Raw genomic sequence first — 115,343 nt, 5'->3', positions numbered from 1 at the left:
AGGCGCTGGGAGTCGAGCATGCCCATGAGGTCGCCGTCGTCGTCGAGGAAGCCCAGGTCGCGCATGAGGCGCTCCGCGTGCAGCGCCCAGCCCTCGCCGTGGCCGGAGGTGAACGAGTAGAGCTTGCGCCAGCGGTTCAGCGGCGCGATCACGGCCTGGCCGATCTGCAGGTGGTGGCCGGGCACGCCCTCGTGGTAGACGGTCGTCTTCTCCTGCCAGGTGTGGAACTCGGTGACGCCGGCCGGCACGGACCACCACATCGTGCCCGGCCGCGTCAGGTCCGCGGACGGGCCGGTGTAGTAGATCCCGCCGCTGCTGCTCGGGGCGATCCGGCAGTCCAGGTGACGCAACTCGGCGGGGATGTCGAAATGGGAGCCCGCGAGCGCGGCCACCGACTCGTCCGAGGTGCGCTGCATCCACTCGCGCAGGGCATCTGTCCCCTGCAGTGCGTACCGCGGTTCGGAGTCGAGGCGCGCCAGGGTCTCCGCGACCGTGGCGCCCGGGTACAGACGAGCCGCCACCTCGTTCTGTTCGGCGACGATCGATGCGAGCAGTTCCTGCCCCCAGGCGTAGGTCTCTTCGAGATCGACGGTGGTGCCCAGGAACAGCCGCGAGGAGAGCGGGTAGGCCGCGCGGCCCACGCCGAGGCCGCCCGGCTGGTCGACGGGGACCGCGGACGGTGCGATCTCCGTCTCGAGGACCACCGCGAATCGTTCGAAGGCCGCGCGGATCTCGTCCGTGAGGTCCGGCGCGACGTCCGTTGCCCGTGCGGCGTTGGCAGCGACCTGCTCGCCCGCCGCGCGGGCCTGCGCGAGCACCTCGCCGACCTGCAGCGCAGGGAAGGGCCAGGCCCCGTCGGCGAGACGGGCCCGCAGTCCCGAGATCGCGGACTCGATCGCCTGCGGCACGGCCGCCAGGCGCGGCGCCAGGCGCGGGTCGTAGTCGGGCATGAGGTCGAAGACGTCGCGGATCGCCTGCAGCGGCGAGGCGATCACGTTGAGGTCGCCGACGATCCGCCCGGCGTCCGCGAGCTCGATCTCGACCCCGAGCCGCTCCCGCAGTGCGTCGGCGGTGACCCGGTCGGCGTCCGACTCCGGCGTCAGCGTCGCGAGCTCCGCGAGCGTCTCCCGCGCGACCGTGATCCGCGCGGCGACGCCCGCGGGGGAGTAGTCGGTGAGCCGGTCGCCGAAGTCGGTGATCCCCACCGCGGTCGCCTCGATCGGATCGACCTCGGCGAGCCGCAGGGCGAGGCGGTCGGCCAGAGCGTCGATCGGGGTCGCCTGGGAAGTGCTGTCAGCCATGCCCTGAGGTTAAGGGAATACGTTCGCGGAAGGGGGATCAGGTTCCGCTCGATGCTCAGCGCCGGCGGTCGCGGCGATCGGAGTACGCCGACGCGGCTGCGGTCAGGGCGGCGACGGAGATCATTGCCAGGACCGTGAGGGCCCAGAATCCCGGAGTCCCCCAGTGCAGGTGGTGCGACAGCTCGAAGGTCTCCTTGAGCGCGATGAGCGCGGCGCCCGAGGCCACGATCATCCAGGCGCGCGCGACCGCGAAGTAGCGCGCCAGGCTCGCCGATTGCTCCGGCGTCAGCACGGTCGTGAGGGTCGCGAGATATGCGGACTGCCGCCTGCGGGTGAGGTACAGCGCGAGCGGAGGGAACAGCCACCACACCGCGGACGGCCGCGGCGGCGGTGGGGTCGCGTGGGCCGCCTCGCGAACCTCCGCGAGGTGCGAACCCTCGCGCTCCAATTCGAGGCGGGATTGCACGAGAGGTCCGGCGACGAGCAGCCATCCGCCGAGGTAGGCGCCCCAGCGGATCAGCGTTTCTAGCACGGGGTCAGATGGTGCCGGTGAAGGTGTTGCACTGCTGCGGGTCGCCGGTCTTGTAGCCCTGCGAGAACCACTTGACGCGCTGCGCCGAGGTGCCGTGCGAGAAGGACTCGGGGTTGACGTTGCGCCCCGCGTTGCGCTGGATCGTGTCGTCGCCGATGGCCTGCGCCGACTGAATGGCGCCGTTGATGTCGTCCTGGGTCAGCGGCTTGAGCATCGCCCCGTCCCCCTTGTCGGCCTTCGAGGCCCACACGCCGGCGTAGCAATCCGCTTGCAGCTCGACCCGCACGGAGCCGCCCTGGGAGCCCGAGCCCTGCTGGGCCTTGCTGATGTCGCCGAGCAGCGTCTGGATGTGGTGGCCCCACTCGTGGGCGACGATGTACTCCTGGGAGAAGGCCGCGTTGGACCCGCCCATCTTCTTGATGACGCGGTCCATGAAGTCCAGCTGGAAGACCGCGACATTGTCGGCCGGGCAGTAGAACGGACCGGTGTCCGCGCCGGCGACGCCGCAGCCGGTGTTGATGGCCGCCGCGTCGGTGGGCATGATCTTCAGCGCCGACGGCTTCTTGTAGCCGCGCACCAGGGTCGCCCACACCTTGTCCAGGGAGTTGGACGTCGCGACGATGCGGCAGGTGGTGTTCTTGTTCGCGTCTGCACCGGTCCTGCAGGCGGCGATATCGCGGTTCACCTGTTCCTGACCTGCAGATGCACCCTGCGCGGCACCCTGTTGGCTCGGCTGCTGTGGCACGCCGCCGGTACTGCCGGTGAGGAAGTAGATGATCAAACCGATCACGACGGTGCCGATGCCACCACCGCCGATCACCATGCCACGCCCCATCCCGCCGCCGCCGCCACCGGCGCTGGCCGAACTGTTGTCGATGGAGCTGTCGTCCCGGAAGGTCATGTGCAACAGCATTCCATGAGACGGGTGTCTGTGGGGGCAACAGTTCCCCGTAGCATGTCCAGCGTCGAGTTTTCGCTGTCGAAAGGACACCTGAACGTGCTGCGCACCCACCTGGCCGGATCGTTGCGTGCGGAGGATGCCGGCACCGTCGTCACCCTCGCGGGCTGGGTAGCGCGGCGGCGTGACCACGGCGGAGTGATCTTCATCGACCTGCGCGACAGCTCCGGCGTCGCCCAGGTCGTCTTCCGCGAGTCGGACGTCGCCGAGGCGGCGCACCGTCTTCGCTCCGAGTACTGCGTGCTGGTGACCGGCACCGTCGAGAAGCGCCCCGAGGGCAGCGAGAACCCGAACCTGCCCTCCGGCGCGATCGAGGTCAACGTCACCGAGCTCACCGTGCTCAACGAGTCGGCGCCGCTGCCCTTCCAGCTCGACGAGGAGCCCGGCGAGGAGGCGCGACTGAAGTACCGCTACCTGGACCTGCGCCGCGAGGGCCCAGCTGCCGCGATCAAACTGCGGAGCCAGGCGAACGCCGTGGCGCGCAACATCCTCGCGTTGAACGACTTCACCGAGATCGAGACGCCGACGCTCACCCGTTCCACCCCGGAGGGCGCCCGCGACTTCCTGGTTCCCGCGCGCCTGCGCCCCGGCACCTTCTACGCGCTCCCGCAGAGCCCGCAGCTGTTCAAGCAGTTGCTCATGGTCGCGGGCCTGGAGCGGTACTACCAGATCGCGCGCTGCTACCGGGACGAGGACTTCCGTGCCGACCGGCAGCCCGAGTTCACCCAGCTCGACATCGAGATGAGCTTCGTGGATCAGGAGGACGTGATCGCGCTCGGCGAGCAGATCGTCACGGCGCTCTGGTCGCTGATCGGTCACGAGATCTCCACGCCGATCCCGCGCCTGACCTACGCGGAGGCCATGCGCCGCTTCGGCTCGGACAAGCCCGACCTGCGGTTCGGCCTCGAACTGGTCGAGTGCACCGAGTACTTCAAGGACACCCCGTTCCGCGTCTTCCAGGCGCCGTACGTCGGCGCGGTCGTCATGCCCGGCGGGGCGAGCCAGCCGCGCCGCCAGCTCGACGCCTGGCAGGAGTGGGCCAAGCAGCGCGGCGCCCGCGGCCTCGCGTACGTGCTGATCGGCGAGGACGGCGAGCTGACCGGCCCCGTCGCCAAGAACCTCTCGGACGACGAGCGCGCCGGCCTCGCCGCGCACGTGCACGCGGAACCCGGCGACTGCGTCTTCTTCGCCGCCGGCCCCACCAAGACGATGCGCGCCCTGCTCGGCGCGGCCCGCGGCGAGATCGCCGACAAGCTGGGCCTGATCAAGGAGGGGGACTGGGCCTTCACCTGGGTCGTCGACGCCCCGCTGTTCGAGCCCGCCGACGATGCCACCGCCTCGGGTGACGTGGCCGTGGGCGACGGTGCCTGGACCGCAGTCCACCACGCCTTCACCAGCCCCAAGCCGGAGTCGATCGACACCTTCGACACCGACCCGGGCAGTGCCCTGGCCTACGCCTACGACATCGTGTGCAACGGCAATGAGATCGGCGGCGGTTCGATCCGTATCCACCGCAAGGACGTCCAGGAGCGCGTCTTCGCGATCATGGGCATCGACGAGGAGCAGGCCCGCGAGAAGTTCGGCTTCCTGCTCGACGCCTTCGCCTACGGCGCCCCGCCGCACGGCGGCATCGCCTTCGGGTGGGACCGCGTGGTCTCCCTGCTCGCCGGCGCGCCGTCGATCCGCGAGGTCATCGCCTTTCCCAAGTCCGGCGGCGGCGTCGACCCGCTCACCGACGCGCCCGCGGCCATCACCGTTCAGCAGCGCCGCGAGTCGGGCATGGACGCCACGCCGAAGCGGCCCGAGAAGGCTGCCGACCAGGGCGCCGAGCAGAAGTAGCCCGTGCGCCACATCCGGGTGATCAGCCCTCCCGACCGGACCGACGCGGTGCTCGCGCTGTTCCGGTCGCGGCCGGGCGTCACGCACATCACGCTGGCGCCCGCGTCCGCGATCGTCCCGGCCGGCGACGTGGTCGGCGCCGACGTGACCCGCGAGGCCGCGCACCGCGTCCTGCAGGGTCTGGAGGAGCTGCGCATACCCGGCGCCGGCGCCGTCACGGTCTCGTCAGTCGACACCGTGCTCTCGGACGCCGCGGAGGCGGCCGAGAAGGCGGTGCCCGGCGACCCGTCGGACGCCGTGGTCTGGGAGGAGCTCACCGCCCGGACCCGCGAGGAGTCGACGCTCAACGCGACCTTCCTGGCCTTCCTGGTGCTCGCGGTGCTCCTGGCCGCCATCGGCGTGGTGACGAACTCGCCGGTCACGGTGGTCGGAGCGATGGTCGTCGGCCCCGAGTTCGGGCCGCTCGCCGCGATCGCGGTGGCGCTGGCGACCCGTCGCCTGAGCTTCGCGGTCCGCCCGGTGATCGCGCTGTCCGTCGGCTTCCCCGTGGCGATGCTGTGCACCTGGCTGGGAGCGGAGGCGGCGCTCGCCGCCGGCCTGTTCACCGCCGACGTCCTCGACTCCGCCGGCCAAGTCGACTTCATCTACCGCGTCGGCCCGTTCTCGCTCATCGTCGCGCTGCTCGCGGGTGCCGCGGGCATGATCTCGCTGGTCACCGCCAAATCGGCCGCGCTCGTCGGCGTCTTCATCTCGGTGACGACGGTGCCCGCCGCCGGCTACGCCGTGGTCGCCGCGACGGTCGGGGCGTGGCAGCGCGCCGCCGAATCGACGGGGCAGCTCGCGATCAACCTCGTCGGCATCGTCATCGCGGGGGTCCTGGTGCTGGTGCTGCGGCCCGCGGCGTGGCGCGACCTGCGCGAGCAGGTGGGCCTGTGAGCATCGACGCGCTCCACGACCTCGACGCGGCAGGCCTGCGGCGCCTCACCGCGCGGGTGCGCGGCCTCATCGACGACGAGGGCATCACGTACAACGCGCTCGACGCCCTCCCCCCGGCGCGCGATCCCGTCGACCCCGCCGAGCCGGGCCCGTGGCGGCTCGACCCCCTGCCGGTGCTCTTCGGCGCGGAGGAATGGGATGTGCTCGCGCGCGGCGTCGCGCAGCGCTCGCTGCTGCTCGACGCGGTGCTCAAGGACTTCTACGGCGACCAGCGCACCCTGCGCAGTGGGACCGTTCCGCCCGAGCTGCTGTTCGCGCATCCCGGCTTCATCCGGCGGGCGGTCGGCGTCCCGCCGCCGGGACCGCGCTCCCTGTTCCTGCACGGCGTCGACCTCGGCGAGGCCGCCGGCGACGAGGTCACCGGGTACGTCGCCGTCGCGGACCGCACCCAGGCACCGTCGGGCGTGGGCTATGCACTCGCCGACCGCCGGGTGACGTCCCGCGCCCTGCCGCGCGAGCTCCGCTCGGAGACGCCGCGGCCCGTCGCCTCGTTCGCGGCGGCGCTGCGCGTCCAGTTGCTCGAGGCCGCGCCGCCCGGGGTCGACGATCCGACAGTCGTCGTGCTCAGCCCCGGCTCCCTGTCCGAAACCGCCTTCGACCAGGCCTATCTGGCGTCCGTGCTCGGCTTCCCACTCGTCGAGGCGCCCGACCTCACGGTGCGCGACGGGGGCGTGTTCATGCGCTCGCTCGGCCGGATGAAACGCGTCCACGTGATCCTGCGCCGCGTCGATTCCGAGTTCTCGGACCCGCTCGACCTGCGCACCGACTCCCAGCTCGGGGTGGTCGGCCTCGTGGAGATGATGACCCGCGGGGCGGTCACGGTCGTCAACACCCTCGGCTCGGGCGTACTCGAGAACCCGGCCCTGCACGCCTACCTGCCGCGACTGTGCCGCGACCTGCTCGACGAGGACCTGCTGCTGCCGTCCACACCGACGCTGTACGCCGCGACGCCGGCCGGGCGCGCCGCGATCGACGGTCCGCTCGACGACCGGCTCGTGCTGAACTTCGCCACCGGTGAGCGCTTCGCCGGCGCGGAGCTCGCCGCTGCGCGGGCCGACGAGCTGCGGCAGCGGATCGCCGCCGATCCGACGGTCTGGTGTGTGAAGACCCTCGTGCCCTTCACCGGTCGTCCGGCCGTCGACAGCGGCGTCGTCGTCGCGCGCGGTTTCGCGCTGCGCGCCTTCGCGCTCGCGCAGGAGTCCGGTTACACCGTGCTGCCGGGCGGGCTCGGTCAGGTGCTGGTCGACGGTGCCGACGGCGCACTGCTGCACTCGTCGGCCGCCCGCGACGTGTGGGTGCCGACGCCCGAGCACCTGCGGTCCCCCGTCCGGGTGGCGACCGCACCCCGGTCGGGCCGGGTCGGCGCCGCCGCCAGCGGACCCGTCGCGACGCCGCGCGTCCTCTCGGACCAGTTCTGGATCGGCCGGTACGCCGAGCGCGCCGAGGCCACCGTCCGGGTGCTGTCGACGGCCCACGACCGGAGTCGCGAGTTCCGGCACCGCCCGTGGCAGGCCGGCGCCGACGTGCTGCAGCCGCTGCTCGACGCGGTGGTCGCGGCCACGGTGACCGACCAGTTGGGGCGGATCGTCGTGGAGGGCACCGAGCACAGCGACGTGCTCGCGCGGCTGCGCCGCCTCACTCTCGACGTCGACGTGCCGGGCAGCGTCGCGCACTCGGGCGTGCGACTGCGGGCGTGCCTGCGGGCCGTCCGCGACCAGATGTCCACCGACACGTGGCTCGTGATCGGCGGCGCAGAGCGCTCGCTCGGCCGGCTCGCCGCCGACCCCGACGACGCGGGGGAGCAGCTCGATCAGACCCTCGGCGAGGTACTGGTCTCGCTGCTGGCGTTCGCGGGCCTCGGCCGGGAATCGCTGGTCCAGGACCCGGCCTGGCTCATGATGGACGCCGGCCGGCGCATCGAGCGGGCGCTGCAGCTCACCGCGGTGACGCGGGCGATGGTGGTCCCGGAGAATCCTGCCGAGATCGAGGCCGGCCTGCTCGACGCCTACCTCGTGACCTGCGAGTCCGCCGTCACCTACCGACGCCGACACCGCGCGGTGCTGCGCGTGGGCTCCGTCGTGGACCTGATGTTCCTCGACGCCACCAATCCCCGGTCGCTCGTCGCCGCGCTCACGGCGCTCTCCGCCGACCTGGCGCACCTGCCCGACGAGTTGCGCAGCGCGACGTGCGAGCGCACCGTCGGCGAGGTCCTGGCGCGGTTGGGACGGTTCGATCTGGACGACGCCGAGACGATCGTCGACGGGCGGCGGTCCGAGATCGAGGGGCTGCTCGACGCCGTCGACGAGGGGGTGCGCGAGGTCTCGGACGTGCTCGAACGCACGCGGTTCGCGCCACCCGCCACCGCCCGTCCGATCTGGGTGGGGGTGCAGTCGTGGGGCTGAGCTTCTCCCGGCGCACCGAGGACTCCCGGTCGCGCCGCTACCGCGTGGTGCACGAGACCACCTATTCCTACGACGCTGAGGTCACCTCCAGTTACGGGCGCTGCTACCTCACGCCGCGCGAACTCGCCGACCAGCGGGTCGACGAGCACGCCATCACCGTCGGGCCCGAGCCGTCGGACCGCTCCGAGGGCGTCGACGCCTACGGCAACACGGACACCTACTTCCACGTGACCACGCCCCACACCCGGCTCCTGGTGCGCGGCGAGTCCGTCGTCGAGGTCGATCCGCTGGACCGCGCGATCACCGACGAGGGGCCGGCGCTCGCGCCCTGGGAGCTGGCCCGGCCCGTCGGCGAGGCGGGAGCGCTGGCCGTGCAGTACCGCCTCGACCAGCGGCCGCCCGAGATCGACGACGCCGTGCGCGCCTACGCCGATGCGATCTTCACCCCCGGGAAGCCGCTGGTGGAGGCAGTCGAGGAGCTGACCACCCGGATCTACACGGACTTCGCCTACCGGTCGGGAGCGACGAACGTCTCGACCCGGGTCGGCACCGTCATGGAGCGGCGCGAGGGCGTCTGCCAGGACTTCGCGCGCGTCGCCATCGCCTGCCTGCGGTCCAAGGGCCTCGCCGCACGGTACGTCTCCGGCTACCTCGCCACCGAGCCGCCGCCCGGCCGGGACCGGGTCGTCGGCGCCGGCGCGACCCATGCCTGGGCCGCGGTGTGGCTGCCGGGCGATGCGTGGCTGCCCTTCGATCCGACGAACAACAAGTTCGTCGACGAGCGGCACGTGACCGTCGCGTGGGGACGCGATTACGAGGACGTTCCGCCCCTGCGCGGCGTCATCTACACCGAATCGAAGGGTTCGAAGATCCATGTCTCCGTGGACGTCGCGCCCCTGCCCGACTGAGGTAGATTGGACGTGATGGTCACCGCGCTGGGGTACGAGACGACGAGGGCGGCTCTCACCGCAGTGGAGGGCCTGCTGGGCCGCCGGGTCGGCGCCACCGTCGAACTGGGCGAACCCGAGGATCTGGGTGGCTCCGGCCGCACCCTCGTGATGCGCGTGCGGGTGCTGCACAACAACCCGCTGCTGCCCCGGTCCGTCGTCATCAAGCAGCTGCGCGCCGCCGACCACACCGACAAGGATCACTCCGAGGCCTTCGCCCGCGAAGGTGCGGCCTACAAGTTCGCCACCTCGCTGCCCGTCGACGCGCGCCCCGGCCCGCAGCTCCTCGCGTCCGACGCGGAGCAGCGGATCCTCGTGCTGCAGGACCTCGGCGAGGGCGAGACGATGGGGGACCTGCTGCGGCGCACCCCCTCGTCCGGCGCCGCGACCGTCGTCTCCGCGTGGGCCCAGGCCCTGGGCCGCATGCACGCCGGCACCTACGGCCGCGAGCGGGACCTGTCCGTTCTCGCCCGCCTCGAGCACACCGACTCCCGCAACGACCCCGTCGCCGGGGAGGCGGCGCGCGCCGCCGAGGCCGTGCCGGCCGCGGTGGGAGGTGTCGGGGAGGCGGCCCGCGCCGTGCTCGACGCCGCGGTCGCCCTGTTCACCGAGGGGCCGTTCCGGGCCTTCAGCCCGTCCGACGTCGGGCCCGACAACACCCATGTCGTGGGCGGCGCGGTCCGCTTCCTCGACTACGAGTGGGCCGGCTTCCGCGACGGCGCGTTGGACGTGGCCTACGTGCTGCTGACCTACCCGGGATGCATCGAGGGCGGCCACGACCCCGACTTGGACGTCGCGATCGTGGAGGCCTGGCGCTCCGAGGTCGTGCGCCTGTGGCCCCGGCTCGCCGACGACGTGGCGCTGCGCCGCCACGTGACCACCGCGAAGCTGGCGTGGCTCACGCTCGCCACCTACTGGGCGCTCGGCCTCGACTCGGCCAGTCGCATCGATGCCGGCCACCTCGACAGCTTGCCGGCCTGGTCCCACGACGACCTTGCCACCCGCTGGGATCGGCTGGCCGCCGCCGATCCGCGCGTGCGCGACTTCGCGGTCGCGGCCGCGGCCGAGGTCCGGGCACTGTGACCCGCCCCGCGGAGGTCCGCGCCCGGTGACCGGGTCCCTGTTCGGCGACGACGGGGACCTCGGAGCGCCGGCCGAAGTACCTCCGTCCCGCGGGCCGGTCGAGTTCGTCCCCACCCACGCGGGCACCCCGCTCGCCGTCCGCATGCGTCCCCGCGATCTCGACGAGGTCCTCGGCCAGGAACACCTGCTCGGCCCCGGGACGCCGTTGCGCCGCCTCATCGACGGCGCCGGCGCGGCCAGCGTGATCCTCTACGGCCCGCCCGGCACCGGCAAGACGACGATCGCCTCGCTCATCTCCGGCGCGACGGGACGCCGGTTCGAGGCACTGTCCGCCCTCTCGGCGGGCGTGAAGGACGTGCGGGCCGTCATCGAGCTGGCGCGCCGCCGCCTCCTCGTCGAGGAGCAGACGGTGCTCTTCATCGACGAGGTGCACCGGTTCTCCAAGGCGCAGCAGGACGCGCTGCTCGCGGCCGTCGAGAACCGGGTGGTGCTGCTCGTCGCGGCGACCACGGAGAATCCCAGCTTCTCGGTGGTCTCGCCGCTGCTCTCCCGTTCGCTCATCCTGCAGCTGCGGCCCCTCGAGCCGGCGCACATCTCGGAGCTCATCGACCGGGCGCTGTCGGACCCGCGGGGCTACGACGGTGCGCTCACCATCGCCGACGAGGCCCGCGAGCACCTGGTCCGGCTCGCCGGCGGCGACGCCCGGCGCTCGCTCACGGCGCTCGAGGCCGCCGCCGACGTGACGCTGGGGGAGGGGGACGACGAGATCACCCTCGAGGCCGTCGAGTCCAGCATCGACACCGCCGCCGTCCGCTACGACCGGGCGGGCGATCAGCACTACGACGTGATCAGCGCCTTCATCAAGTCGATCCGCGGTTCCGACGTCGACGCCGCGCTCCATTACCTGGCCCGGATGATCTCGGCGGGCGAGGACCCTCGGTTCATCGCGCGACGGCTCGTGGTGCACGCCTCGGAGGACATCGGGATGGCCGACCCGCAGGCCCTGCTCGTCGCGTCCGCCGCCGCGCAGGCTGTCCAACTCATCGGCATGCCGGAGGCGCGGCTGGCCCTGGCGCAGGCCACCATCCACCTGGCGTCGGCGCCCAAGTCCGACGGGGTCGTCGCGGCGATCGGCGCCGCAATGGGCGACGTGGCCGCGGGCAAGGCCGGCGCGGTGCCGCCGCATCTGCGCGACGGCCACTACGCCGGCGCCGAGAAGCTGGGCAATGCGCAGGGCTACGTCTATCCGCACCACGTACCCGGCGGTGTCGCAGCGCAGCAGTACCCGCCGGACGACCTGGTGGGCGTCGACTACTACACCCCCACCGACCACGGCTTCGAGCGCGAGATCGGCCCGCGGGTCACGCGCCTGCGCGGGATACTCAGGCGGAAGTAACGGGCACCGCGTGACCGCGGCCGAGGAAGGTGGGTGCGGGGGCACGAGGCGCGTCGGTAAGGTGGGCGGGTCGCAGTACCGCTCGTAGACACCAGAACACGAAGGATCGTTGTGCAGACCCATGAGATTCGGAAGCGGTTCACGGACCACTTCGTCAAGGCCGGACACGCCCAGGTGCCGAGTGCGTCGCTGGTCCTGAACGACCCGAATCAGCTGTTCGTGATCGCGGGCATGGTGCCCTTCGTGCCCTTCTTCCTGGGTCAGCAGACCCCGCCGTACGACCGCGCCACGTCGATCCAGAAGTGCGTCCGCACGTTGGACATCGAAGAGGTCGGCATCACCACCCGGCACAACACCTTCTTCCAGATGGCCGGCAACTTCAGCTTCGGCGACTACTTCAAGCGCGAGGCCATCCGCCTCGCGTGGTCGCTGCTGACGAACCCGGTCGATGAGGGCGGTTTCGGGATGGACCCCGAGCGCCTGTGGTCGACGGTCTACCTCGACGACGACGAGGCCCGCGACCTGTGGCTCGAGGTCGGCCAGGTGCCCGAGCGGATCCAGCGCCGCGGCATGAAGGACAACTACTGGTCGATGGGAATCCCCGGGCCGGCCGGCCCGTGCTCGGAGATCTTCTACGACCGCGGCCCCGAGTACGGCGCCCCGGGCGGCCCCGAGGCCGACGAGGACCGCTACATCGAGATCTGGAACCTCGTCTTCATGCAGAACGAGCGTGGCCAGGGCGGTGGCAAGGAGAACTTCGAGATCCTCGGCGAGCTGCCGAAGAAGAACATCGACACCGGCATGGGCGTCGAGCGCGTTGCCTTCCTGCTGCAGGGCGTCGACAACGTCTACGACACCGACCTGCTGCGCCCCGTGATCGACCGCGCGCAGGCGCTCACCGGCCAGCGGTACAACGCCGGCGACGCCGAGCACGACCGGCTCTTCCGCGTCATCGCCGACCACACCCGCACCGCCGTCATGCTCATCCAGGACGGCGTCAACCCCGGCAACGACGGCCGCGGCTACGTACTGCGGCGCCTGCTGCGCCGCGTCGTCCGCTCCGCCCGGCTCCTCGGCGCCACCGGCGAGACCATGGGCGAGTTCGTCGACACCGTCGTGTCGACGATGTCGCCGTCGTACCCCGAGCTGGCCGACGACGCGCAGCGCATCCGCACCGTCGCCACCGGCGAGGAGCAGGCCTTCCTCAAGACGTTGGAGCAGGGCACCACGCTGTTCGGCAACGCGGTCGACTCCACCAGGTCCTCCGGGAAGTCGGAGCTCTCGGGCGACGACGCCTTCACGCTGCACGACACCTACGGCTTCCCGATCGACCTGACGCTGGAGATGGCTTCCGAGGCGGGGCTGACCGTCGACGAGGACGGCTTCCGCGCGCTCATGGCGGAGCAGCGCCAGCGCGCCAAGGACGACGCCAACTCGCGCAAGTCCGCGCTCGCCGACCTCTCGGTGTTCCGCGAGTTCCTCGACCGCGGGCCGACCGAGTTCACCGGCTTCGACGAACTCGTCTCCGATGCCCAGGTGCTCGGCCTCATCAAGGACGGCGTCCGCGTGCCCGTCGTGCATCAGGGCGACGACGTGGAGATCGTGCTCGACCGCAGCCCGCTCTACGCGGAGGCCGGCGGCCAGCTCGCCGACATCGGCACCATCACGACGGCGGCCGGGGCCCAGATCGTCGTGACCGACGTGCAACGCGTCGCCAAGACGCTGTGGCGGCACCAGGGCACCGTCGCCGCCGGTGAGGTCTCCGAGGGTGACACGGTGACCGTCGCCGTCGACGCGGGACACCGCCACGGCAGCACGCAGGGCCACTCCGGCACCCACCTCGTGCACGCCGCGCTGCGCCAGGTGCTCGGGCCCAACGCCGTGCAGGCGGGCTCGCTGAACAAGCCCGGCTACCTCCGCTTCGACTTCCGCTGGTCGGGCGGCCTCACCGATGACCAGCGCACCGACATCGAGCGCGTCACCAACGAGGCCGTGCAGGCCGACTACGCCGTGAACACCGAGGTCACCGACCTGGAAACCGCGAAGCAGCGCGGCGCGATGGCACTGTTCGGCGAGAACTACGGGGACCAGGTCCGGGTCGTCGAGATCGGCGGCCCCTTCTCGATGGAGCTGTGCGGCGGCACCCATGTCGCCAGTTCGGGCCTCGTCGGGCCCGTCACCGTGCTCGGCGAGAGCTCCGTCGGCTCCGGCGTGCGGCGCGTCGAGGCGTACGTGGGCCTCGACTCGCAGAAGTACCTCGCCAAGGAGCACGCGCTCGTCTCCGCGTTGTCCAGCTCCCTCAAGGTGCCCTCAGAGGAGGTCCCGGCCCGCGTCGAGTCGCTGGTCACCCGCCTCAAGGACGCCGAGAAGGAGCTCGAGAAGCTGCGTGCGCAGGCGGCCCTGTCGGCGCTGGCCGAGCTCGCCTCGTCACCCGAGCGCGTCGGCGCGGTCCGCCTCGTCGCCGCGAAGGCACCACAGGGCGTCACGGCGGGCGAGCTCCGCGGCCTGGTCACCCAGCTCAAGGGCCGCCTCGGCGCCGAGCCCGCCGTCATCGCCCTGTTCGCGGTGGACGGCGAGAAGGTGCCCTTCGTGGTGGCCGCGAACGACGCCGCGCAGGATCTGGGCGTCAAGGCGGGCGACGTGGTCAAGGCCGCGGCTCCCTCCGTCGGCGGCCGCGGCGGGGGCAAGGCCGATCTGGCGCAGGGCGCCGGTTCGGACGCCTCCGGGATCGACGGGGCCCTGGCCGCGGTGCGGACCGAGGTCGCGCGGACGGTCGGCGCCTGACGGTGAGCGGCGCGGAGCCCGCCTGGGAGCGCGGCCGGCGGCTGGCGCTCGACGTCGGCAAAGCCCGCATCGGAGTCGCCGTCTGCGACCCCGACGGGATCCTCGCGACGCCGGTCGAGACGGTCCGCGCGGCGAAGGACGGATCCGACCTGCGCCGCATCGCGCAACTCGTGGCCGACTACGAGCCCGTGGAGATCGTGATCGGCCTGCCACGCACCCTCCGCGGCGAGCACGGTGCCTCGGCGAAGATGGCCGAGGGCTTCGCGCGGCGGCTCGCCGGGGTGCTGGGTACCACACGGGCAGCGCCACCCCGGGTATGTTTTTTTGATGAGCGCTTCACCACCGTCACCGCGCAGCGTGCGCTGCGCGAGAACGGGGTGCGGGCGAAGGAGCAGCGAGCGGTGATCGATCAAGCCGCCGCAGTGGCCATCCTGCAGGGATGGCTCGACGAACGGAGGCCGGTGTCCGGTCCCGAGGAGGTCGACAAGTGAGCGACGGGTGGAACAACGAGCGCGCCGATCCGGTGGCGATCGGCGGCGAGCGCTCCACCCGCTCGGAGCGCCGCCGCGCCGCGCAGCAGGCGCGGATCAAGCGCCGGCGCCGGGTGGCGCTGCTGTCGCTGATCGTCGTCTTCGCGCTCGTCATCGGAGGCGTGCTGTGGACGGTGCGCGGCTCCCTGCTCGGCGGGGCGTCCTCGCCCGACGACTTCGCCTCCGGCCAGGCCGGCCCCGAGGTGGTGGTCCACATCGTCGGCCAGAACAACTCCGACTTCGCGCAGAACCTCGTCGATGCCGGCGTGGTGAAGTCGGTGGGCGCGTTCAACCAGGCCGCCGGCAACAAGCCGATCTCGGCGGGCTACTACGAGTTGCGCAAGTCGCTGCCCGCGTCGGAGGTCGTCACCATGCTGGTCGACCCGGCGCGCTCGCACCGGGTGGGCATGCTCAACGTGTCGGCCGGCGCGGTCCTCGACGACAAGCGCAGCAACGACAACAAGGTCGCCCAGGGCATCCTCAGTCAGCTCTCCGCGGCGACCGCGCACACCGTCGACGGGGTGAAGAAGCAGACCCCGAAGGCCGAATTCGCCAGGGTGGCCTCCAGTGCGAGCATCGCCGACCTGGGCGTTCCGGAGTGGGCGGCCGCCACCGTCACGCGGCTCAAGGGCGATCACCGCCGCATCGAGGGGCTCATCGCGCCGGGCGTCTGGGATCAGATCGATCCGTCGGGCACCCCGATCGGGATCCTCAAGCAGCTCATCACGGCGTCGGCGAAGCAGTACGAGGCGCAGGGCCTGCTCACTGCGAGCCGCAGCTCGGCGGCGAGGTTGGCCCCCTACCAGGTGCTGGTGTCGGCGTCGATCGTCGAGCGCGAGGTCAACCAGGCCGATGACTACCCGAAGGTCGCCCGCGTGATCCTCAACCGGCTCGCGAAGGACCAGAAGCTGGAGATGGACTCCACGGTCAACTACGGCGAGGCCGTGACCGGCATCGACGTCGCGGGCGAGAAGCTGGTCAAGAAGACCGAGTGGAACACCTACGCCAAGACGGGCCTGCCCGCGACGCCGATCGGCGCCGTCGGCACCGATGCGCTCGTCGCCACCGAGAATCCGACCCCCGGCCCGTGGCTGTACTTCGTCACCGTGGACAGCGCGGGCACCACGTTGTTCACCGACGACTTCGCGCAGCACGAGCGGAACCGGCAGAAGGCGTGCGACACCAAGTTCCTGACGGTGGGCTGCGGGCCGTGACCCGGCGCGCCGCGGTACTCGGCAAGCCGATCGCGCACTCGCTCTCACCCGTCCTGCACAGCGCGGCGTTCGCCGCGTTGGGCCTGGACTGGACCTATGAGCGGATCGAGTGCGACGCGGCGGAGCTGCCCGGCCTCGTCGGCGGCCTCGATCCCGAGTGGGTCGGCGTCTCGGTCACGATGCCGGGGAAGTTCGCGGCGTTGAGGTTCGCCGACGAGCGCACCGAGCGTGCCGTCACCGTCGGCTCCGCCAACACCCTGGTTCGCACGGAGGCGGGCTGGCTCGCCGACTGCACCGACGTCGACGGTGCCGAGGGCCTGCTCGAGGAGTGCGGCGCGACGGGGGAGTCCGCGGCCGTCGTGGGGGCGGGCGGCACTGCCCGGCCGGTGTTCGCGGCCCTTGCCGGCCGGGGCTTCATCCGGACGACGGTGCTCGCCCGCTCGGAAGAGCGAGCGCAGGATGCGCTGGCGTGCGCCGAGGCGTTCGGCCTCGCCGCGTCGTGGGCTCCGCTCACCGCGGCCGCGGTGCCGCCGACCGACGTGGTGGTCTCGACGCTGCCCGGCCCCGCCCAGTCGGACGACTTCGCGCTCATGGACGCGCTGTCTTCGGCGGCACCCGCCGTCGCCGACGTGGCCTACGATCCGTGGCCCACCCTGCTCGTTGCGGCCGCGGAGTCCAAGGGTGCGCGCACCGCCGGCGGATTGACGATGCTGCTGCACCAGGCGTTCCGGCAGGCCGAGTGGTTCACCGGCGAGCCCGCGCCGCGCGCGGCGATGACGGCGGCGCTGGCAGCGGCGAGGGCGGCGGGATGACCGATTTCCGGTACCGCTTCCGGCCGCGGTACTACGAGATCGACCGCCAGGGCGTCCTGTTCAACATGTGGTACCTGGGCTACGTCGACACGGCGATGGGCGATTTCTACGCCGACCGCGGCACCGACTACGAGGCGATGCTCGCCGCGGGCTACGACTGCCAGGTCGTGCACGTCGAGCTCGACTACGCCGCGGGCCTGACCGACGAGCGCGACACGGAGCTCGTCCTTCGGGCCGGAGCGATTGGCACCAAGAGCTTCACCATCGACTTCGTCTTCGTCACCGACCTCGACGCCGACGAGCCCACCGAGGCGGTCGCGGGACGCATCGTGTACGCCGTGATCGCCGCCGACGGATCGGGCTCCATCCCGATCCCCGATGCGCTGCGCGAGGTCCTGCAGTCCTGACACACTGGGTCCGTGGAGTGGGGGCTCTTCGGGGGTGTCTTCCTGGCGTGGTGCGCCGCGCTGTGCTGGTTCGACGTGCGCGAGCGGCGGCTGCCGAACCTCCTGACCCTGCCCGCCGCGTCGGTCGCGCTCGCCGGTGCGCTCTGGGTCGTGGTCGACGGTGCCCTCGCCCCGCTGATCGGCGCCGTCCTCTGGACGGCGGTGAACGGCGCCGCGTTCCTCGGCCGCGGCATGGGCGCGGGTGATGTGAAGTTGGCGCCGACACTCGGCGCGGTCGTCGCCGCGGCGGGTGGCGTCCCGTCGGTGCTCCTCGCGATCCTCGGCGCGCAGCTGCTCACCCTGGCGTGGGCGCTCAGCGCACGGGATCGCACGGTGCCCCACGGTCCCGCGATGATCGCCGCGGCCGTGCTCGCCGCGGGATTCGCCGCATGATCAGGGCGGCTGACGAGCGATTCCCTTGGATCCACAGTGAGCGCAAGGGGTCACAGACGACACCGCGAGGCCTACCGTCGATTCCGTGACCGCACCGACCTCACGCCCTATCCTCGGGCTTGCCCTGGAGCCGTTCGGCTGGCACCCCGCAGCGTTCGCGGAGGTAGGCGCGGACCCACAGGAGGCCACCTCCGCGGAGCATTGGGTTGGGCTGGCCCGCTCCGCGGAGGCGGCCGCCGCCGACTTCGTGACGTTCGAGGACTCGTTCTCGCTCACCGCGCGTGACCGCCTCTCGGGGCGGTTCGACGCGACCCTGCTCGCGGCCCGCGTGGCGCCGGCGGTCCCGCGGATCGGCCTGGTGCCCACGGTCACCGCGACCCACACCGAGCCCTTTCACGCCTCGAAGGCGATAGCGACGCTGGACTACGTGAGCGGCGGCCGCGCCGGCGTGCTTCCCGCGACCACTGGCGCCGCCGCCGATGCGGCCCTTTTCGGCCGCAAGGAGGTGCAGGACGCGGCGTCCCGTGCCGCCGAAGCCCGCGAGTACATCGAGGTGCTCCGCGACCTCTGGGACAGCTGGGAGGACGAGGCGATCGTCAAGGATGTCGCCACCGGCCGCTACGTCGACCGGGACCGCCTGCACTACATCGACTTCCAGGGCGAGAACTTCTCCGTCAAGGGGCCGTCGATCACGCCCCGGCCCCCGCAGGGGCAGCCGCCCGTTCTCGTGCGGGTCACGGACGCCGAGAGCGAGTCCGTGGCCGTCGGGGCCGATCTCGCGATCGTTCCCGCCGCGCCCGACGAGGAACTCGCCGAGACGGCCCGGCGGCTCCGCGGTGCCGGCGTTCCGCTGGTGCTCGTCGACGTCACCGTCCACCTCGCCGACTCCGAGCGGACCGCGCTGCGCCGCATCGAGAAGTTGGACCACCGCGAGCCCGCGGACGACGACACGCAGGTCTTCGCAGGGACCGGGAAGGCCCTGGCGCGGACGGTCTCCGGCTGGCAGTCCCTCGGCTTCGACGGCGCCCGGCTGCGTCCCGGCGTCAACGCCGTCGACCTGCCCCGCCTCCGTGCCGCGTTCGCGCCGCTCCTGCCTGGGGCCCCGCGCGAGGGGACCCTGCGCGAGATCCTCGGTCTCGCGCCCGCGGTCAATCGCTTCGCCGCGGTGAAGGGGGCCTGATGTCCCTCGGTCTGAACGTCCTCGACCTCGCGCCCATCCCGGACGGCGGCACCCCGTCGGACGCACTGCGCAACACCCTGGACCTGGCGCGCCGCGCCGAGGACTGGGGGTACGGCCGGTACTGGGTCGCCGAACACCACTTCGCGCACGTCGCGAGCACCACCCCCGCCGTGCTCATCGGCGAGATCCTGGCCCGCACGAGTCGGATCCGCGTCGGATCCGCGGCCGTGCTCATCGGCTTCAGCACGGCGCCCGCCGTCGCCGACGCCTTCGGCGTGCTCGCCGCCCTGCATCCAGGACGGGTCGACATCGGCCTCGGCCGGACAGGGCAGCGCCTGCGGACCCCACCGGCCGGCGCGCCCGCCCCGAATCCGGCGATCGTCGCCGGTTACGAGCAGCTCTACCACCCCAGAGCCGAGCCGCCGACCTATACGCAGCAGGTCGACGACGTGCTCGCTCTCGTCGGCGGCACGTACACCGCCGACGGGCACGCGCTGCGCTCTCCCGTCGCCGAGGCGGCACGGGACGCGCCCGTGTGGATCTTCGGCAGCAGCGCGGGGGAGAGCGCGCAGCTCGCGGGCGCCCGCGGTCTGCCCTTCGTCGCGAACTACCACGTCAGCCCCTCTACGACCATCGAGGCGGCACAGGCCTATCGGGAGGCCTTCCGGCCCTCCGACCGCCTCGCCGCACCGCACCTGGTGGTGAGCGCCGACGTCGTCGTCGGCGACACCGAGGCGCAGGCCCGGGAGCTCGCCGCCGGCTTCCCGGCCTGGGTGCACTCCATCAGGTACGGCACCGGGGCGATCGCCTACCCACGCGACAGCGCCGGGCTCACCGATGAGGATCGAGCGAAAGTCGCCGACCGCACCGACACTCAGTTCGTCGGCGAACCCAGCCGCGTCGCCGACGGTCTGCGGGCACTCGCCGAGCGCACGGGTGCCGACGAGCTCGTGATCACCTCGGTCACCCACGACCACGCCGCGCGCCTCCGCAGCCATGAACTCCTGGCCAAGGAATGGGGTCTCCTGTGACGATCGACCGTTCCGACGTCCCGGTGCGGGAGGGCGAGCACCGCAAGCAGATCCACCTGGCGGCGCACTTCCCAGGGGTGAACCACAACACCGTGTGGTCGGACCCGGCGGCGCGGAGCCAGGTGGAGTTCGACTCCTTCGTGTACCTCGCCCGGGCCGCGGAGCGCGCCACGTTCGACTTCTTCTTCCTCGCCGAGGGCTTGCGCCTGCGCGAGCACCTCGGGCGCATCCACGATCTCGACGTCGTCGGCCGGCCCGACACCTTCACGGTGCTCGCGGCGCTGGCCGCCGTCACCGACCGGATCGGCCTCGCGGGCACCATCAACACGACCTTCAACGAGCCCTTCGACGTGGCGCGCCAGTTCGCCACGCTCGATCACCTCAGCGGCGGCCGCGCCGCCTGGAACATGGTCACCAGTTCCGACGCCTTCACCGGCGAGAACTTCCGCCGCGGGGGCTATCTCGCACACGCCGACCGCTATCGCCGAGCCGACGAGTTCGTGGCCGTCGCGCGGAGGTTCTGGGACGGGTGGGACCGCGGCGACGTCGTTCATCACGGCACGCAGTTCGACGTGCGCGGAGCGGCGCCGCTGCCGCCCTCGCCGCAGGGGCACCCCGTCCTGCTGCAGGCCGGGGACTCCGGTGAGGGCCGGGACTTCGCCGCGGCGCAGGCCGACGCGATCTTCACCCGCCACGGCTCGCTCGAGAGCGGCCGGACGTTCTACGCCGACGTCAAGCGTCGCGCCGCCGATCGCGGCCGGAATCCCGACCACCTCAAGGTCTTCCCCGGCGCCGCCGCCGTCGTCGGTGACACGCCGGACGAGGCGCAGGAGAAGGCCCGCGACATCCGCCGCAGGCAGGTGAGCCCGCAGACCGCGCTCAACTTCCTCGAGCAGGTATGGGGCCGGGAGCTGCAGTCCTTCGACCCCGACGGTCCGCTACCCGACGTGGAGCCGGTCTACGACGCTCCGGCGGTGCAGGGCCGTGTGCAGCACGGCGATCCGCGGGAGATCGTCGCGACCTACCGGGCGCGAGCCGAGGCCGGCGGCCTCTCCATCCGCGAGCTCGTCATCGAGCTCAACACCAGGCCCCAGTTCGTCGGTACCGCCCAGCAGGTGGCCGACGAGATCGACACCTACATCCAGGCCGATGCCGCCGACGGCTTCATCCTGGTGCCGCACCTCACGCCCACCGGTCTCGACGATTTCATCGATGGCGTCGTGCCGCTCCTGCAGGAGCGGGGAGCGTTCCGCACGGAGTATGCGGGCACCACCCTCCGCGAGCACCTGGGGCTGCCCGCCCCGGAGGCCACGAGCGGAGCACGGCGCGCCGGTTAGCCGCCCCTGCACTCGCGGGACACGGTGCCTGACATTGATCGTTGCCACCGAGTAGCGTCGAGCGTCCGATCGCGTCAGGCCGCCGACGAGAGCGCGGGCAGCAGCCCTCGGGCGTCGGTGAGGATCTGCTCGTAGTCGCGGACGTCGAACTCGTACGGCAGTTCCAGGCGGAACTCGGTGACCGCACCGGATTCGGGGGACAATGCCGGGTCGGCGGCGAGCCGCTCGGCGATCTCGGCGACCGGCCCCACGAGGTCCTCTGCGAACAGCGTGCGCTTGTCGCCGTGCGCCGTGAGCGTGCGGTCGTAGCGCGACCGCGCGTACTCCCGGTAGCGCGCCACTGTGGCCCGGTCGGCGCTGTCGGTCGGCACGATCACCCGCCCGACGGCGACCCGCTTGCCGTCGCCGCCGGCGGCGCGGAAGGCGTCGATGAGAGTCGCCTGGACCGCGCCGAAGTCGTCGGATTCGATCCCCGCGGCCGAGACGATGTTGCCGGTGAGCAGGTGCAGGCCGGCTTCGCCGGTCCAGCGCGACGACCCGAGCGACGTTCCGCCGTACCAGGAGCGGTCGGCGAGCCCCGGGGTGTGCGGCTGCAGGCGGGGCCGCTGCACGTTGCCGGGAGACGCGATCCGCGTGTCCTCGTCGCCGAGGTACGCGCCGCGCAGGTGCTCGACGGTGCGCGCCACCCGCGCGTGGCCGAGCTCGTAGGTGCGCCAGTCACCGTCGAAGACCAGGTCCGCGAGCAGGTCCGCGTGCGGCATCCCGGTGGAGAAGCCCGCCTGGATCCGCCCGCCGGAGAGGGCGTCCGCGAGCGAGAGATCCTCGGCCAGCCGGAACGGGTTCTCGTAGCCGATCGGGATGACCGCGGTGCCCAGCTCGATAGTCGTGGTGCGCTGCGAGGCGGCCCCGAGGAAGACCGCCGCGGAGGAGATGCCGTGCTCCAGGTGGCGCTGGCGTACCCATGCGCCGCGGTAGCCCAGGCCCTCGCCGAAGGCGATGAGGCGCAGCGTGTCCTCGAGCCCCGCGGCGGGGTCCTCGTCGAGGTAGTTGCCCGGGGTGAGGAAGGCGAGCGACTCGATCGCCACCGGTCAGAATCCCGCGGTCGGGTTGATCTCGGACTTCGGGAGCGCCGAGGTCGGCACCTTCCACTTCTCGAACAGCCTCTGGTACTCGCCGCGGGCGATGAGGGTGTTGACCGCCTGGGAGATCGCGGGCGCGATGGGGGAGCCCTTCGCCGTCACGAAGCCGACGACGGTGGTGGAGTACTCGCCGAGGAACTTCGTGCCGGGCACCTTGTCCACCAGGTACCGCAGGGAGAGCGTGGGGCCGAAGTAGGCGTCCACCCTGTTGTTCTGGAGGCTGAGGATGATGGCGCCCTGTTCGTCGAGGTACTGCACGGTGTATGCGGGCTTGCCCTTCGACGTGCACTGCTCGACGCCCCTCTCCAGGATCTGCTGGAAGGTGGTGCCCGAGCCGGTGACGATCTTCTTGCCGCACAGGTCCTCCAGCGTCTTCACGTTCGTGAGGCCGGAGTTCGACGAGCCGACGAAGGCCTGTCCGTCGTTGAGGTAGGTCGCGAAGTCGACGATCTCGAGGCGCGGCTTGGTGACGCCGAAATTGCCCTGCCCCACCTGGTACCGGCCGTTCTGGACGCCCGGGATGATCGTCGAGAAGGTCCCGATCTCCTCCTTCCACGTCACGCCGAGGGCCTTGGCGACGGCGTTGCGCAGGTCCACGTCGAGACCCACGGGGTTGCCATCGGGGACCTCCCCGGCGTGCGGCAGTTGTTGACGCCGGGCTGCCGGGTGAGCCCCAGCGTCAGCTCGGTGGTGCCGGCGGGCAGGAGGGCCTGCGCGGCGGGGTCGACGGCGACGGACGAGACCACGTCCTGCGTCGGGATCGGGTAGCTGGAACTCTGGGCCGCCGGATCCGACGAGCCACCGCACGCCGCGAGGAGGGTCGCGGCGGCGATCAGGGGCAGAGCGAGCAGGGCGCGGCTGCGCATGGTGGTCTCCTTGGACTCGGATCTAACGGGGATCAGCGCACGGCCGCGAGGAATTCGCGGGTGCGGGGGTGCTCGGCATCGGCGAAGATCGTCTCGGGCTTGCCGGTCTCGACGATGCGGCCGTCGTCCATGAAGATCACGGTGTCGGCGACGTCGCGGGCGAAGCCGATCTCGTGGGTCACGACGACCAGGGTCATGCCCGACTCCGCGAGGTCGCGGATGACGGCCAGCACCTCGCCGACCAGCTCGGGGTCCAGCGCCGAGGTGGGCTCGTCGAAGAGCACGACGTCGGGTCGCATGGCCAGGGTGCGGGCGATCGCCACGCGCTGTTGCTGCCCGCCCGAAAGCTGCGACGGGTACGCCTTCTCGCGCCCCGCCAGCCCGACGCGGGCGAGGAGCTCGCGTCCGCGGTCGGCCGCCTCCGTGGGTGACACGCCGGTGGCGAGCTGTCCCTCGGTGAGGTTCTCCAGCACGGTGAAGTGCGGGAACAGGTTGAACTGCTGGAAGACCATGCCGATACGGCGGCGCTGGCGCGCCACGTCGCGCGGGTGCAGCTCGCGGAGCACGGCGGCCTCACCGCGGTGGCCGGCCGCGCGGTAGCCGATCAGGTCGTCGTTCACCCGCACGTAGCCGGAGTCGGGCCGTTCCAGGTGGTTGATGCAGCGCAGCAGCGTCGACTTCCCGGACCCGGAGGGTCCGAGGATGATCGCGACCTCGCCCTGCTCGACGTCCAGGTCGACGCCGCGCAGCACCTCGGTGCCGCCGAAGGACTTCCGGAGCCCGCGGACCTCGATCGCGCTCATGTGCGCTCTCCCGCCGTGCGGGCGGTGCGGGGGAGCCGGGGACGCAGGCGCGCCGCGTCGGCGAGGACCTCGCGGAAGGGGCGGGCGTCCCGTCGGCCCCGGTTGAATCGGCGCTCGATGAAGTACTGGCCCACGGCCAGCACCGAGGTGATCACGATGTACCAGATGGTCGCGACCAGCAGCAGCGGCATCACCTTGAAGTTCTGGTTGTAGACCAGCTGCACCGAGTACAGGAGATCGGTCACCGCGATGACGCTGACCAGCGACGTCGACTTCAGCAGCCCGATCAGCAGATTGCCGGACGAGGGGATGATCGCCGGCATCGCCTGCGGGAGGATGATGCGGCGGAAGATCCGGGCCGGGCTCAGCCCCAGGGACCGGGCGGCCTCCGTCTGCCCCTGGTCCACCGACACCAGACCGCCGCGCACGATCTCGGCGGCGAACGCGGCGACGTCGATCGTCAGCGCGATGAACGCCGCGACGAGGCCGCTGATGAGATGCGTGGTGTTGAACGTGACGAACTCGGGGCCGAACGGGATACCCAGCGACAGCTGCGGGTACAGCGAGGCGAGCTGAAACCAGAAGAGCAGCAGCACCAGCGGCGGGACCGACCGCACCAGCCAGACGAAGACGAAGGACACGGTCTGCAGCACCGGGCCGCCCCACAGCCGCATCGCCGCGAGGCCGATCCCGAGCACGAAGCCGGCGGCGAAGGTGACCGCGGTGAGCCACAGCGTGAGCCACAGGCCCTTGAGGACCGCTTCCTGGGTGAAGTAGTGGGCGACCGTGGGCCACTCGAACCGCTCATTGGTGATCAGGGTGTTGACCAGCATCGCGCCGAGGACGGCCACGACGGCGACGGCCAGCCAGCGCCCGGGGCGGCGGCGCGGCACCAGGTGCACCGGTGCCGTCGAGGTGTCCGCCGGCGGGCCGTGGGCCGCCCGGGACGGGGAGAGGATCGTCGTCGCCATGGGGTCCGACCGTAAGTCGCCGGCCCGCGGAGAAGAAGGTTTTCAATCGCCCTGACCGGATGCGGCGATCCCGGAATCGAAGGCGTACCGGACGGCGTGCGCGCGGTCCCGCAGCTGCGCCTTCGCGAAGAGATTGTTGATATGGGTCTTCACCGTCGACTCGCTGACGAACAGGTGCGCGGCGATGTCGCGGTTGGTCAGGCCGTCGGCGATGAGCCGCAGCACCTCCGTCTCGCGGGGCGTCAGGTCGGCGGGCGGCACGGCGGGCGGGTTCGACGGTGCCGGACCGGCCCCGGTGCGGCCGGTCGCCGAGGCGAGGAGGCGCTGTTGCACCTGCGGATCGAGCACCGACTGGCCCGCCGCGGCCGCCGTGATCGCCGCAGCGATCTCGGCGCGTCCTGCGTTCTTGGTCAGGTAGCCGCGGGCGCCCGCCTGCAGGCCGCGGAGGATCGACTCCTCGTCGTCGAAGGTGGTGAGCAGCACGACGGCCGTCTCGGGAGCGTCCGCGAGGACGCGCTCGGTGGCCCCGGCGCCGTCGAGGTTCGGCATCCGCAGGTCGGTGAGCAGCACGTCGGGGCGGTGTTCCCGCACAAGTGCCACCGCTTCGACGCCGTCGGCGGCCGCGCCCACGACGGCGATCCCCGGCGCCAGGTCGAGCATCGCGGCGAGCGCGTCGCGCACCGCCGCCTGGTCGTCGGCCACGACCACACGGATGTCGTTCATGCGGGCTCCTTCGTCGGGATGTGCAGTCGCACGGTCCATCCTCCGTCGGCGGTCGGGCCCGCATGCAGCGTGCCTCCGGCCTCGGCCGCGCGCTCACGCATTCCGATGAGGCCCATGCCGGAGCCGGCCACTCCCGTCGCCGTGCCGCGCCCGTTCACCACGGTGAGCTCGGCACCGTCGGGAACGGGGGAGACGCGCGCCGTCACGGGCGCGCCCGCGGCGTACCGCCGGGCGTTCGTGATCGCCTCCTGGGCGACCCGCAGGACCGCCCGGGCCTGGGCGTCCGACAGTTCGACCGGCTCCGCCTCCACGGCCTCGTCGGGCCCGTCCGCGAGCGCCGCGAGGGCCGTGGGCAGGTCGACGGTGTCCTCCCGCAGCGCGTGCACGGCCCCGCGGGCCTCCGTGACGCCGTCCGCGATGGCGCGGCGGGCGCGCTGGACGGCGGCGCGGGCGTCGTCGGGTTTGTCCGCCTCCAGGAGGGCGTCGGCGAGCTCGAGCTGCATCCCGGCACCCGAGAGGGTGTGGGCGAGCACGTCGTGCAGATCGCGGGCGATGCGGGCGCGCTCGGCGAGGGCGCTGCTGCGTGCCTCGGAGTCCGCGGTCAGCTTCGTCTGTTCCACCACCTGTTCCAGCGCCCGTGTGCGTTCCTGCCGGGTCCGGCGGGCGATGCCCGCCCAGACGGTGATGGCGATGGTGAGGCCGATCCAGAAGTCCCCCGAACGCTGCAGGCCGAGCCCGAGGGCCACCGTGCCGCCGAGGAGCGCACTGAGGGGGATCGAGACCTGCTGCGGAACGCGGACGCCGTAGTAGACGGCGGAGATGTACAGCACTAAACCCGTGCCCGGATTCGGTTGCAGCGCGAAGAGCACTCCGCCCGCTATGGCGCCGACCGCCTCCACCGCGATCCACCCGCGTTCCGGGAGTCGGGCCACGGGGAGCGTCCGTGACGCGACCACGAGGCACTGCACCGCGAACAGGATCGGCGCGAGCGGAAGGTCCTCGCCCCAGCGCAGCGTGAACGCCGCGAGGGCCAGGCCGATGACCGAGGCGGCGAACCCGAAGCGCATGCGGTCACCGTCGAACACCTGGCAATGATGGCAGAGTGCCGGCGTCCGCGTCGCGATGGTGCTGGTCGGTGGCATCTGACCTGGGCGGGTGACGCCGATCCTGAAGCGAGTGGGAAAATGACGCGCATGTCTACCTCATCGATGTCCAGTGCCGCCGCCGACCTGACGGTGCACTCGATCATCGAGGCCCGCGCGCGGCTCGCCGGGGTGGTGGCGGTGAGTCCGCTGCAGCTCTGCGACCGGCTCTCCGCGCTGACCGGCGCTAAGGTCTACCTCAAGCGTGAGGACCTGCAGGTGGTCCGCTCCTACAAGATTCGCGGCGCGTACAACCTCATGGCGCAGCTCACCGAGCAGGAGAAGGCCGCCGGCGTCGTGGCCGCCTCGGCCGGCAACCACGCGCAGGGCGTCGCGTTCGCGTGCCGCGCCATGGAGGTGCACGGCCGGATCTACGTGCCGACCACCACGCCGAAGCAGAAGCGGGACCGCATCCGCGCCCACGGCGGCCGGTACGTCGAGCTGATCGCCACCGGCGAGACCTACGACGCCGCGGCCGCCGCCGCGCAGGAGGACGTCGCGTCGACTGGCGCCACCTGGGTGCACGCCTTCGACGATCCGCGCACCACCTCGGGGCAGGGCACCATCGGCGTCGAGTTGGTCGAGCAACTCGGCGGCGTGGTGCCCGACGTGACCGTCATGCCCGTCGGCGGCGCCGGCTGCTTCGCAGGCGTCACCCGGTACCTGCGGTCACAGTCCGGCTCCGCCACGATCGTCGGCGCCGAGCCCGCGGGGGCGCCGTCGCTCGCGCGGGCGCTCGAGGCCGGGGGGCCGATCGACCTGCCGACCATCGACCCGTTCGTCGACGGCGCGGCCGTCAAGCGGATCGGCTCCATCGGCTACGACGTCGCATCGTCCGAGGGGGCGGTCGTGTGGCCCGCGCACTCCGTCCACGACGTGGCGGCCGGGGAGCTGGGCGTCCTGGAGGTGGACGAGGGCGCCATCTGCACCGCCATGCTCGACCTGTATCAGAACGAGGGCGTGATCGCGGAGCCCGCGGGCGCGCTGTCCGTGGCCGCGCTCGCGCAGTTGCGTTTCGAGCCCGGTGCGACGGTCGTGTGCCTGCTCTCGGGCGGCAACAACGACGTCTCGCGGTACAACGAGGTGATCGAGCGTTCCCTGGTGCACCAGGGACTCAAGCATTACTTCCTCGTCGCCTTCCCCCAGGAGCCCGGTGCGCTCCGTCGATTCCTGGACGACGTCCTCGGCCCCGACGACGACATCACCCTGTTCGAGTACGTCAAGCGCAACAACCGCGACACCGGTGAGGCGTTGGTGGGCGTGGAGCTGGGGCGCGCCGACGACCTCGGCGCGCTGCTCGGCCGGATGGACGAATCCCGGCTGCACTGCGAGCGGCTCGAGCCGGGCTCGCCCGCGTACCGCTACCTGACCTGACAAGCGGCGACCCGCCGACTGCCTGTTTCCCTGTCCGCGCGGGGAGACTGGAGCTCATGGTGCTCGACGAGTTGGGAATCGCTGGCAGCGAGGCGTGGGCGGTGGTCTTCGCAACGATCGGCATGTACGCGGCGCTGTTGATCGTGGTGCGCGTCTTGGGGCAGCGCACGACGCCCTGAGTCGCTGCCATGTGTCGAACGCGGAGTTGCTGCCCCACCTCCGGCAGGCTGGTGTCACCGAGATGGGCGAAGTGGCCGCGGTCGTGTTCGAGTCCCGCGGGACACTCAGCGTGATCCGCGCGGGCCGGACGATCGACCCCGCGATCATGGCGGACGTGGTGGGCGCCGAAGTGCTCCGGGACCCGACGGTGGCCTAGTCTGCGATGTTGCCGGGTTCCAGGATCCAGCGGATCTCGTCCGGGAAGTAGAGGCATCGGTCCTCGGTGGAGCCTTTTCCGGTGGGCGGAGAGCCCATGCCTGCGACGGCTGCCATCCTGTGCGATTCGATCGCGCCTCTACCGTGGTCAGGTCAATCTTGTCCGACGCCGTGTTCATCGCCGTCGCGTTGTTCCTCGAGCGGAACAAAGAGCTTCTTCGAGTACTTGTGAATCTGCGTGATCGTTATAGCGTTGAATCCCGCCCCGACTCCGCCGCCGACCACCGGGACAACCTTCACGAGGTTGATGGAGCCCTTCGTCCCGAACTTCGTGAGTAGCCGGAACCCGACGGCCTTGTTGATCTGAGTCAGGACTGTTCCAGGAAGCCTCTTGAGTTGCGCGACCGCGATCTTGTTGCCGATCTGCGCGCCGGCACTGCCGAGGATTCCACCTGCACTGGCACCGAGTAGCGAGATCAAGATCGCACTCCGCACCTCCTCGGACTCGATGTCATACCCCCGGATGTGCGCAACCGCCGCGGAGAGGCGTGCCGCGTTCATGTAGAAGACAGTGATGTCAGTGGGTATCGCGACCGCCATTGTGGGTAGCCCACCGAACCCACTGGCGAATCCGGTTGCGGTGACGATACGACGATGCGTGCCCAATAGTCGATCGATCGCGACTTCGGGGTCGCCATGTGTGCGCAAAGCTTCTTCGGCGACCTCAGCGGCAGGTTTGATCGGTCCGCCGCCTGTCACCGCGAACGTGAGTATTTTGTTCACCAGGGCCATTGCTTGCGACGAACTATCTTCCTGATCAACAGATTTGGACCTGTCTGACATCTGTCACTCCATTTCTTGAAGTTTCGGTAGAAGCTTGGTGGGAACGCCGGTCCAAATCACGACGAGTTGGTCGCGGGCGCGGGTGGCAGCCACGTACAGCAGGGAGCGTTCGCGCTGGAGGGCATCCTCACGATCGCCGTCGGGCAGCGCGTCGATGACGTACTTGCGCGGGACGTTCGCGGCGCCGACCCCGACGAGAATGGCGCAAGCGAACTCCATGCCCTTGCTGCGGTGCATGGTCATCACCTGGGGGAGGCCGCTGCGGCCGGGTGATTCGCGGTCCACGTAGGTCGCGCGCACCTGGTGCTCGCCGAGCGCCCGGACCAGGCTCTCCGCTTCCTTGCGCGTCGCCACAAGTAGCCCGATCGAGTCGTCGGGCACCGTCGGATCATCGATCCAGGACTGGACGATCTCGGCGACGCGCCGGTACTCCTCCGCGAGTGAATCCACCGCGATCTGTTGGGGCGTGGGTCCCCGACGGGCCGACCGGTACTGGGAGATCGAATCCGACTCGCCCTCGAGATCGGTGAAGTCCTGGCCCTCGAGGATGCCGAGGGCGTAGCGCAGGTTCTGTTCCGTGGTGCGATAGTTCAGCGTCAGGCGTGAGGCCCGGCCGCGCACGTTGATCCCGAAGTGGCTCAGCACCAGCTTCTGTCCGTAGATCCGTTGGTGCGCGTCTTCGGCGATGAAGATGTCGTCGGGCCCTGGGGCAGCGAGGGCACGCAACAATTGGAAGCGCGACGGGCTCAGGTCCTGCGCTTCGTCCACCAGCACGTGATCGGCGAGTGGGCTCGAAACGGCGAGAGCCCGGGCCGCGATCGCGGCCTTCTCCTCGTAGTCGACGGTGCCCTCGGCCGCCGAGGCTGCACGGTAGGCGGCGATCACGTCCCACACCCCCTGGCGGCGTGCGCGGTTCAAGGCGACGCCGCGGCCGGGACGTCGCACCCTCAGGTACTCGTTGGCCGTGGTAATCGCGTTGGGCAACACCACCATCGCGTACTCGGCCTCGAGGAAGCCCGGTGTCGTCAAGTCGCGGGGGAGACCTTCGCCGGCCTGATCGGCCGCGGCCTGCCAGCGGCCAGGCCTGGTGGCACGGATCTGTGCGGTCCTGGGGCCGAGAACCTCGGCGACGGGACCGGGATCGCCGTCGCGTCCACCGAGGTCGGCCGCCCGCGTGATCACGGCGTGCGCGATCGAGTCGACGCTGGCGATGTGGATTCCGGGCGAGCCCAGCGAATCCGCGAGCGGCAGCCCTGCGTCGAGCAGTCGCAACTGATCGACGAGGCTATCGGCGAGGGTGCGGTTGAACGTGGTCAGCACGATGCGTGCACCAGGATTGCGGCGTGCGAACTCGCGCGCCCGGTGCACGAGGACCACGGTCTTTCCCGTCCCCGCACCACCCGTGATCCGGGCGGATCCGCGGAAGGACTTGGTCGTGAGCGCCCGCTGCTCCGGATGCAGGAACACCCGCCACGCGTTGAAGTCGGCGTCCTCGACCGCTTTCCGAAGCTCCTCGTCGCCGTCGATGAAGGCGAACTCCATCTGCGCGGAGGGGTGCTGCAGTGCAGTGAGCACGTCGTCGTCCGAATCGCCGGAGGGCGCGGCGCCATCGAGTCCGTACCGTTCCACGACGATGCTGACGCTCTCCCCGGTGAACAGGTCGAGCAGGGCGTGGCCCTGCCACGTAGCGGGTGCGGATTCCGCGTACTCAAGCACCTCGTTCGCGTCCGTGAGGGCCAGCGCACCCGCGGCGAAGCCCGCGTCGAAGCCGAGCTCGGCGAGGTACTCGACGGTGTACTCCCGGTCGCGCAGCGATCGCGTGCGCGGCGTGTCCGGTGTCGCGGGAGGCGGTGGCGGCGTGACCGGCCGGGGCGGCATCGGCGGCGCGGGTTCGTCGTCGACCGGAATGAGCTCGGCGATGCCGTTGCGGGGGTTGATGTTGAGTCGCGACTTCTGCGCGACGGCGATCGCCTCGTCGTGGGGGTACGTGCCCGCGAAGACGTACGCGGCGTCGCCACCGCTGCCCTGGAGCTTGAACAGAACCGCGCGGTAGCTCAGGTCCACGCGGCCCGTCCGCACCCTGGAGTCGACGGAGTTGTTGATGGGCTCGATGTGCAGGCCGGGAGTCGAATCGTTCTCCGCGAGCTTCGCCAGGAACTGGTACGTGGCCTTTTGGAGGCTGCCGTCGATCTTGCGCAACGCCGGCCCGAGGACGATCTGCGGCATCAGAGACCTTTCTCGCTCAGGGTGCTTCGGAGGATGTCCACATCGGGGGCGCAGACGGCCCAGCCGGCGGAGGTCAGCTGGGCGAGTTCGTCCTCGGCGAGTTCGATGTCCAGCACGACCTTCACGGCGGGCCAGGAGATCTCGAGCGGAATACCGCCCGCGGCCTCCTCTCCGACGGTCGGGAGCGGCAGGCTTGCCGCGGCGATCGCCGCGATCAGCTCGGGCGCGGAGGTGGACTCGAAGGCCTCCAACCAGGCGCCCGTCAGGGTGGTCGCCGTCGCCGTGTTCGACGGTGCGCTCTCCGGCACGGATGCGGAGGGCGGCACCGCCGCCGCGTGGCGGCGCGTGGTCACGTCCGAACCGAGTACCCGGAAATTGAGCAGGTTCGACCAGTGCAGCCATTCCCGCCACGACTGCTTGCCGTCGATCGAAATGGTGTGCTCGGCATCGTCGTACACTACGGCCACATCGCTGACCTCGGCGCCCGAGCCGTGGGGGCGCAGCCGCAGCGAGAACGCAAGGTCACCCTTCCGTCCGACGAAAAGGTCACCGTCGGACGCGGGAACGATCCCGTCGAGCCGGGCCAGTGCCGCCTCCACCGGGGAGTCTGCGGAGGTGCGGGTGCCCTGCGCGCCGAGACTGAACACTGCCAGCATCGGCGCCCAGTGCGCCAACTGCTTGCGTGACTCGTGCGACGGATTCTGCACCCAGGCGACGAGCAGGTCCAGGGCGTTCTTGAACACCAGGTCCACGGCGCTCTTCGCGAGGCCGTCTCCCGCTGCCTTCAACACGAGGGGCGTTGCGTTGGGGTGGAACACCGACGATGTCATTGGTTTTCCGTCCACGTCATCACGCGTCACCGCGATCACTTGATAGCCGCCGCTGCGAAGGTTGCGGCGCTTCTCCGCGTCGTCGGCAAGCCGGTTGTGCGCGGAACTCGCGTGGTACTGCCACCCGTCGGTGAAGATGGCGGTCGGCGGCACGCCCGATCGGGTGGAGCTGAGCACGAAGTCGGGCTTGCTGCCCAGCAGGTTCTGCTGCGGCTGCAGTGTCCACTGGTTCGCCGAACCGAGCGCGATCTTCCACTCGACGCCGCGGTCGGTCGGCTTCTCCGAGATCGTGGCGCCGAGGGTCTCCAGTCGTTTCCGGAAGGCCACCCGGAACCGCTTCTCGAGGTCGGACTCGTCGTCCGGCGTCTCCGGCTCGACGGCTGTCACCTCCCACGGACGTTTAGTGGGTACCTCCACGTCCTCGTCGTACCCGTGTGTATCTCCCGTAAGGAGGCTGACGAGGTGCTTCTCGGCCTGGCTGCGCGAGGTGTACCGCAGGTCCGCGAGGGAGGCGAACGGCAGCAGGCACCGGTCACACGCGAGCTTGCCCTCGTTCTGGCATTCGCAGGCGTGCACGACTTCCCAGGCACGGTACAGCAGATCCCACACGGCGTCGGGCTGGGCGAGATCGGCGAGGTAGCCGGTGCCGCCCGGGACGGTGTCGTGCAGTAGGAGCGAGGGGCGCACGGTGTCGTCGCCCGACGGTTCCGCGATGCTCGCCACGTGGAGGTGGTCGGGGGCGCCTCCGATTCTCTCCCGGAGGCCGAGGAGCAGCGCGGCCGCGAGGGACGGCACGGCGAACGTGTCGCCGAGGGTGATCGTGACCGGGAGGCGCAGCACGAGGCCCTCCGTGGTCATCGCGCGAGCGAGCGCGACCGACACAGCGTCCTCGTCGAGAGCCGCGCGCTTCGGACACCACGGACGGTGCTCCGCGGGCCGGTTCGTGCGCGCGGATCGATCCAGCTTTCCGCACTCCCGGCACACCCGGAACAGGGACGCCTCCACGTCGACACCGGCGACGATCCGCGACGCCCCGGAGCTGAGGCCGGTCCCCATGTTGATCCACCGGATCTTGAGACGCCGCACATGCGTGACGCCGAGGCCGAGGCCCTGGACGAACCACCGTGAATTGATCTCGGCGGGATCGACGTCCGCGGCGGTGACCACCCGGTACAGCTGACGGGCCCGTTCGTCCCGGGCGTCGTCGATCGTAGCCTCATCGCGGCGGATCACCGAAGAGACGTTTTTGAGTTCGACCACGGGCAACCGCTGGCCGGTATCGGCGAGGGAGCTCGACCCGCAGCGGGGGCACTTCGACGGTGCCTTCGCGGCGGCGTCCTGCGACAGGTCCTCGACGTAGCCGCACTGGGCGCAGCAGGCCCATTCGTGGACCTCCTCGCTGTCGATCCCGAGGTCGACGGCGTCGATATGGATCTCGAATCCGTTGGCGTAGAAGGTGGAGCCGGGGGCGAAATCCCGGAGTGCCTGAGCGGAGCCGCGATTGATCTCGAAGTCGTCGCTCTCGTACTGCTCGGTGTCGGGATCGCGCCAGTTGACCGAGACGGCGAGCGTCACAGAATCGTCGAGCAGCGTGTAGTTGGGGAACAACCCGAAGGTCTCCAGCGCGCTGATCCAGTACGTTGAGTTGAGGTTAGTCAGTTGCCTGTCGATGAGACGCGCGGTGGCCTCCGCGGTGCGCAGCTCGTCCTTGTCATCGGAGGTGGCGGCAGGGGACGTCGCTCTGGTCCGCAGCTCGGGGATGAGTGCGCGCACCGCCTTCAGTCGGTGCTGCAACGTCTCGATGCGGCGGTTCCACTCGAACGAGGCGCGTTGGCAGCGTTGCGCGAGGAGGCTCGTCCCGGGGCCGTCCGCCGGATCCGGGAACTGCCGCAGGTGTGCGGTCACATCGTCGCCCAGGGGCGGAAACGCCCCGAGGAACTGGTCGACCAGGTCCGCCGCCCGGGATTCAGCCTCGGCGATCAACGCTCCCAGGTAGGACTGCGGTCCCGTCGATTTCAGTGCATCCGGGGTGGTGTGCGGGTGGGGTGTGTCGGGGCGGCGGGCCAGGATATCGGCGACGGACGCGGTGAACTGGCGCCGCAGGATCTCCTCGGCGTCGAGATACGTAGCCGGCGGACGTACAGTGCCGTTGATCGTCTCGTCCGGTCGGGTGAAGCGCGGGAGCTGATCGCCGCGTCCCGTGACGTACGCCAGGGCCAGGGCGTTGCCGGTGAGTCGGCCGGCGCGGCCTACGCGCTGCAGGTACGACGCGACGGTGCGGGGCAGGGACGAAAGCATGACCGCCGAGAGATCGCCGATGTCGATGCCCATCTCGAGGGTGGGTGTGGCGACGAGGACGTTCGGCGCGTTCGGCGGGGGATCGGTCATCTTGAAACGGTTCTCGTACTCGAGGCGCTTCTCGTCGGGCAGCAGACTGGTGTGTTCGCGCGCCACCACACGGCGAATGTCCGTGGAGGCGTACATGTGCCGGTAGAAGTTGTCGTCGATGTGATGGCGCTGCAACGTCCCCTCGCAGCGCTGGACGAGGCAGGGGGCGCCCAGCATCTGCTGTACGACCTCCGGAGCGGAGTACAGCGGCGCGCGGCACGTCGAGCAGATCAGTGACACTGCATCGTCGGCGAGTTCCCGTGCCGTGACGGTGCGTGCGATCACCGATGTGGGAGGCAGGCCGTACGTCTGGGCCCCGGACTGGGTGGTGGTGCGCTCCACCACGTCCCGGTGGTGCAGGCGATCGAACAGGATGCGGGCCAGCGTGCCACCCTCGATCGCCGTCATTCCCAACGACTTGGCGGTCCACTTCGCATACCAACCGCGCGGAGAGGCGATCGGCTCCAGATCTGTCTCGCCGCTCTTGCCCGTGATCGGGTAGGCGGGCGCCGAGGAGCCGCGGCCGAACCCGGGCATCCCCTCACCCCGCTTGCGGCCGCCGGTGATCCACCACCGGTTGCCGTCCTCCTGGCGATATCGCTCGAACCACGGGTGCGCGATCGCGCCCCGCTGTCGTAGGTGCAGGAGGACACCTTGGATCCAACGGAGCAGGATCGCGTCCTCGGGATCATCGAGAGACGTCTGCACGTCCGGGGAACGAACCACCTCGTGCCCGATGGCGAGCAGCTTCGAGGTGGGCACGTCCAGGTAGGCGAGAGCCGTACCGGTGCGCTCCATCGTGCGGCCGACCCCGGACCGCAGGCCGAACTCGAGTGCGGTGTCCAGGGCCAGCCGGCGCGCCATGGCATTGCGCAGTTTGAGCGGAACACCTGCGGCGGTCTTCGCGGTCCAGAACTTCGCGAAGTCGCTCCGCTCGGCGAGTTCGGGTGGGAGGAGCCGGAATCGTGCCGCTTGATCGTCGCCCGCCAGCGCGAGCACGCGGTGGGTGAGTGAGTCGAGGTCGGAGGGACCGTCGTTGAGCGCCTGCCGGATCAGGGTGCGCAGCGTGAGCGCGTGCGAGCGCGCCTGGACGAAGCCCGCGCGGTGGGCGGCGTCCTGCACGCTGTCGGTGAACACCAGCGCGCGCTTCTCGCGGCTGTCCAGTTCGGGTGTGCCGAAGAGAGTGGACATCGAGACGGACAGCATCGTGGCGATCGCGGAGCCCAGGAACCGGATTCCGTCGGGTTGTTTGCAGGACGGGCACGTCTGTTTCACGGAGTCCGCCCCCGCATCATCGCCGAGGTTCATCAGGACGGGCAGCGCCAGGCCTTCGGCAAGGTACAGCTCGTCGGGCCGTTGCAGCGAGATGCGGCGTTCCTGAACCATCAGCCACGCGAGCCCGGTCGGGTCGTCGGGGGAGGCGGCCGGCCCGGCCTCTGCATCGAGAGCCTCCTTCGGGGCGTGGATCAGGGCGCGGAAGCGGTCGTCCTTGTTGAGTGAGCGGCGACGAATGGTGGTGTCGTCGGCATCCAAGTCGGTGCCCGTGGGGGCGAGGACTGCGCCCCAGCCGGAACGGTTGCAGTGGCGGCAGTACGTCGACGGTAGGTACGTCACCTCGTGGTGGTCCTCCATCTGGTCGATCACCACGCCGTCGTCGGCCCAGATGAAGCGCGGTGCGCCGGAGAGGGCACGGTCGATGCGGGTGAGCTCTCGGATCCACAGGTGCACCTCGACCGAGGCCGCGGCGCGTCCGCCGGCGGGGGAGGCGCGGACGTGGCTGAGCAGAGTCAGGAGGGGCCCGACGACGTGCGGCCCGCCCAGTTCGTCGACGGTGACGGCGGCCCGGGTGCGCCGCATGAGTTCGTGGATCATCGGATGGGCGCGCACCAGATCGAGGAGGAGCGATTCGTCTTGGCCGATCGCGCGGGCGATCGCAGCGGGCGACTTCTGGTACAGCGTGCCGAGTACGGTGCAGGATGCAGCGAACGGGTCGTCCGGGTCGGCAGTGATCGCCGCGATCGTGGATGTGTCGGTCTCCTTCGGCGGCAGGCCTGCCGCGGTCACGCGAGCCTCGGCTCCGTCGGACCAGTCCGCCACGGAGCGGCGCGATTCGGTGACCACGGACTCGGCGGTGAACGCGTCGCCGAACACGGTGTGGGCGAATTCGAGCATGGTGGTGGGGTCGTTGCCGTCGCCGAGGGTGGCGGAGGTGGCGACCGGGGTGATGCGGCCGAGCGGGCGTTCGCGGTCCTCGGTCGTGATGCCGGGTTCGTCGTCGTGCCAGTAGCTTTTGAGCGTCTGGCCGAGGCGGCGCAGCAGCATGGAGACGTCGGTGCCCTGGGCGCCGTCGTAGGTGTGGAATTCGTCGAGTACCAGGTACTGGAGGCTGGTGGCGCTCTGCTTCCAGAGCTCCGCGTCCGCCGGACGGAGGAGCAGCTGATCGAGCATCTTGTAGTTGGTGAGCAGGATGTCCGGGGCGGTGTCGCGGATGATCTCGCGCTCGGTGATCAGGCCCTCTGCGGTGACGCGGCCGCGTTTCGGGCCGGACTCACCGGTGTACAGGGCGGCGGTGATGCCGCCGAGCGCGGGATTGCTCGTGAGCAGTTCGGTGAGACGGGACGCCTGGTCGTTGGCCAGGGCGTTCATCGGGTAGAGGACGAGCGCCTTCGTGCCGGTCTGACCGTTGCGCTTGGCGCGCTGGACGTGGTCGAGGATCGGGTAGAGGAAGGTCTCGGTCTTGCCCGATCCTGTGCCGGTGGTCACGAGAGTGGGCTGCGGGCGCGGCTTCTCGGGGGTCAGGTTGTAGCTGGAAAGTCGCTCGAACGCCGCCGCCTGGTGGCCGTACGGCGTGAATCCCTCGTACCACTCCAGCGATTCGCGCCACCCGTCCGCCGCGGGCCGGAACGGCAGGCGTAGCCGCACGTACGGGCCGCGGAACATCCCGGTCTTCGGGTCCTGCAGGAACTCGTCGAGCACCTGCTTCGCGTCCGGGTCTGCCAACGCGAAAGTGGTGCCGAGGTAATCCAGCAGGCTCGCCTTGATCGTCTCGGCCTGTGAGAGGGGAAGCAGCTCGGCCATTCTCAGACCTCGCCCTTCTCCGCCAGCCGGCGTTCGAACTCGGCGTACGCCTCCCGCATGTCCTTCTCGCGGTCGAGGAACTGGAACGGCAGCTCGTACGTATACGTGTTACCCGACGTGTTCGTCGCCGTCCGCTCCTCCTCGGTGAGGTCGTCGCCCTTCTTGCGCCAGCGGACCAGTACCTCTTGCGGGACGAGGCGGCCGTTCATGTCGTAGAGGTACTTGTTCCGGTCGTACCCGTAGAGCACGGGGAACTGGGTTCGGTACACGGTGCACAACTCGTCCGCGGTGATGCCGAGGCCGAGTGCCACCAGTGCGTCGATCTCCACCAGTGCCTGCCGACGGTCCGCCGCAATCCGAAGTGGTGTGTCCGGGGTCCACTCGGGACCGATATCGCCGATTGGCTTCCTTCGACGGTGCTCGAATCCTCCCGCCCACGTATCCAACTGCAGGGCATCGTTGAAGCATGCCGACCATAGTCGTGTGTATTCTCGTGTAACACAGTTGAGTCGCAGTGAACGTATCGTTAGTTGGTGTTGCAAGATATCGGTTTCGTTCCAGGGCATACGATTTACGGTCGCCGCGGAGATTGTTGATTTCGGCGCGACTCGAGTGCAGAAATCCGCCAGCAGGGACCCCAGTGTGGCGGCAATGGCCACGATTCGGTCCGATGCCCCTGTCGGGTCGCCTGCCGAAGTGACGCCGTGTATGTGAGTGGGGCCAGGAGGTATGATCGCCGGAAAGAAGGCGCGTTCGTTTGTGGACTTCGTCATGTTGCGCCACGCGACCCTGTAATGCTCGCGCGGATTCACGGTATGAATGGCCCCGACTTCATCAGGCACGTTCCATCGCCGATAGCTCGCGTCGAATGCGTCCGGACGACCGGCAGGCTTATATGACGTTATCGGGATCGCATCCGGGGTCAATGTCTCGAGATCGGTTTCTGACCAGTCCGTCTGGTGGAGCATCGTGGGGTTGGGGTGCTTCACGATTGGAGTGGCGACAGAGATGTGCGGCCCCTGTAGGATCACTTCGCTCCAAGTGTTCGGCGCTCCCCAACCTATGTCGAATCTACCTTTTGATCGATCGTTCTTCTCATGCCATCCATTTGAGAATTGGAGAGGAACGGTTTCGATTCGAGGCCTTTGGGAAAGCTTGGCGACGACCTGTGCGATAGATTTATTCACCGCGTATACCATGCGAGTTCTACGAATCGGTGTGGATGATGATTCGAGCGTATCGCGCCACGTTTTGAGGATGCTGTCATCGACCACCACGACTCGTCCCGAGTGGGGGCTCAAGTCCCATTCTCCGTCGAGTGACTTGATGCCGGGCTCGGGTCCCGCAGCGTCGTATTCGAATGACCGGGTGACCGTATCAGGGTGGAAGAGGGAGCACGCATTAAGAAAGTTAGGGCTTATGGGCTGACCGTACACGTGAATTCCATAGGCAACGTGGTGGTCCACCTCATAGAGGCTGAGCTCATTGACAAACTGCCAGTGACGACGTAGATGGGTGTATGAAGATTCCCTTAAGGCGCCGGCCTTCTCGTCGGTGAAATGGCTCTCCGGATGGACGAGGCTTACCTTCCCGTGCTGGGAAATATGTCGCCACGTCAGTTCCATGAAGCAGCGGTATAGATCGGGTTGCAGGCCGGCGAGTTGGGGATACATTCGGGCATCACCTATAAACCCCGCTGTCGCTGCGATATCGGCGGTTCCGTCGAGGACGAGATCCGAGATGCCGGGCAATGCGAGTGCCGCCTCGCGCTTCTCCTTCACCTGAGCCTGGGTCGGCTTCACGGTGAGCTGGAACCACGGATCGCCCTCGGCAAGAAGAGCATCGACATCCGAACGAGGTCGGACCCAGGGCGGGTTGCCGACCTGGAGGTCGAAGCCGCCGCGCTTGAACACCGGGGCGAAGTCGAGTTCCCAGTGGAAGAAGCCCTGGCGCTGCGCGACGCGCTCCGCGACAACGAGCCAGGGGTGGGTGGAGAGGGCTCCGTCGACCGGCTTGGCCTGCGCGAACAGCAGATCCGACTCCTCGGCGTCGGTCAGCTCCTCCCAGGTGGAGACGTCGTAGAGGTTGCCCTGGCCGGCCTTCTCCCCGCGGGTCTCCTTGACTGGGTTACCCAGCAGGTCGGTGAGGGTGTCGATCCACTCGTCGAGGCTGGGAGGCACGACGATCGCGCCGTCGACGGTGCGGTCACCGTCGGTCAGCGGCCAGAACCAAAGGGCGCACCAGGCGTCCATGACGCGGCGCAGCCGTCGGTAGGCGCCGTTCTCGTCGGCGAGCGATGCCTCGATCTGTTCGCGGGAGACGGCTCCGCCGGTGGGGGTGAAGTCTCGGCCCCACAGCGGGATGTCGCGCCGGATCTCGGACTCGGCGATCTCCAGGCGCCGCAGAGCGAAGCCCCACAGCACCTCGGTGCGGAGTGCGAGGTTCCGCAGGCCGCGGACCTGGGCTGCCGTCGGCTTCCTGCGGAAGGTCTTGCGCCAGTCCTTCAGCTTCGCCGTTGTCTCGGGGGCGAGGTTCTTCGCCTCCTTGGCGTCGACCGTCGAACCCCAGCCGGTTGTCGGCAGGAGGAAGTGGTGGACGGCGTTGTGGTGGTTCGTCAGCCCATCGGTGAGTGGCACGTCGACCGGTGTCGCCTCGATGTAGCCGCGATCGGTCACCTGGTCGGCCGGGATCACGGTGTGCCGGGCGCCGATCAGCGAATTGCCGCGGCGCAGGTGCAGGCCGAACCACGGGGCGGCGAGGCCGGGGCCCATGGTGTCGAGCCACAGCGTGATCTCGGCGAACTCGACGGCGGTGGCGTTGAGGTCCACGCCGTACACCTGGTGCAGCGCGAGGTAGGACTTCACGCGCTGCAGCTCGATGGCGTACTGGTCGGGGTCGATGCGCTCGCCGGTCTCGTCCTGCTTGCGCTTGAGGTACTGCTCCGCGAGCTGTCGCACCGCCTCGATGGCGAACGCGCCGGACCCCATCGCCGGCTCACAGACCGTGAGGTCGAGGATCTCGTCGGCGGTGGTCGTGGAGTCGTCCTGGTCGAGCAGTTCCTCCAGGGCCTGCCCGACGGTGAACCGGGTCAGGACCTCCGGGGTGTAGTACGACGCGGATTGCTGACGTTCCCGGCCGGCGAGGCGGAAGACGAACGTGCCGCGCCGGTGGATCACCGGCTTGAGTTCGCCGTTCTCGTCGGGTGCCTTGACGAAGTCCGACGGCGAGATCGAGGCGATGCGGTCCTCCGGGACCACCCACGATCCGTCTTCGGGATTGCCGTGCTTGGCCACCTCGTACAGGTCCTCCTGCGCGAAGAAGCCTGTGTACGACATGAGGCCCTCGTAGACGGCCCCGAGCTGGTTGATCCCAAGTTCGGCGTAGGAGATGAAGCCGCGATCGCGGCCTTTCGCCTCCTTGCTGAGCAGTAGGTGCCGCAGGACGCGCTGCAGCGCTTCGTCGCCGAGCTTCACCGTCGCGATGTGCGCGATGGCCTCGGGACGGAACAGCTCGGCGCGCAGGGCACCGAACGTAAGGCCCTCGGCGTAGGCACCGTCGTTGCCCGCCGAGCCGCCGTCGTGGCCGCGGTCGACGAGGTCGAACAGCACGGCCAGCGAGTCGTAGAAGTGCGTCCCGGCCTGTGCCCGCGGGGTGACGATCTCCACCGGCAGGAGCTCGCGGAGCCGGTCGAGGCTGTAGCCGCGCTCGTAGGTCTGATCGCCCGTGGGGAGGACGGCCAGCTCGGGCGTGGCCTCTGCGTACAGCAGGAACAGCACCCGGTACAGGAAACGCAGCGACTGGCCGGCGAGCACCTGCGCCTGATCGTTCGGGAGCGGCTCGAGGCCCTGCGCCGCGCGGCGCTCCACCACCTCGTTGGCGATGATCTCGATCGACAGCCGCACGCCCTCACGCAGGTCCTTCGAGACGCCCACGGTGTGCTTCACGGACTCACCGAGCACCGTCGACCACCAGATGTCGCCGTCGGAATCCGGTGCGAGGGAATCGGCGTCGAGGCAGGTCAGTGCCCGGTCGGTTTCGCCACCTCGCTTGTCGTCGTTGCGCTCACCCACCAGCTGTAGGTCGACGGCGAGATAGCGGCCCTCGAGCCAGCGCTCCTTCTCGGTGATCAGCGCGATGCTCCCGGCGAGCACGAGCGCGAACCGCGGACCGTCGTCCTCGACGAAAAGTCGCGACAGCAAGCCCGCTACGGAGGTGATGGTGTCGTCCTCGGTGTGGAAATCGCGCAGCAGCGTCTTCTCGTTCTTCGCGAGCAGATCCTCGACGGTGAGCCCGCCCGCCGCCTCGATGATCACGAACGGAGCCGGGCCGGTGAGGCCGCGGGTGCGGTACTCGATCGCGGGTCCTGGCTCGTGGTCGAAGCCGCCGAGGCGTGCCGTCTCCCAGCGGATGCTGTTGTCGTAACCGAGGATCGAACGGAGATCGTTGTACAGGGTGTCGAGCGTCTGCGCGTCGGCTGCTTCTTCGAGGCCGCTGAGGGAGCGTGCCAGTGTGCTTCGCGACGTTGTGTATCGGCTGCGGGTGGTGGCGGCACCGTCGGACTTGGCTCCGTCCCAGGCTTTCCGGCGCTCGAGTGCCTTCGCCTGGAACGACTGCGACTTCGCATCTGTGGTGAAGTAGTGCTCGCTGAGGAATTCGTCGCCGACGATCAGGGCGTCTGAGGGCGCGGACACGGTCAGTCCTCCGATCCGGTGGTCGAGGCCGGGGAGCCGAGGGCCGCGGGATCGAAATCCTCCGGGACCACGACCATCAGCGGGCGGGCAAGGCGCCGTGCTGGATTCATCGCCTCTGCGAGTTCCTTCTCCTCCGCGATCCGCTTGCTCTGGTCACGGAGGTCGGCGCGCTGGATGAGCGCGCCCGCCTCGTGCTGCCAGGCCTCCGACCGCGCGACCCACGCCCGGATTCGGTCGGCCGACTCGGCGCGGACGGATTCCGCCTGGTTCTTGGCGTTGGCGTCGGCGGCGTGCACCGCGGCGGCCACGAGGGGCTGCAGGTTCGACGCACCATCGATGTCGCCTGTGTTGACCTGCGCGATGGCCAATTCCGCGACCGCCTCGTGTGCGCCAGTGTGGGGCTCGACGAGGGACGCGCCGGGATCGCCCGGCACTGGGAAGGCGACCGTGTAATAGCCGGCCGCCACCACTTGGCCGCGCAGGTTGGTCTGCGTGACCTGGACCAGAATCGTCGGGAAGGGGACCGCGCCACGGACCGCGTAGATCTGCGACCGTCCCAGCTCCGAGAGGGCGCGATCGGCGGCCCAGTCCAGGATCGGGTGCAGCGGAGCGAGGTAGTGCGCCTCGGGCCAGGTGGACGTCGACGCACCCGACCGGGCCTGGACCAGCTCCTGCTCGCCGCGCGCGGGCGTGTAGGCCAGCTTGTAGGTCTCCCGGATCGAACGGGCCTTGAGGTAGTCCTGTGGAAGGACATCCAGACGTTGGCGCAGGTCCTTCGGTGGCGTGAGGCTGGCGATCGAATACTGCTTGTGCACCGCCCAATCCACGCCGTCCTTCGGCGCGTTCTGCGGGTGCACGTACGACTCGTGCAGGGCGTCGGAGAGGAACTCGAACTCCGAGTCGTAGACGCCCGCACCGTGGAAGCCCTCGCTCGCGGGCTGCTCGGCGGGCGGATCCTGCGCGATCCCGCCGAGGGCGAGCTGCGCGAAGAAGGAGTCCAGGCCGGTTCCGGCCGCGACCTCGTCGACGGTCTTGACCACGGCCTCGAGCTCCTTCTGGCCGGCCAGCACCTGCCGGATCGATTCCTCCTCGGCCTTGACGTCGTAGGTGCCCATCAGGGACGCGGTGTCGCCGAGCGCCTGGTGCGCCTCGTGCTCGCGGTCCACGAGCCGGGCGAGGACGCGGAGGTCGCCGGCGAAGTGGGCGGTGCTGGGCGTGAGGAGCAGTGTGGTGATCCGGGGCCGGTGCTTCTGCCCGTACCGGTCGATGCGTCCATTGCGCTGCTCGATCCGGATGAGGCTCCACGGGATGTCGTAGTGGATCAGCTGGTGGCACTGTGAATGCAGGTTCACGCCCTCGGAGGCCACGTCACCCGTGACGAGGATCCGGATCGGCGACGACTCGAGCTTGAACGATTCGACGATCTCGGTCTGCTCGGAATCGCTGAGCCCGCCGTGGAGCACGGCGACCTGGCCGAGGTCGGCGCCCCTGGTCGAGGTCATCGTGAGATCCGCGGCGAGCTGCTCGGCGAGCGCGGTGAGAGTGGCCACCCGCTCGGCGAAGATCACCACCCGCGCACTGCCGGACCTGCTGACGCCCATCTCGTCCAACTGCGTTCGCAGCTCGACGTACTTGGCGGACGACGCCATCGGGACGGCCTCGGTGAGATCGGCGAGGCGATCCAGCGCCGCCAGCTCCGTCGCCTGCTTGGGCACCGCCGCATCGATGCGGCGCCGGCGCTCCCGCACCGACTGCAGCAGCGCGGCGGGGGAGGAGAGGTACGCCTTCGCGAGGGTCCACGGGAAAAGCGACGAGTTCTGCCCCGAGTACGGCGACGACCCGCTCTCCGGCCAGAGCCACACGTCCTCGAGCTCGCGGGCGATCGCGTCCTCCGCCGCGGTGGCGGGCACGACCACGTTGTGGGGCGGCTGCCGCTCGGCCCAGTCCGAGCCGACCTCGCCGGCAACGTCGGGATGGTGGCGGTGGCGGCGGATGACGAGCTTGGCCACCTCCGCGTAGTCGGGCTCGCCTTCGGGGGAGACGGCGGTGGGGTCGAGCATGCGGACCAGCTCGGCGAAGGAATCGGCGCGGCCATTGTGCGGCGTCGCCGATGCGAGGATCAGCGCGTCGGTTTGCTTCGACAGCAGCCGTGCGAGCCGGTTGTTCTGTGAGGCGGTGTTCGTGACGTTGTGCGACTCGTCGATCACCACCGCGTCCCACCGTTGCTTCTGCAGGTTCGCGATGTACCGGTCGCTCTTGAGCGTGTCGATCGAGATGATGACGCGCTTGAAGTAGGTGAACGGGTTGCGACTGGCGGGCAGTACCTGCCGGATGCGTTGGATCCCGGCGGAATCAAGGCGGACGAAAGGGAGCGCGAAGCGCGTCCACAGCTCCATCTGCATCTGCTCGAGCACGTGCTTCGGGGTCACGATGAGGATGCGGTCGCCCCGGCCCCGTCTGACCAGTTCCGAGAGGATCATCCCGATCTCGATCGTCTTGCCCAGCCCGACGGCGTCGGCCAGCAGGATGCGCGGGCGGAGCTTGTCCGGATCCAGGGCCTTCGCGACGGCCTTCACCTGGTAGTCGAGCGGCTTCGCGAGGCCGCGCTGCGCCGTGCCGAATCCGGGGTCGGTCACGGCGATCGGAGTCTTGCGGAACATCGCCTCCAGCCACAGGCGGCTGCGACGGAACCGCTCCGACGGGTCCGCGACGACGGTGACCGCGGTCGGGTCCACCTCGTCGATCCGGTCGAGCGCTGTCGAGAACACGGCTGAGGTGTCGCGGACGAGCTCGGACAGGCCTGTGACGTGGACGAAGAAGCCGTCCGCGGTCGGCTCCACCGCGGTGACGAGCCACTCCTGATCGCGCACGACGGCGATGGATCCCGGAGCGCCCTTGAACCCGCTGTCGGCCGACGCCTCGCTGGTACCGATGTGCCCGTCGTTGATCACAGTCATACCCACTCGCACCCCCGAGTCCACCGGGTGAACCCCGCTCTGAGCCCGACTTTACAAGTCAACCATGGGCGCTATGTCGGGTATCCCCGGGTTGCCCCGGTTGGAGTGGACGTGTGGGACCGGAACGGTCGAGCGGGGTGCCCGCCTTGCCGCTTAGGAAAGACCTCCCGGGACGCCCGGGTCCTGCGGCTGAGGTCGTTTGCGGTAAGGCTGCAGACTCACGCAGGAAGTGACCGCTGCCGCGACCGGATTGCCCCGGAGCCGAACAGTGGCTACGAGGGCGGCGCGTGCGACCACAGGAAGGGGAGCCCGCTCGATCTGAAGCGGATATCTCACGCCGCTGGTCTCCATCGCCGAGGGGCGATATGGCGTGATACATGCCCCGGCGGCGCAATGCAGCCCTATCCTTGCTATCACGAACCAGGCGACCGTCGTCGCGAACTTCGGCTCGGTGCGCCCCGTGGGGTGAACCCGCGGGTGCCCGAAATCGTGTCAGACGTCCGATTTAAAGTGTCGTGCAGCATGAGCTGGATTCATAAGAGGTGGGTGGAATCATGGGCGGTTCGGCTGCCGACGAGCGCTGGTTGATCGACGAGGAGTATCGGATCGCGCGACTGCTTGATCGCAGTTTGCTTGTGCTGGAGGCAAATCTCGATGAAGGGGCAGTACGCCGGCTCCAGCAAGAGCTCGGTGCCAGAATCGAACGAGCTCTGCTTTCCCGCTCCACGATGGCTGCGGTGGTCGAGCGGTATCCGGCCTCGGTGCTCGTTACGCTGGTCGGGCACGCGTCGTTGGAGTACGAGCAGGGGGGATACTGGGACTCATTCTGGGCGGCTCTCGCCGTGGAACGCGACCAGAGCGCGGAGGCGTTTCTGAGGCATAAGATCGTACCGCTGACGAAGAAGTTCGGCCTGCGTCAGTTTCCGGAGCTTGCTGGGCAATACGTGCAGGTCGTAGCTATGCACGGCGGAATTCCCCGCTACTGCCTGGTGGATCTAGTCGACGTGATTAACGGGCATCTCGATGCAGGGCGTGACGCGAATGGTCCGTCCGTCATCGGATGGCTGAATACCCCCGGCAAGACGCATCGGATGAGTGCCCTCGACGTTCCTGTACAGAACTTCCTTCGGTACGGGCGCGAACTGGCAATAGATGTCTTGAATCGGATCGTAGAATTCGTCGAGCTTGCGCGCATCCGTGAAGATTGGCAATCGCTTCAGCTCGACACCGCCACCACTGGATTGCCTACGGTCCTGCTTCACAGCCTGATCGATGTTCTCACGGGCGAGTTCTCCGTCACACGCGAGCGTCGCGGGGCGATTCGCAGCCGTCCAACGGTTGCCTACTCGGCGTCCGATGCGCAAGTGCAGGTAAGGCTTCCCTATCCGCCTGCTGGGCCGGAAGTGCCTTGGACGGTGTCCTTGGATGGAGCGGTCAAAGAGGTGATCGCGGACAGAGGATGGGGTATTGACGGAACGGATCATCCTGCGACGGTGTTCCCCGTAGCGAGCGCAGTCCGCGAGGTGGTGGTGCAGCACCGTCCAAGCAGCATCCACACCTCTATCCCCCTGGTGGACGCGCTCGATCCGATGCTGCTGTTTGGTCAGGACGGCCGCCACATTCCCGCGGGGACCACCTTGCCGCAGCGACCGCTGATCGCTCTCTTGGCTCAGTCCGCGAAACTCTTTGATCGGGAAGGCAAAGAGCTACCAGTTGGCCTCATCGGCGCGGTCGCCGGATGGCCCGGCTGGCGGGCGGTCGATGTCGATCCGACTGGGGTCAGTGGGTTCTATGTCCGATCGGACGCTGCTCGTGGGCCGTTGCGGGAATTCAAGAGCGCCGCAAGTGCAGCCTTCTCGCTTCCTGCACAGATCGAAGGAACGACGACGGTGCAGGAGTATCCGGTGTATTCGCAACGACCCGCAGTGATTCTCCCGGCGGGCGAGGGCCCAGCCGTCTGGCACATCCGCACCCGGCGTGCGGGCGAGGTGGGCTACCTGGTGGAACGCGCCTGGGACACTGGCGGCGCGGAGATCACTGTCGATCCGTTCGAAGGGCTAAAAGCCGGTCTCTTGGGCATGTTCGAGATTTCAGTGACAGGTCCACTCGGATCGAATGCCCGCCTATTGGTTTTCCTCGCCGAGGGGTTGAGTGTCACTCTTAGCCGGCCGATTAGGTTTCCGGTGGCGGACGGGGTTGCTCCGGTGACCGCGGTCATTGAACCGGGGGAGGAACTCCGTGTGGACACACGTGAGATCCAGTTCGCCGCACGCGACGTGGAACGAGCTATTTCGATTCACAGCGCGGATCTCGGTTGTCGACTGGTAGTGCGCCCGCCTCGGGTCGAAGTCCGCTACAGCATGGCGGCCGGCCACGCTCCCTGGCGGACCTCAGTCGAACACGTCGACCCCAAGGAACTCGCCGAGAACCGAGTGTTTGCTGTCAGAGTGCCGGGTCATGCGGAAGTTCGTATTGTGGTCCTGAGTTCACGCGGCGTTGTGATTAAGACCGTAGACCCCACGGTTTCGGGTTTCGTACACTCGATCAGTACTCGCGAGATTCACGATGTAGTGAAGAACGCGGGCGATTGCTCCCTCGTGGCACAGATTGTGCACCAGAGTCGCGAAATCCGAGTCACTATCGCGAGATTCCGGGCCGCACGCCTGTTCGATAGGATTGACCTGGTGGGTGAAAGTCTTGTCCTGGATGGTGTTGCGGAGGGCGAGGACCTGGCAGCGTTCGTTTGGGCTGAGACGGCCCCGTGGAGACCAGCAGAAAAGTTGTCCATTCGGGGCGCCGCCGCGACGCTGCCTCCGGCGCTGATCAAGGGGGGACCCCTTCTCGTCACGGTGTACCTCGACGATCCATGGGCGTCGGTCGCGCCGCCCGCGCGGCCCAAGTCGGCTGTCACTCGCGTGAACCAGCCCGGTTGGATCACTGACTCGGATCCCACGCGAAACGAACTGGCGCGACTCCTTGCAGGAGAACCAGGTGCGTTCCCTGAGAACCTCGGGTTTCAGGACGTGTGGGCGTCTTTGGCGCATCTAATGGACTTGCACGGGCAGAGTGCGCTGAGGGTCGATCGAGAGTTGACCGCACGGTTGAGTCGAGAGCCGCTCCAAGCGCTTGAGGCGCTGGGTAACTCGGGGCTTCCTCGGGGCATTCTGGCAGCGCTCGCGATCCGCACTGGCGTGGTTCGGCGCAGCTTCGATCCGGGCCCGGCGGGCGGTCCTGTACACAACAACCCTTGGGTCGGCTGCATGATCGAGTCGGCTCGCCTTCCGCTGCTCGTGAACGGTGACGACGCCTCGGGGCGCCAGCGTGCGGAATCAATTCGATATCTCCAGGACAAAGGCGGCCGGGAACTCTGTCGCACCTTACGTGGCGGCCCGACGAGCGAGATCATGGACGCGACGTTCGACCAGGTGTACGTCAAGCTCGACACGATGCCGAAGGCCCAGATTGAGGAGATCGTCGAGGGGCTCGGGTTGGTTCCCGGCGCTCTTTTGAGCTCGACGGGCAGATCGGTCGCTCTCCAGGAGGCGTTCGCGTCGCGGTACGCGTGGGGGAGGGCTGCATCTGAGGTGGAGGAGTTCGCCAAACAGGTGATGCTCGGGTCGGTCAGACTCAGAAGGGCAGCCCCCAAGCTCGCAGCAGTGTCCTCAGAACGTATGGCCAAACTTGACGGCCTTGATCTCGAAAAACAGCCATGGCTCACGTTGCCGTCGCAATCGCTCGTACTCGCGCTGCTGGCGCGACTCTCCGCGCACGACGTAGAGACGCGCTTCACCTGGAAGGGGCCGACTGTCGCCTGTTGGTCGCGCATGGCAGAACTCGCCCCTCGACTGGTCCTCAACGATCTGTTGATCGCCGAGGCGCTAGTCCTCAATCATCGCCACGGTGACCTGATCGGAGTTGCGGAATGAATAATCGACTGGACCCTCTGAAGACCACCAGACAAATTGAGGCCACCTACAGGCGATACTTGAAGACGATGCTCGCGCCGCGTGATCCCGCGATCGCGGCGGCCTTCGACGCTGCGGTTGATGGCGCGAGGCACCTGACTCGAGGTCCGCTCCTAGAGCTAACGCCACCCTACGCGCCCGGTTCGTCGCTGAGTGACCTCATGACTGAGGGAGTTCTCCACTCCGAATTCGGTTATGTGGGCGGAGATGCACTGCCGCTATCCCGCCCACTGTTCGTTCACCAGGAGCAAGCTATCCGCAAGGCCGTCGCGGGGAGAAACCTTGTTGTCAGTACCGGAACTGGCTCAGGGAAGACCGAAAGCTTCATCATCCCGATTCTCAATCATCTCGTTGCAGAGCGAGCTTCGGGCAGACTTGGCCCGGGCGTCCGGGCCCTACTCCTGTACCCGATGAACGCCCTCGCCAACGATCAGCTGGGCAGGCTCCGTGCGATTCTTGCGCACTCGCCCGATATTACCTTCGGTCGTTACACGGGTGAGACAAAAGAGAGTGAAGTTGACGCACTTAAGTCGTGGCGGGCGAGTTATAAGGAGGCGGATAGGCTTCCGAACGAAATGATCAGCCGGGCGGAGATGCGAGCGAATCCGCCGCACATCTTGTTGACCAATTATGCCATGCTGGAGTATCTTTTGCTCCGTCCTAAGGATATCGATCTGTTTGATGGTCCTCATCGTGGGACGTGGAAGATCCTCGCTCTGGACGAGGCTCACGTTTACGATGGTGCGCAAGGAAGTGAGGTTGCGCTGCTGCTTCGACGACTCCGGCAGCGCGTGGCTCCGACCGCGTCTTTGCAGTGCATTGCAACATCGGCCTCTCTCGACGGAACTCCGGAGGAGACGGCCTCGTTCGCTCGAAATCTGTTCGCGGTCGACTTCGAGTTCTCAGAGGGCGACACCGCGAGACAGGACGTCATTTACGCGACGCGTGCTCGTACACCCGATCGTGCAACCTGGGAGATGTCTGGAAGCCAGCTCGACGCCTGGACTCAATCTGACGCAGATCGCGCTCAGCTCGCCGAGCGCAGCCCTGACGGAAACGAGGCGGATGCGCTCTCCGCCGAGAAGCACATCGTTGAACTCAAGGCTCTGCTGCCGAACGGTCCTAAGGACGTCCAAGATCTCGCGGGGGCGGTCTTTCCGGAAGGTCCTGATGTTGCGGGCAAGCTGGAGAATCTCGTTGCGTTGGGCAGTGCCGTGACTGATGACGCTGGGAACCCTGTCCTCTCGGCGCGGTACCACTTCTTCGTTCGGGCGACGGAAGGAGCGTTCGTGGCGTTCCGTGACACCGGGCCGCATGTTCTACTCGCCCGCCACGAACGAGACCCTGAGTCCGGCCGCGCGATGTTCGAGTTCGGAACATGCACTCGCTGTGGCGCGGTTCACCTTTCAGGCGACACCCAGTCGACCGAGCAGGGAACGTTCTTCGTTCCCACGGTTAAGAGGGATGGGCCGGTGAAATGGCTTGTTCTGACCGGGTCCGACAATCGTGACCCGGCCGAGGACGAGGACGAAGAGGTCCTGGGGGATCCGGTGCCTCGGAATCAGGTGCTTCGGGGGTTGTGCTCTGGATGCGGATTTCTCGCGAACTCTCAAGGAACTCCCTGCGGAAATTCCGCATGTCCCGGAGGCGACATGATCCACACCAGAGAGCACAAGGCGACTTCGCGCGTGATGGATACCTGTACGGAGTGTGGCACCCGTGCGAGGCAGGTGATCCGGCGTCTACGCACAGACACGAACGCTGCGCCCGCAGTGCTCGCGACCGCGTTGTACCAGAATCTTCCACCTGCTGACGACGTCACCTCCGGACTCGTTGGTGAAGGCCGCAAGCTCCTCATGTTCTCCGATTCCCGTCAGGCGGCAGCGTACGCAGCGCCGTACCTGAAACGGACGTACGAGCGAATCTTGGAGCGGGGTTATCTTACCCGAGCATTACAGGACAAGGCTTATGCCGATGACGACCTGACGGCAGAGGATCTCGCGATGCTCGCGAAGAAGGTGGCCACAGCTGCGGGGCATTTCGAAGAGTCAGACGGCATCGTGGTGCGGACGAGGTCAGCCAACGAATGGGTGATGGGTGAGCTGATGACGCTCGATCACCAGCAGTCGATGGAGGGTCTCGGGCTCCTCCGTGTGGCGGTGAGGCGAACTGATACTCCGCCACTGCCGGCAGGGTTCCGACAGCTTGGCCTCTCCGAGGACGAGACGTGGAGTCTGTTCGATGTCCTCCTGAAGTCGGTACGGACGCAAGGTGCTATCGATCTCCTCGACGATGTTGACGTCGGTGCAGAGCGGTTCGCCCCGCGCAACGCCAAGATTTCTATCCGGAAGGTAGGATCACATAGAGCGAAGAAGATCATCAGTTGGTGCCCGAGCGGCGGATCGACCAACAATCGACGGCGGTTCGTTGAAAGAGTCCTCGCGGCGACCGGAGCAAAGGTGGATCCTGACACGGTTCTTGGAGCATGCTGGGATTACCTCCGGAGCGCGGGTTTCATCGTAGAGACGACAGTGAAGGGCGCCGATGACGTCCACCAGGTGTGCCAGAGGAAGTTAGTGCTTCGCAGTGGTAGATCGTCGTCGTGGTTTCGGTGCTCGACTTGTCAGCGACTGTGGGCCTTCTCAGTACATGCAGTGTGTCCCGCAGGCACGTGCGGCGGTGCCTTGACGCCCCATCGGGTGCCCTCGGGCGTGGCGGATACCAACCACTATCGAACGTTGTACGAGACTGCGGTCCCCGCGCCGCTGTCTGCACGCGAGCACACTGCCCAGTGGGACTCGCAGACTGCTGCTCTCATTCAGCGCGAGTTCATTGATGGCAAAGTGAACGTGCTCTCCTGTTCAACGACCTTTGAGCTAGGTGTTGATGTCGGTGCTCTCCAATCGGTGGTCTTGCGGAATATGCCTCCAAAAACGGCGAACTACGTGCAGCGTGCAGGCCGGGCGGGGCGACGTGCGTCGGCTGCGGCACTAGTGATGACCTACGCCACAAGGAACTCGCACGACATTTCGAAGTTCCAGAATCCAGTGTCGATGATCGCTGGCCAGATGCGCGTTCCGTGGGTGCCGATCGAGAACGAGCGAATTGCGCGACGACACGCACATTCGGTTGCCCTCGCAGCCTACTTCCGGGCTCGCTTCGATCGGTCTGGTGAGTACTGGAGCCATGCCAGCGATTTTTTCACGGCAGATGACGGTAGAGCGGCGCCGGTCGACGGAGTCGTCCCCTTCCTCACCCCCGTGCCCGCCACTATCGAGGACGCCCTTCGGTCGGTTCTGCCGTTGGCCCTGCACTCAGCGGTCGGTATCGACGACGGGGCCTGGGTCGCGGAACTTGCGGAGCGGCTGAATCGTGCGCGTGCCGAGATCGAACACGACCTCGGCACGATCGCCGGCCTCATCGATGAAGCCATCCAGGAGAAGAAGTACCCACTTGCGAGCGCGCTTCAGAAGACGCAGCGCACCATCGAGCGACGGCCCCTTCTCGGTTACCTGGCAAATCACAACGTCCTTCCGAAGTACGGGTTTCCCGTTGATACGGTCGAGCTGCGCACCGATCACTGCTCCGATCCGGTCGGAGGTCGACTTGAGTTGCAGAGAGATCTGACGCAGGCGATCTACGATTACGCCCCGGGCAACGAGGTTGTAGCGGGGGGCAAGGTGTGGACGTCGAGAGGATTGCGGAAGATTCCGAAGCAGGAACTGGAAACCCGCCAGTACCAGGTCTGCCGCGCTTGCGGCAGGTTCGAATCGGGGCACGTTCTTGAGCCGGGGACGATCTGCATCGGATGCGGCGAGACGTTCGAGCACGTGCGGTTCATGGTCGTTCCCGAGTTCGGTTTCACCGCCGATCGGCGGGCAGCCGATGTAGGTGTCGCGCCGCCCGAAAGGCGTTGGCACGGAGGCAGCTACGTCGAGAATCTGGGGGAGGAGACGCGCGAGTTCATGTGGAAGTCCGAGGGTGTATTGCAGGTTACCGCGCGAGCGGGAACGGGAGCACGGCTGGTCGCCATCTCCGACGGGGGTGGGGCTGGCTACCGTCTCTGCGACACGTGCGGATGGGCGGAACCCATCACGGGACCGGGAAGGGCGGGGAGCCACCATCATCCGGTGACCGGCGCGGCGTGCGCCCGAAGTTGTCGCGTCGTCAGCCTTGCGCATCGATACGAGACAGACGTCGCTGAATTCACCTTCCAGGATTTTGCCTACGACCGGGATGCGGAGGAGCGTTGGCTGTCTGTTCTGTACGCGTTGCTCGAAGGCGCGTCGGAGCGTCTCGAAATCAGTCGAGACGACATCGACGGAACTCTGTCGTGGAGCGCCGAGGGACAGCGCAGCATCGTCCTGTTCGACACCGTGCCCGGAGGCGCAGGCGCCTCGAAGCGAATCGCGGAGAACCTTGCTTCAGTTCTGGAGGCGTCCCTGCAACGTGTTGAAGACTGCGAGTGCGGCGAGGAGACGTCATGCTACGGCTGCTTACGCAGTTACCGGAACGCTCGTTTCCACGACCGGTTGACCAGGCGCGCAGCACTTGCAGTCTTTGCGTCGCTCCGGTTGGTCAACGGCGGAGGGGTGAAGGCTGCTGAATGGGACGACCAACTGATCGGAGTCTCGGCGACACTTCGGGCACTGATGCGGAAACTCGCACAGGCTGGCGTCGACAAGCCCGACTTCGGCGTGGAGGTCACCACTGATCGTTGGCCCGTCGATGCCGTGTGGCACAGTTCGAGGGTAGTCATAGTAGACGGGAGGGATCCGGACCGGGATTGCGCGCTGGAGTCGTCTGGATTCTCGGTATTCGACGGTCAGCGGGTGGGCGTCGCGCAGGTGGTCGATGCTCTGACGTCCGAGGATGCCGTGCTATGAGATTTCTGGTTCTGTTAGGTCGGCCGCGCACACAACCACGGTGCCCGGCCGAGGGGAGGGGGCCGCGGACCGTCGAGCGTGGCGGACGTGCCTGATCAGGCGACCGTGACCTCCTGCTGCGCGCGGTGCGCGGCGGCGCGCTGCTGGAGGAACCAGTTCTGGGCGTAGAGGGTGATGCCGAGGAAGAGCATCGTCGTGACGCCGGTGAAGCCGCGGCCGGTGTGGTCGCCCATCGCGACGGGAACGGCGATGTCCACCGCGACGTGGAGGACGATCGCCACGATCCACAGGCCGATGGTGGCCGCGGTGCCCTGGCGCAGGTAGGCACCGTCGGGTCCGGGGAAGACCTTCGTGGTCAGCGCCCGCGGGTAGGCGAGGGCGACGGCGATGACGAGGCCCAGGATGACGGCGACCACCTGCCCGGCGCCCACCGCCCCGCCGGACGAGACGTACTGCACCGCCTGGACCAGTCCGATGGCGGCGAGCACGAGGGCGATGCGGGCGGTCCTGTCCTTCAGCGGACGGACCTGGCGCTGGCGGTAGAAGATCCAACCGAGGGTGAGGAGGGCGATGGCGGCGGTGGCTGCTGTGGTCATGCCGATCACTCTCCCGCCGCCCGGCGTGCGGCGGATCGACCGACGGGTGGAGATCCAGGTGGAGACGTATGCCCTCGTCTTCGCCACCGGCCGGGACACCCCGAAGGGGCGGCTGCTGGCGAAGGACCCGCGGGTCGCCGTCTCGGTGGATCTGCAGGAGCCGCCCTACGCGTCCGCGCGGGCCACTCGCGTGCTCTTCAACGGCGACGTCACGGCGTAGCCCCTACCCGAGCTGATCGACGGCGCCCCTGATCAGCTCGAGGCTGTGCTTGCGCTCAGCGAGGCCGGGGATCATGCCGGAGATCATCAGCTCCTGCGGCTGGGTGCGGGTGAGCAGTTCGCGCAGCTCGTCGCGGACCGTCGCCTGCGAGCCGACGATCCACGCGGACGTGGTCGGGGCGATCGCGTGCTCCTGCTCGGGCGTGAGCGGCTGCGCCGCGGCCTGCTCGTAGGTCAGCATCCGGCCCGGATTGCCGGTGCGCACCCGGTACATCGACGCCTTCGCGGGGCCGGCGATGCGCTGCGCCTCCTCATCGGTGTCCGCCGCCACGACGGTGACCGTCAGCATCGCGTTCGGTTCGTCGAGGTCGCCCGGGCGGAAGGTCTCGCGGTACTCGGCGAGCGCGGGCAGCGTGGCCTGCGGTGCGAAGTGCCGGGCGAAGGCGAAGGGCAGCCCCAGCAGGCCGGCGAGCTTGGCGCTGAACGTCGACGAGCCGAGCAACCACATCTGCGGGTTCGAGCCGACGCCCGGGGTCGCGGTGATCGCCGCGTACGGGTGGTCGGCGGGGAAGTCGTCGCGCAGGAAGGCCCGGAGGTGAGCGAGCGCCTGAGGGAAGTCGTCGACGGACTCGCTGACCTTGCCGCCGCGGAGCGCGTGCGCGGTGAGCTGGTCGGTTCCCGGGGCGCGGCCGATGCCGAGGTCGATGCGGTCCGGGAACAGCGCGTCGAGCGTGCCGAACTGCTCGGCCACGACGAGCGGCTGGTGGTTCGGCAGCATGACGCCGCCCGAGCCCACGCGGATCTTCTCGGTCGCCGCGGCGATCCGACCGATGAGCACCGCAGGCGCGGAGCTCGCGATGCCGGGCATCGAGTGATGCTCCGCGACCCAGACCCGCTCGTAGCCAAGCCGTTCGGCCTCCTGCGCCGTCGCGATCGTGTCGCGCAGGGCGTCGCCGAAGGACGCGCCGTCGACGACGGGTGCGAGCTCGAGCAGGGACAGGCGAGGGTGGGGGAACGGTGCTTCGGTCACAGAAGAGACAACCGGGGGCGGCCTGGAAATCATCCCGGACCGCCCCCTCGTCGTTGTGGCGGCTGCTACACGAGCTCGCGCAGCGCCTCGACCTGCTTCACCCGGCCGGCAGCGTCGTCCGCGATCGGCGTGACGTTGAGCACCGTCGCCCCGGCCTCCGCGAAGGCGGCGACCCGCTCCTTCACGTACCCCTTCGGTCCGATGAGGGAGACGCCGCGGGCCAGCTCGTCCGGCACGGCCTCGGCGGCGGCGGCCTTATCGCCGGCCAGGTACAGCTCCTGGATCCGGTCGGCCTCGGCGCCGTAGCCGTAGTTGGTGGCCAGCGTGTGGTAGAAGTTCTTACCCTTGGCGCCCATGCCGCCGATGTACAGCGCGAGGTGCGGCTTGACGAACTCGAGCAGGTGGTCGACGTTCTCGCCGATCGCGAGCGTCGGCCCGGCGTAGACCTCCAGCTCGCCGAGCGCGGGATCGCGCTTGGCCGTGCCCGCGGCGACGGCCTCGCCCCACACGTCCTTCGCCTTCTCCGGGAAGAAGAAGATCGGCTGCCAGCCCTCGGCGACCTCGGCGGCCAGCGCGACGTTCTTCTGGCCGAGCGCGGCCAGGAGCACCGGGATCCGCTCGCGCACAGGGTGGTTGATCAGCTTGAGCGGCTTGCCGAGACCGGTGCCGCCGTCCTCGGCGGTGAGCGGCATCGTGTAGAACGTGCCGCGGTGCTCGAGCCGCTCACGCCGCCAGACCTTGCGGCACACCTCGATGATCTCGCGGGTGCGGCCGATCGGGGCGTCGTACTTGACGCCGTGGAAGCCCTCGATCACCTGCGGGCCCGAGGCGCCGAGACCCAGGATGAAACGGCCGTCAGAGACGTTGTCCAGGCCCGCCGCCGTCATCGCCGTGAGCGTGGGGGTACGGGTGTAGATCTGCAGGATGCCCGACGCCAACTGCACGCGCTCCGTCTTCGCGGCGAGGTAGCCGAGCGCGCTCACCGCGTCGAACGAGTACGCCTCGGGGACGAAGACGATGTCCAGCCCCGCCCGCTCCAGGTCGAGGACCTCGTCGGCCGTGGCCTTGAACCCGTCCGTGTAGTTGATGCCCAATCCGATACGCATGAACGTTAGGTTCTCACAAAGCGTCCGCTGAGCGTCGCGCTGCCCGCGGATTGTGGTCAGGCCCTGCGGCGCAGCACCGTGAAGGAGTGGCCCGGCACCGTCGTCGCTCCGTCCACGACCGACGGTGCCTCCCAGTACAGCTCCGGGTCGCCGGCGAACGGCGCCGTGACCGGTGATGGCGAGAAGTTCACGAGCAACGTCAGGTCACCGCGGTGTACGGCGAACCAGGTGGCCTCGCCCGGGTGATCGCACGTGACGGCGCGCAGGTCGTCGTGGGCGAGGGCGGGGTCGCGGCGGAGTTCGATGAGCGCGCGGTACGTCTCCAGCAGTCGGGCGTGTTCCGGCCGCGTGGTCTCGGACCAGTCCAGGCGCGAGACCGCGAGGGTGTCGGGATCCTGCGGGTCGGGCACGTCGCCCGGCGGCCAGCCGTGCTCGGCGAACTCGGCCTTGCGCCCCTCCGCGGTGGCGCGCGCCAGCTCGGGTTCGGGGTGGCTGGTGAAGAAGCGGAAGGGCGTGCGCGCGCCCCATTCCTCGCCCATTAAGAGCATCGGCGTGAACGCGCCGAACAGCACGAGCGCCGCCTTCACCGCGAGTTGCCCTGTCGTGAGGTACTCCGACGGCCGGTCGCCGCGGGCGCGGTTGCCCACCTGGTCGTGCGTGCAGGTGTAGGCCAGGAGCTGCGACGGCGCCACCCGTTCCGGGTCGATCCGCTCCCCGTGGGTGCGGCCGCGGAACGCGCTGTACGTGCCGGCGTGGAAGAAGCCCTCGGTGAGGACGGTCGCGAGGCACTCGGGGCCGCCGAAATCGGCGTAGTAGCCCTGGCGCTCGCCCGAGACGATGGTGTGGATCGCGTGGTGGACGTCGTCGTTCCACTGCGCGGCGAGGCCGTAGCCGCCCAGGTCGACGGGGGTAACCAGGCGCGGGTCGTTGAGGTCGGACTCCGCGATCAGGGCCAGCGGGCGGCCGAGTTCCACCGACAACTCTGCGGTCAGCGCAGCGGCGTCCTCGAGGAGGTGCCGGTCGGAGTGGTCGACGAGGGCGTGCACCGCGTCCAACCGCAGCCCGTCGACGCCGTAGCGGCGCAGCCACCACGCGATGTCGTCGAGGATGAACCGTCGCACCTCCGCGCTACCCTCGCCGGAGAGGTTGATCGTGCTGCCCCATGCGTTCGCGCCGTCGGTCTCGTAGGGGCCGAACCGCCCGAGGTAGTTCCCCGACGGCCCCAGGTGGTTGTGCACCACGTCGAGGAGGACGCCGAGGCCGAGGTCGTGGGCCGCGGCGACGAACCTCTCCAGGCCCGACGGTCCGCCGTAGGGCTCGTGCACCGCGAACCACCCGACACCGTCGTAGCCCCAGCCGTGCTCGCCGTTGAAGGCGTTCACCGGCATCAGCTGGACGAAGCCGATCCCGACGTCGCGCAGGTACGGGAGCCGCTCGATGGCGGCGTCGAACGTGCCCTCCGGGGTGAACGTGCCGAGGTGCAGCTCGTAGACGACGGCGCCGCGCAGCTCCCTTCCCGGCCACCGCGGACCGTCGACCTGCGGGATCAGCGCCGACGGGCCGTGCACCCCGTCGGGCTGGCGGGGCGAGCGCGGATCGGGGAGCACCGTTTCGTCGTCATCGAGAAGGAAGCCGTACCGCGCGCCGGGCGCCGCCGGCGCGGTGATCCGCCACCAGTCGTCGGTGCCGCGGCGCATCGGGTGCACCGCGCCGTCGAGCCAGAGCCGGACCCGCTGAGGCCGCGGAGCCCACACCTCGAAAGCGTGATCGGCAGCGGTGACGGGCGGGGTGGACATCGGTTCGCAACGATAGCGTCAATGCAGGCTCTCCCACTCCGCGGTGCGGGCCCGGTGCAGTTCGATCGCGGCGAGCGCCGACTCCGCCGTCTCGTGCCGGCCGCCGGTGATGCAGCCGATGGGCCGGAAGTCGTGGTGATCCAGCGACCGGAACCGCCAGACCTCGTCCAGCGAGTGGGTGCACACCCGCGTAGTGAGCGTGACGACGGCGGGCTGCCCGAGGCAGGCGCTGGCGTCCTCGGCGAAGACCTCCGCGAAGGTGCGGTCGCCGAGGCGGACGTAGAGCGTGTCGCTCATCGGAACCTCGCTGAGCACCGTGCCGTCGCCGGCGAGGATCAGCCGGTCGTGGATCTCCGCGGTGAGCTCCCACGCCGAGGCCATCCCCACGCAGCGGATCAGGAGGTGCGCGACCTCCTCCGCGTCACCCAGGAGGCCGAGGATGGAGTTGCGCCCCTCGCGCAGCGCTCGTACCTCGATGGCTCCGCCGGGCAGCGTCTGCGCGGTGAGCCGCGACGTGCCGGCGACCATGACCAGGCGGCCGGTGGGCAGGAGATCGGCCGGGAGGCCGTGCTCCCGCAGCGATTCCGCGACCCGCGCCAGCGACGAGGCGCGGATCCGGTTGCCGCTGACGCCGGCGCGCGCGGTGGCGGACTGGACGAGTGCCGTGGTGAGCGGCCGCGGGGTTTCGCTGTTCATGCCCCGAGTGTGCGCATACCCCCTGACAAGTTTTCTACTCGCGCACGAGCAGGGCGACAGGATGTTCGAGGAAAAGCTCCCGGAGTGCCGTCCGACCAGTGATGACGTGACCGGTCAGCCGGTCGGTCCAGCTGCCGTTGCTGAGATCGAGCCACGTGTCGCGCCAGCCGCCCGCCCGCTCCAGGCGGAGGGACCACCGGGTGGCGAGCGCGGCCACGTCGGGTGTCCGGTCGAGGGGACCGCGGAGGAATCCGAGAAGGTGGTCGGCGGCGGGCCCATCGGCGAGAAGCGGGCGGTACGAGCCGCCGATGAAACTCGCCGGGCGCTCCCGTCGCAGCCGCAGCGTGGTGCGTACCAGGTGCTGCTTGGGGTGTCCGCCGTCCGCGGCGGACCAGTCCACCGGCCGACGATTGTCCGGGTCGACCAGGGAGTCCTCCCAGCGCTCCGTGCCCTGGTAGACATCGGGCACTCCGGGGCCCGCCAGCTGCAGAAGCTTCTGCGCGAGCGCGTCCGACCGCCCGTGCGGTGCCAGCTCGCCCACCAGCTCCGTCATCGCGGTGCTGGCCGGACCGTCGAACAGCGAATCCAGGAAGGCGTGTCCGGCCGCCTCGAAGGCGCCGTCGGGTGAGGTCCAGGACGTGCCGACGCGGCCCTCGCGCAGGGATTTCTCGGCGTAGGCGTGCAGTCGCGCGCGAAGCTCGTCGGAAACGATCCCGGACTCCGGCCACACCCCTAGCGCGTTCTGCAGGAGAAAGAGTCCCGTCATCGGATCGGGCGGCGACGGGAGCCGGGGCAGGCACCGGTCGACGGTCACAGCCCAGTCCCACGGGCACTGGCTCAGCACGCCGATGCGGGCACGCACGTCCTCGCCACGTTTGGTGTCGTGCGTCGACAGGGTCGTCATCGCCGCGGGCCGGTCCGCGGCGCGTCGGGCGAGGGCCGGGTGAGGGTCGGTGGGACCGAAGTCCGACGGTGCGCCGCCCACTTCCTGCAGCGAGACCAACCGCGCCGACCGGTAGTAGGCCGTGTCCTCCAGCGACTTCGCCGTCAGTGCGCCCGTGAGCTGGGCGAACCGCCGGGCGGGTTCGCCACCGAGATCGCGCGCGGCGGCGACAGCCTCGAGCGCGTGCCGCAGGCCCGGATCGGCGTCGGCGAGGCTCGCCGTGCGCAGGGCGCGCTGCCGGGCGGCGTCGGCTCGCTCCGCGAGCACCGGGTAATCGTCGCGGTAGTACGGGATCTCGTTCATCCACACCAGCGCGGCGTCCGCGAGGTCGTCGACGGGCACCCGCGTAGCTGTGTCGCGCCGGATCGCTCGGGCCAGCCGGAGGAACTCGGGGCGCAGGTCGGCGGCGGCGAGCTCGTCCCGCAGGCGCAGCGTCTCCGCGGAGTCCCAGCGGATGGCACCGTCGTTCCCGGTCCAGCGCTCGTGCAGCGCGCTCAGCCCCGTCTCGCCCGAGGGGTCGAGCAGGGCGTGCCCGATCTCGCGCAGGGCGTCGTAGCCGGTGGTACCCGCGACGGGGAGCTCCGGTTCCAGCGGTTCGTCCGCCTCGAGGATCTTCTCGATCACGATCCACGCGGACGGCCCGGTGAGCTCGCGCAGCATGCGCAGGTAGCCGACCGGATCCGCGAGCCCGTCCGGATGGTCGACGCGCAGGCCGTCGGCGATGCCGTCCGCGAACCACGACCCGATCTCGGCGTGCGTCGCGGCGAAGACCTCGGGATCCTCCACCCGCACGGCGGCGAGGTCGTCGACGGTGAAGAACCTGCGGTAGGAACGGACGGGCGAGGTCCACGGCACGAGACGGTAGGGCTGCGCGTAGTGGACCCGCTCCGCGTCCAGCCCGCCCACGTCCCGTCCCACAGGAAACGTGCGGTCGTGGTATCGCAGGAGGGGCTCGGGGCCGCTCCGATCGACGGTGATGGCCGCGACGTCCTCCTCGGAGGCGAGGACGGGCAGGGCCAGCTTGCCTCCGGCGCCGTTGCGCGGGTCCCACTCGATGTCGAAGTAGTGCGCGAACGGCGACTTCCGGCCGTGCGTGAGCACGTCCCACCACCACGGATTCTGCTCGGGACGGCCGACGCCGAGATGGTTCGGGACGATGTCGATCACCAGGCCGAGACCGTCGACGTGGGCCGAATCCGCGAGGCGTTCCAGGCCCCGCCGCCCGCCGAGCTCCGCGCGCACCGTCGTCGGATCCGTCACGTCGTAGCCGTGGAGCGAGCCGCGCACCGCCTCGAGGACGGGAGAGAGGTAGAGGTGCGTCACGCCGAGATCGGCCAGGTAGGGCACGCGGCGGGCGGCATCGTCGAAGGTGAAGTCCGGCCCCAGTTGCAGACGGTAGGTCGCGCCGACGGGTCGCTCAACGCCGGAAACCATGGGCCCGATCATGCCATCCGCGACCGCCCCCGCCGGGAGGCACCACGCCCGCCCGGCGGATGGCGACGCCCTGCCGCGCACCGCTAACGTGGCCCGACATGACGCCCGACGAGATCCTCGACCTGGATGCCCGGACGCTGTGGCACCCGTACAGCGCCGTCGGCGGCGCCGGGGCGCGGGTCGTCACCTCCGCCGAGGGCGTCCGCCTGACCCTCGGCGACGGCGCGGAGGTCATCGACGGGATGAGCTCCTGGTGGGCCGCGATCCACGGCTACCGCAACCCCGTGCTCGACGCCGCGGCGAAGGCCCAGATCGACACCATGTCGCACGTCATGTTCGGCGGCCTCACCCACGAGAGCGCCGCCCGCCTCGGCGACCTGCTGGTACGCATCACCCCCGACGGCCTCGATCGCGTCTTCCTCGCCGACAGCGGCTCGGTCTCCATCGAGGTCGCCGTGAAGACCGCCCTGCAGTACTGGCGCGCCCGCGGCGTCCACGGCCGCAACCGCCTGCTCACCTGGCGCGGCGGCTACCACGGCGACACCTTCACCCCGATGAGCGTCTGCGACCCCGACGGCGGCATGCACGCCCTCTGGACCGACGTGCTCGCCACGCAGGTCTTCGCCCCCGCGCCGCCCGCGGAGTACGACGAGGCCTACGTCGCCGAACTCGACCGCCTCGTCGGCGCGCACGCCCACGAGCTGGCCGCCGTCATCATCGAGCCCGTCGTGCAGGGTGCGGGCGGGATGCGGTTCCACCCGCCCGCGTACGTCGCCGCCCTGCGCGAGATCACCCGCCGGCACGACGTCCTGCTCATCTGCGACGAGATCGCCACGGGCTTCGGCCGCACCGGCACCCTCTTCGCCAGCGACGCGGCGGGGATCACCCCCGACATCCTGTGCCTCGGGAAGGCCCTGACCGGCGGCTACCTGACCCTCGCCGCGATGCTGTGCACCGACGAGGTCGCGCTCACCATCTCGCAGTCGGCGCAGGGCGCGCTCATGCACGGCCCCACCTTCATGGGCAATCCCCTGGCCTGCGCTATCGCGGTCGCCAGCACCGAGCTGCTGCTCGCGCACGACTGGGCCGCCCGGGTCGCCGAGATCGAACGGGGATTGCGGGACGGGCTCACGCCGCTCCGGGATGCGCCCGGCGTCGTGGACGTCCGGGTGCTCGGCGCCATCGGCGTCGTTCAGCTCGACCGGCCCGTCGACCTGGCCGCCGCGACCGCCGCGACCGTCGCCGCGGGCGTCTGGCTGCGTCCCTTCCGCGACCTCGTCTACACGATGCCGCCGTTCATCAGCACGCCCGACGACGTCGCCGCGATCTGCGGAGGCGTCTCGGCCGCGGTGCGCGCGGCGCTACAGTGAGGACATGAACGGTGTTCAACTACCGGCCCACCGGGAGGTCCGAGACGACGCGCTGGGCTGGCTCGACGGCTACGCCGACGACCGGGCCGCAGCCGGCCTGCGCCGGTCGCTGACGGCGCGCCGGCCGGACCAGCCGGGTTTGGACCTCGCCTCCAACGACTACCTCGGCCTCAGCCGACACCCGCGCGTGCTCGACGCCGCCGTCGACGCGCTCCGCGTCTGGGGTGCGGGTGCCACCGGATCGCGCCTGATCACCGGCACGACTGAGCTACACGAGCGGTTCGAGCGCGACCTGGCGGACTTCCTCGGCGCCGAGGCGGCGCTGTGCTTCTCGTCCGGCTACCTCGCCAACCTCGGCGTGGTCACCGCCCTCGCCGGGCGCGGCGCACTCGTCGTCTCCGACGGTGGCTCGCACGCCTCCCTCGTCGACGCCTGCCGGCTCTCGCGTGCCCGCGTCGTGGTCACCCCACGCGGCGACGTGAACGCAGTTCAGGAGGCGCTGGCTGACCGCGCGGAGCCGCGCGCCCTCGTCCTGAGCGACTCGGTCTACAGCGCCGACGGGGTGCTCGCGCCCGTCTCCGAGCTGCACGCCGCCGCCCGCGCGCACGGCGCCGCCCTCGTGGTCGACGAGGCCCACGGCCTCGGCGTCCGCGGCGCCGGCGGCCGCGGCCTGGTCCACGAGCTCGGCCTGGCCGGCGCGCCCGACCTCGTCGTCACCGCGACCATGTCCAAGGCGCTCGGCTCCCAGGGCGGCGTCGTCCTCGGGCCCGAGCGGGTGCGCGCACACCTGATCGACGCCGCGCGTCCGTTCATCTTCGACACGGGCCTCGCCCCCGCCGCCGTCGCGGCCGCGGCCGCAGCCCTGTCCGAGCTGCGGGCCGACCCCGCGCTGGCGGCCCGGGTCCTGGACCGCGCCCGCGCCGTGGCCGCCGGCATCGGCGCGCCCGAGCCGACGTCGGCGGTGGTCTCGCTCGTGCTCGGCGAGCCCGAGCGGGCCGTCGCGGCCCGCGACGCCTGCGCGGCGCAGGGGGTGCACGTCGGATGCTTCCGGCCGCCGTCGGTGCCCGAGGGCACCTCGCGCCTGCGCATCACCGTGCGGGCCGATCTCACCGCTGCCGAGGTCGCGACCGCCGTCCGCGTGATCCGGGCCGCGGTCGCGTGATCCTCTGCGTCACCGGAACCTCGACCGGCGTCGGCAAGACCGTCGCGACGGCCGCCCTGGCCGCGGCGCTGCTGCCGAGCGGGCCGGTCACCGTCGTCAAACCAGCCCAGACGGGCTTCCCCGACGGTGCCGAGCGCGATGAGGAGGGGCAGCTCGCGGACGCCGCCGCGGTCGCCCGTCTCGCGCCGGGCGCCGTCACCGTCGAGCACCGCAGGTACCCCGAACCCCTCGCGCCGCTGACCGCCGCCCGTCGGGCCGGCCTGCCGGCGCTCGGGCGCGACGAGGCCGCGGCCGTCGTTCGGCGCGCGGACGGCACCGTGCTCGTCGAGGGCGCCGGCGGCGTCCTCGTGCGGCTCGGCGTCGACGGGAATCGAACGCCGTTCACGCTGGTCGACCTCGCGGCCGACCTCGCGGCCCCGGCCGTGGTGGTCGCCGACCCCGCGCTCGGCACGCTCAACCACACCGAACTGACGGTCCGGGCCCTCGAGGCGGGCGGCGTCGCCTGCGCCGGCCTCGTGCTCTCCCGCTGGCCCGAGGACCCGGGCCTGGCGGAACGCTGCAACCTCGTCGACCTGCCCGAGATCACCGGAGTGCCGATCGTCGGGCGGATCCCCGACGGGGCCGCCGCGCTCGCGCCGGAGCGGTTCGTGGCGGCCGCGCCCGCCTGGTTCGACGCGAGCTGGCTCGTGAGCCTCAACTGAGTGGACGACCGGCCTTGAACACTGTTCATGAATTGAACGCTGTACAGTGCTCGGTAGCCGCGACGCCACGTGTCGCACACCACAGCCGAACGACCACAGCCGACGAGGGAGATCACATGACCGGGGTCCTGGCCGACATCATCGAGGTCGCGCGCGAGCAGGTGCTCGAGCGCGGTGAAGGGCTGAGCCAGGAGCAGGTGCTGGCCGTGCTACAGCTGCCCGACGACAAGCTCGACGAGGTCCTTCAGCTTGCCCACGAGGTGCGCATGAAGTGGTGCGGCCCCGAGGTCGAGGTCGAGGGCATCATCAGCCTCAAGACCGGCGGCTGCCCCGAGGACTGCCACTTCTGCAGCCAGTCGGGCCTGTTCGAGTCGCCCGTGCGCTCCGCCTGGATCGACATCCCGTCGCTGGTCGAGGCCGCGAAGCAGACCGCCAAGACCGGTGCGACCGAGTTCTGCATCGTCGCGGCCGTCCGCGGCCCGGACAAACGCCTCATGAGCCAGGTGGCAGCCGGCATCGAGGCCATCCGCAACGAGGTCGACATCCAGATCGCGTGCAGCCTCGGCATGCTCACCCAGGAGCAGGTCGACGAGCTCAAGGCGATGGGCGTGCACCGCTACAACCACAACCTCGAGACCGCGAAGTCGCACTTCCCGAACGTCGTGACCACCCACTCGTGGGAGGAGCGTCGGGACACCCTGCGAATGGTCCGCGAGGCCGGCTTGGAGGTCTGCTGCGGCGGCATCCTCGGCATGGGCGAGACGCTGGAGCAGCGGGCCGAGTTCGCCGCGAACCTCGCCGAGCTCGAGCCCGACGAGGTGCCCCTCAACTTCCTCAACCCGCGGCCGGGCACGCCCTTCGGCGACCTCGACGTGCTCGAGCCGAACGAGGCGCTCAAGTCCGTCGCCGCGTTCCGGCTCGCGCTGCCGCGCACCATCCTGCGATTCGCGGGCGGTCGGGAGATCACGCTCGGCGACCTGGGCGCCGAGAAGGGCATCCTCGGCGGCATCAACGCTGTCATCGTGGGCAACTACCTCACCACCCTGGGCCGCCCGGCCGAGACCGATCTGGACCTGCTCGGCGAGCTCAAAATGCCGATCAAGGCCCTGAACGACACCCTGTGACCGTCGTGGGGGACACGCAGCCGGTGTACGACGTGTACACCGGTAAGCCGCTCGCCGAGGGGGCTCCCGTGTTCGCGGCGGCGCTCCTCGGGCTCGAGCCGCCGCGCTACTGCGCGTACTGCGCGCGCCGGATGATCGTCCAGGTCAGCCCGCACGGGTGGACCGCACGATGCTCCCGGCACGGCGAGTTCGATTCGTCGAGCGGCGAACGCTGACCCGCTCTGCCGGCCGCACTCGCTAGGCTGCGTCCCGATGACTACTGCAGCCCCGTCCCGCGCCCGGTCGGACGTCGTGGTGCCGGGCGTGATCGCCGCCGTGCTCGGTGCCGCCGCCGGGCTGCTCTGGGGCCTCACGGTCCCGGGCGTCCGCGGCGTGCTCACCCGATCGGGCGTGCTCTGGCGCGAGGGCCAGCTCGACAACATCTTCCACGCCACGGCTCTGTTCGTCGCCGTCACCGCGGTCGGCGGACTGCTCACGGGCGCGCTCGTCTTCGTCGGCCGGCGGCGCACGCCCCGCGGCGTCGCGATCACGCTCGGAGCCGCCGCCCTCGCGGTGCTGATCGCCGCCCTGCTCGGCCAGGCCGTCGTCGACGCCCGGTTCGCGGGCCCGGGGGAGCCGGGGCTCGATTTCACCGCGGCGCCCTGGATCCGGCTCGACGGTGCCAATATCTTCGCTCCCGCCGATCACTCCGGCGGCGTGCTGGGCGACCTCGCGTCGTGGGTGCTCGTGCTCGTCTGGCCGGCGTGCGCAGCCCTGTGGTGCGCGGTGTCCGCCCTCGTCGGGCGGCTCCCGGACGAGTCAGCGCCCGGTGTGTCCCCGGAGCAGGTCCGCGAATTCGGTCACGGGCCCGAGGTCGAGGGACCGCCCGGAGCGCTGGGGCGCGCCGAGGTCCGACGGTCCGCCGAAGCCCGCGACGGCACCGTCGGCCCGGACGAGCGCTCCGGCGAGTTCCGCCCCGGCCCGTGAGATCCGGCCGGCGAGCTCGGGCGAGCCGAAGTCCTCGGTCGCGGCGAAGACGCCGGTCGGGAGGAGCTGCGCGCGCAGGTAGCTGAACAGCGGCCGCAGGGCGTGGTCGAGGACCAGCGAGTGCCGCGCCGTCCCGGCGGTCGCCGCGACCAGCACCGGGACGCCGGTGAGGGCGTCGGGGTCGAGAGCGTCGAAGAACATCTTGAACAGACCGCTGTAGCTCGCCGTGAACACGGGCGAGACCGCTATGAGGCCGTCCGCGGCGGCGATCGCGTCCTTGGCCGCGCTCAGCGCGGGCGTCGGGACGCCGGTGGTCATGACGGTCGCGAGGTCGCGGGCGAGCTCGCGCACCTCGATCACGGTCACGTCGACGGCCTCACCGCGGGCGGACACCGCCGCCCGGGTGGCGTCGGCCAACTGGTCCGCCAGCAGGCGGGTCGAGGACGGCTCGGAGACGCCGGCCGCCACGACGACGAGGGAGCGGGCCATGATCAGGCCTCCTGCGCGGCGGTGAGGTTCCGGGCCGGCAGCACCAGCGTGTGCGGCGAGTCCGGGCCGGCGGCGACGAGCGAGGCGTGGGTCGGCGGGTCCGACGGCACGTGGGCGGGGCGGCGCAGCTCGAACTCCTTGCGCAGCACCGGCACCACCTGCGTGCCGAGGATCTCCACCTGCTCGAGGACCTGATCCAGCGGCAGGCCGGCGTGATCGAGGAGGAACAGCTGGCGCTGGTAGTCGCCGGCGTAGTCCGCGAAGCCGAGGGTCTTCTCGATCACCTGCTCGGGCGTGCCGACGGTGAGAGGGGTCATCTGCTCGAAGTCCTCCAGCGACGGGCCGTGGCCGTAGACGGGTGCCTCGTCGAAGTAGGGGCGGAAGCGGCGCTTCGCCTCGGCCTCGGTCTCGGCCATGAAGACCTGGCCGCCGAGGCCGACGATCGCCTGGTCCGCGGAGCCGTGGCCGTAGTGCTCGAACCGCTGCCGGTACAGGCGCACCATCTGCTCGGTGTGCTCCTTGTTCCAGAAGATGTTGTTGTGGAAGAAGCCGTCGCCGTAGAACGCGGCCTGCTCGGCGATCTCGGGCGAACGGATCGAGCCGTGCCACACGAAGGGCGGCGTCCCGTCCAGCGGCGCCGGCGTGGAGGTGTAGCTCTGCAGCGGCGTGCGGAACTCGCCCTCCCAGTCGACGACCGGCTCGCGCCAGAGCCGGCGCAGCAGGTGGTAGTTCTCGATGGCCAGCGGGATGCCCTGGCGGATGTCCTTGCCGAACCACGGATACACGGGGCCGGTGTTGCCGCGCCCCAGGGTGAGGTCCACCCGGCCTCCGGAGAGGTGCTGCAGCATCGCGTAGTCCTCGGCGATCTTCACCGGGTCGTTCGTGGTGATGAGCGTGGTCGCGGTGCTGAGGATGAGGTGCTGCGTCTTGGCGGCGATCCAGCCGAGCAGGGTGGTGGGGGAGCTGGGGACGAACGGCGGGTTGTGGTGCTCGCCCGTGGCGAAGACGTCGAGACCCACCTCCTCGGCCTTGAGCGCGATCGCAGTCATCGCCTCGATGCGCTCGTGCTCGCTGACGGTGGTGCCGGTGGTCGGATCCGGGGTGACGTCGCCGACGCTGAAGATTCCGAACTGCATGTCCATCCTTCCCGATCGGGCCTCTGATAAGCCCTTCGAATACTGTAACGGACTGCGGTCCGATTATGTTCCGCGGACGTCGCCGCGGCGGGCCGGCGTCGGCGCACTCCGGCCCGCGATTTTCGGTACTGCATTTCCGCTGCGACAGCCTCGGATGCGCTTTACCATCGGAATCGTTCCCGATGGAGGCGCTGATCATGTCGACACTCACCGACCTGCACCTGCTGACCGAGCTCGAGCCCGTGGTGGAGGACAACATCAACCGCCACCTGAGCGTCGCGAAGGCGTGGAGTCCGCACGACTACGTGCCGTGGGACGACGGCAGGAACTTCGCCGCGCTCGGCGGCGCCGACTGGGAGCTCGAGCAGTCGCCGCTCTCCGAGGTGGCGCGCGTCGCCATGATCACGAACCTCCTCACCGAGGACAACCTCCCGTCCTACCACCGCACCATCGCGGACAACTTCTCGCTCGACGGTGCCTGGGGCACGTGGGTGGGCCGCTGGACCGCGGAGGAGAACCGGCACAGCATCGCCCTGCGCGACTACCTGCTCGTGACCCGTTCGGTCGACCCCGTCAAACTCGAGCGCGACCGCATGACGCACCTGGAGCTCGGCGTCGAGGCGCCGGAGAACTACGGCGGCGTGCTCGATCAGGTCGTGTACGTGACCATCCAGGAGCTCGCGACCCGCATCAGCCACCGGCAGACGGCGCGCGTCTGCGACGAGCCGGTCGCCGACGCGTTGCTCAAGCGGATCGCCACCGACGAGAACCTGCACATGATCTTCTACCGCAATCTCACCGCCGCGGCGCTGGACCTCGCGCCGGACCAGGTGCTCAAGTCGATCGTCAAGGTCACCACGAACTTCGTCATGCCGGGCGAGGGCAAACCGGACTTCCGGCGCAACGGGGTGCTGATGGTCAAGCACGGCATCTACGACCTGCGGCAGCACCTCGACGACGTGCTCCTGCCGATCTTCAAGATCTGGGGCCTGTTCGACCGGACCGACATCTCCGCCGCGGGCGAGCAGTACCGCGACGAGCTCGGGCGCTACCTGGAGAAGCTGGAGGCGGACGTGGTGCGCTTCGAGGAGAGCCGGGCGCGCGCCGTCGAGCGCGAGCGGGCTCGCGAGGCCCGCCGTTCGGCCTGACGGCGTCTCAGCCGGGCGGGCGGAGCGTGGCGAACTCGTCGGTGATCCGCAGGTAGGAGTCGGTGAAGCGGTACAGGGCCGGCGGGCGCCCACGGGACGACTGCCCGGTCTCGCCGGTCGCGGTGATCACCGACCGTCGCGAGAGGATGCGGAGAAGATTGGTCGCATCCACCGGATACCCCAGGACGGCGACGTAGATGTCGCGCAATTGGGAGACGGGGAACGCGCGCGGGGCGAGCGCGAAGCCGATGTTCGAGTACGAGAGCCGCGCCGCGAGCCGGGACCGGGCGCGGTGCACCATCGTGGCGTGGTCGAAGGCCATCGTCGGGAGCGCGTCGACGGGATGCCACGCCGTGTCGTCGGGCAGCCGCGGGTCCGTGTCCGAGCGGACGAGGCCGAGGAAGGTCGAGGCGAGCGTGCGGCCGGCGAGCTCGCTCGCGGGGACGCGGTGCGGGTCGGAGAACTCGGCGAACTGCTCGAGGTGCGCGACCTCCGTGAGGTCCACCTTCTCCGCGAGCAGGCGGCGTGCGCTGGTCGGGAGGTCCTCGTGGGCGGCGAGCAGGCCGCCGGGGAGCGACCATGCGCCCTGGTCCGGGGCCATGGCGCGCTGCCACAGCAGGGCCTCGACGGTGCCCTCGCTCACCCGGAGGACGACGGAAAGGACTTCGTGTGCGACGTGCTGCGGGGAAGCGGTGCTAGCATCGGCCATATATCGATCATAGGTCGATAAATCATCGGATCGAGAAAGGGAGGCGAGATGACCACAGCCACGTCCGCCACCACCACGGACTTCAGCTCGCCGCTCTACGAGCGGATCGTCGAGAGCGGCGGCAGGTACGCCGGCGTCGACGGCGATAAGGAGTGGGCGGCCGAGGTCAAGCGCCTCGCCACGCTGCGCGATGCCACGATCCTCGCCCACAACTACCAGCTGCCCGCGATCCAGGACGTCGCGGACTTCGTCGGTGACTCCCTCGCGCTCTCCCGGATCGCCGCCGACGTCTCCACGTCGACGATCGTCTTCTGCGGCGTCCACTTCATGGCCGAGACGGCGAAGATCCTCAGCCCTGAGAAGACCGTGCTGATCCCGGACCAGCGCGCCGGGTGCTCCCTGGCGGACTCCATCGACGCCGTCGAGCTGCAGGAGTGGAAGGACGAGCACCCCGGCGCCGTCGTCGTCTCCTACGTGAACACCACCGCCGAGGTGAAGGCCCTCACGGACATCTGCTGCACCTCGTCGAACGCCGTCGAGGTGGTGCAGTCGATCCCCGCGGACACCGAGATCCTGTTCCTGCCGGACCAGTTCCTCGGCGCCCACGTCAAGCGCGTCACGGGCCGGCAGAACCTGCACATCTGGGCCGGCGAGTGCCACGTGCACGCCGGCATCAACGGCGACGAGCTGGCCGCGCAGGCCAAGGCCCACCCGGACGCCGATCTGTACGTGCACCCGGAATGCGGCTGCGCCACCTCCGCGCTGTATCTGGCCGGCGAGGGGGCGGTCCCGGACGACCGCGTGAAGATCCTGTCCACGGGCGGCATGCTCGACGCCGCCCGCGGGACCGGGGCCAAGGAGGTCCTCGTGGCCACCGAGGTCGGCATGCTGCACCAGCTGCGCCTGGCGGCGCCCGGCGTCGAGTTCCGCGCCGTCAACGACCGCGCCTCCTGCAAGTACATGAAGATGATCACCCCCGCGGCGCTGCTGCGTTGCCTCGTGGAGGGCAAGGACGAGGTCTTCGTCGACGCCGCGATGGCCGACGCCGGCCGCCAGGCCGTCACGCGGATGATCGGGATCGGGCAGCCCGGCGGCGGGGAATGACCGTCCCCACCGTCGCCGACCTGCTCGTCGTCGGTGCGGGCGTCGCCGGCCTGACCGCCGCGGTCGCCGCCGCGGACGCGGGTTCGACGGTCACGGTGCTCTTCAAGCCGTCCACCGGGGGCTCACCGTCGACCTCCACGGCGTACGCGCAGGGCGGGATCGCGGTGGTCGATCCGTCCGATCCGGAGGATTCGATCGACCGGCACGTCGCCGACACCGTCGCCGCCGGCGGGCCGCTCGTCGACGTGGTCGCGGCGCGGTCGATCCTGGCGGACGGGCCCGCCGCAGTGGACCGGCTCATCAGCTGGGGAGCGGAGTTCGACCGGCGCGCGGACGGGCGGCTGCGGCGCACGCGCGAGGGCGGGCACACCGTCTCGCGGATCATCCACGCGGGTGGCGACGCCACCGGCGCCGAGGTGCAGCGCGCCCTCACCGCCGCCGCGAAGACCCGGCCCACCCTCGCTGCGCGCCCCGCCCAGGCGTACGCGCTGCTCGCCGACGGTGACCGCATCGTCGGGGTCCGCACGGCCGAGGGCGACGCCTTCGGCCGCACCGTCCTGCTCGCGACCGGCGGCGCCGGGCACCTGTTCTCCAGCACCACGAACCCCCTGGGCGCGACCGGCGACGGCATCGCGCTGGCGGAGGCGGCGGGCGCGGACGTGCGCGAGCTCGAGTTCGTCCAGTTCCACCCGACGATGCTCTACACCCCGGGGGCGCGCGGGCGGCGGCCGCTCATCTCCGAGGCCGTGCGCGGCGAGGGCGCGCACCTCGTCGACGCGAACGGCGACGCCGTCATGGACGGCGTGCACCCGATGGGCGACCTCGCGCCGCGGGACGTCGTGGCCCGCGCCGTCACGGACGCGATGGAGCGGACGGGCGCGCCCTGCGCGTTCCTCGACGCGACGATGATCCCCGACGTCGCGGGCCGCTTCCCGACGGTGACCGAGGCCGTGCGCGCCGTGGGCCTCGACCCGCAGACCGACCTCATTCCCGTGGTCCCCGGCGCGCACTACCTGTGCGGCGGTGTCGTGACCGACCTGCACGGAGCGACCGGCGTACCCGGCCTCCACGCCGCCGGCGAGGTGGCGCGCACCGGCCTGCACGGCGCGAACCGGCTCGCATCCAACAGCATCCTCGAGGCGCTCGTCATGGGCATGCGGGTGGCGGCGGCCGCGCGGTCCGCGCCGCCGCTGGCCGCCTCCGCGCTCTCCGGTGGCGCCGTCCGGGAGGTCGCGCCCTCGCATGCCCGCGCGGAGCGGGAACCGCTGCAGGACGCCATGACCCGGTCCTGCGGCGTCCGGCGGACCGTCGACGGTCTGTCCGCCCTGACCGCGCTGCTGGCCGATCCCGGCTTCGTCGCCGAGGCGCCCGCGGTATCTTCCCAGGATCGGGAGGACGCCGTGCTCACCGCGGTGGCGCGACGCATGGCGGACCAGGCCCTCGCCCGGCAGGTATCCGTGACCGAAGTAGAGGAGGTTCGCCCGTGACCGAGCTGACGTTGGAGCCCGACCGGGCAGAGGTGGTGCGCCTCATCCGCACCGCGCTCGACGAGGACCTCCGCTACGGCCCGGACGTGACCAGCGAGGCGACCGTTCCCGCGGGCGCGACCACCCTCGCCAGGGTGATCAGCCGGGAGCACGGGGTGCTGGCCGGCGTGCCCGTGGCGGAGTGGGTGCTCGACGAGGTGGTCGGCCCCGGCAACTACCGGGTCCCGGCCAAGATCGCCGACGGTACGGTCATCGCCCCGGGTGACGTCGCGCTGGCCATCGAGGGACCGACTCTCGCGTTGCTCACCGCCGAGCGCACCCTGCTCAACATCCTCACCCACCTCTCGGGCATCGCGACGGCGACGGCGGCGTGGGTCGCCGAGGTCGAGGGGACCGGCGCGAAGATCCGCGACAGCCGCAAGACGCTCCCGGGCATGCGCGCACTACAGAAGTACGCCGTCCGCGCAGGCGGGGGCGTCAACCACCGGATGGGGCTCGGCGACGAGGCCCTGATCAAGGACAATCACGTCGTCGCCGCCGGCTCCGTCACCGCCGCGATCGAGGCAGTGCGACGGCGCGCGCCGGGGGTCCCCCTGGAGGTGGAGGTGGACTCGCTCGAACAGCTCGAGGAGGCCTTCGCGCTCGGCGTCGACCTGGTGCTGCTCGACAACATGCCGCTGTGGATGACGCAGTCCGCCGTCCAGCGCCGCAAGAAGCTCGCCCCGCGCACCAAGCTGGAGTCGTCCGGTGGGCTCTCCCTCGACGTGGCCGCGGACTACGCCCGGACGGGCGTGGACTACCTGGCCGTGGGAGCGCTCACGCACTCGGTGCGGGCCCTCGACCTCGGCCTGGACCTCTGAGCGGATCGTCCGGAGCGTCGCCGCGAGCGCGCGGCCTCGGGCGAGGTCACCGGGACGCTCAGCCGTGTTGCGAGGGTCACGCGGCGCGAGGTCCTTCGGAGAGCGCACAATGGGAACCATGATCGTCAACGCATATGGGGCAAAGTCCGCAACCGAGCCGCTGGAGCCGATGACCGTCGAGCGACGTGACCCGGGTCCGCACGACGTGCAGATCGCAGTCCGCTACGCGGGCATCTGCCACAGTGACATTCACACCGTCCGCAGCGAGTGGGGGCCTGCCCGGTACCCCGTGGTACCCGGCCACGAGATCGCGGGCGAGGTCACCGCGATCGGCTCCGACGTGACCAAGTTCTCGGTCGGCGACCGCGTCGGCGTCGGCTGCTTCGTCGATTCCTGCCGCGAGTGCGCCGCGTGCCTGCGCGGCGAGGAGCAGTACTGCGAGCGCGGCATGGTCGGCACCTACAACGCGAAGGGCCGCGACGGGCAGCCCACCCAGGGCGGGTACTCGACGGGCATCGTCGTCGACGAGAACTACGTGCTCCGGGTCCCCGAGAGCATCGACTACGCGGCCGCCGCGCCGCTCCTGTGCGCCGGGATCACGCTGTTCAGCCCGCTCCGGCACTGGAATGTCGGCCCCGGCAGCAAGGTCGCGATCATCGGCCTCGGCGGCCTCGGCCACATGGGCGTCAAGCTGGCCGCGGCGATGGGCGCCGAGGTCACCGTGCTCAGCCAGTCGCTCAAGAAGATGGAGGACGGCCTGAGGCTGGGCGCGAAGCACTACTACGCGACCTCCGACCCCGACACCTTCACGGTGCTGCGCAACCGGTTCGACGTCATCATCAACACCGTCTCGGCGAATCTCGACATGCACCCGTACTTCGGGATGTTGGCCGTCAACGGCACCCTCGTGGAGGTCGGCCTGCCGGAGCACCCGGTGCCGGTCAACGTCTTCGACCTGACCCGCAACCGTCGCAGCTTCGCCGGTTCGATGATCGGCGGCATCGCCCAGACCCAGGAGATGCTCGACTTCTGCGCCGAACACGGCATCGGCTCCGAGATCGAGCTCATCTCCGCCGATCAGATCAACGAGGCGTACGAGCGCGTGATCGCCTCGGACGTGCGGTACCGCTTCGTGATCGACACCGCGACGCTCGAGGCGCCGACCACGGCCTGAATCAGGACTCCGGGCGCCACTTCCTGGCGTACTCATCGACGTACTCCTGGCCGGTGAGCGCCTGGATCTCCTGCATCAGCCGGTCGGTCACCGAGCGTTCGAGCGCGTGCCGCTCGTCGGGATCCGACGGGACGTCGTACTCGATCGGCTCGATCGGCTTGGCGATCTTCACGTGCACCCGCTCCGCGTTCCACCGCAACGGACCGGGCGGGCAGACCTTGTCGGTTCCGATGACGCCGACGGGGATGATCGGCACGTTCGCCTCGAACGCGATCCGGACCAGGCCGGTGCGCCCACGGTAGAGCCGGCCGTCGGGGGAGCGGGTGCCCTCGGGGTACATGCCGACCAGGCGGCCCTCGTCGAGCAGCTTCTTGGCGGTGTTCAGCGCGGCGGTCGCGGCGTCGCCGCCCGAGCGGTCGATCGGCACCTGCCCCGTCTGGGTGTAGAAGAACTTCTGCAGCTTGCCGGAGACGCCGGGCGCGGTGAAGTAGTCGCTCTTGGCCAGGTAGGAGATCCGGCGCGGCACGACCAGCGGCACGAACAGCCAGTCGGCGATCGACAGGTGATTGCCCGCGATGAGGGCCGGGCCGTCGGCCGGGATGTTCTCCAGGCCCTCGACGGTCGGCCGGTTCACCAGCCGAATCGTCGGGCCCAGCGACACATGCTTGAGCAGCCAGTACAGGAGGCCCTGGTCACCGTGGTTGGTCTCAGCCATGGCGGATAATTTACCGGACCGCCCGGCGTCGGCGAGGGGCGACGGCAGGTGTCGTTCCGGCCTGTGACCCTCTCCACACCGGCCGCCGATGGCCCGGCCGGCCGGCCGGTGCCCTGACCGGAAACCCGGTGGCACCGGCCCCATAGAATGGTGACATGCCCGATCTGCAACTGAGCCGTCTCGACCTGCGTGGCCGTCGCCCGTCGCTCGCCGAGCTCCGTGCGGCGCTCCCGCGCGGCGGTGTCGACGTGGACGCGGTGGTGCCGCAGGTGCGGCCCATCGTCGACGCGGTCGCCGAGCGCGGCGCGGAGGCGGCGCTCGAGTTCGGCGAGAAGTTCGACGGTGTCCGGCCGGCGACCGTCCGCGTCCCCGCCGTCGAATGGGAGCGGTCGCTCGCGGAGCTCGACCCCGCGATCCGCGAGGCGCTGGAGACGGCCATCAGCCGGGTTCGCACCGTCCACGCGGACCAGGTGCGGGTCGACACCGTCACCGAGGTCGTGCCCGGCGGCACCGTGACCGAGCGGTGGATCCCGGTCGACCGCGTCGGCCTCTACGTCCCCGGGGGCAACGCCGTCTACCCGTCGTCGGTGGTGATGAACGTCGTTCCCGCGCAGCTCGCGGGCGTCGGCTCGCTCGTGGTCCTTTCGCCCGCGCAGAAGGATTTCGGGGGGCTGCCCCATCCGACCATCCTCGCCGCGTGCGCGCTGCTCGGCGTCGACGAAGTGTGGGCGACGGGCGGCGCGCAGGGCATCGCCCTCGCCGCGCACGGCGGCACGGACCTCGACGGTGCCGAGCTGGCCCCCGTCGATCTCATCACGGGCCCCGGCAACATCTACGTCACCGCGGCCAAGCGGCTGTGCCGCGGCCTCGTCGGCATCGATGCGGAGGCGGGGCCCACCGAGATCGCGATCCTCGCCGATCACACCGCCGATCCGGTGCACGTGGCCGCCGACCTCATCAGCCAGGCCGAGCACGACGTCATGGCCGCATCGGTGCTGGTCACCACGTCGGCTGAGCTCGCGGACCGCGTCGACGAGGCGCTCTCCGCCCAGGTCGGGGTCACCCGGCACAGGGAGCGGGTGGAGACCGCGCTGCGGGGCCCCCAGTCCGGCACCGTGCTCGTGGACGGCGTCGACGAGGGCCTCGCCGTGGTGAACGCCTACGCTGCGGAGCACCTGGAGATCCAGACCGCGGACGCCCGGCAGGTCGCGGGCCGGGTGCGCGCGGCGGGCGCGATCTTCGTCGGCCCGCACTCGCCCGTGAGCCTCGGCGACTACGCCGCCGGCAGCAACCACGTGCTCCCCACCGCCGGCTGCGCCCGGCACAGTTCGGGGTTGTCGGTGCAGACCTTCCTGCGCGGCGTGCACGTGGTCGAGTACGACGAGGCGGCGCTCAAGGACATCGCGGGCACTGTGATCACGCTGGCGAACTCGGAGGATCTGCCCGCGCACGGCGAGGCCGTCCGGCTACGGTTCGAGTCGTTGCAGGGCGGCCGCTCGTGAACCCGTTGCCCGGTGAGGCGGTGAGCCTCGACCAGCTGCCCATCCGGGAGACGTTGCGCGGCAAGGAACCCTACGGTGCGCCGCAGCTGCCGGTGGCTGCCGCGATGAACACCAACGAGAACCCGCACCCGCCGAGTCCGGCGCTCGTCGCCGACATCGCCAAGGCCGTCGGTGAGGCGGCCGCCGCGATGAACCGGTACCCCGACCGTGATCTCGCAGCGCTGCGGAGCCGGCTGGCGGAGTACGTGACCGAACGGACCGGCACGGTCGTGGGGCCGCAGAACGTGTGGGCGGCCAACGGCTCCAACGAGATCCTGCAGCAGGTGCTGCAGGTCTTCGGCGGGCCCGGGCGCACCGCGATGGGCTTCGTGCCCAGTTACTCCATGCACCCGATCATCTCGGACGGCACCGACACGCACTGGATCCCGGGGAAGCGGACCGCCGACTTCGCGCTCGACGTCGAGTACGCCGTCGGCGCGATCGACGAGCTGCGTCCCGACGTCCTGTTCCTGACGAACCCGAACAACCCGACGGGGCACCTCATCGCCGAGGACGAGCTGATCCGGCTGATCGAGACGGCGCCGGGCATCGTCATCGTCGATGAGGCGTACGGCGAGTTCAGCGCGGGGCCGTCGGCGGTGCGGCTCCTCGATCGCTTCGGCGAGAAGCTGATCGTGAGCCGGACCATGAGCAAGGCCTTCGCGTTCGCGGGGGGCCGCGTCGGCTACCTGGTCGCCGCGCCCGCCATCGTCGGTGCGATCCAACTGGTCCGGCTGCCGTACCACCTCTCGGTGTTCACGCAGGCGGCCGCGATCGCGGCGATCGACCACCGCGCGGAGACCCTGGCGTCGGTGGCGCACCTCTCGGACGAGCGGGACCGGATCTCCGCGCGGCTGCGGGAGCTCGGATACGACGTGATCGAGTCGCATGCGAACTTCATCCTGTACGGCGGCTTCGCCGACGAGGCGGCCGCGTGGCGCACCTACCTCGACGGCGGAGTCCTGGTGCGCGACATGCACATCCCGGGACACCTGCGCGTGTCGGTAGGACTGGACCACGAGAACGACGCCTTCCTCGCGATCAGCGAGAAGCTGGCACCGAAACAGAAGTGAGTGACCGCGATGACTGACCGTACGACCGACCGGATCGCCCGCATCGAGCGCAGCACGAGGGAGTCCTCCATCGTGGCGGAGATCAACCTCGACGGCACCGGCACCACCGAGATCGCCACCGGCGTCCCCTTCTTCGACCACATGCTCACGGCCTTCGGTCAGCACGGCAGCTTCGACCTGACCGTGCGGGCCCAGGGCGACGTCGAGATCGACGCCCATCACACCGTCGAGGACACTGCGATCGTGCTCGGTCAGGCCATCGCGGAGGCGCTCGGCGACAAGAAGGGCATCCGCCGCTTCGGCGACTCCTTCATCCCGATGGACGAGACGCTGGCGCACGCCTCCGTGGACGTCTCCGGCCGGCCCTACGCCGTGCACACGGGCGAACCGGAGTACCTGGTGCACTCCGTCATCGGCGGCTACCCCGGTGTCCCGTACTCGACGGTGATCAACCGCCACGTCTTCGAGTCCCTGGCGATGAACGCCCGGATCGCGCTGCACGTGCGCGTCCTGTACGGCCGCGACCCGCACCACATCACCGAGGCCGAGTTCAAGGCCGTCGCCCGCGCCCTGCGCGCCGCCGTCGAGCCGGACCCGCGGGTCACCGGCGTCCCGTCGACCAAGGGCACGCTCTAGCGTCCTCGCCCGCCGAGCGCCGAGCGCCGCGGAAATCGTCCTTTCACCGGCGGACCCGCAAACAATTTTGTACTATCAACAAAATTGTCTGTGGGAGGCCGGGAGTTGCCGATGTCCAGGGTTCGAGGCGTGAGCGCCGTCAGCATCGTGATCATTCTCCTGGCGGGCCTGCTGGCTTGCGGGTCGCCGGACCGCGCGGGGGAGGGCGCGCGCGAGCAGAAGCCCGTCACGGTGTCGGTGGACGTGACCAACCTGCCGCAGCGCATCATCGGGGTGAAGCAGTCGATCCCTGTCAGCGCGGGCGAGGTGACCCTGCTCTATCCGCAGTGGCTGCCGGGAAACCACTCCCCGTCCGGACCGATCGACAAGATCGCCGGCATCACCTTCTCCGGCGGCGGGAAGAAGCTGGAGTGGAAGCGTGACCCGCTCAACGTCTACGCCCTGAAGGTGACGGTGCCCGACGGCGTCGACACCCTGGACGCGGCCTTCACGTACCTCACGCCCACCGATAGCACGCAGGGCCGCGTGGTGATGACGCCGAACATGGTGAACCTGCAGTGGAACGCGGTGGTCCTGTACCCCGCGGGGAAGCCCGCGAGCGACATCCCGTTCACCGCCAGCGTGACCTACCCCCAGGGATTCGAGGCCGGCACTGCGCTGGACGTTTCGGGCCGGCGCGGGGACACCGTCGACTACCGGACGGTCCCGCTCGACGTTCTCGTCGATTCGCCCGTCTACGCGGGCCGCTTCCACAGGCAGATCGACCTGACGCCCGGCGCCGAGGTGCCAGTGCGGCTGCAGGTCTTCGCCGACGCCCCAGAACAGCTCGAGGCAAAGCCCGAGCACATCGAGCAGCACCGGGCCCTCGTCGCGCAGGCGATCAAGCTGTACGGATCGCAGCACTACGACCACTACGACTTCCTGCTCTCGCTCTCCGATCAACTCAGTTCGAACGGGCTCGAGCACCAGCGATCGAGCGAGAACGGCGAGCCGACCGACTACTTCACCGGGTGGAATCCAGCGGTGGGGAGCGACGACCTGCTCGGCCACGAGTACACGCACTCGTGGAACGGCAAGTTCCGGCGCCCGGCCGACCTGTGGACGCCGGACTTCAACACCCCGATGCAGGACAGCCTGCTGTGGGTGTACGAGGGCCAGACCCAGTACTGGGGCAACGTGCTCACCGGCCGGGCGGGCCTTCGGCCCGCGGAGGTTTCCCGCGACGCCCTGGCGTCCGTGGTCGCCACGTACACGGACGGTCGCCCGGGCCTGAGCTGGCGGAGCCTGCAGGACACCACGAACGACCCGATCATCGCGCAGCGCCGCACCAAACCGTACCGGTCCTGGCAGCTCAGCGAGGACTACTACCAGGGTGGTCAGCTCGTCTGGCTCGGCGTCGATGCTCGCATCCGCGAGCTCACGAACGACACCAAGTCGCTCGACGACTTCGCCCGCACCTTCTTCGGAGTCGACGGCGGAACGTGGAAGACGCAGAACACCTACGACTTCGACGCGGTGGTCGGGGCACTGAACGGTGTGGTCGCCGATGACTGGGCCTCGTACCTGCGCGATCGCCTCGACGGCAAGGAGTCGTTCGCCTCGAGCGTCGAGAAGACGGGGTGGCGGCTGGTGTACGACAACAATCCGGGCGCCTTCCTCGCCGAGCAGATGAAGGCGGCGGACGGGGCCGCCAACTACACCTATTCCATCGGCCTCAACGTCTCCGCCGCGGGCAAGGTGACCGATGTCCGATGGGACGGCCCCGCGTTCACGGCGAAGGTCGGGACGGGGATGACGGTGCTCGCGGTCAACGACGCCGCGTACTCGCCGGCAGCGATGGAGGCCGCGATCGAGGGCGCCAAGACGAACCCCGCCCCGATCCGGCTGCAGGTGAAGGACTTCGATCAGACGCGGACCATCGAAATCGACTACCACGACGGCCTGCGTTACCCGCACCTGCAGCGCATCGAGGGCACCCCGGACTACCTCAGCCAGATCCTGGCGAGCCGTCCGTAGCCGGAGAGCCCGGGGCTCATGCCTCGCCGCGGCGGAGCAGGCGACCGTGCGGAGTGGCGAAGTCGACCTTCTCGCCCCGGAGCCAGGTTCCCCTGACCACGCCGGCGAGCGCGCGACCGTCGTACGGCGAGATCGCGTTCTTGTGGTGGAGGTGGTGCACGTCCACGACCTGCGCGGCCTCGGGCTCGAAGATCGCGAAGTCGGCGTCGAAGCCGAGGGCGATGCGGCCCTTGCGGGTCATGCCGGCCAGCTTCGCCGGGTTCGCAGACATCCACTCGAGCACCTGCTCGAGGGGGATCCCGCGCTTCTTCGCCTCGGTCCAGATGAGCTGCAGGCCCAGCTGAAGCGACGCGACGCCGCCCCAGGCGACGCCGAAGTCGCCGTTCTCGACGTCCTTGAGGTCGATCGTCGACGGGGAGTGATCGGAGACGATGCAGTCGATCGTCCCGTCCAGCAGGCCCTGCCACAGCAGCTCCCGGTTCGACGCCTCGCGGATCGGCGGGCAGCACTTGAAGGCGGTCCCGCCGGCGGGGATCTCCTCGGCGAGGAGTGTCAGGTAGTGCGGGCAGGTCTCGACGGTCAGTTTCACCCCGTCGCGTCGCGCCGTCGCGATCATCGGCAGCGCGTCGGACGAGGAGAGGTGGAGGACGTGGGCCCGGGCACCGGTCCACCGCGCCCGCTCGATCACGTCGGCGATGGCCTTGTTCTCGGCGCCGCGCGGGCGGGAGGCGAGGAAGCCGGCGTAGTCGGCGCCGGTCGGCTCGGGCGCGTGGTCGATGGAGCAGGCGTCCTCGGCGTGCACGATCATCAGCGAGTCGAACGTGGCGAGCTCCGCCATGTCCTCCTGCATCTCGTCGACGCTGAGCGCGGGGAACTCGTCGACGCCCGAGTGCAGTAGGAAGCACTTGAAGCCGAAGACGCCGTCGTCGTGCAGGCCCCGCAGCTCGCCCTTGTTCCCCGGCACCGCACCGCCCCAGAAGCCCACGTCGATGTGGGCCTGGGGTCCGGCCACCTCGCGCTTGATGCGGAGAGCCTCCCGGTCGACGGTGGGTGGGATCGAGTTGAGGGGCATGTCGACCAGCGTCGTGACGCCGCCGGCGGCCGCGGCCTTCGTCGCGGACTCGAAGCCCTCCCACTCGGTGCGGCCGGGCTCGTTGACGTGCACGTGGGTGTCCACGAGGCCGGGGATCATCACCTGCTCGTCGGTCAGCTCGACGACCTCGCGCCCGGCGAGGCCGTTCCCGAGCGGTTCGATGGCGACGACCCGTCCATCGCGGATGCCGACCTCGCGCGCCACCGTGCCGGCGGTCGTGACGATGCGGCTGCCGCGGACCACGAGGTCGTACTCGGCGGTGTCGGTGCTCATGCAGGTTCTCCTTCGCTAGAAATTCCGTTGGATGGAATTTCGTCTCAACCCTGGGGCCACAGTAGGTGTGACCTGCGACACTCGTCAAGGGTGTCGTTTCCGTCGAGTGACGATCATATTCCGAGATGCGACATGGGTCTTGACACCCGGGCCGGGATAGGTCTTACTTATCGCTACAAGTGGAACAAGAATTCCGCACAACGGAATACACTCGAGGTCAGCCAGCACGAACGAAGGCCCAGCATGACAGAAGAACTCACCCCCCGCGTAGCGGCGGAGGCGAATCCGATCCGGCTCGGTGACGCGGATATCGCGGAGGTCCCCGACGTGGACGCCCTGAACCGGCTCAGCGCCGGCCTCTACAACCAGGACCTCGCCCCCACGAAGCGGGCCGGCCGGACGTGGGGCGGCTACAACATCTTCACCCTGTGGGCGAACGACGTGCACAGCCTCGGCAACTACGCCTTCGCGATCGGCCTGTTCGCACTGGGACTCGGCGGATGGCAGATCCTGCTCGCGCTCGGCCTGGGCGGTGCGTTCTTGTTCATCTTGCTGAACTTCTCCGGGTTCATGGGGGAGAAGACGGGGGTGCCCTTCCCGGTGATGAGCCGGATCTCCTTCGGTATCCGCGGGGCGCAGATCCCGGCGCTCATCCGCGGCGTCGTCGCGATCGCCTGGTTCGGCATCCAGACCTACCTCGCCTCGGTCGTGCTGCGCATCCTCATCATCGCGGTCGAGCCGGGCGCGTCGACGCTCGACGAGAACCGCTTTCTCGGACTCTCCACCCTCGGCTGGATCTCCTTCCTCGTCCTGTGGGTGATCCAACTCGTCATCGTCAGCTACGGCATGGAGATGATCCGTAAGTACGAGGCCTTCGCCGGCCCCGTCATCCTCGTCACGATGGCGGCCCTCGCGGTCTGGATGCTCAGCAAGGCGGACTGGTCGATCGCCTGGACTACGCCCGAGTCCAAGACCGGTCTGGACATGTGGCTCCAGATCGTGGGCGGAGCCAGCCTCTGGGTCGCCATCTACGGCACCTTCGTCCTCAACTTCTGCGACTTCACCCGCAACGCGAGATCGAAGAAGTCCATCGTGCGCGGGAACTTCTTCGGCATCCCGCTGAACATGCTGCTCTTCGGCGCCATCGTGATCACCCTGGCGGGCGCGCAGTTCAAGATCAATGGCCAGGTCATCGAGTCGCCCGCCGACATCGTCAAGACGGTGCCGAACACGCTGCTGCTCGTACTCGCCTGTCTCGCCCTGCTGGTTCTCACCGTGGCCGTGAACCTGATGGCCAACTTCGTGGCCCCGATCTACGCGCTCAACAACCTCTTCCCGAAGCACCTGAACTTCCGCAGCGCGGGCCTCATCTCGGGCGTGATCGGCCTGGTCATCCTGCCCTGGAATCTCTACAACTCGCCCGTCGTCATCACCTACTTCCTGGGCGGTCTCGGTGCGCTGCTCGGCCCGCTGTTCGGCATCGTCATGGCGGACTACTGGCTGATCCGCAAGAGCAGGGTCAATGTGCCCGACCTGTACTGCGATCTGCCCGACGCCCCGTACTTCTACACCGGCGGCGTGAACCCGCGTGCGGTGATCGCACTCGTGCCCACCGCCGGCGCGGCGCTCCTCATGGCCTTCGTCCCCGCCTTCCACGTCGTCTCCAATTACTCGTGGTTCATCGGTGCGGGCCTCGGCGCGCTCGTGTACCTCGCAGTCGCCGACCGCAAGGGCCCCTTCGTCGATGTCTCCGGCGAGCCGATCGCCGTTCCCAGCAAGCACTAGGAGCCCACGGATGCGCATTCTCGTCGCCAACGTCAACACCACCGAGTCCATGACCGCCGCGATCGCCGACTCGGCGCGCTCCGCGGCCTCGCCCGGGACCGAGATCGTGGGGATCACACCGCGGTTCGGAGCGGATTCCTGCGAGGGCAACTTCGAGTCGTACCTCGCTGCGATCGCCGTCATGGACGCGATCACACGGTACGAGGGCCCCTACGACGCGGTGATCCAGGCCGGGTACGGCGAGCACGGCCGCGAGGGCCTGCAAGAGCTCCTGGAGGTGCCCGTCGTGGACATCACCGAGGCAGCCGCGTCCACCGCGATGTACCTGGGCCACAGGTACTCCGTGGTCACCACCCTCGACCGCACGGTCCCGCTCATCGAGGACCGGCTGAAGCTGGCCGGCCTCGACGCCCGGTGCGCCTCGGTGCGCGCCTCCGGCCTCGGCGTCCTCGAACTCGAGTCCGAGCCCGAGCGGGCCGTCGAGGCCATCGTGGCCCAGGCGCGGGAGGCCGTCGAGCGCGACCACGCCGAGGTGATCTGCCTCGGCTGCGGGGGAATGGCAGAACTCGAGGAGAAGGTCTCCGCCGCGACAGGGGTTCCCATCGTCGACGGTGTCCGCGCGGCCGTGACGATCGCCGAGGGGCTTGTGCGCATGGGGCTGAGCACCTCCAAGGTCCGTACGTACGCCCCGCCGCGGCCCAAGGTCGTGAAGGGGTGGCCGTTCACCCTGTGACCAGCCGGCTCGCGCCCGCGCCACAGGCCTTCGGGGAGAACGTCCCGCGGCCGGTCGCTGTCCACGGAGTACGACGGTGCCCCTCCCGGATCCGGGAGGGGCACCGTCGTATCGGAGTCGCTACAGGACGATCTGGCGGTTGACGTCCTTGTAGAGCAGGTAGCGGAAGTTCGACGGTCCGCCGGCGTAGCAGGCCTGGGGGCAGAACGCGCGCAGGGACATGTAGTCGCCCTCCTGCACTTCGACCCAGTCGCCGTTGAGGCGGTACACCGCCTTGCCCTCCAAGACGAACAGTCCGTGCTCCATGACGTGCGTCTCCGCGAACGGGATCGACGCGCCGGGCTCGAACGTGACGATGTTGCAGTGCATGTCGTATGCGAGGTCCTGCGGGTCCAGGATCCGGGTGGTGCGCCACTTGTTGTCGGTGCCAGGCATCGGCGACGGCTCGATGTCCCGCTCGTTGCCGACGGCGACCTTCGGCGTGTGGCCGGCGAGCGGCTCGTACCGCTTGCGGATCCACTGGAAGACGGCGGCGCCGTCGGCGGTGTTGGCGACCGACCAGGTGGTGCCCGCGGGGATGTACGCGTAGCCGCCCTCGGTGAGCGTGTGCGCCTCGCCGTCGATGGTCACCTGCAGGGCGCCCTGGGTGACGAGGAGGAAGCTCTGTACCTCGGGCTGGGGCTCCGGGGCCTCGGAGCCGCCGCCGGGGGAGACCTCGACGATGGACTGCGCGAACGTGGTCGAGCCGCCCGCGACGGGGCGGTTGAGCACCCACGCGCGAGTGTTCGTCCAGCCGGGGAAGACGGAGGTCACGATGTCGCGCATGACGCCGCGCGGGATCACGGTGTAGGCCTCGGTCACGATGGCACGGTCCGTGAGGAGGTCCGTCTGCGGCGGGTGGCCGCCCTGCGGCGAATAGTAGGAGGGGCGCGCCGTGCTCGTCGCTGCTGTGCTCATCGGGTCTCCTCGGGCTGGATGGTGGTGGGGTGGTTCAGGGCGAGGTCGCGCACCGTCTCGACGGTGACCTCGGCGGCGGACGCGACCTCGGCGGCGGTGACCGCCCCGCAGGTCACGCCGCGATGGATGAAGGACGCGAGCGCGCGGGCCGTGGCCGGCTCGTCGAGGATCGCGGAATCGATGCGGTGCACGTAGTTCCGCAGCCGCGTTGCGGCGGCGGGGAAGCCGTCGCGGTAGAAGGCGTAGGTCGCGAGGAACCGCGTGACGAGCTGGGCCGGGTGCAGGTCCCACCCCTGGTAGATGCCGCGCTCCAGATGCCGGCGCACGAGCCGGGCGTGCAGCCGCCAGGCGTCGGCGACGTGGGCGGGATCGCCGATGGGCAGGATGTTGGTCGAGCCGTCCGAGAGGTGCACGCCCGTCCCCGCGACGGCGAGCTGCATGACGTTCTTGGCGTGGTCGGCGGCCGGATGCTCCATCGACTGGTACTGCGCGGCGATGCCGAGCGAGGCCGAGTAGTCGTAGGTGCCGTAGTGCAACGAGGTCACCCGGCCTTCCGCGGCGTGCAGCAGGGTCGCGACGGGCGCGGTGCCATCGGCCCCGAGGATGACCTGCGGCGTCTCGACCTGCACCTCGAAGCGGAGGCTCCGCTCATCCAGGCCGAGCGCGCGCTCGAGGGCGCGGCTCGCCTCGACCATCGCCTCGACCTGGCCGACCGTGGTGACCTTCGGCAGCGTGATGGTCAGGCCCTCGGGCAGGGGACCGGCCGCGGCGAGGCCGCTCACGAACAGGTCCAGGGTCCGCAGGCCGCGGGCTCGGACGGGTGCCTCGAAGCACTTGAACCGGATGCCGATGAAGGGGGGCGCCGACCCCTCGCGGACTGCGGTGGCGACGGCTTCGACGGCGCGCGCGACGTCCGCGTCCTCCGCGTCGTCGCCGCGGGCGCCGTAACCGTCCTCGAAGTCGAGCCGCAGGTCCTCGATCGGCTCCTCGGTCAGCTTGCGCCGCACCAGGTCCGGCAGGCTCGGATCCTCCAGTCCCACGGTGCGCGCGACCTCCGCGAGGCCGCCGGCGGCGTCGGCCGCTGCGAGCCCTTGCTCGCCCCACTCCCGTGCCGTGGCCGGGGTGAACCGATCCGCCGGGAGGTAGACGGTGTGCACCGGCTGGCGGCGGCCGTCGTCGCCCGGGTAGTTCCGGGTCAGGAAGTCGTCCGTGGTGGCCAGCCGACGGTCGATCGCGGCCAGGGCGTCGTCGGTGAGCGAGCGACTGGGCATGGGACCTCCGACTGACTAAATGGAAAACAAATTCCGTATGGTGGAGTCTACGCGGGTCCTGTGCTCCGCACAAGGATTTTCACGACGTTGCCCGGGCTCCAGGGCTCCGAGCGTCAACCGGCGACCTCGTCGCCGCCGATCCAGACGCGCGCGACGTCGGCGGGAGTGGCCAGGGAGAAGATCTTCGCGAGGGCGTTCTCGGCCGAATCGGTGTGCCGCAGGCCCACGTCGAGCGGGTGGCCGGCCGTCGGGCGCACCAGGACCGCGTCGAACTGGCGACCGACGGACAGGTCCCCCACCTCGTCGAGTCCCAGCGCGGTCGCGCCGGCCCGGGTGGCGAGGTGCAGCAGATGCGCCGCAGTGAGCGGCACGCCGTCCCCCTGGAGCAGTTGCTGCATGAAATAAGCCTGCAGCCCCTCCTTGAACAGCGAGAAGCCGCTGCCCGCACCCACATCGGTGCCGAGGGCGACGGCGACGCCGTGGTCGAGGTGGCGGCGTAAGGGGAAGGAGCCACTGGCCAGCGCCGAGTTCGAGGTCGGGCAATGGGCGACCGCCGCGCCGGTGGAGGCCATGAGCGCCAGCTCGGTGTCGGTCGGGTGCAGGTTGTGCGCAAGGACCGAGCGCTCGTGGATCAGCCCGTGGCGGTGGTACGTGTCGAGGTAGTTCGCCGACCCCGGGAACTGGTCGATGACCGCTGCGATCTCGGCCGGGTTCTCGTTGATGTGCGAGGTGAACCAGAGACCGGGCACGTCGGCCGCGAGCGCCGCCCCGCTCTCCAACATCGCCGGCGACGTCGAATAGGAGAACCGCGGCGTCACCGCGTACCGGAGCCGGCGATGCCCGTGCCATCGTTCCGCCAACTTGCGGCCCTCGTCGTAGGTCCGCGCTGGGGTACTGAGCAGGGGCTCCGGAAGGTTGCGGTCGCTGGTGACCAGGCCCGCGGTGACGCGCACTCCGACCCGGTCCGCCTCGGCGAACAGCGCGTCGACCGCGTCGGCGAAGTGGGAGCCGAAGACCAGCGCGGTCGTGGTGCCCGCGGTCGTGAGACCGGTCACGAACTCGCGCGCGACGGTGCGGGCGTACTCGGCGTCCGCGAGCTTGCACTCCTCGGGCAGGGCGCACTGATCGAGCCAGTCCAGCAGCGGCATGCCGAGGCCACCGATAGCCCGGATCTGCGGGTAGTGCACGTGGGTGTCCACCATGCCGGGAAGGAGCACGCCGTCGCGCAGGTCGACGATCTCGGCGTCCGGGTGGCGTTCCGCGACCATGCGGAAGGCGCCGCGATCGACGATCACGCCCGCCTCGACCGCGATGCCGGCGTCGTCGTGCGAGCGCAGCTCACCACCGGTGAAGGGGTCGTCGGGCGTGTCCAGGACGCGGCAGCGGTAGATGGTCATGAGGGGTCTCCTTGCACGGACGAGGGGAAGCGGGCGAGCAGGTCCGCGGCCACACTCACGGCGATGGTCGCCGGGTGCTTGCCGCCCAGGGTGCTCAGCCCGATAGGGGATTGGATGGTGCGGATGGTCGCGGCGTCGTGACCGGCGTCGGCGAGCATGGCGCGGAACCGGGTCCACTTCGCGGCGGAACCGATCAATCCGACGCTGCCGAGGCCGGGGGTGCGCAGTACCTGGTCGCAGAGGCTGAAGTCCTCCGCGTGGTCGTGCGTCATGATGAGCACGTGGCAGCCCGGAGGAAGTTCCTCCAGTACCTCCTCGGGCAGCATCGAATGGCGCAGGTGGACGGTCGCCTCGCCGGGCTCCAATCCGCGGGCGGCCTCGAGCTGCTCTGGGCGGGAGTCGGTGAGGTACAACTCGACGTCCTGGCGCGAGAGGATGCGCGCGAGTTCGAGGCCGACGTGGCCGACCCCGAAGATCGCGAGGGCCGGGACCACCGGCAGCGGCTCGAACAAGAGGACCACCTCGCCTCCGCAGCATTGGCGCCCGTGGTGATTACGGGCCTTGTCGTTCAATCGCAGGGTCAGCGTCTCGGGCGTGGTGACCGCGTCCCGGAGCAGCTCTCGGGCCCGGTCGATCGCCGTCAGTTCCAGGTTGCCGCCGCCGATCGTGCCGAACTCGGCGTCGGCGGTGGCGATCATCTTGGCGCCCGCCTCCCGCGGGGCGTGTCCCCGGACCCCGATCTGGGTGATCAGGACCGCGGGGACGCGCTGCCGACGCAGGCGAGCGGCGTCGCCCAGCCAGGTCATGGCGGGCTCAGCCGAGCGGTGCGGCGGCCTGCGCCGTCGCGGCGGATCCGGCCGCCGGGACGGAGGTCCGACGGTGCCCGTTCCCCTGCGGATCGGCCGGGGCCGCGGGGCTCGTCGGCGCCGCGGTGCGCGCGGCCTCGACCGCCCAGTACACGGCCTCCGGCGTCGCGGGCGACGCGAGGTTCACGGACGTCCCGGGCGGCCCGAACGCCGCCGCCGCCTGGCGCAGGGCCTCGCGCACGGAGAAGGCCAGCATGAGCGGCGGCTCGCCGACGGCCTTCGAGCCGTACACGGCACCGTCCTCGTGCGCCTTGTCCAGCAGCGCGACCCGGAAGTCCGGGGGCATCTCCGAGAAGCTGGGCAGCTTGTAGGTGCTGGCCGACTGGGTCAGCAGCCTGCCGCGGGTGGGCCGGTCGCTCTCGTCCCAGCGGAGGTCCTCCAGAGTGAGCCAGCCGGCGCCCTGCACGAAACCGCCCTCGATCTGGCCGATGTCGATCATCGGGGAGAGCGAGTCGCCCACGTCGTGCACGATGTCCACGCGCCTCAGGCGGTACGCGCCGGTGAATCCGTCGACCTCGACCTCGCTGGCGGCCACGCCGTACGCGAAGTACTTGAAGGGCTCGCCCTGCATCGCCTTCGCGTCCCAGTGCAGGCCCTCGGTCCGGTAGTACCCGGAGGCGGAGAGCTGCACCCGCTGGAAGTACGCGGCGTGCACCACCTCCTCCCAGGTGAGCTTCGTCGCCGCGGCACCGAGCCCGCTGATCGTGCCGTCGTTGAACCGCACGTCGGACGGGTTGATGCCGATGAGCGATGCGGCGACGGCCGCGAGGCGGTCGCGGATCTGCTCGCACGCGTTCTTGACGGCGCCGCCGTTGAGATCGGCGCCGGAGCTCGCAGCAGTGGCGGAGGTGTTGGGCACCTTGTCGGTCCGGGTCGGCGCGAGACGCACCCGGGACAACGGCACGCCCAGCGTGGTGGCGGCGACCTGCAGCATCTTCGTGTGCAGGCCCTGACCCATCTCGGTGCCGCCGTGGTTGATCAGCACGGAGCCGTCCTTGTAGACCAGGACGAGGGCGCCGGCCTGGTTGAAGGCGGTGAGGTTGAAGGAGATCCCGAATTTCACGGGCGTGAGGGCGAGGGCGCGTTTGACGTTGCGGTGCGCGGCGTTGAATGCGGCGATCTCCGCCTCGCGGGCTACGACATCGCCGGTTTCGACGACCTGCTCCCAGGCGGTGCGGACGCGGTCGGCGTGCCGCACGGGCTGGCCGTACGGCGTGCTCTGACCGTCCCCGTAGAAGTTGCGTCGCCGCAGTTCGCGCGCCGACAGTCCCAACCGCGGGGCGCACGTGCCGAGGATGTCCTCGATGACGAGCATGCCCTGCGGGCCCCCGAAGCCGCGGAACGCGGTTTGCGAGGTCTTGTGGCACTTGGCGATCCGTCCGTGGACCGCGATGTTCGGGATCCAGTAGGCGTTGTCGATGTGGCACAGCGCGCGGGCGAGCACCGGCTCGGAGAGGTCGAGGCTCCAGCCGCCGTCGGCGGTGAGGGTCGACTCGAGCGCGGTGATGAGTCCGTCGGCGCCGAAACCGACCCGCCACGTGGCGTGGAAACCGTGGCGTTTGCCGGACATCGTCATGTCCTGCGTCCGGTCCAGCCGCAGCCGCACCGGCCGGCCCGTGAGCGTGGCGCCCAGCGCGGCGATGGCGGCGAAGCCGTGCGGCTGCATCTCCTTGCCGCCGAACGCTCCGCCCATCCGCAGGCACTGCACCGTGACGGCGTTGCTGGGCAGGCCGAGCACGTGCGCGACGATGTCCTGCGTCTCCGACGGGTGCTGGGTGCTGGACTGGATGAAGATCTGGCCGCTCTCGTCGACCTGGGCGAGGGAGGCATGCGTTTCGAGGTAGAAGTGCTCCTGACCCGCGAACTCGAACTCCCCCGAGTAGACGTGCGCCGCCTCGGCGAACCCGGCGTCGGGATCGCCGCGCCGCACGGTCGGGCGGGCGCCGTGGAAGCTCTCCGCGGCGATGGCGTCGCCGATCGCGACGAGGGAGGGGAGCGGCTCGAGCTCGAGTCGCACGGCAGCGGCACCGAGCCGGGCGGCTTCGAGCGTCTCGCCGAGCACCCAGCACACGGCGTGCCCGTAGAACATGACCTCGTCCTCGGGGAACAGGGGCTCGTCGTGCTTGACGCCGGCGTCGTTCACGCCCGGGACGTCGGCCGCCGTGAGGACCCGGACGACGCCGGGGACCTGCAGCGCCGGCGCGGTGTCGATCGAGACGATCCGCGCGTGGGCGCAGTCCGACTGGACGGGGTGGGCGTGCAGCGCGCCGGGTGTCCGACCGACCAGATCGTCGGTGTAGAGGGCGGAGCCGGTCACGTGCAGGGTTGCGCTCTCATGCGGGATCTCCTGGCCCACGATGGGATTCGCGGGGCGTTCGGACAGGTGGCTCATGACAGCTCCCCTCGGGCCGTGGTCTCGGCGAACAGCTTCTCGAGCGACCGGCCGAGCATCGCGACGCGGTAGGCGCCGGACGCACGGTGATCGTCCATCGGGGTGCCCTCGGCCCGCAGCACGTCGGCCGCGGCACGAACCGTCTCCACCGACCACGGGCGCCCCACGAGGGCCTGCTCGGTGGCGGTGGCGCGGAGCGGGGTCGCGGCCACGCCGCCGAGGCCGATCGAGGCCCGGGTGATCGTGCCCGCGTCGACGGTGACCGCGAAGGCGACGGCGACGCTGGAGATGTCGTCGAAACGGCGCTTGGCGATCTTGTGGAACGCGGTGAGCGGGCTCAGCGGCAGCGGGATCCGTATCGCCTTGATGAGTTCGTCGGGCCGGCGCACCGTCGCGCGGTAGCCGGTGAAGTACTCCGCGAGCGGGACGGTGCGCTCGCTGTCGCGCGAGGCGAGTACCAAGTGCGCGTCCAGGGCGAGCAACGCGGGCGGGGTGTCGCCGATCGGCGAGCCCGTCCCGAGGTTGCCGCCCAGCGTCGCGGCGTTGCGGATCAGGCGCGAGGCGAACTGCGGAAAGACCTGGGCGAGCAGGGGGACGCGGCCGTCGAGGCGGCGCTCGATCTCGGACAGCGTGAGCGCCGCTCCGATCTCGACCTCGTCGTCTTCCCAGCGCAACTCGCGGAGCTCGGGCAGGCGGTCGATGGCCACCACGAGCGGCTCGCGGCGCCCCTTGAGGTTCACGTCGACGCCGAAGTCGGTGGACCCGGCGACGAGGACCGGGGATTCCCCGTCGGCGAGGAGATCGAGGACCTCGTCGAGTCCGGCGGGCCGGACGAAGCGGCCCTGCGGGCCGGCGACCTCGGTGGGGGCGGCGGCGGGCGCCGGTGCGGCGCGGCGGGCGGCGAGCGGGTCGTCGGGTGCGGGGGCCGCGGGGAGGCCGTAGGCGGCGTCGCGGATGGGCCGGTAGCCGGTGCAGCGGCACAGGTTCCCGGACAGGGAGTGCAGGTCGAAGCCGTTGGGGCCGTGCTCCTCGTCGTGAGCGGGGCACGCGGTGTCGCCATCGGCCTGCGGGTTCGACGGGGCCCGATCGGGGCGGTAGAACTCGGCCGCCATGCTGCAGATGAAGCCCGGTGTGCAGTAGCCGCACTGCGAGCCGCCGCGGAGCGCCATCGCGGTCTGCACGGGGTGCAGGTCGTCGGGTCCGCCGAGTCCCTCGGAGGTGATCACCTCCTGGTTCGCCAAGCCTGCTGCGGGGGTGAGGCAGGCATTGATGGCGGTCCACCGGGTCCGGTCGTCCGGGGAGTCGGGGTCGCCGGGGCGGGCGACCAGGATCGAGCAGGCGCCGCACTCGCCTTCCGCGCAGCCCTCCTTGGCCCCGGTGAGGCCCTGGTCGCGAAGCCAGTCGAGGGCACTCGTGTGCGCCGGGCCGGTGAAGGGTCGGGATCGACCGTTCACGGTCACATGACATCCGGTCAGCGTTTCGGTCACCGCTGGGTCCCTACTGAACCGCCGCACGCGGTTCTTACAGGCATGGTTTGCGAGGCTGAGCTGGACCGCTGGTTTTCCATGCGAACACGATCCAGTGCATTTCATGGTAGGTGACTGGCGTCACGTCGGAAAGAGGGTTTCGGAATCTCCTTTCCGCATCACGGAGTATGAGAGCGGACTGATCCGGCCGCGTCCTGCGTCGTTGCAGGTCAGCCGCTGATCGGGGCGGTGATGGGTCCCGCACGAGATCGAGGATGAATCCCACCGAGACTGCCCACAGTAGCCAGTGTGACTTCTCCCCGCGACCGCTGAGGAGGCCGAGGAGGGTGATGAAGCCCACGCCGATGCCGTTGGCGCAGAGCGAGGTGACAGTAGCTGGAACCGCGGTTCCGTATCGTGGTGTCAAACTTTCGCTGTTCGGCCACGATTGCCGTGTCGCGCCAGGCGCGGCTCGAAATGATATCCGCAATACGGAACGCAGGATGGAATTGTGCGCGTACCGTCGGGCTTGGAGCAGCAAATGACCAGACGGCCGAGGAGGCGAACATGGCGGGAAAGTCCACCTCGGGCGTGCAGTCGGTGGAGCGCGCCTTCGAGCTGCTCGAACTCATGGGGCGAGCGGGCGGCGAATGTTCGCTCAGCGAATTGTCTGCGGGTACACCGCTGCCGCCGCCGACGATCCACCGGCTACTGCGCACGCTCGTGGGCATCGGCTACGTCAGGCAGCTGCCCAACCGGCGCTATGCGCTCGGGCCCCGCTTGATCAGGCTGGGCGAGGTCGCTAATCGGCAGCTCGGCGCCGTGGCGGTCCCGGTGCTGCAGTCTCTCGTCGACGAGCTCGAGGAGACCGCGAGCCTCGCGGTGCTCGACGGGGACATGGTCATCTACACCGGCCAGGTTCCGTCGCAGCACAGCATGCGCACCAACAACGAGGCCGGTCGCCGAGTGAACCTGCACAACAGTGGCGTCGGCAAGGCGGTGCTCGCCGAACTCGACGACGCCCGGATCGTCAAACTCGTCGGGCAGGCTGGGATCCCCGCGCCGACCCCGAACAGTGTCAGCACATTGTCGGGGGTATTCGCCGAGGTGGAGAAGGTGCGCGCCCGGGGCTACTCGATCGACGACGAGGAGCAGGAACTCGGCGTCCGGTGCTACGCGATGGCGGTGCCCGGTGCGCCGACCCCGATGGCGGTCGGCATCTCCGGCCCCGTCTCCCGCCTGAGCGACGACTTCGTCGACCGCGCGATCCCCGCCCTCGAGCGCGCGACCGGCATCATTTCCGACGCCCTGATCGGCGCCCGCGAGATCTGATCGGAACCGAACCGGCACGGTTACGGTCGGGATGATTCGAGACGGAATGTGCGAGGCCGCCTCGCGGTTGTGCTGGTCATGGCGAAAACAGTGGTGGCGCAGGCGTTCGGAGGGCCAGAGGTCCTCGCGGTGGTGGACCGGGAGCTGCCGGCCCCCGGGCCCGGCGAGGTCGTGGTCGAGCTCAAGGCAATCGGGGTCAACCCCATCGACTACAAGCTCTACAGCGGGGCGTTCGGCGACGATCCGGCGACGCTGCCCCAGACCGTCGGGAGCGAGGGGGCCGGGGTGGTCATCGCGGTCGGCTCCGACGCCGTCGGACCGAGAGGCCCGATCTCGGTCGGCGACGAGGTCGTCGTCTATCGGGGTGACGGCCTCTACGCCTCCTCGGCGATCCAGCGGGCCGACGCGGTGCTCCCGAAGCCCGCCGGGCTGGGCTGGGAGGAGGCCGCCGGCCTCTTGCTCACGGGCGGGACCGCGTGGGACGCGGTCGAGCGCATCGGCGTCGCAGCGGGCGACACAGTCCTCATCCACGGCGCGGCCGGCGGGGTCGGCTTGCTCGCCGTGCAGCTCGCCCGTCTCCGCGGGGCCACCGTGATCGGCACGGCGCGGGAGGCGAACCACGACTACCTGCGCGGACTGGGTGCGATCCCCGTCCAGTACGGCGGCGGCCTCGCCGAACGGGTCCGCGCCGTCGCCCCGGACGGGGTGACCGCCGCCATCGACACGGTGGGCACCGACGAGGCCGCCGACGTCTCGCTGGACCTGGTGAAGGACCGGCAGCGGATCGTGACCATCGCGGGATTCGGTCGCGCCGCCCAGGACGGATTCCTCGCGATCGGCGGCCCCGACCCCGAGAGCGCTCGCATCCGTGACGAGGCTCGCGGGCCGCTGCTGGACCTCGCGGGCGAGGGGAAGCTGGTGAACGAGGTCGCCAAGACCTTCCCGCTCGCCGACGCCGCGCGGGCGCACACCGAACTCCAGTCGGCGCACCCGATCGGAAAGTTCATCCTGATCCCCTAGTGCTGTGAACGCGCCCCAGCGGCGACGATGCCGATCACCGGGGGCACCCCACGACGCCCGCGTAATACTGCGATGCAGCGCCAGAGGGAGGGCCGATTAGGCTGGGGAGCATGAAGAAGGTGGCGATCCTCGACTACGGCTCCGGCAACATCCGGTCCGCGCATCGCGCGATGGAACGGGCCGGCGCCGAGGTCACCGTGACCGCGGATCCGAAGACCGCGCTCGCCGCCGACGGCCTCCTCGTGCCGGGTGTCGGCGCCTACGAGGCCTGCATGGCGGGGTTCAAGGCCGTGCAGGGCGACCGGATCATCGGCGAGCGGCTCGCCGGCGGGCGGCCGGTGATGGGGATCTGCGTGGGTATGCAGATCCTGTTCGAGAAGGGCATCGAGTTCGGCGTCGAGACCGACGGCTGCGGGGAGTGGCCCGGCACCGTCGAACGGCTGCAGGCCGAGGTCGTTCCGCACATGGGCTGGAACACCGTCGAGGCGGCCGAGGGCTCGACGCTCTTCGCCGGCACCGACGCCGGCACCCGCTTCTACTTCGTGCACTCCTACGCCGCGCAGACGTGGGAGCTCGACATCGCCGACCACATCCGCGCGCCCAAGGTCACCTGGGCCGATCACGGCGGGCGGTTCGTTGCGGCCGTCGAGAACGGCCCGCTGTGGGCCACACAGTTCCATCCCGAGAAGAGCGGAGACGCCGGCGCGAGGCTCCTGAAGAACTGGGTGGGCACGCTGTGAGCGGCAGGCGTGGGCTCTCCCTGGGCCGCCTCGCCCTGTTCTCCCTCGGCGCGGCCGTCGCGGTGCTCGGCCTGGCGGTGCTCCTGCTCAACCTGCTGCGCCCGAGCCCGGCCGTCGGGCTGCTCATCGTCGCCGTGGGCCTCGTCGGCGCGGTCGCCGCGATGGGGATCGTCTCGAACCGGATCGTCGGCCGGGCCGTCGCGGACGCGGAGGACCGGGAGGCCGGAAAGCCGGATGACACGACGCACTAGGCTGGTCGCGTGAGTCTGGTACTACTTCCCGCAGTCGACGTCGCCGAGGGCCGGGCCGTGCGCCTGGTGCAGGGTGAGGCCGGCAGCGAGACCGCCTACGGGTCGCCACGTGACGCCGCCCTCGCCTGGCAGAACGACGGGGCGGAGTGGATCCACCTCGTCGACCTCGACGCGGCCTTCGGCAAAGGCAGCAACCGTGAGCTGCTGGCCGGGGTGATCGGCGAGTTGGACGTCAAAGTCGAGCTGTCGGGCGGCATCCGCGACGACGACTCCCTGGCCGCCGCCCTCGCCACCGGCTGCGCCCGGGTGAACCTCGGCACCGCCGCGATCGAGAACCCGGACTGGTGCGCGAGCGCCATCGCCCGGTACGGCGACAGGATCGCGGTCGGCCTCGACGTCAAGCAGCTCGACGGCCAGTGGCGGCTGCGCGGCCGCGGCTGGGTCACCGACGGCGGCGACCTCTGGGAGGTGCTCGCTCGCCTCGATCGCGACGGGTGCAGCCGTTACGTGGTCACCGACGTCTCCAAGGACGGCACCCTCACCGGCCCCAACCTCGACCTGCTCGCCGCCGTGGCCGCCGCCACCGAGGCGCCCGTCGTCGCGTCCGGCGGCATCTCCGCGCTCGAAGACCTCACGGCGATCGCCACTCTCGTCGACCAGGGCGTGGACTCAGCGATCATCGGCAAGGCCCTGTACGCCGGACGGTTCACCCTCCCCGAGGCGCTCGACGCGGTGTCGCGCTAGTGGCCGCCCTGCCCGAGGGCTTCACGGCCGATCCGGACCGACTCCTCGCCCTCGCGGGCGAGGCGCTCGACGCCGCCGCGCCCCGCTTCGTCGAGGGCGTCGGCGCTCCCGCGTCCGTCGCGAAGGGGCCCGCCGATTTCGCCACCGATCTCGACCTCGAGCTCGAGCGGCGCATCACCGCGGCCGTCGCCGAGGCCACCGGCGTCCCGGTGCACGGCGAGGAGTACGGCGGCCCGGCGGTCGACGAGGGCACCGTGTGGGTCCTCGACCCCATCGACGGCACGTTCAACTACTCCGCCGGGTACCCGGCCACCGGCACGCTCCTCGGCCTGCTGCACGACGGGAAGCCCGTGGCCGGGTTGGCCTGGTTCCCACTGGTCGGGGACGCCTTCGCCGGCCACGTCGCCGGTCCCGTCCGCAACCGCGGCGAGGTGCTCCCGCGACTCGCGCAAGGCGGCCTCGACGACGCCATGATCGCCGTCGGAAGCTTCAGCCGCGGCAGCAACGGACACTTCCCCGGCGACTTCCGGTACGCCATCCTCGGCGAGGTCTCGCGGCGCGTCGCCCGGGTGCGGCAGTTCGGGTCGACCGGCGTCGACCTCGCGTACACCGCGTCCGGCGCGCTGGGCGGTGCCGTCGTCTTCGGGCACCACGCCTGGGACAACGCCGCCGGCGCGGCGCTAGTCATCGCGGCCGGCGGCCGCGTCACCGACCTCGCGGGCGAGGACTGGCACGTCGGTTCCGACTCGGTGCTGGCCGGCGCCCCCGGCGTCTACGACGAACTGCTCGCGATCGTCCGCTCCGTGGGCGCGCCGTCGGACTACCGCGGCGATCCCGGGCACTCCGGAACCCTGAGCTACTAGACACTTTCGAAGGAGGCCTCGACCGATGACGGTGGCCGTGCGCGTGATCCCGTGCCTGGACGTCGACGACGGGCGCGTCGTCAAGGGCGTCAACTTCCAGAACCTGCGCGACGCGGGCGATCCCGTCGAGCTCGCCGCCGCGTACGACGCGCAGGGCGCCGACGAGCTGACCTTCCTCGACGTGACCGCGTCGAGCTCCGGGCGCGGCACGATGCTCGATGTCGTGCGCCGGACCGCCGAGCAGGTGTTCATCCCGCTCACCGTCGGCGGCGGCGTCCGCTCGGTCGAGGACGTCGACACCCTGCTCCGCGCCGGCGCGGACAAGGTCTCCGTGAACACCGCGGCGATCGTTCGTCCGGAGCTGCTCCGCGAGCTGTCCAACCGATTCGGCAGCCAGTGCATCGTGCTCTCCGTCGACGCCCGCACCGTCCCGGACGGGGACGAGCCGACACCGTCGGGCTGGGAGGTCACGACGCACGGCGGCCGCACGGGCACCGGCATCGACGCCATCGAATGGGCCCGCCGCGGTGAGGAACTCGGCGTGGGGGAGATCCTCCTCAACTCCATGGACGCCGACGGCACCAAGGCCGGCTTCGACCTGCGGATGATCGCCGCGGCCCGCGCGGCCGTGCACATCCCCGTCATCGCCTCCGGCGGCGCGGGCGCGGTCGAGCACTTCGCGCCCGCGGTGGAGGCCGGCGCCGACGCCGTGCTCGCCGCGAGCGTCTTCCACTTCGGCGACATGACGATCGGGCAGGTCAAGGACGAGATGGCGGGACACGGACTGGTGGTGCGACGATGACCGCACTCGACGAGGGCATCGCGGCCCGGCTCAAGCGCAACGCCGACGGCCTCGTCGCCGCGATCGCCCAGGAGGAGGGCACCGGCGACGTCCTCATGATGGCGTGGATGAACGACGAGGCCCTCGCTCGCACGCTGTCGACCCGCCGGGGCACCTACTACTCGCGCTCGCGGCAGCAGCTGTGGGTCAAGGGCGAGACCTCGGGGCACGTGCAGGAGGTCCGCGACGTGCGGCTCGACTGTGACGGCGACACGATACTGCTGACCGTCCGGCAGACCGGGCCCGCGTGCCACACCGGCACGCACACCTGCTTCGACGGCGACCTCCTCCTCGGCCCGGAGGGCTGACCCTCAGCCGCTAAGGGTGCGAAGGAAGGCCAGGGTCTCCTCGACGTGCGCCACCGCGCGCAGTTCGCCGACCACGATGTGCAGCACCGTGCCATCGGTGTCGATGAGGAAGGTCTGCCGCCGCACCGGTGCCACCGCGAACTTGCCGCGTTTGACGTCGTACTCGGCCGCGACGGCCCCGTCCGCATCGGTGAGCAGCGGGAAGCCGGGCTCCATCACGTCGGCGAAGGCCTGCGTGCGGACGAGCGGGTCCATGCTGATGCCGATCCGCGCCGTGCCCCGGCGGTCGAACTCCTCTCCGGCGTCGCGGAACCGCCCGACCTCGGCGACGCACACCGGCAGACCGGCAGTGAGGTAGAAGAAGACCGCGGCGCGTCCGTCGCCGCGGAGTTCGGAGAGGGTCCGCACGGTGCCGGTGCGGTCGGGGAGTGCGAACTCGGGGGCCTGCTGGCCTATGCGCATGGTCACGAACCTACCGGCGCTGGGATACTGACAGGCGATGAGTACCGCACAGCAGCCGAACCTGCAGCCCGACGGCGCGACCACCAGCCTGGATGAGTTCCGCGCGCTCGCGGACCGGCACCGTGTGGTGCCCGTGATCCGGACGGTGCTCGCCGACGCCGAGACCCCGCTGTCGGCGTATCGCAAGCTCGCGGGCGGCCGCCCCGGCACCTTCCTCCTCGAGTCCGCCGCCGCCGGGCAGTCCTGGAGCCGGTGGTCGTTCGTCGGCGCGCCGGCGCCCGCCGCGCTCACCGTCGTCGACGGTGCCGCCGCCTGGATCGGGAAGGCGCCCGCCGGCGCACCGTCGGGCGGCGACCCGTTCGAGGCCCTCGGCGACGTGCTGCGGCTGCTGAGCTCGGAGCGGATCGAGGGCCTGCCGCCGCTCAACGGCGGCATGGTCGGCTACCTGGCCTACGACGCGGTGCGGCGTCTGGAGCGGCTGCCCGATTCGACCGTCGACGACCTGCAGCTGCCCGAGATGGTGTGGCTGCTCGCGACGGACCTCGCCGCGATCGACCATCACGAGGGCACGATCACGCTGATCGCCAACGCAGTGAACTGGGACGGCTCCGCGGATCGCGTCGACGAGGCCCACGCCGACGCTGTGCGGCGGCTCGACGCGATGGAGGCCGCCCTCGGCGCGCCGCTCGCGTCGTCGGTGGCCTCGTTCACGCGACCCGAACCGGAGGTGACCGCGCAGCGCACCGCCGGGGAGTACAGCGCGATCGTGGAGAAGCTGGTCGGCGACATCGAGGCAGGCGAGGCCTTCCAGGTGGTGCCGAGCCAGCGGTTTTCCGTGCCGTCCGACGCCGACCCGATCGACGTCTACCGTGTGCTGCGGGCCTCGAACCCCAGCCCGTACATGTACTTCGTCCAGGTGCCCGCGCCCGACGGCTCGCTCGCCTTCTCCATCGTCGGATCCAGTCCCGAGGCTCTGGTCACCGTGTCCGGTGGCACCGCCACGACGCACCCGATCGCCGGCACCCGATGGCGTGGTGCCACGGCCGAGGAGGACCTGCTGCTGGAGAAGGACCTGCAGGCCGACGAGAAGGAGAACAGCGAGCACCTGATGCTCGTCGATCTCGGTCGCAACGACCTGGGGCGGGTGTGCACACCCGGTACCGTGCGCGTGACCGACTACCGCCGCATCGAGCGCTACAGCCATGTGATGCACCTGGTGTCGACCGTGTCCGGCGACCTCGCCCCCGGGAAGCAGGCGCTCGACGCCGTTGCCGCGTGCTTCCCCGCCGGCACCCTGACCGGCGCGCCCAAGGTGCGGGCGATGGAGCTGATCGACGAGGCCGAGATCACCCGGCGCGGGCTCTACGGCGGCATCGTCGGGTACGTCGACTTCGCGGGCGACGCCGACACCGCGATCGCGATCCGCACCGCCGTGCTCAAGGACGGCACCGCGTACGTCCAGGCGGGCGGCGGCGTCGTCGCCGATTCGGTGGGCGAGTACGAGTACAACGAATCGCGGAACAAGGCGCTCGCGGCGCTCAAGGCCGTGGCCGCCGCGAACACCATGCGCTCCGTGACGGAGGAGGCCCGATGAACGCCAAACGCAACCTCGCAATCGCGTCCTTGCTGCTCGCCGCGGCGGCGGGCGCCGTCTGGGGCTCGAGCCGGATGTCCTGGATGGGCGTGACCATCGCCGACGGGCTCTCGCCCGAGCGGTCCATGGAGGTCGCCGGCCACAGCTGGGCACCGGCGCTCTCGGCGCTGTGGCTGGTCTTCCTCGCCGCGATCGCCGCAGCCCTGGCGCTGAAGAACTGGGCGCGCGGCGTGGTCGCCGTCATCGTCGCGGTCGCCGCGATCGGCGCCGCCTTCCCGGCGGTCACGGTGCTGACCCAGGAACCCGACATCGGTTACCTCGAGACGATCCTGCGTGACACGCCAGCGACCGGCGACGCGGGCACCGCGGTGATGGGCAACAAGGACTACATCTCGCAGGTGGACCCAACCGTGGCGGGGCCGTCCGTGGCGATCCTCGGCGCCGTCCTCGCGGTGTTCGCGGCCGTGCTCCTCGTGCGCGGCCTGCGGGGCGGCGGTATGGGGTCGAAGTACGTCTCGCCCGCCGCGCGCCGCGCGGAGCTCGAGCAGCGCGTCTTCGACGACGCCGCCGCGGAGCCGGCCTCCGAGCGCGACCTGTGGGACGCCCTCGACGGCGGCGACGACCCCACCGCGGCGGGCGGCGCCCGTCCCGGCGCGGCGGAGGGGGCCGGACCCGAGCGCCCCCGGGCCGAGGGCTAATCTTGGAGCACGCTCCACGACCCACGAAAGGCCCGCAGCCGTGACTTCACCCACCGCTCTCGACTCGATCATCGAGGGTGTGCGCGCGGACCTCGCGGCCCGTGAGGCCGTCGTTGATCTGGCGACGGTGAAAGCCGCCGCCAAGGCCGCCCCACCCGCCATCGACGCCACCGCCGCCCTCCGCGAACCCGGCATCGCCGTGATCGCCGAGGTGAAGCGCGCCAGCCCGTCGAAGGGCGACCTGGCCGGTATCGCAGACCCCGCCGCACTCGCCTCCGAGTACGAGGCCGGCGGCGCCCGGGCGATCAGCGTGCTCACCGAGCAGCGCCGGTTCAAGGGTTCGATCGCGGACCTCGACGCGGTGCGTGATCGGGTGCGGATCCCCGTGCTGCGCAAGGACTTCGTGGTCGCGCCGTACCAGATTCACGAGGCGCGGGCGCACGGCGCCGATATCGTCCTGCTCATCGTCGCGGCCCTGGAGCAGCCCGTGCTGGTCTCGCTGCTCGATCGTATCGAATCCCTGGGCATGACCGCGCTCGTCGAGGTGCACACCGAGGACGAGGCGGATCGCGCCCTCGAGGCCGGTGCCACCGTGATCGGCGTCAACGCCCGCAACCTGAAGACCCTCGAGGTGGACCGCGACTCCTTCGCGCGGATCGCGCCCGGGCTGCCGTCCTCGGTCATCAAGATCGCCGAGTCCGGCGTGCGGGACAGCCGCGACCTGCTGACCTACGCCGGGCAGGGCGCCGACGGCGTGCTCGTCGGCGAGGGGCTGGTCACGGCCGGTGATCCGCGGACGGCCGTCGCCGACCTCGTGACCGCGGGCTCGCACCCCAGCTGCCCGCGCCCCGCGCGCTAGGCCCCCGAGCCAGCCCCTTGCACAGGGCCTGAGCGGCGAAACCGGCCGCGACGCAGAGCGTCGCGGCCGGGCCGGTGGAACTGCGGGACGGCGAGCGTCACTTATCAGTGATCGGCAGTCCCGGGGGATTGATCTCCGACGTGGGCACGGCCTCGGCCTCCAGCCCCCACCGCGTGAGGACCTTGGCGTAGTCGCCGCTGCGGATCGTGGACTCGATCGCGGCCTGGACGGCGCGGATGAGGCCGCTGTCCTTCCTCGTCGTCGCGCCGATGAGGCCCTGCAGGGTCGAGCCCGCGCCGGACACGGTGCCGACGATCTTGGTGGCGTTCGGGGTGCCCTTGGTCTGCGCGACGTGGAAGGCGGCGATCGGGTTCGGGCCGAAGTAGGCGTCGATCTGTCCCGCGCTGAGCGCGGCGTACGTGCCGGTGTTGTCCTGGTAGTACTTGATGGTGATGCCGGGCTTGCCCGCGGCGCGGAGGTCGGCGTCGAACCGCTGCAGTATCCGCTCCTGGTTGGTGCCGGAGCCGACGGCCACCGTCTTCCCCGAGAAGGAATCCCCACCCGTGAACGTGAACGTCGAGGACTCCTGCACCTCGACCGCGATGTCGTCCTTGCGGTAGGTGGCGAAATCGTACTTCTGCTTGCGCGCCTCGGTGACGGTGATGTTCGAGACGCCAAGATCGACTTGGCCGCTGTCGATGCCGAGGAACAGGCCCTCCCACGACGAGTTGGACTCCTCGAGCTTGAGCCCGAGGGCGCCCGCGATCAGGAGGGAGATGTCGGACTCGTTGCCGATGAAGACGCGCTCGTCGTCCGTGGCGGGGAAGTAGAAGGGCGCGTTGCCGGCACCGGATCCGTGGGCGACGCGCAGCGTGCCGCGGTCCCGGATGGCGGGTGGAAGCAGGGCCGCGGCGGCCTCGTCCTTCGCCGGGATGATGCGCTCCTGCTTGCTGGTGAGGTTGAGCTGCTGGCCCGCCGCGCCGGTCACGCTCGCGGTGGAGGCCTCGGTGGTCTGCCCGCCGCACCCCGCCAGGACGACGCTCGCGAGCGCGAGAGCCGTGGCGACGACGGGCAGGCGATGTCGGACGGTCGATCGGATGGTCATGCGGTCTCCTTGGCGTTCCAGTGGGCGAGAAAGGTGCGGGTGCGGTCAGTGGCAGGTCGGTCGAGCACGGCGGACGGTGAGCCCACGGCGACGACGCGGCCCCGGTCGAGGAAGACGATCCGGTCGGAGATGCGGCGTGCGAAGGCGAGCTCGTGGGTCACCACGACGAGGGTCCGGCCCTCGGCGGCGAGCTCGGCGATCACTGCGTTCACCTCGCCGACCAGCTCTGGGTCGAGCGCGGAGGTCGGCTCATCGAACAGGATCAGCTCCGGGTCGAGGGCGAGCGTGCGCGCGATCGCGACGCGCTGCTGCTGGCCGCCGGAGAGCTGGCCGGGATAGTGACCGGCGTGCGCGCCGAGCCCGACCCGGTCCAGCAACGCGCGGGCGCGCTCGTCGGCCTCGGCCCGGCTCCGGCCCAGGGTGAGACGCTGCGGCCGCGCGACGTTCTCGGCCGCGGTGAGGTGGGGGAAGAGGTTGAACTGCTGGAAGACGAAGCCGATCCGGGCGCGCTGGCGCCGGAGCTCACGCTCGTGGACCGCGACGAGATGATTGCCGCGTTGGCGCACGCCGATGAGGTCGCCGTCGACCCGGACGACGCCCGAGGTCGGCTCCTCGAGGTGGTTGAGCAGCCGGAGCAGCGTCGACTTCCCCGAGCCGGAGGGCCCGATGATCGAGACCACCTCGCCCGGCGCGACGGTGAGGTCCACCCCGCGCAGCACCTCGTCGTGGCCGAAGCGTTTGGTCAGGCCCACCGCTTCGAGGCGTGGGCGCGGTGCGACTGCGGTCATGAGGTCGTCTCCTTCGGGGTGGACGGCGCGGACTTCGTGGCCCCGTAGCCGCGCGCGAGACGCTTCTCGAGGTAGTGCTGGCCGATCGACAGGACGGTGGTGAGCACCGCGTACCAGGCGACCGCGACGAGCAGGAGGGGGATGATCCGGCCATTGCGGCCGTAGATGACCTGGACCTGGTAGAACAGGTCCGGCAGCGCGAGGATGAAGACCGCTGTGGTCCCTTTGAGCAGGCCGATCACCTCGTTCGCCGCGGGCGGGACGATGGTCCGCAGCGCCTGCGGCAGCGTGATCCGGAGCAGGTGCGCGGTGGGCGGGATCCCGAGGGCGCGGGCGGCGTCGTGCTGGCCGGGGGACACGCCGAGGATCCCCGCCCGCACGATCTCGGCGCCGTAGGCCGCCTGGTGCAGGACGATGCCGATCACCGCGGCCGTGTACGGCGAGAGCAGATCCTTGGTGGGCGAGTCGAGGAAGGTGGGACCGAACGGGATGCCCAGGCCGATCGTCGGATACAGGGCGCCGAGGTAGCCCCAGAACAGGATCTGCACGATGAGCGGTACCGATCGGAACAGCCAGATGAAGCCGAAGCTGAAGGCCGCGAGGACGCGGTTGCCGGAGAGACGGGCCAGTGCCAGTACGCCGCCGAGGAGGAAGCCGAGGACGGCGCCGATCGCGGTGAGCTGCACCGTGAACCACAGGGCATCGAGGATGGTGGGGCTGAAAAGGTAGGCGCCGAAGGTGGGCCAGTCGAAGCGGGGGTTCGTCACTGCGGAGGTCGCGAGCTGCGCGACCAGGACGACGGCGACCGCGACGGCGAGCCAGCGGCCCCACTGGACGCGGTGCCGGACCGGCAGTTCGGCGAGCCGGGCGAGCTCGGGGTCGGTGGCGCCCGGTTGCTTCTGGGCGAGGGCGAGGGTCATGGGGCTCCGGTGGGGTCGGTGGCGGGCGGTTGGACGAGGAGCAGGGGCAGCGAGGTGCGCAGCCGGAAGTTGAGGCGCTCGTAGACAGCGCGGGCGCCGGTGTTCTGGGCGGACGTGTGCAGGAACGGGACGTCTCCTCGGGCGCGGATGTGGTGCCCGACGGCCCGGACCAGCCGCGCTGCGAGGCCCTGGCCACGGTGCTCGGGATCGGTGCACACCGCGCTGATCTCGGTCCATCCCGGCGGACGCAGACGCTCCCCGGCGAGCGCGACGAGTCGGCCCGACCCGTCGCGCAGGCCCAGGTAGAGGCCGAGTTCGACGGTGCGCCGCTCGAACGGTCCGGGTTGCGTGCGGGCCACGAGGTCGAGGATCTCGTCCGCGTTCGCCGGCCCCAGGACCTCGGCCTCCGGGTCCGGCGCGGTGGCGAGGCCGGTGCCGTCGTACTGGACGAGCGGGATCTCGTCGACGATCCGCCACCCCGCGGGCAGCGGTGGGCGCACCCCGCGGAGCGACAGCGGGGTGCCGGGCACGGCGAGGCGGGCCAGCGCGGCGAAGTCCTCGGCGGTCGGCCGCGGCGGGTGCCCCACGAACCGCGTGACGTCGGGCCGGTATCGGACGACCGCGCCGTCGCCGACCCGGAACCGGGCGTGCGCGCCGTACAGGGACGCTCGGACGGGATCGTCGAGGACGTGGCCGAGGGTGGTGGTCATGTCCGGAAAGACTCGTCGGGGAGTCCGATTCATGGAATGTTTGGCGTCGCTGTGATTCCACTTTGACCGAGTGGGGATAATCGGTTCCGTGAGCCTCCCAGAAGCGAGTACCGGACTGTCCGAACGATCGGCCTTCGAGCCGGACGGGACCGGGCATTGGGGTGCCTGGGGCGGTCGGCACGTGCCCGAGGCGCTCATGGCGGTGATCGAGGAGGTGACGGCCGAGTTCGAGAAGGTCCGCTCGGATCGCGAGTTCCTCGACGAGCTCGACCGGCTCCAGCGCCAGTACACCGGCCGGCCTTCGCCGCTGTACCCGTGTGTGCGCCTCAACGAGCACGCCGGCGGCGCGCGGATCCACCTCAAGCGCGAGGATCTCAACCACACCGGCAGCCACAAGATCAACAACGTGCTCGGCCAGGTGCTGCTCGCCAAGCGGATGGGCAAGCCCCGGGTCATCGCGGAGACCGGCGCCGGCCAGCACGGCGTCGCCACGGCGACCGCGTGCGCCCTCCTCGGCATCGAGTGCGTCGTCTACATGGGCAAGGTCGACACCGACCGGCAGGCCCTCAACGTCGCGCGCATGCGGCTCCTGGGCGCGGAGGTCATCGCCGTCGCCTCCGGCTCCGCATCGCTCAAGGACGCGATCAACGAGGCTTTGCGGGACTGGGTCAGCAACGCCGACACCACCTACTACTGCTTCGGCACCGCCGCCGGGCCGCACCCGTTCCCGCTGATGGTGCGCGACCTGCAGCGCATCGTCGGCATGGAGGCGCGCGAGCAGATCCTCGCGGCCGAGGGGCGGCTGCCCGACGCCGTGGTCGCGTGCGTGGGCGGCGGTTCCAACGCCATCGGGATCTTCCACCCGTTCATCGCCGACGAGAGCGTGCGCCTGATCGGGTGCGAGGCCGCGGGAGACGGGGTCGAGACCGGCCGGCACGCCGCGACGTTCACGGGCGGCAGCCCGGGCGCCTTCCAGGGCGCCTACTCGTACCTGCTGCAGGACGAGGACGGCCAGACCGTCGAATCCCATTCGATCTCCGCAGGCCTCGACTACCCGGGCGTCGGCCCGGAGCACGCGCAGCTCAAGGAGACCGGTCGCGCCGAGTACGTGCCGATCACCGACACCGAGGCGATGGAGGCGTTCGCGGTGCTCTGCCGCACCGAGGGGATCATCCCCGCGATCGAGTCGGCCCACGCCGTCGCGGGAGCGCTGCGGCTCGGTCGCGAGCTGGGTCCCGACGGGGTGATCGTGGTGAACCTGTCCGGGCGCGGGGACAAGGACGTCGACACCGCCGGGAAGTGGTTCGACCTGCTCGACGAGCAGGGCGACGTCGTCGGCCAGAAGGTGATCGGCGCGGATCTCAACACGGAGCTGCGCGACGCGGAATTCAAGGGGGAGAACAAGTGAGCGCACTGGCACCGGTCTTCGCGCAATGCCGGGCGGAGAGTCGCGCGGCCCTCGTCACCTACCTGCCCTGCGGGTACCCGTCCAAGCAGGGCGGCATTGACACGGTCGTCGCGATGGTCGAGGCGGGCGCCGATATCGTCGAGCTGGGCGTCGCCTACAGCGACCCGGTGATGGACGGCCCCGTCATCCAACGGGCCGCGGACGATGCGCTCCGCCGCGGGATCCGAGTGCGGGACATCTTCTCCTACGCCGAGGCGGTGGCGGGGGCCGGCGGAGCGCCCGTCGTCATGGCGTACTGGAACCCCGTCCTCACGTACGGCGTCGAGGCCTTCGCGCGGGACCTGGCGGCCGCCGGCGGCAAGGGCCTGATCACGCCGAACCTCATCCCCGAGGAGGCCGATGAGTGGATCGCGGCCGCGGACCGTTACGGTCTCGACAAGATCTTCCTGGTGGCGCCGTCCTCGACTCCGGAGCGGCTGGCGATGACGGCGAAGGCGTCGTCGGGCTTCTTGTACGCGGCGTCGACCATGGGCGTCACCGGCGCCCGCGACGTGGTGGACAACGTCGCGCCCGAGCTGGTCGCGCGCGTGCGCGAGGTCTCCGACATCCCCGTCGGGGTCGGGCTAGGGGTGCGTTCGCGGGAGCAGGCGGCGGAGATCGCGACGTACGCCGATGCCGTGATCGTGGGCTCGGCGCTGGTCAGCGCGGCGGGGGAGTCGCTCGACGCGGTCAGGTCTTTGACCTCTGAGCTGGCCTCCGGTGTCCGCGGCGCCTGATCCCGGCGCCGTAGAGGGCCCGGTCGTGGGGCCGGGATGACGCCGAAGCCCGGGATTCGCACGATGCTGCGCCGACTGGGGGACCGCGAGGCCTGGCGCAACGCGGGGATCGAGGAATTCGCAACCGCGCAGCACTGGCTGCGGCTCCAGGGCGGAGGGCTCGCCCTGCGACTCGCGGTCGGCGTGCTGGCGCTGATGATGGTGCCGCTGGCCGTCGGGATCCTGTTCTCCAGCGGTCGGCCGACGACGCCGGGTGCGATGATCGCCTTCCTCGTGGCCACCAGCTGCGGCGGCCTCCTGGGGATCTGGTGGCTCCGGCGCAGCAGGCCGAGCGCGCACGACGCGATCTGGTTCGTGGCGATCGCCGACATCTGTGTTCTCGTGGGGTGCCTGTCCATGTACGGCGTCACGCGGGTGAGTAGCACCAGCCATCTGGGCATGCTCGCGATGCTCACCGCCTTCCTGCTGGGGTGGCGGATGCTCCTGGTGCATTGTCTGTTCTCGCTGTTCGTGCTGATCACCACCACCGTCGTCGCAGTCACGGTCGACGGCCTCTCGCTGGGCGAGGTGTATCCGGTGCTCGCCCCTGCGCTCGCGGTCATCTTCGCGCTGCCGATGATGGTGCAGTTCGTCGTCGAGGCCGGCCGGAAGGGCATCGGCACGGTGGTCACGGAACGCTATCGGGACGACCTCACCGGTCTCTACAACCGCATCGGATTTCAGGCGACTCTCCGGATCCTGTCCTCGCGACGCCGCGTCGGCGGTGTCGTCGCCGTGATCGATCTCGACGGCTTCAAGGGCTACAACGACACCCACGGGCATCTCGCGGGGGACCAGCGCCTCACGGAGGTCAGCCGGAAGATCCGGGAGGCTTTGCCCAACACGCTCATCGCCCGGATGGGCGGCGACGAGTTCCTCGTCGCCGCTCTCCGGCCGACCAGGGCCGAGTCCTATCTCCTGATCCGTGACCTGAGCAGGCTCGTCTCCGAGGACCAGCCCGGGCCGACCATCGGCGCCAGCGCGGGCGCGATCGTGACGGACCGCATCGTCGGAGACGACCTGACGCGGCTCGTCATCGAAGCGGATCGCGCCCTGTACGAGGCGAAGGCGGACCGGTCGCTGCGGATCGTGATCCGCGATCACACCAGCGGCACCGGAGCCACGGGAGCAGAGGACCTCGCCGGCGGGTCGCGCGAACCCGGCGGAGAGCCGCCGGGCCCTGGGACGTGACCGGGTGACCGTCGTCACCAGCGGCTGACGGTGGTGAAAGCAGCTCTCCGCGGCCGGTAAGCTGGACCGTTGTGATCACCGCGACCGACCTCGAAGTGCGCGCCGGCGTCCGCACCCTGCTGACCGCGCCGGGCGACCAGTTGCGCGTGCAGGCGGGCGACCGGATCGGCCTCGTCGGCCGCAACGGCGCCGGCAAGACCACCACCATGCGCATCCTCGCCGGCGAGGGCGAGCCCTACGCGGGGAAGGTCATCTCCAGCGGGGACGTGGGCTACCTCCCCCAGGACCCCCGCGAGGGCGACCTCGACGTCCTCGCCAAGGACCGGGTCCTCTCGGCCCGCGGACTCGACCAGATCGTCGCCCAGATGGCCAAGCAGCAGGTCCGGATGGCCGAACTCGTCGGCGATGAGCTCGACACCGCCGTGCGCAAGTACGGCAACCTGGAGGAGCGCTTCTCGTCCCTCGGCGGCTACGCGGCCGAATCGGAGGCGGCGCGGATCTGCAACAGCCTCGCGCTGCCCGAGCGGGTGCTGGAACAGCCGTTGCGCACGCTCTCCGGTGGTCAGCGTCGCCGAGTCGAGTTGGCCCGGATCCTGTTCGCCGCCTCGGACGGCTCGGGCGGCAAGTCGGACACCACGCTCCTGCTCGACGAGCCGACCAACCACCTCGACGCCGACTCTATCGGCTGGTTGCGGACCTTCCTGCAGAATCACGACGGCGGCCTCATCGTGATCAGCCACGATGTGGACCTGCTGTCGGACGTGGTCAACCGCGTCTGGTTCCTCGACGCCGTCCGCGGCGAGGCCGACGTCTACAACATGGGCTGGAAGAAGTACATCGACGCCCGCGCCACCGACGAGCAGCGTCGCCGCCGTGAGCGCGCCAACGCGGAGAAGAAGGCCGGAGCGCTGCGCGTGCAAGCCGCCAAGATGGGTGCCAAGGCGACGAAGGCCGTCGCGGCACAGAACATGCTGCGCCGTGCGGAGCGCATGATGAGCGAGCTCGATGACGTGCGCGTCGAGGACAAGACTGCGCGGATCAAGTTCCCCGCGCCGGCCGCCTGCAGCAAGACGCCGCTCATGGTCAAGAACCTCACCAAGACCTACGGCTCGCTGGAGATCTTCACCGGCGTCGACTTCGCCATCGACAAGGGCTCCCGCGTGGTGGTGCTCGGCCTCAACGGCGCGGGCAAGACCACCCTGCTCAAGCTCCTCGCCGGTGTGGAGACGCCCGACACGGGCGGCCTCGAACCCGGCCGCGGCCTGAAGATCGGCTACTTCGCGCAGGAGCACGACACCCTCGACGACGAGGCTTCGGTGTGGGACAACATCCGGCACGCCTCGCCCGACGCGGGGGAGCAGGACCTACGGAGCCTGCTGGGCGCGTTCATGTTCACCGGCCCGCAGCTCGAGCAGCCGGCGGGCACCCTCTCCGGTGGCGAGAAGACCCGTCTCGCTCTCGCCGGCCTCGTCTCCTCGGCCGCGAACGTCCTGTTACTCGACGAGCCGACCAACAACCTCGACCCCGTCAGCCGTGAGCAGGTGCTCGAGGCCCTGCGTTCCTACGAGGGCGCCGTCGTCCTGGTGACGCACGATCCGGGCGCCGCCGAGGCGCTCAACCCGGAGCGCGTGATCCTCCTGCCCGACGGGACCGAGGACCACTGGAACGCCGAGTACCAGGAACTCATCGAGCTCGCCTGATCACGCGCGCTCCGCGTAGACGAGATCGTTGTTCTCGTACCCCATCGGCGGCCCGACGAACCTGCCGCCGCAGGTGACGAGGATCAGGGTCTCCGGGCCGTCGAGCCGGTTCAGGTCGTCCGTCGGGAGGACGCCCTTGCTCACCGAGGCGGTCCGGGTGACCCGGTACCGGACGGACGCCCCGTCCTTGCCCGTGAGGGTCACCTCGGCGCCCTTGGCGAGGCCGGAGAAGCGCTTCGCGTAGCCCGTGCCCTGCCGGGCGTCGTCGACGTGTCCGGTGACGACGACCGAGCCGGCTCCCGATCCGGGGAGCGCGGAGTCGACCCACCAGCCGACGCGGCGCACGTCCGTGGGTGGATACAGGGCGCCCTGCGCGTCGGTCGCGACGGCGTCGATCGGGGCTGCGGCGCCGTCGACGCTGACGGTGACCGGCGCGGTCGGCTCCGAGGCGGTGGCGCTGACCGGGGGCCGCAGGTCGCTCTGGGCGCTCGGGTTGGACGACGGTGCCGCCGCCGTACCCTCGACGGTGCTTCCGCAGCCGGCCAGGGCGAGCACCGCCGCGACCCCGACGATCAGGTGCCCCGCGCCGCGCCGCATCACAGGGTCCGTCCGGACGGGATCGACGCGATCGGGACGCGGACGCCGGGGTTGCGGACAACGGGGCCGGCGCCGATCGCCGAGTTCGTCACCTGGACCTGGAACTGCGGCGTCAGGCGCACCTCGAAGGCGACCGCCGCGGCGTCGCGGACGTAACCAGCGGGGGCGGCGGTCTCGATGGCGCGGTAGCAGCCCGACGGGAGAGCGAAGGCGGCGATGCCGTTCTCGCCGGTGGTCACAGCGCGGACGGCCTCGTCGGTGCCGCAGCGGGCGATCACGAAGGACGCGCCCGCGAGCGGGGCGCCCGTCAGGCGGTCGGTCTTGACCAGGGTGCCGTTCGTCTCCACCTCGCCGGGCGGGATGGTGACGCCGCAGCGGAAGCGGAAGGCGAGACGGTTCACGGCGTTGCCCTCCACGCGGGAGTAGGCGTTCGGCCCGAGGAGTACGCACGACGACGGCCACGCGGTGGGCACCACGCTGAGGCAGTCGCGGGGGAAGTCTCCGCCGCCGTTCCCGGCGCTGTCGGTGCGCGCGCCGCCCAGCGGCCGCCAGGTGTCGCATTCGGCGACCGCGTACTCCGAGGCGACGCCCCGTCCGTCCTGGTCGCGGGCTTCGACGGTGAAGCGGACGTGCCGGTTCGGTGGCGGGGTGGGCGACGTGGGCGGGACGATGCCGCCGCGCTCGAGGCTGAAGATGAAATCGACGCGACCCGAGGTCGACGTCTTCGTCTGCACGGAGGGGGAGGCGAGCCGCCAGTTGGTCGGCACGTTCTCCATGGTGGCGCGGACGCAGGGGCCCGTTACCGTCGTGGCGCCGCCGTGCGCGAGCGTCGCGGCCGGGCCGCCGGAGCAGCCCTGGACGCGGACCGTCGCGCCCGGCACCCCGATGCCCTGGGTCTTCGCGTCGATGATCTGCACCGCACCCACGGTGAGGAGGCCGGGCGGGCCCTGCGGCGGCGTCGTGGAGGTGGGCCTGTTCGGGAGAGTGATCGTCGGCGACGTGCTGGTCGCCGGGCCACTCGGCGTCGGGGCCGGGTTCGTGGTGGTCGGTGCCGGTGCCGGTGCCGGTGCCGGGGGTGTGGTCGTCGTGGTGGCGGGCGACGGTGTCGTGACCGGCGTGGGTGCCGGTGTGGTCGGCTCGGCTCCCGCGACTGCGGGCAGCAGGCCCACCATCGGGATGAGCGCCACCGGCAGCACCAGTGCGCGTCGGATCCGGTTGGTCCGGTTCGGGTTCGGCATTGCGGCCTCCTCGTCGATTCCCCCTGCGGCGATGTCCGCCGGCATGAGGGAGATCGGGCCGCGACGCGGGATCCGTTAGCCGCGTTACGAGATCGTTACGGCCCGCTCCACCGCCGCGAGCACCGCGGCCGCGCCGTCCTCCGCCGCGATGGCCCTGCTCAGGGCTCCGGCGGCGGTCCGGCATGCGGCGTCGTCCACGGCGGCACGTATCGCGTCGGCGAGTGTGGAAACCGTGACCTTCGTCCGCGGGATGGGGGCGGAGCGATCAGTTCACAGCAGCCGGTCGACGGGCGTGGTGGGGCCCGAGGGCTCCAGGTAGTACTCGGTGCGGACCACCGGGGAGACGAGCCAGGGTGGGAGGGCGCGCAGAAGGCGCATGAGGCGGGCGGCGCGACCGGGGCCGTTGATCTCGGAGCGGTGTGCGCCGAGGGCGCGCTGCTTGGTGCCGACGAATCGGTGCACGTCGATGCGGTGGGTGATCTCCGCGGACGGAGTGAACCAGGCCTGCGCGGCGGCGAGATCGTGATCGCGGGTCAGTCGTAGCCGGGTGGTGACGCCGAGAATTCGGACCGCGATCTCGCGCGGCACGGTCGCCTCGACCAATCGGACGCCGGTGGCTTCGGCGGCGCGCCGGGCGATCGCGTGGACGGCCACGTGGTCGCGGTGTCCGTAGCCACCCGCGGGGTCGTAGCCGATGAGCAGGTCCGCCCCGACCTCCTGGACGATCGCCGCCAGTCGCTCCGCGGGCTCCTCGATTCCGGCACGAACGAGGCGCACGCGACCGGGAGGATCGGGGTACAGCTCCGCGCCGTGGCCGCTGTCGGCGTACCCGAGCCACCGCACGTCCGTGGCGCCGAGCACCGCCGCCGCCGAGTCGAGCTCGTTCAAGCGCTGTCGCGGCTCGGCTTCGTCCTCGCCGAGCATCATCCCGTCGGTGGCGACGACCAGCACCACCCGATGCCCCGCGGCGGCCAGCGTGGCGAGCGTGCCGCCCATGAAGATCGACTCATCGTCCGGGTGTGCGTTCAGCGCGACGACGGTGGCCATGGCCCCTGTATAGCAGGGTCGCGGCGGGTCAGCGCGCCAGTGCCAACTCGCCGAAGGTGGCGTACCTGGCGTCCGAGCGGGCACCGTCGGCACCGACCTGCTTGTCCACCAGGATCACCTGGCCGATGAAGGGCTCGACGATGCCGACCATCCGGATCGGGGCGGCGATGATCAGCTGGAAGCCGAACTGCTCGAAGGCCCGCAGCGACT

General features: G+C 70.2%; 94 protein-coding genes (2 of these 94 running past the window's edge). 53 read left to right on the top strand and 41 right to left on the bottom strand.

The features are described 5' to 3' along the window. The 3 genes in view from FK529_RS07890 to ypfJ are tightly spaced (at most 55 nt apart) and all read right to left on the bottom strand, a layout consistent with a single transcriptional unit that may run on beyond the window. On the bottom strand, positions 1-1,301 hold the 5' portion of the coding sequence (locus tag FK529_RS07890; protein ID WP_146560430.1) for a DUF885 domain-containing protein. The gene continues 331 nt to the left of window position 1, outside the view; only the first 1,301 of its 1,632 coding nucleotides appear in the window; its start codon is at positions 1,299-1,301; the stop codon falls past the left edge of the window. Between the two features lie 55 nt (positions 1,302-1,356). Beyond that, the gene (locus FK529_RS07885) at positions 1,357-1,833 is read right to left on the bottom strand and encodes a hypothetical protein (RefSeq protein ID WP_146560429.1); all 477 of its coding nucleotides are present in this window, start codon (positions 1,831-1,833) and stop codon (positions 1,357-1,359) included. A gap of 4 nt (positions 1,834-1,837) precedes the next feature. Beyond that, positions 1,838-2,734 carry a KPN_02809 family neutral zinc metallopeptidase gene (ypfJ, locus tag FK529_RS07880; RefSeq protein ID WP_146560428.1) on the bottom strand — a complete coding sequence of 299 codons (897 nt, stop codon included), beginning with the start codon at positions 2,732-2,734 and terminating at the stop codon, positions 1,838-1,840. Between the two features lie 96 nt (positions 2,735-2,830). Here ypfJ and aspS point away from each other — a divergent pair, with 96 nt between their 5' ends. From aspS to FK529_RS07805, 15 genes are all read left to right on the top strand, one after another. Beyond that, positions 2,831-4,630 (top strand): aspartate--tRNA ligase, encoded by a 1,800-nt coding sequence (gene aspS / locus FK529_RS07875; RefSeq protein ID WP_146560655.1) that lies wholly within the window; start codon positions 2,831-2,833, stop codon positions 4,628-4,630. A gap of 3 nt (positions 4,631-4,633) precedes the next feature. Next, positions 4,634-5,566, top strand: coding sequence for a DUF389 domain-containing protein (locus tag FK529_RS07870; protein WP_146560427.1), 933 nt, complete (start codon positions 4,634-4,636; stop codon positions 5,564-5,566). Beyond that, a complete protein-coding gene (locus FK529_RS07865) occupies positions 5,563-8,028 on the top strand; it encodes a circularly permuted type 2 ATP-grasp protein (RefSeq protein ID WP_158635075.1) in 2,466 nt (821 codons plus the stop codon). Before FK529_RS07870 ends, FK529_RS07865 begins: the two co-directional genes overlap by 4 nt. Next, a complete protein-coding gene (locus FK529_RS07860) occupies positions 8,019-8,936 on the top strand; it encodes a transglutaminase family protein (RefSeq protein WP_146560425.1) in 918 nt (305 codons plus the stop codon). Before FK529_RS07865 ends, FK529_RS07860 begins: the two co-directional genes overlap by 10 nt. A gap of 15 nt (positions 8,937-8,951) precedes the next feature. Beyond that, a complete protein-coding gene (locus FK529_RS07855; RefSeq protein WP_146560424.1) occupies positions 8,952-10,058 on the top strand; it encodes a hypothetical protein in 1,107 nt (368 codons plus the stop codon). Positions 10,059-10,083: 25 nt separating this feature from the next. Beyond that, positions 10,084-11,454, top strand: coding sequence for a replication-associated recombination protein A (locus tag FK529_RS07850; protein WP_146560423.1), 1,371 nt, complete (start codon positions 10,084-10,086; stop codon positions 11,452-11,454). 111 nt (positions 11,455-11,565) lie between these two features. Beyond that, positions 11,566-14,238 (top strand): alanine--tRNA ligase, encoded by a 2,673-nt coding sequence (alaS, locus tag FK529_RS07845; protein ID WP_146560422.1) that lies wholly within the window; start codon positions 11,566-11,568, stop codon positions 14,236-14,238. Positions 14,239-14,240: 2 nt separating this feature from the next. After that, the gene (gene ruvX, locus FK529_RS07840; RefSeq protein ID WP_146560421.1) at positions 14,241-14,729 is read left to right on the top strand and encodes a Holliday junction resolvase RuvX; all 489 of its coding nucleotides are present in this window, start codon (positions 14,241-14,243) and stop codon (positions 14,727-14,729) included. Further along, complete coding sequence (locus FK529_RS07835; protein WP_158635074.1) at positions 14,726-15,982, top strand: endolytic transglycosylase MltG; 1,257 nt, start codon at positions 14,726-14,728, stop codon at positions 15,980-15,982. The genes ruvX and FK529_RS07835 overlap by 4 nt, the downstream gene beginning before the upstream one ends. After that, on the top strand, positions 15,970-16,794 hold the full coding sequence (locus FK529_RS07830; protein WP_146560654.1) for a shikimate dehydrogenase: 825 nt from the start codon (positions 15,970-15,972) through the stop codon (positions 16,792-16,794). The genes FK529_RS07835 and FK529_RS07830 overlap by 13 nt, the downstream gene beginning before the upstream one ends. Then, positions 16,791-17,201, top strand: a complete 411-nt coding sequence (locus FK529_RS07825; protein ID WP_146560419.1) for an acyl-CoA thioesterase — start codon at positions 16,791-16,793, stop codon at positions 17,199-17,201. The genes FK529_RS07830 and FK529_RS07825 overlap by 4 nt, the downstream gene beginning before the upstream one ends. A gap of 12 nt (positions 17,202-17,213) precedes the next feature. After that, positions 17,214-17,633, top strand: coding sequence for a prepilin peptidase (locus FK529_RS07820; protein ID WP_146560418.1), 420 nt, complete (start codon positions 17,214-17,216; stop codon positions 17,631-17,633). An 85-nt stretch (positions 17,634-17,718) separates the two neighbouring features. Next, a complete protein-coding gene (locus FK529_RS07815; protein WP_205124368.1) occupies positions 17,719-18,813 on the top strand; it encodes an LLM class flavin-dependent oxidoreductase in 1,095 nt (364 codons plus the stop codon). Continuing rightward, a complete protein-coding gene (locus tag FK529_RS07810) occupies positions 18,813-19,844 on the top strand; it encodes an MsnO8 family LLM class oxidoreductase (protein WP_146560417.1) in 1,032 nt (343 codons plus the stop codon). The genes FK529_RS07815 and FK529_RS07810 overlap by 1 nt, the downstream gene beginning before the upstream one ends. Next, positions 19,829-21,181 (top strand): LLM class flavin-dependent oxidoreductase, encoded by a 1,353-nt coding sequence (locus FK529_RS07805; protein WP_146560416.1) that lies wholly within the window; start codon positions 19,829-19,831, stop codon positions 21,179-21,181. Before FK529_RS07810 ends, FK529_RS07805 begins: the two co-directional genes overlap by 16 nt. Before the next feature lie 74 nt (positions 21,182-21,255). On the opposite strand, the gene FK529_RS07800 is transcribed toward FK529_RS07805, so the two are convergent. From FK529_RS07800 to FK529_RS07775, 7 genes are read right to left on the bottom strand one after another with little or no spacing between them, the layout of a single operon-like run. After that, entirely contained in the window at positions 21,256-22,266 is a 1,011-nt protein-coding gene (locus FK529_RS07800) for an LLM class flavin-dependent oxidoreductase (protein WP_146560415.1), read from the bottom strand. A 3-nt stretch (positions 22,267-22,269) separates the two neighbouring features. Beyond that, complete coding sequence (locus tag FK529_RS07795) at positions 22,270-22,929, bottom strand: transporter substrate-binding domain-containing protein (protein ID WP_231702988.1); 660 nt, start codon at positions 22,927-22,929, stop codon at positions 22,270-22,272. Further along, on the bottom strand, positions 22,878-23,186 hold the full coding sequence (locus FK529_RS20535; protein ID WP_231702987.1) for a hypothetical protein: 309 nt from the start codon (positions 23,184-23,186) through the stop codon (positions 22,878-22,880). Before FK529_RS20535 ends, FK529_RS07795 begins: the two co-directional genes overlap by 52 nt. Before the next feature lie 32 nt (positions 23,187-23,218). Then, positions 23,219-23,989: an amino acid ABC transporter ATP-binding protein gene (locus FK529_RS07790; protein ID WP_146560414.1), complete on the bottom strand. Its 771-nt coding sequence runs from the start codon at positions 23,987-23,989 to the stop codon at positions 23,219-23,221. After that, positions 23,986-24,960: an amino acid ABC transporter permease gene (locus FK529_RS07785; protein WP_146560413.1), complete on the bottom strand. Its 975-nt coding sequence runs from the start codon at positions 24,958-24,960 to the stop codon at positions 23,986-23,988. Before FK529_RS07785 ends, FK529_RS07790 begins: the two co-directional genes overlap by 4 nt. Before the next feature lie 42 nt (positions 24,961-25,002). Then, entirely contained in the window at positions 25,003-25,683 is a 681-nt protein-coding gene (locus FK529_RS07780; protein WP_146560412.1) for a response regulator transcription factor, read from the bottom strand. After that, positions 25,680-26,768 carry a sensor histidine kinase gene (locus tag FK529_RS07775; protein WP_158635073.1) on the bottom strand — a complete coding sequence of 363 codons (1,089 nt, stop codon included), beginning with the start codon at positions 26,766-26,768 and terminating at the stop codon, positions 25,680-25,682. The genes FK529_RS07780 and FK529_RS07775 overlap by 4 nt, the downstream gene beginning before the upstream one ends. Before the next feature lie 123 nt (positions 26,769-26,891). On the opposite strand from FK529_RS07775, the gene ilvA reads away from it, so the two are divergent. Genes ilvA through FK529_RS20000 form a run of 3 tightly spaced genes read left to right on the top strand, consistent with a single transcriptional unit; the run spans position 26,892 to position 28,575 of the window. Further along, on the top strand, positions 26,892-28,199 hold the full coding sequence (gene ilvA, locus FK529_RS07770; RefSeq protein ID WP_438947186.1) for a threonine ammonia-lyase IlvA: 1,308 nt from the start codon (positions 26,892-26,894) through the stop codon (positions 28,197-28,199). 56 nt (positions 28,200-28,255) lie between these two features. Beyond that, positions 28,256-28,378, top strand: coding sequence for a hypothetical protein (locus tag FK529_RS20695; protein ID WP_269432084.1), 123 nt, complete (start codon positions 28,256-28,258; stop codon positions 28,376-28,378). A gap of 11 nt (positions 28,379-28,389) precedes the next feature. Next, the gene (locus FK529_RS20000; RefSeq protein ID WP_158635072.1) at positions 28,390-28,575 is read left to right on the top strand and encodes a YetF domain-containing protein; all 186 of its coding nucleotides are present in this window, start codon (positions 28,390-28,392) and stop codon (positions 28,573-28,575) included. 152 nt (positions 28,576-28,727) lie between these two features. On the opposite strand, the gene FK529_RS07760 is transcribed toward FK529_RS20000, so the two are convergent. From FK529_RS07760 to FK529_RS07745, 4 genes are read right to left on the bottom strand one after another with little or no spacing between them, the layout of a single operon-like run. Then, on the bottom strand, positions 28,728-29,417 hold the full coding sequence (locus FK529_RS07760; protein ID WP_146560408.1) for an EcsC family protein: 690 nt from the start codon (positions 29,415-29,417) through the stop codon (positions 28,728-28,730). A 3-nt stretch (positions 29,418-29,420) separates the two neighbouring features. Then, complete coding sequence (locus FK529_RS07755; protein ID WP_146560407.1) at positions 29,421-31,643, bottom strand: 3'-5' exonuclease; 2,223 nt, start codon at positions 31,641-31,643, stop codon at positions 29,421-29,423. After that, a complete protein-coding gene (locus tag FK529_RS07750; protein WP_146560406.1) occupies positions 31,643-37,939 on the bottom strand; it encodes a DEAD/DEAH box helicase in 6,297 nt (2,098 codons plus the stop codon). The genes FK529_RS07755 and FK529_RS07750 overlap by 1 nt, the downstream gene beginning before the upstream one ends. 2 nt (positions 37,940-37,941) lie before the next feature. Further along, the gene (locus FK529_RS07745; RefSeq protein ID WP_231702986.1) at positions 37,942-42,009 is read right to left on the bottom strand and encodes an Eco57I restriction-modification methylase domain-containing protein; all 4,068 of its coding nucleotides are present in this window, start codon (positions 42,007-42,009) and stop codon (positions 37,942-37,944) included. Positions 42,010-42,171: 162 nt separating this feature from the next. On the opposite strand from FK529_RS07745, the gene FK529_RS20530 reads away from it, so the two are divergent. Beyond that, complete coding sequence (locus FK529_RS20530; protein WP_231702985.1) at positions 42,172-42,618, top strand: hypothetical protein; 447 nt, start codon at positions 42,172-42,174, stop codon at positions 42,616-42,618. Positions 42,619-42,632: 14 nt separating this feature from the next. On the opposite strand, the gene FK529_RS07740 is transcribed toward FK529_RS20530, so the two are convergent. Further along, positions 42,633-45,587, bottom strand: coding sequence for a helicase-related protein (locus FK529_RS07740; RefSeq protein ID WP_146560404.1), 2,955 nt, complete (start codon positions 45,585-45,587; stop codon positions 42,633-42,635). A gap of 554 nt (positions 45,588-46,141) precedes the next feature. Here FK529_RS07740 and FK529_RS07735 point away from each other — a divergent pair. Continuing rightward, positions 46,142-49,513: a hypothetical protein gene (locus tag FK529_RS07735; RefSeq protein WP_146560403.1), complete on the top strand. Its 3,372-nt coding sequence runs from the start codon at positions 46,142-46,144 to the stop codon at positions 49,511-49,513. Further along, entirely contained in the window at positions 49,510-54,438 is a 4,929-nt protein-coding gene (locus FK529_RS07730) for a DEAD/DEAH box helicase (protein WP_146560402.1), read from the top strand. The genes FK529_RS07735 and FK529_RS07730 overlap by 4 nt, the downstream gene beginning before the upstream one ends. 95 nt (positions 54,439-54,533) lie before the next feature. Here FK529_RS07730 and FK529_RS07725 read toward each other — a convergent pair whose 3' ends face one another. Further along, entirely contained in the window at positions 54,534-55,034 is a 501-nt protein-coding gene (locus FK529_RS07725; protein ID WP_146560401.1) for a hypothetical protein, read from the bottom strand. Here FK529_RS07725 and FK529_RS20345 point away from each other — a divergent pair. Beyond that, on the top strand, positions 55,033-55,254 hold the full coding sequence (locus FK529_RS20345) for a pyridoxamine 5'-phosphate oxidase family protein (protein ID WP_205124367.1): 222 nt from the start codon (positions 55,033-55,035) through the stop codon (positions 55,252-55,254). The genes FK529_RS07725 and FK529_RS20345 overlap by 2 nt on opposite strands. Before the next feature lie 3 nt (positions 55,255-55,257). On the opposite strand, the gene FK529_RS07715 is transcribed toward FK529_RS20345, so the two are convergent. The 5 genes from FK529_RS07715 to treY form a co-directional block, all read right to left on the bottom strand. Next, positions 55,258-56,283: an LLM class flavin-dependent oxidoreductase gene (locus FK529_RS07715; protein WP_231702984.1), complete on the bottom strand. Its 1,026-nt coding sequence runs from the start codon at positions 56,281-56,283 to the stop codon at positions 55,258-55,260. Positions 56,284-56,348: 65 nt separating this feature from the next. Further along, a complete protein-coding gene (locus FK529_RS07710; protein WP_146560399.1) occupies positions 56,349-57,389 on the bottom strand; it encodes an LLM class F420-dependent oxidoreductase in 1,041 nt (346 codons plus the stop codon). Positions 57,390-57,445: 56 nt separating this feature from the next. Beyond that, on the bottom strand, positions 57,446-59,185 hold the full coding sequence (gene treZ, locus FK529_RS07705; protein ID WP_146560398.1) for a malto-oligosyltrehalose trehalohydrolase: 1,740 nt from the start codon (positions 59,183-59,185) through the stop codon (positions 57,446-57,448). Between the two features lie 18 nt (positions 59,186-59,203). Beyond that, entirely contained in the window at positions 59,204-59,881 is a 678-nt protein-coding gene (locus FK529_RS07700) for a hypothetical protein (RefSeq protein WP_146560397.1), read from the bottom strand. A gap of 34 nt (positions 59,882-59,915) precedes the next feature. Further along, positions 59,916-62,258 (bottom strand): malto-oligosyltrehalose synthase, encoded by a 2,343-nt coding sequence (gene treY / locus FK529_RS07695; protein ID WP_146560396.1) that lies wholly within the window; start codon positions 62,256-62,258, stop codon positions 59,916-59,918. 98 nt (positions 62,259-62,356) lie between these two features. On the opposite strand from treY, the gene FK529_RS07690 reads away from it, so the two are divergent. From FK529_RS07690 to bsaP, 5 genes are all read left to right on the top strand, one after another. Continuing rightward, positions 62,357-63,628, top strand: a complete 1,272-nt coding sequence (locus FK529_RS07690) for an adenosylmethionine--8-amino-7-oxononanoate transaminase (RefSeq protein ID WP_146560395.1) — start codon at positions 62,357-62,359, stop codon at positions 63,626-63,628. A 4-nt stretch (positions 63,629-63,632) separates the two neighbouring features. Next, positions 63,633-64,790: an 8-amino-7-oxononanoate synthase gene (locus FK529_RS07685; RefSeq protein ID WP_146560394.1), complete on the top strand. Its 1,158-nt coding sequence runs from the start codon at positions 63,633-63,635 to the stop codon at positions 64,788-64,790. Then, on the top strand, positions 64,787-65,491 hold the full coding sequence (gene bioD, locus FK529_RS07680; RefSeq protein ID WP_166436384.1) for a dethiobiotin synthase: 705 nt from the start codon (positions 64,787-64,789) through the stop codon (positions 65,489-65,491). The genes FK529_RS07685 and bioD overlap by 4 nt, the downstream gene beginning before the upstream one ends. Positions 65,492-65,607: 116 nt before the next feature. Continuing rightward, positions 65,608-66,615, top strand: a complete 1,008-nt coding sequence (gene bioB / locus FK529_RS07675) for a biotin synthase BioB (protein ID WP_146560392.1) — start codon at positions 65,608-65,610, stop codon at positions 66,613-66,615. 5 nt (positions 66,616-66,620) lie between these two features. Beyond that, on the top strand, positions 66,621-66,830 hold the full coding sequence (gene bsaP, locus FK529_RS07670) for a biotin synthase auxiliary protein BsaP (protein ID WP_438947179.1): 210 nt from the start codon (positions 66,621-66,623) through the stop codon (positions 66,828-66,830). A 583-nt stretch (positions 66,831-67,413) separates the two neighbouring features. Here the strand turns inward: bsaP and FK529_RS07660 are convergent. Together FK529_RS07660 and FK529_RS07655 are read right to left on the bottom strand one after the other, a co-directional pair. After that, the gene (locus FK529_RS07660) at positions 67,414-68,070 is read right to left on the bottom strand and encodes an FMN reductase (protein ID WP_146560390.1); all 657 of its coding nucleotides are present in this window, start codon (positions 68,068-68,070) and stop codon (positions 67,414-67,416) included. 2 nt (positions 68,071-68,072) lie between these two features. Next, positions 68,073-69,206, bottom strand: coding sequence for an LLM class flavin-dependent oxidoreductase (locus FK529_RS07655; protein ID WP_146560389.1), 1,134 nt, complete (start codon positions 69,204-69,206; stop codon positions 68,073-68,075). 194 nt (positions 69,207-69,400) lie between these two features. Here FK529_RS07655 and FK529_RS07650 point away from each other — a divergent pair, with 194 nt between their 5' ends. Continuing rightward, positions 69,401-70,354: an acyl-ACP desaturase gene (locus FK529_RS07650; protein ID WP_146560651.1), complete on the top strand. Its 954-nt coding sequence runs from the start codon at positions 69,401-69,403 to the stop codon at positions 70,352-70,354. Positions 70,355-70,361: 7 nt separating this feature from the next. Here the strand turns inward: FK529_RS07650 and FK529_RS07645 are convergent, their stop codons facing one another. Then, on the bottom strand, positions 70,362-71,063 hold the full coding sequence (locus tag FK529_RS07645) for an NUDIX hydrolase (protein WP_146560388.1): 702 nt from the start codon (positions 71,061-71,063) through the stop codon (positions 70,362-70,364). A gap of 48 nt (positions 71,064-71,111) precedes the next feature. Here FK529_RS07645 and nadA point away from each other — a divergent pair, with 48 nt between their 5' ends. From nadA to FK529_RS07625, 4 genes are all read left to right on the top strand, one after another. Then, positions 71,112-72,167, top strand: a complete 1,056-nt coding sequence (gene nadA, locus FK529_RS07640; RefSeq protein WP_146560387.1) for a quinolinate synthase NadA — start codon at positions 71,112-71,114, stop codon at positions 72,165-72,167. Next, the gene (gene nadB / locus FK529_RS07635; protein WP_146560386.1) at positions 72,164-73,654 is read left to right on the top strand and encodes an L-aspartate oxidase; all 1,491 of its coding nucleotides are present in this window, start codon (positions 72,164-72,166) and stop codon (positions 73,652-73,654) included. The genes nadA and nadB overlap by 4 nt, the downstream gene beginning before the upstream one ends. Beyond that, on the top strand, positions 73,651-74,514 hold the full coding sequence (gene nadC / locus FK529_RS07630) for a carboxylating nicotinate-nucleotide diphosphorylase (RefSeq protein ID WP_146560385.1): 864 nt from the start codon (positions 73,651-73,653) through the stop codon (positions 74,512-74,514). The genes nadB and nadC overlap by 4 nt, the downstream gene beginning before the upstream one ends. A 109-nt stretch (positions 74,515-74,623) precedes the next feature. Then, complete coding sequence (locus FK529_RS07625; RefSeq protein ID WP_146560384.1) at positions 74,624-75,688, top strand: NAD(P)-dependent alcohol dehydrogenase; 1,065 nt, start codon at positions 74,624-74,626, stop codon at positions 75,686-75,688. A gap of 1 nt (position 75,689) precedes the next feature. Here the strand turns inward: FK529_RS07625 and FK529_RS07620 are convergent, their stop codons facing one another. Then, the gene (locus FK529_RS07620) at positions 75,690-76,403 is read right to left on the bottom strand and encodes a lysophospholipid acyltransferase family protein (RefSeq protein WP_146560383.1); all 714 of its coding nucleotides are present in this window, start codon (positions 76,401-76,403) and stop codon (positions 75,690-75,692) included. A gap of 155 nt (positions 76,404-76,558) precedes the next feature. Here FK529_RS07620 and hisD point away from each other — a divergent pair, with 155 nt between their 5' ends. From hisD to FK529_RS07600, 4 genes are all read left to right on the top strand, one after another. After that, on the top strand, positions 76,559-77,905 hold the full coding sequence (gene hisD / locus FK529_RS07615; RefSeq protein WP_146560382.1) for a histidinol dehydrogenase: 1,347 nt from the start codon (positions 76,559-76,561) through the stop codon (positions 77,903-77,905). Beyond that, complete coding sequence (locus FK529_RS07610; RefSeq protein ID WP_146560381.1) at positions 77,902-79,017, top strand: histidinol-phosphate transaminase; 1,116 nt, start codon at positions 77,902-77,904, stop codon at positions 79,015-79,017. The genes hisD and FK529_RS07610 overlap by 4 nt, the downstream gene beginning before the upstream one ends. 9 nt (positions 79,018-79,026) lie before the next feature. After that, positions 79,027-79,653, top strand: coding sequence for an imidazoleglycerol-phosphate dehydratase HisB (gene hisB / locus FK529_RS07605; RefSeq protein WP_146560380.1), 627 nt, complete (start codon positions 79,027-79,029; stop codon positions 79,651-79,653). Positions 79,654-79,782: 129 nt separating this feature from the next. After that, complete coding sequence (locus FK529_RS07600) at positions 79,783-81,669, top strand: M61 family metallopeptidase (RefSeq protein ID WP_231702983.1); 1,887 nt, start codon at positions 79,783-79,785, stop codon at positions 81,667-81,669. Between the two features lie 16 nt (positions 81,670-81,685). Here the strand turns inward: FK529_RS07600 and allB are convergent, their stop codons facing one another. Next, on the bottom strand, positions 81,686-83,035 hold the full coding sequence (gene allB / locus FK529_RS07595; protein WP_146560378.1) for an allantoinase AllB: 1,350 nt from the start codon (positions 83,033-83,035) through the stop codon (positions 81,686-81,688). Positions 83,036-83,278: 243 nt separating this feature from the next. Here allB and FK529_RS07590 point away from each other — a divergent pair, with 243 nt between their 5' ends. After that, a complete protein-coding gene (locus tag FK529_RS07590) occupies positions 83,279-84,820 on the top strand; it encodes an NCS1 family nucleobase:cation symporter-1 (RefSeq protein WP_146560377.1) in 1,542 nt (513 codons plus the stop codon). Between the two features lie 10 nt (positions 84,821-84,830). After that, on the top strand, positions 84,831-85,553 hold the full coding sequence (locus FK529_RS07585) for an aspartate/glutamate racemase family protein (protein WP_146560376.1): 723 nt from the start codon (positions 84,831-84,833) through the stop codon (positions 85,551-85,553). 120 nt (positions 85,554-85,673) lie between these two features. Here the strand turns inward: FK529_RS07585 and FK529_RS07580 are convergent, their stop codons facing one another. The 6 genes from FK529_RS07580 to FK529_RS07555 form a co-directional block, all read right to left on the bottom strand. After that, positions 85,674-86,510 carry a bifunctional allantoicase/(S)-ureidoglycine aminohydrolase gene (locus tag FK529_RS07580; RefSeq protein ID WP_146560375.1) on the bottom strand — a complete coding sequence of 279 codons (837 nt, stop codon included), beginning with the start codon at positions 86,508-86,510 and terminating at the stop codon, positions 85,674-85,676. Then, entirely contained in the window at positions 86,507-87,781 is a 1,275-nt protein-coding gene (locus FK529_RS07575; RefSeq protein WP_146560374.1) for a DUF6986 family protein, read from the bottom strand. The genes FK529_RS07580 and FK529_RS07575 overlap by 4 nt, the downstream gene beginning before the upstream one ends. A gap of 113 nt (positions 87,782-87,894) precedes the next feature. Continuing rightward, positions 87,895-89,178, bottom strand: coding sequence for a guanine deaminase (gene guaD, locus FK529_RS07570; RefSeq protein ID WP_146560373.1), 1,284 nt, complete (start codon positions 89,176-89,178; stop codon positions 87,895-87,897). Continuing rightward, on the bottom strand, positions 89,175-89,984 hold the full coding sequence (gene xdhC, locus FK529_RS07565; protein ID WP_146560372.1) for a xanthine dehydrogenase accessory protein XdhC: 810 nt from the start codon (positions 89,982-89,984) through the stop codon (positions 89,175-89,177). Before xdhC ends, guaD begins: the two co-directional genes overlap by 4 nt. Before the next feature lie 7 nt (positions 89,985-89,991). Continuing rightward, positions 89,992-92,436, bottom strand: a complete 2,445-nt coding sequence (gene xdhB, locus FK529_RS07560) for a xanthine dehydrogenase molybdopterin binding subunit (RefSeq protein WP_146560371.1) — start codon at positions 92,434-92,436, stop codon at positions 89,992-89,994. Continuing rightward, positions 92,433-93,890, bottom strand: a complete 1,458-nt coding sequence (locus FK529_RS07555; RefSeq protein WP_231702982.1) for a xanthine dehydrogenase small subunit — start codon at positions 93,888-93,890, stop codon at positions 92,433-92,435. Before FK529_RS07555 ends, xdhB begins: the two co-directional genes overlap by 4 nt. A gap of 579 nt (positions 93,891-94,469) precedes the next feature. Between FK529_RS07555 and FK529_RS07550 the strand changes: the two genes are divergently transcribed. From FK529_RS07550 to hisI, 8 genes are all read left to right on the top strand, one after another. Beyond that, positions 94,470-95,234 carry an IclR family transcriptional regulator gene (locus FK529_RS07550; protein WP_146560369.1) on the top strand — a complete coding sequence of 255 codons (765 nt, stop codon included), beginning with the start codon at positions 94,470-94,472 and terminating at the stop codon, positions 95,232-95,234. A gap of 78 nt (positions 95,235-95,312) precedes the next feature. After that, positions 95,313-96,254 carry an NADP-dependent oxidoreductase gene (locus FK529_RS07545; RefSeq protein ID WP_146560368.1) on the top strand — a complete coding sequence of 314 codons (942 nt, stop codon included), beginning with the start codon at positions 95,313-95,315 and terminating at the stop codon, positions 96,252-96,254. 110 nt (positions 96,255-96,364) lie between these two features. After that, positions 96,365-96,994, top strand: coding sequence for an imidazole glycerol phosphate synthase subunit HisH (gene hisH, locus FK529_RS07540; RefSeq protein WP_146560367.1), 630 nt, complete (start codon positions 96,365-96,367; stop codon positions 96,992-96,994). Next, positions 96,991-97,245, top strand: a complete 255-nt coding sequence (locus FK529_RS07535) for a hypothetical protein (protein ID WP_146560366.1) — start codon at positions 96,991-96,993, stop codon at positions 97,243-97,245. The genes hisH and FK529_RS07535 overlap by 4 nt, the downstream gene beginning before the upstream one ends. 9 nt (positions 97,246-97,254) lie before the next feature. Continuing rightward, complete coding sequence (gene priA, locus FK529_RS07530) at positions 97,255-97,989, top strand: bifunctional 1-(5-phosphoribosyl)-5-((5-phosphoribosylamino)methylideneamino)imidazole-4-carboxamide isomerase/phosphoribosylanthranilate isomerase PriA (RefSeq protein WP_146560365.1); 735 nt, start codon at positions 97,255-97,257, stop codon at positions 97,987-97,989. After that, entirely contained in the window at positions 97,989-98,852 is an 864-nt protein-coding gene (locus FK529_RS07525) for an inositol monophosphatase family protein (protein ID WP_146560364.1), read from the top strand. The genes priA and FK529_RS07525 overlap by 1 nt, the downstream gene beginning before the upstream one ends. Positions 98,853-98,877: 25 nt before the next feature. Beyond that, positions 98,878-99,654 carry an imidazole glycerol phosphate synthase subunit HisF gene (gene hisF, locus FK529_RS07520; RefSeq protein WP_146560363.1) on the top strand — a complete coding sequence of 259 codons (777 nt, stop codon included), beginning with the start codon at positions 98,878-98,880 and terminating at the stop codon, positions 99,652-99,654. Further along, on the top strand, positions 99,651-100,001 hold the full coding sequence (hisI, locus tag FK529_RS07515) for a phosphoribosyl-AMP cyclohydrolase (protein ID WP_146560362.1): 351 nt from the start codon (positions 99,651-99,653) through the stop codon (positions 99,999-100,001). The genes hisF and hisI overlap by 4 nt, the downstream gene beginning before the upstream one ends. Positions 100,002-100,004: 3 nt before the next feature. On the opposite strand, the gene FK529_RS07510 is transcribed toward hisI, so the two are convergent. Beyond that, positions 100,005-100,463 (bottom strand): peroxiredoxin, encoded by a 459-nt coding sequence (locus tag FK529_RS07510; RefSeq protein WP_146560361.1) that lies wholly within the window; start codon positions 100,461-100,463, stop codon positions 100,005-100,007. Positions 100,464-100,500: 37 nt separating this feature from the next. On the opposite strand from FK529_RS07510, the gene FK529_RS07505 reads away from it, so the two are divergent. Genes FK529_RS07505 through trpC form a run of 3 tightly spaced genes read left to right on the top strand, consistent with a single transcriptional unit; the run spans position 100,501 to position 103,614 of the window. After that, on the top strand, positions 100,501-102,057 hold the full coding sequence (locus tag FK529_RS07505) for an anthranilate synthase component I (RefSeq protein WP_146560360.1): 1,557 nt from the start codon (positions 100,501-100,503) through the stop codon (positions 102,055-102,057). Continuing rightward, positions 102,054-102,755, top strand: coding sequence for a TIGR02234 family membrane protein (locus FK529_RS07500; protein WP_146560359.1), 702 nt, complete (start codon positions 102,054-102,056; stop codon positions 102,753-102,755). The genes FK529_RS07505 and FK529_RS07500 overlap by 4 nt, the downstream gene beginning before the upstream one ends. A 40-nt stretch (positions 102,756-102,795) precedes the next feature. Further along, entirely contained in the window at positions 102,796-103,614 is an 819-nt protein-coding gene (gene trpC, locus FK529_RS07495) for an indole-3-glycerol phosphate synthase TrpC (protein ID WP_146560358.1), read from the top strand. 97 nt (positions 103,615-103,711) lie between these two features. On the opposite strand, the gene FK529_RS07490 is transcribed toward trpC, so the two are convergent. From FK529_RS07490 to FK529_RS07475, 4 genes are read right to left on the bottom strand one after another with little or no spacing between them, the layout of a single operon-like run. After that, complete coding sequence (locus tag FK529_RS07490; RefSeq protein ID WP_146560357.1) at positions 103,712-104,719, bottom strand: transporter substrate-binding domain-containing protein; 1,008 nt, start codon at positions 104,717-104,719, stop codon at positions 103,712-103,714. Beyond that, positions 104,716-105,507, bottom strand: a complete 792-nt coding sequence (locus FK529_RS07485) for an amino acid ABC transporter ATP-binding protein (protein ID WP_146560356.1) — start codon at positions 105,505-105,507, stop codon at positions 104,716-104,718. The genes FK529_RS07490 and FK529_RS07485 overlap by 4 nt, the downstream gene beginning before the upstream one ends. Continuing rightward, positions 105,504-106,427 (bottom strand): amino acid ABC transporter permease, encoded by a 924-nt coding sequence (locus FK529_RS07480; RefSeq protein WP_146560355.1) that lies wholly within the window; start codon positions 106,425-106,427, stop codon positions 105,504-105,506. The genes FK529_RS07485 and FK529_RS07480 overlap by 4 nt, the downstream gene beginning before the upstream one ends. After that, a complete protein-coding gene (locus tag FK529_RS07475; RefSeq protein ID WP_146560354.1) occupies positions 106,424-107,137 on the bottom strand; it encodes a GNAT family N-acetyltransferase in 714 nt (237 codons plus the stop codon). Before FK529_RS07475 ends, FK529_RS07480 begins: the two co-directional genes overlap by 4 nt. Positions 107,138-107,216: 79 nt before the next feature. On the opposite strand from FK529_RS07475, the gene trpB reads away from it, so the two are divergent. The 4 genes from trpB (at position 107,217) to FK529_RS07455 (ending at position 112,251) form a co-directional block, all read left to right on the top strand. Next, on the top strand, positions 107,217-108,545 hold the full coding sequence (gene trpB / locus FK529_RS07470) for a tryptophan synthase subunit beta (protein ID WP_231703005.1): 1,329 nt from the start codon (positions 107,217-107,219) through the stop codon (positions 108,543-108,545). After that, a complete protein-coding gene (gene trpA / locus FK529_RS07465) occupies positions 108,524-109,321 on the top strand; it encodes a tryptophan synthase subunit alpha (RefSeq protein WP_146560650.1) in 798 nt (265 codons plus the stop codon). The genes trpB and trpA overlap by 22 nt, the downstream gene beginning before the upstream one ends. 36 nt (positions 109,322-109,357) lie before the next feature. Beyond that, positions 109,358-110,551, top strand: a complete 1,194-nt coding sequence (locus FK529_RS07460) for a GGDEF domain-containing protein (RefSeq protein ID WP_146560352.1) — start codon at positions 109,358-109,360, stop codon at positions 110,549-110,551. Positions 110,552-110,622: 71 nt separating this feature from the next. Then, positions 110,623-112,251 carry an ABC-F family ATP-binding cassette domain-containing protein gene (locus FK529_RS07455; RefSeq protein ID WP_146560351.1) on the top strand — a complete coding sequence of 543 codons (1,629 nt, stop codon included), beginning with the start codon at positions 110,623-110,625 and terminating at the stop codon, positions 112,249-112,251. Here FK529_RS07455 and FK529_RS07450 read toward each other — a convergent pair whose 3' ends face one another. From FK529_RS07450 to FK529_RS07435, 4 genes are all read right to left on the bottom strand, one after another. Further along, positions 112,252-112,848: a class F sortase gene (locus tag FK529_RS07450; RefSeq protein WP_146560350.1), complete on the bottom strand. Its 597-nt coding sequence runs from the start codon at positions 112,846-112,848 to the stop codon at positions 112,252-112,254. Continuing rightward, positions 112,848-114,086 carry a prealbumin-like fold domain-containing protein gene (locus FK529_RS07445; protein WP_146560349.1) on the bottom strand — a complete coding sequence of 413 codons (1,239 nt, stop codon included), beginning with the start codon at positions 114,084-114,086 and terminating at the stop codon, positions 112,848-112,850. The genes FK529_RS07450 and FK529_RS07445 overlap by 1 nt, the downstream gene beginning before the upstream one ends. A gap of 270 nt (positions 114,087-114,356) precedes the next feature. Beyond that, on the bottom strand, positions 114,357-115,133 hold the full coding sequence (locus FK529_RS07440) for a PIG-L deacetylase family protein (RefSeq protein WP_146560348.1): 777 nt from the start codon (positions 115,131-115,133) through the stop codon (positions 114,357-114,359). A 28-nt stretch (positions 115,134-115,161) separates the two neighbouring features. Continuing rightward, positions 115,162-115,343: the final stretch of an ATP-binding protein gene (locus FK529_RS07435; protein WP_146560347.1), read on the bottom strand. The gene runs 3,181 nt beyond the window's last position; the window shows 182 of its 3,363 coding nt (coding positions 3,182-3,363); its start codon lies beyond the right edge, outside the window — the gene reads right to left on this strand; the stop codon is at positions 115,162-115,164.

This window comes from Tsukamurella asaccharolytica (genome assembly GCF_007858435.1).
Taxonomy (GTDB): Bacteria; Actinomycetota; Actinomycetes; order Mycobacteriales; family Mycobacteriaceae; genus Tsukamurella; species Tsukamurella asaccharolytica.
Note: the sequence above shows the minus strand (reverse complement) of the source record. Positions and strands in the feature narration are given on the sequence as shown.

Bases quoted from the DNA above. Each gene is read 5' to 3' on its own strand.
- ypfJ (WP_146560428.1), bottom strand. From the start codon at position 2,734: ATGACCTTCCGGGACGACAGCTCCATCGACAACAGTTCGGCCAGCGCC.
- FK529_RS07855 (WP_146560424.1), top strand. From the start codon at position 8,952: ATGGTCACCGCGCTGGGGTACGAGACGACGAGGGCGGCTCTCACCGCA.
- FK529_RS07825 (WP_146560419.1), top strand. From the start codon at position 16,791: ATGACCGATTTCCGGTACCGCTTCCGGCCGCGGTACTACGAGATCGAC.
- FK529_RS07810 (WP_146560417.1), top strand. From the start codon at position 18,813: ATGTCCCTCGGTCTGAACGTCCTCGACCTCGCGCCCATCCCGGACGGC.
- FK529_RS07805 (WP_146560416.1), top strand. From the start codon at position 19,829: ATGGGGTCTCCTGTGACGATCGACCGTTCCGACGTCCCGGTGCGGGAG.
- FK529_RS20535 (WP_231702987.1), bottom strand. From the start codon at position 23,186: ATGCGCAGCCGCGCCCTGCTCGCTCTGCCCCTGATCGCCGCCGCGACC.
- FK529_RS07790 (WP_146560414.1), bottom strand. From the start codon at position 23,989: ATGAGCGCGATCGAGGTCCGCGGGCTCCGGAAGTCCTTCGGCGGCACC.
- FK529_RS07785 (WP_146560413.1), bottom strand. From the start codon at position 24,960: ATGGCGACGACGATCCTCTCCCCGTCCCGGGCGGCCCACGGCCCGCCG.
- FK529_RS07780 (WP_146560412.1), bottom strand. From the start codon at position 25,683: ATGAACGACATCCGTGTGGTCGTGGCCGACGACCAGGCGGCGGTGCGC.
- ilvA (WP_438947186.1), top strand. From the start codon at position 26,892: ATGTCCAGTGCCGCCGCCGACCTGACGGTGCACTCGATCATCGAGGCC.
- FK529_RS20695 (WP_269432084.1), top strand. From the start codon at position 28,256: ATGGTGCTCGACGAGTTGGGAATCGCTGGCAGCGAGGCGTGGGCGGTG.
- FK529_RS07760 (WP_146560408.1), bottom strand. From the start codon at position 29,417: ATGTCAGACAGGTCCAAATCTGTTGATCAGGAAGATAGTTCGTCGCAA.
- FK529_RS07755 (WP_146560407.1), bottom strand. From the start codon at position 31,643: ATGCCGCAGATCGTCCTCGGGCCGGCGTTGCGCAAGATCGACGGCAGC.
- FK529_RS07750 (WP_146560406.1), bottom strand. From the start codon at position 37,939: ATGGCCGAGCTGCTTCCCCTCTCACAGGCCGAGACGATCAAGGCGAGC.
- FK529_RS07740 (WP_146560404.1), bottom strand. From the start codon at position 45,587: ATGACTGTGATCAACGACGGGCACATCGGTACCAGCGAGGCGTCGGCC.
- FK529_RS07735 (WP_146560403.1), top strand. From the start codon at position 46,142: ATGGGCGGTTCGGCTGCCGACGAGCGCTGGTTGATCGACGAGGAGTAT.
- FK529_RS07730 (WP_146560402.1), top strand. From the start codon at position 49,510: ATGAATAATCGACTGGACCCTCTGAAGACCACCAGACAAATTGAGGCC.
- FK529_RS20345 (WP_205124367.1), top strand. From the start codon at position 55,033: ATGCCGATCACTCTCCCGCCGCCCGGCGTGCGGCGGATCGACCGACGG.
- FK529_RS07725 (WP_146560401.1), bottom strand. From the start codon at position 55,034: ATGACCACAGCAGCCACCGCCGCCATCGCCCTCCTCACCCTCGGTTGG.
- FK529_RS07710 (WP_146560399.1), bottom strand. From the start codon at position 57,389: ATGCGTATCGGATTGGGCATCAACTACACGGACGGGTTCAAGGCCACG.
- treZ (WP_146560398.1), bottom strand. From the start codon at position 59,185: ATGTCCACCCCGCCCGTCACCGCTGCCGATCACGCTTTCGAGGTGTGG.
- FK529_RS07700 (WP_146560397.1), bottom strand. From the start codon at position 59,881: ATGAACAGCGAAACCCCGCGGCCGCTCACCACGGCACTCGTCCAGTCC.
- treY (WP_146560396.1), bottom strand. From the start codon at position 62,258: ATGGTTTCCGGCGTTGAGCGACCCGTCGGCGCGACCTACCGTCTGCAA.
- FK529_RS07690 (WP_146560395.1), top strand. From the start codon at position 62,357: ATGACGCCCGACGAGATCCTCGACCTGGATGCCCGGACGCTGTGGCAC.
- FK529_RS07685 (WP_146560394.1), top strand. From the start codon at position 63,633: ATGAACGGTGTTCAACTACCGGCCCACCGGGAGGTCCGAGACGACGCG.
- bioB (WP_146560392.1), top strand. From the start codon at position 65,608: ATGACCGGGGTCCTGGCCGACATCATCGAGGTCGCGCGCGAGCAGGTG.
- FK529_RS07660 (WP_146560390.1), bottom strand. From the start codon at position 68,070: ATGGCCCGCTCCCTCGTCGTCGTGGCGGCCGGCGTCTCCGAGCCGTCC.
- FK529_RS07655 (WP_146560389.1), bottom strand. From the start codon at position 69,206: ATGCAGTTCGGAATCTTCAGCGTCGGCGACGTCACCCCGGATCCGACC.
- FK529_RS07645 (WP_146560388.1), bottom strand. From the start codon at position 71,063: ATGGCCGATGCTAGCACCGCTTCCCCGCAGCACGTCGCACACGAAGTC.
- nadA (WP_146560387.1), top strand. From the start codon at position 71,112: ATGACCACAGCCACGTCCGCCACCACCACGGACTTCAGCTCGCCGCTC.
- nadB (WP_146560386.1), top strand. From the start codon at position 72,164: ATGACCGTCCCCACCGTCGCCGACCTGCTCGTCGTCGGTGCGGGCGTC.
- FK529_RS07625 (WP_146560384.1), top strand. From the start codon at position 74,624: ATGGGAACCATGATCGTCAACGCATATGGGGCAAAGTCCGCAACCGAG.
- FK529_RS07620 (WP_146560383.1), bottom strand. From the start codon at position 76,403: ATGGCTGAGACCAACCACGGTGACCAGGGCCTCCTGTACTGGCTGCTC.
- hisD (WP_146560382.1), top strand. From the start codon at position 76,559: ATGCCCGATCTGCAACTGAGCCGTCTCGACCTGCGTGGCCGTCGCCCG.
- hisB (WP_146560380.1), top strand. From the start codon at position 79,027: ATGACTGACCGTACGACCGACCGGATCGCCCGCATCGAGCGCAGCACG.
- allB (WP_146560378.1), bottom strand. From the start codon at position 83,035: ATGAGCACCGACACCGCCGAGTACGACCTCGTGGTCCGCGGCAGCCGC.
- FK529_RS07590 (WP_146560377.1), top strand. From the start codon at position 83,279: ATGACAGAAGAACTCACCCCCCGCGTAGCGGCGGAGGCGAATCCGATC.
- FK529_RS07585 (WP_146560376.1), top strand. From the start codon at position 84,831: ATGCGCATTCTCGTCGCCAACGTCAACACCACCGAGTCCATGACCGCC.
- FK529_RS07580 (WP_146560375.1), bottom strand. From the start codon at position 86,510: ATGAGCACAGCAGCGACGAGCACGGCGCGCCCCTCCTACTATTCGCCG.
- FK529_RS07575 (WP_146560374.1), bottom strand. From the start codon at position 87,781: ATGCCCAGTCGCTCGCTCACCGACGACGCCCTGGCCGCGATCGACCGT.
- guaD (WP_146560373.1), bottom strand. From the start codon at position 89,178: ATGACCATCTACCGCTGCCGCGTCCTGGACACGCCCGACGACCCCTTC.
- xdhC (WP_146560372.1), bottom strand. From the start codon at position 89,984: ATGACCTGGCTGGGCGACGCCGCTCGCCTGCGTCGGCAGCGCGTCCCC.
- xdhB (WP_146560371.1), bottom strand. From the start codon at position 92,436: ATGAGCCACCTGTCCGAACGCCCCGCGAATCCCATCGTGGGCCAGGAG.
- FK529_RS07550 (WP_146560369.1), top strand. From the start codon at position 94,470: ATGGCGGGAAAGTCCACCTCGGGCGTGCAGTCGGTGGAGCGCGCCTTC.
- FK529_RS07545 (WP_146560368.1), top strand. From the start codon at position 95,313: ATGGCGAAAACAGTGGTGGCGCAGGCGTTCGGAGGGCCAGAGGTCCTC.
- hisH (WP_146560367.1), top strand. From the start codon at position 96,365: ATGAAGAAGGTGGCGATCCTCGACTACGGCTCCGGCAACATCCGGTCC.
- hisF (WP_146560363.1), top strand. From the start codon at position 98,878: ATGACGGTGGCCGTGCGCGTGATCCCGTGCCTGGACGTCGACGACGGG.
- hisI (WP_146560362.1), top strand. From the start codon at position 99,651: ATGACCGCACTCGACGAGGGCATCGCGGCCCGGCTCAAGCGCAACGCC.
- FK529_RS07510 (WP_146560361.1), bottom strand. From the start codon at position 100,463: ATGCGCATAGGCCAGCAGGCCCCCGAGTTCGCACTCCCCGACCGCACC.
- FK529_RS07505 (WP_146560360.1), top strand. From the start codon at position 100,501: ATGAGTACCGCACAGCAGCCGAACCTGCAGCCCGACGGCGCGACCACC.
- FK529_RS07500 (WP_146560359.1), top strand. From the start codon at position 102,054: ATGAACGCCAAACGCAACCTCGCAATCGCGTCCTTGCTGCTCGCCGCG.
- FK529_RS07490 (WP_146560357.1), bottom strand. From the start codon at position 104,719: ATGACCATCCGATCGACCGTCCGACATCGCCTGCCCGTCGTCGCCACG.
- FK529_RS07485 (WP_146560356.1), bottom strand. From the start codon at position 105,507: ATGACCGCAGTCGCACCGCGCCCACGCCTCGAAGCGGTGGGCCTGACC.
- FK529_RS07480 (WP_146560355.1), bottom strand. From the start codon at position 106,427: ATGACCCTCGCCCTCGCCCAGAAGCAACCGGGCGCCACCGACCCCGAG.
- FK529_RS07475 (WP_146560354.1), bottom strand. From the start codon at position 107,137: ATGACCACCACCCTCGGCCACGTCCTCGACGATCCCGTCCGAGCGTCC.
- FK529_RS07460 (WP_146560352.1), top strand. From the start codon at position 109,358: ATGACGCCGAAGCCCGGGATTCGCACGATGCTGCGCCGACTGGGGGAC.
- FK529_RS07450 (WP_146560350.1), bottom strand. From the start codon at position 112,848: ATGCGGCGCGGCGCGGGGCACCTGATCGTCGGGGTCGCGGCGGTGCTC.
- FK529_RS07445 (WP_146560349.1), bottom strand. From the start codon at position 114,086: ATGCCGAACCCGAACCGGACCAACCGGATCCGACGCGCACTGGTGCTG.
- FK529_RS07440 (WP_146560348.1), bottom strand. From the start codon at position 115,133: ATGGCCACCGTCGTCGCGCTGAACGCACACCCGGACGATGAGTCGATC.